Origin of the sequence: Kitasatospora sp. NPDC097691 (assembly GCF_040302665.1) — a bacterium.
Classification (GTDB): Bacteria; Actinomycetota; Actinomycetes; order Streptomycetales; family Streptomycetaceae; genus Kitasatospora.
This window is the reverse complement of the sequence record NZ_JBEORY010000009.1, coordinates 1-115,343: the sequence shown is the minus strand read 5'-3', so window position 1 is coordinate 115,343 and position 115,343 is coordinate 1. Positions and strand designations below refer to the sequence as shown.

At 74.6% G+C, this 115,343-nt stretch carries 83 protein-coding genes and 1 pseudogene (1 of these 84 running past the window's edge); 48 read left to right on the top strand and 36 right to left on the bottom strand.

Annotated features, from left to right (window positions below; all coding sequences use genetic code 11):
* Window positions 1–5,942: the 5' portion of a non-ribosomal peptide synthetase gene (locus ABTY56_RS09370; protein ID WP_350627843.1), read on the bottom strand. It extends 4,570 nt beyond the left edge of the window; only the first 5,942 of its 10,512 coding nucleotides appear in the window; it begins with the start codon at window positions 5,940–5,942; its stop codon lies off the left edge, out of view.
* 647 nt (window positions 5,943–6,589) lie between these two features.
* Here ABTY56_RS09370 and ABTY56_RS09365 point away from each other — a divergent pair.
* From ABTY56_RS09365 to ABTY56_RS09330, 9 genes and pseudogenes are all read left to right on the top strand, one after another.
* Complete coding sequence (locus ABTY56_RS09365) at window positions 6,590–7,831, top strand: cytochrome P450 (protein WP_350627842.1); 1,242 nt, start codon at window positions 6,590–6,592, stop codon at window positions 7,829–7,831.
* A gap of 134 nt (window positions 7,832–7,965) precedes the next feature.
* Window positions 7,966–15,060: pseudogene (locus ABTY56_RS38820) on the top strand (amino acid adenylation domain-containing protein); the annotation flags it as partial.
* A gap of 51 nt (window positions 15,061–15,111) precedes the next feature.
* Complete coding sequence (locus ABTY56_RS38815) at window positions 15,112–20,838, top strand: amino acid adenylation domain-containing protein (RefSeq protein ID WP_502893065.1); 5,727 nt, start codon at window positions 15,112–15,114, stop codon at window positions 20,836–20,838.
* The gene (locus ABTY56_RS09355) at window positions 20,835–21,071 is read left to right on the top strand and encodes an MbtH family protein (protein WP_350627839.1); all 237 of its coding nucleotides are present in this window, start codon (window positions 20,835–20,837) and stop codon (window positions 21,069–21,071) included. Before ABTY56_RS38815 ends, ABTY56_RS09355 begins: the two co-directional genes overlap by 4 nt.
* Before the next feature lie 177 nt (window positions 21,072–21,248).
* The gene (gene hppD / locus ABTY56_RS09350) at window positions 21,249–22,097 is read left to right on the top strand and encodes a 4-hydroxyphenylpyruvate dioxygenase (protein ID WP_350627838.1); all 849 of its coding nucleotides are present in this window, start codon (window positions 21,249–21,251) and stop codon (window positions 22,095–22,097) included.
* Window positions 22,097–23,209: an alpha-hydroxy acid oxidase gene (locus ABTY56_RS09345; RefSeq protein WP_350627837.1), complete on the top strand. Its 1,113-nt coding sequence runs from the start codon at window positions 22,097–22,099 to the stop codon at window positions 23,207–23,209. Before hppD ends, ABTY56_RS09345 begins: the two co-directional genes overlap by 1 nt.
* A complete protein-coding gene (locus ABTY56_RS09340) occupies window positions 23,202–24,584 on the top strand; it encodes an aminotransferase-like domain-containing protein (RefSeq protein ID WP_502893063.1) in 1,383 nt (460 codons plus the stop codon). Before ABTY56_RS09345 ends, ABTY56_RS09340 begins: the two co-directional genes overlap by 8 nt.
* 125 nt (window positions 24,585–24,709) lie before the next feature.
* On the top strand, window positions 24,710–25,546 hold the full coding sequence (locus ABTY56_RS09335) for an ATP-binding cassette domain-containing protein (protein ID WP_350627835.1): 837 nt from the start codon (window positions 24,710–24,712) through the stop codon (window positions 25,544–25,546).
* A complete protein-coding gene (locus tag ABTY56_RS09330; protein ID WP_350627833.1) occupies window positions 25,543–26,199 on the top strand; it encodes a hypothetical protein in 657 nt (218 codons plus the stop codon). Before ABTY56_RS09335 ends, ABTY56_RS09330 begins: the two co-directional genes overlap by 4 nt.
* A 71-nt stretch (window positions 26,200–26,270) precedes the next feature.
* On the opposite strand, the gene ABTY56_RS09325 is transcribed toward ABTY56_RS09330, so the two are convergent.
* Entirely contained in the window at window positions 26,271–27,584 is a 1,314-nt protein-coding gene (locus ABTY56_RS09325; RefSeq protein ID WP_350627831.1) for an MFS transporter, read from the bottom strand.
* A gap of 679 nt (window positions 27,585–28,263) precedes the next feature.
* Here ABTY56_RS09325 and ABTY56_RS09320 point away from each other — a divergent pair.
* Entirely contained in the window at window positions 28,264–29,112 is an 849-nt protein-coding gene (locus ABTY56_RS09320; RefSeq protein WP_350627830.1) for a sensor histidine kinase, read from the top strand.
* The gene (locus ABTY56_RS09315) at window positions 29,109–29,780 is read left to right on the top strand and encodes a response regulator (protein WP_350627828.1); all 672 of its coding nucleotides are present in this window, start codon (window positions 29,109–29,111) and stop codon (window positions 29,778–29,780) included. Before ABTY56_RS09320 ends, ABTY56_RS09315 begins: the two co-directional genes overlap by 4 nt.
* 129 nt (window positions 29,781–29,909) lie before the next feature.
* Here the strand turns inward: ABTY56_RS09315 and ABTY56_RS09310 are convergent, their stop codons facing one another.
* Both ABTY56_RS09310 and ABTY56_RS09305 read right to left on the bottom strand, forming a co-directional pair.
* Window positions 29,910–30,584, bottom strand: a complete 675-nt coding sequence (locus ABTY56_RS09310) for a response regulator (protein WP_350627826.1) — start codon at window positions 30,582–30,584, stop codon at window positions 29,910–29,912.
* Between the two features lie 97 nt (window positions 30,585–30,681).
* Entirely contained in the window at window positions 30,682–31,968 is a 1,287-nt protein-coding gene (locus tag ABTY56_RS09305) for a sensor histidine kinase (RefSeq protein WP_350627824.1), read from the bottom strand.
* Window positions 31,969–32,135: 167 nt separating this feature from the next.
* On the opposite strand from ABTY56_RS09305, the gene ABTY56_RS09300 reads away from it, so the two are divergent.
* The 10 genes from ABTY56_RS09300 (at window position 32,136) to ABTY56_RS09255 (ending at window position 40,169) form a co-directional block, all read left to right on the top strand.
* Window positions 32,136–33,068, top strand: coding sequence for an ATP-binding cassette domain-containing protein (locus tag ABTY56_RS09300; protein WP_350627822.1), 933 nt, complete (start codon window positions 32,136–32,138; stop codon window positions 33,066–33,068).
* Window positions 33,058–33,819, top strand: coding sequence for an ABC transporter permease (locus ABTY56_RS09295; RefSeq protein ID WP_350627820.1), 762 nt, complete (start codon window positions 33,058–33,060; stop codon window positions 33,817–33,819). The genes ABTY56_RS09300 and ABTY56_RS09295 overlap by 11 nt, the downstream gene beginning before the upstream one ends.
* Before the next feature lie 257 nt (window positions 33,820–34,076).
* Window positions 34,077–34,211 carry a lasso RiPP family leader peptide-containing protein gene (locus ABTY56_RS09290; RefSeq protein WP_350627818.1) on the top strand — a complete coding sequence of 45 codons (135 nt, stop codon included), beginning with the start codon at window positions 34,077–34,079 and terminating at the stop codon, window positions 34,209–34,211.
* Between the two features lie 128 nt (window positions 34,212–34,339).
* Window positions 34,340–36,202, top strand: a complete 1,863-nt coding sequence (locus ABTY56_RS09285; RefSeq protein WP_350627816.1) for an asparagine synthase-related protein — start codon at window positions 34,340–34,342, stop codon at window positions 36,200–36,202.
* Window positions 36,202–36,462, top strand: coding sequence for a lasso peptide biosynthesis PqqD family chaperone (locus tag ABTY56_RS09280; protein ID WP_350627815.1), 261 nt, complete (start codon window positions 36,202–36,204; stop codon window positions 36,460–36,462). The genes ABTY56_RS09285 and ABTY56_RS09280 overlap by 1 nt, the downstream gene beginning before the upstream one ends.
* Window positions 36,459–36,923 carry a lasso peptide biosynthesis B2 protein gene (locus ABTY56_RS09275; protein WP_502893062.1) on the top strand — a complete coding sequence of 155 codons (465 nt, stop codon included), beginning with the start codon at window positions 36,459–36,461 and terminating at the stop codon, window positions 36,921–36,923. The genes ABTY56_RS09280 and ABTY56_RS09275 overlap by 4 nt, the downstream gene beginning before the upstream one ends.
* Window positions 36,920–37,891, top strand: coding sequence for an ABC transporter ATP-binding protein (locus ABTY56_RS09270; protein ID WP_350627814.1), 972 nt, complete (start codon window positions 36,920–36,922; stop codon window positions 37,889–37,891). The genes ABTY56_RS09275 and ABTY56_RS09270 overlap by 4 nt, the downstream gene beginning before the upstream one ends.
* Window positions 37,888–38,790 carry an ABC transporter permease gene (locus ABTY56_RS09265; RefSeq protein WP_350627812.1) on the top strand — a complete coding sequence of 301 codons (903 nt, stop codon included), beginning with the start codon at window positions 37,888–37,890 and terminating at the stop codon, window positions 38,788–38,790. The genes ABTY56_RS09270 and ABTY56_RS09265 overlap by 4 nt, the downstream gene beginning before the upstream one ends.
* Before the next feature lie 72 nt (window positions 38,791–38,862).
* Window positions 38,863–39,378 (top strand): MauE/DoxX family redox-associated membrane protein, encoded by a 516-nt coding sequence (locus tag ABTY56_RS09260; RefSeq protein WP_350627811.1) that lies wholly within the window; start codon window positions 38,863–38,865, stop codon window positions 39,376–39,378.
* Window positions 39,375–40,169, top strand: coding sequence for a DsbA family protein (locus ABTY56_RS09255; RefSeq protein WP_350627810.1), 795 nt, complete (start codon window positions 39,375–39,377; stop codon window positions 40,167–40,169). The genes ABTY56_RS09260 and ABTY56_RS09255 overlap by 4 nt, the downstream gene beginning before the upstream one ends.
* Window positions 40,170–40,197: 28 nt before the next feature.
* Here ABTY56_RS09255 and ABTY56_RS09250 read toward each other — a convergent pair whose 3' ends face one another.
* The 4 genes from ABTY56_RS09250 to ABTY56_RS09235 form a co-directional block, all read right to left on the bottom strand.
* Window positions 40,198–41,055 (bottom strand): class I SAM-dependent methyltransferase, encoded by an 858-nt coding sequence (locus ABTY56_RS09250; RefSeq protein ID WP_350627808.1) that lies wholly within the window; start codon window positions 41,053–41,055, stop codon window positions 40,198–40,200.
* A 144-nt stretch (window positions 41,056–41,199) separates the two neighbouring features.
* Window positions 41,200–41,994 carry a spermidine synthase gene (locus ABTY56_RS09245; protein WP_350627928.1) on the bottom strand — a complete coding sequence of 265 codons (795 nt, stop codon included), beginning with the start codon at window positions 41,992–41,994 and terminating at the stop codon, window positions 41,200–41,202.
* A gap of 125 nt (window positions 41,995–42,119) precedes the next feature.
* Complete coding sequence (locus tag ABTY56_RS09240; RefSeq protein WP_350627806.1) at window positions 42,120–43,091, bottom strand: alpha/beta hydrolase; 972 nt, start codon at window positions 43,089–43,091, stop codon at window positions 42,120–42,122.
* A gap of 108 nt (window positions 43,092–43,199) precedes the next feature.
* Window positions 43,200–45,950, bottom strand: coding sequence for a tetratricopeptide repeat protein (locus tag ABTY56_RS09235; RefSeq protein WP_350627805.1), 2,751 nt, complete (start codon window positions 45,948–45,950; stop codon window positions 43,200–43,202).
* A gap of 108 nt (window positions 45,951–46,058) precedes the next feature.
* Between ABTY56_RS09235 and ABTY56_RS09230 the strand changes: the two genes are divergently transcribed.
* Window positions 46,059–47,462, top strand: coding sequence for a selenium-binding protein SBP56-related protein (locus tag ABTY56_RS09230; protein ID WP_350627803.1), 1,404 nt, complete (start codon window positions 46,059–46,061; stop codon window positions 47,460–47,462).
* A 4-nt stretch (window positions 47,463–47,466) separates the two neighbouring features.
* Here the strand turns inward: ABTY56_RS09230 and ABTY56_RS09225 are convergent, their stop codons facing one another.
* Together ABTY56_RS09225 and ABTY56_RS09220 are read right to left on the bottom strand one after the other, a co-directional pair.
* On the bottom strand, window positions 47,467–48,786 hold the full coding sequence (locus ABTY56_RS09225) for a globin domain-containing protein (RefSeq protein WP_350627801.1): 1,320 nt from the start codon (window positions 48,784–48,786) through the stop codon (window positions 47,467–47,469).
* A gap of 161 nt (window positions 48,787–48,947) precedes the next feature.
* A complete protein-coding gene (locus tag ABTY56_RS09220) occupies window positions 48,948–49,844 on the bottom strand; it encodes a helix-turn-helix domain-containing protein (RefSeq protein ID WP_350627799.1) in 897 nt (298 codons plus the stop codon).
* Between the two features lie 202 nt (window positions 49,845–50,046).
* Here ABTY56_RS09220 and ABTY56_RS09215 point away from each other — a divergent pair, with 202 nt between their 5' ends.
* Window positions 50,047–51,156, top strand: a complete 1,110-nt coding sequence (locus ABTY56_RS09215; RefSeq protein ID WP_350627797.1) for an NAD(P)-dependent alcohol dehydrogenase — start codon at window positions 50,047–50,049, stop codon at window positions 51,154–51,156.
* Window positions 51,157–51,281: 125 nt separating this feature from the next.
* Here the strand turns inward: ABTY56_RS09215 and ABTY56_RS09210 are convergent, their stop codons facing one another.
* The 3 genes from ABTY56_RS09210 to ABTY56_RS09200 form a co-directional block, all read right to left on the bottom strand.
* On the bottom strand, window positions 51,282–51,839 hold the full coding sequence (locus ABTY56_RS09210; RefSeq protein ID WP_350627795.1) for a DUF6114 domain-containing protein: 558 nt from the start codon (window positions 51,837–51,839) through the stop codon (window positions 51,282–51,284).
* Between the two features lie 2 nt (window positions 51,840–51,841).
* Window positions 51,842–52,495 carry a DUF6230 family protein gene (locus ABTY56_RS09205; protein WP_350627793.1) on the bottom strand — a complete coding sequence of 218 codons (654 nt, stop codon included), beginning with the start codon at window positions 52,493–52,495 and terminating at the stop codon, window positions 51,842–51,844.
* Between the two features lie 138 nt (window positions 52,496–52,633).
* On the bottom strand, window positions 52,634–53,479 hold the full coding sequence (locus ABTY56_RS09200) for a TetR/AcrR family transcriptional regulator (RefSeq protein ID WP_350627791.1): 846 nt from the start codon (window positions 53,477–53,479) through the stop codon (window positions 52,634–52,636).
* Between the two features lie 507 nt (window positions 53,480–53,986).
* Here ABTY56_RS09200 and ABTY56_RS09195 point away from each other — a divergent pair.
* The 3 genes from ABTY56_RS09195 (at window position 53,987) to ABTY56_RS09185 (ending at window position 57,142) form a co-directional block, all read left to right on the top strand.
* The gene (locus ABTY56_RS09195) at window positions 53,987–54,655 is read left to right on the top strand and encodes a Tat pathway signal sequence domain protein (RefSeq protein ID WP_350627789.1); all 669 of its coding nucleotides are present in this window, start codon (window positions 53,987–53,989) and stop codon (window positions 54,653–54,655) included.
* 163 nt (window positions 54,656–54,818) lie between these two features.
* Entirely contained in the window at window positions 54,819–55,709 is an 891-nt protein-coding gene (locus tag ABTY56_RS09190; RefSeq protein WP_350627787.1) for an AAA family ATPase, read from the top strand.
* Complete coding sequence (locus ABTY56_RS09185; RefSeq protein ID WP_350627785.1) at window positions 55,706–57,142, top strand: vWA domain-containing protein; 1,437 nt, start codon at window positions 55,706–55,708, stop codon at window positions 57,140–57,142. The genes ABTY56_RS09190 and ABTY56_RS09185 overlap by 4 nt, the downstream gene beginning before the upstream one ends.
* Before the next feature lie 120 nt (window positions 57,143–57,262).
* On the opposite strand, the gene ABTY56_RS09180 is transcribed toward ABTY56_RS09185, so the two are convergent.
* A complete protein-coding gene (locus ABTY56_RS09180) occupies window positions 57,263–58,246 on the bottom strand; it encodes an alpha/beta fold hydrolase (RefSeq protein ID WP_350627783.1) in 984 nt (327 codons plus the stop codon).
* Between the two features lie 137 nt (window positions 58,247–58,383).
* Window positions 58,384–61,743, bottom strand: a complete 3,360-nt coding sequence (locus ABTY56_RS09175) for a S8 family serine peptidase (RefSeq protein ID WP_350627781.1) — start codon at window positions 61,741–61,743, stop codon at window positions 58,384–58,386.
* 91 nt (window positions 61,744–61,834) lie between these two features.
* Here ABTY56_RS09175 and ABTY56_RS09170 point away from each other — a divergent pair, with 91 nt between their 5' ends.
* Window positions 61,835–62,002 carry a hypothetical protein gene (locus ABTY56_RS09170; RefSeq protein WP_350627779.1) on the top strand — a complete coding sequence of 56 codons (168 nt, stop codon included), beginning with the start codon at window positions 61,835–61,837 and terminating at the stop codon, window positions 62,000–62,002.
* Between the two features lie 341 nt (window positions 62,003–62,343).
* Here ABTY56_RS09170 and ABTY56_RS09165 read toward each other — a convergent pair whose 3' ends face one another.
* Window positions 62,344–63,195 carry a siderophore-interacting protein gene (locus tag ABTY56_RS09165; protein ID WP_350627777.1) on the bottom strand — a complete coding sequence of 284 codons (852 nt, stop codon included), beginning with the start codon at window positions 63,193–63,195 and terminating at the stop codon, window positions 62,344–62,346.
* Between the two features lie 81 nt (window positions 63,196–63,276).
* Here ABTY56_RS09165 and ABTY56_RS09160 point away from each other — a divergent pair, with 81 nt between their 5' ends.
* The 3 genes from ABTY56_RS09160 (at window position 63,277) to ABTY56_RS09150 (ending at window position 67,683) form a co-directional block, all read left to right on the top strand.
* Window positions 63,277–64,032 carry a TetR/AcrR family transcriptional regulator gene (locus tag ABTY56_RS09160; RefSeq protein WP_350627775.1) on the top strand — a complete coding sequence of 252 codons (756 nt, stop codon included), beginning with the start codon at window positions 63,277–63,279 and terminating at the stop codon, window positions 64,030–64,032.
* A gap of 292 nt (window positions 64,033–64,324) precedes the next feature.
* Window positions 64,325–66,106: a S8 family peptidase gene (locus tag ABTY56_RS09155; protein WP_502893064.1), complete on the top strand. Its 1,782-nt coding sequence runs from the start codon at window positions 64,325–64,327 to the stop codon at window positions 66,104–66,106.
* 188 nt (window positions 66,107–66,294) lie between these two features.
* A complete protein-coding gene (locus ABTY56_RS09150; protein ID WP_350627771.1) occupies window positions 66,295–67,683 on the top strand; it encodes a serine/threonine-protein kinase in 1,389 nt (462 codons plus the stop codon).
* 5 nt (window positions 67,684–67,688) lie between these two features.
* Here the strand turns inward: ABTY56_RS09150 and ABTY56_RS09145 are convergent, their stop codons facing one another.
* On the bottom strand, window positions 67,689–67,886 hold the full coding sequence (locus ABTY56_RS09145) for a hypothetical protein (RefSeq protein WP_350627769.1): 198 nt from the start codon (window positions 67,884–67,886) through the stop codon (window positions 67,689–67,691).
* Window positions 67,887–68,037: 151 nt separating this feature from the next.
* Between ABTY56_RS09145 and ABTY56_RS09140 the strand changes: the two genes are divergently transcribed.
* From ABTY56_RS09140 to ABTY56_RS09130, 3 genes are all read left to right on the top strand, one after another.
* Entirely contained in the window at window positions 68,038–69,438 is a 1,401-nt protein-coding gene (locus tag ABTY56_RS09140) for a D-alanyl-D-alanine carboxypeptidase family protein (RefSeq protein ID WP_502893061.1), read from the top strand.
* 71 nt (window positions 69,439–69,509) lie between these two features.
* Entirely contained in the window at window positions 69,510–69,920 is a 411-nt protein-coding gene (locus tag ABTY56_RS09135; protein ID WP_350627768.1) for a PPOX class F420-dependent oxidoreductase, read from the top strand.
* Window positions 69,921–70,142: 222 nt separating this feature from the next.
* Window positions 70,143–70,538, top strand: coding sequence for a PIN domain-containing protein (locus ABTY56_RS09130; protein ID WP_350627767.1), 396 nt, complete (start codon window positions 70,143–70,145; stop codon window positions 70,536–70,538).
* Window positions 70,539–70,573: 35 nt separating this feature from the next.
* Here the strand turns inward: ABTY56_RS09130 and ABTY56_RS09125 are convergent, their stop codons facing one another.
* From ABTY56_RS09125 to ABTY56_RS09115, 3 genes are all read right to left on the bottom strand, one after another.
* A complete protein-coding gene (locus ABTY56_RS09125) occupies window positions 70,574–72,301 on the bottom strand; it encodes a TROVE domain-containing protein (RefSeq protein WP_350627766.1) in 1,728 nt (575 codons plus the stop codon).
* A 385-nt stretch (window positions 72,302–72,686) separates the two neighbouring features.
* A complete protein-coding gene (locus tag ABTY56_RS09120; protein WP_350627765.1) occupies window positions 72,687–73,817 on the bottom strand; it encodes an Acg family FMN-binding oxidoreductase in 1,131 nt (376 codons plus the stop codon).
* 160 nt (window positions 73,818–73,977) lie between these two features.
* Window positions 73,978–74,853, bottom strand: a complete 876-nt coding sequence (locus ABTY56_RS09115) for a universal stress protein (RefSeq protein WP_350627763.1) — start codon at window positions 74,851–74,853, stop codon at window positions 73,978–73,980.
* 322 nt (window positions 74,854–75,175) lie between these two features.
* Here ABTY56_RS09115 and ABTY56_RS09110 point away from each other — a divergent pair, with 322 nt between their 5' ends.
* The gene (locus ABTY56_RS09110; protein ID WP_350627926.1) at window positions 75,176–76,873 is read left to right on the top strand and encodes a sensor histidine kinase; all 1,698 of its coding nucleotides are present in this window, start codon (window positions 75,176–75,178) and stop codon (window positions 76,871–76,873) included.
* 120 nt (window positions 76,874–76,993) lie between these two features.
* Here the strand turns inward: ABTY56_RS09110 and ABTY56_RS09105 are convergent, their stop codons facing one another.
* The 3 genes from ABTY56_RS09105 to ABTY56_RS09095 all read right to left on the bottom strand — a co-directional run bounded on the left by ABTY56_RS09105 (window position 76,994) and on the right by ABTY56_RS09095 (window position 82,274).
* Window positions 76,994–78,370 carry a carotenoid oxygenase family protein gene (locus ABTY56_RS09105; protein WP_350627761.1) on the bottom strand — a complete coding sequence of 459 codons (1,377 nt, stop codon included), beginning with the start codon at window positions 78,368–78,370 and terminating at the stop codon, window positions 76,994–76,996.
* Between the two features lie 142 nt (window positions 78,371–78,512).
* A complete protein-coding gene (locus tag ABTY56_RS09100) occupies window positions 78,513–80,048 on the bottom strand; it encodes an MFS transporter (protein ID WP_350627759.1) in 1,536 nt (511 codons plus the stop codon).
* Between the two features lie 225 nt (window positions 80,049–80,273).
* Window positions 80,274–82,274 (bottom strand): ATP-binding protein, encoded by a 2,001-nt coding sequence (locus ABTY56_RS09095; RefSeq protein ID WP_350627757.1) that lies wholly within the window; start codon window positions 82,272–82,274, stop codon window positions 80,274–80,276.
* Between the two features lie 489 nt (window positions 82,275–82,763).
* On the opposite strand from ABTY56_RS09095, the gene ABTY56_RS09090 reads away from it, so the two are divergent.
* The 10 genes from ABTY56_RS09090 (at window position 82,764) to ABTY56_RS09045 (ending at window position 95,225) form a co-directional block, all read left to right on the top strand.
* Complete coding sequence (locus tag ABTY56_RS09090) at window positions 82,764–84,332, top strand: AMP-binding protein (RefSeq protein ID WP_350627755.1); 1,569 nt, start codon at window positions 82,764–82,766, stop codon at window positions 84,330–84,332.
* Entirely contained in the window at window positions 84,322–84,564 is a 243-nt protein-coding gene (locus ABTY56_RS09085; RefSeq protein ID WP_350627753.1) for a phosphopantetheine-binding protein, read from the top strand. Before ABTY56_RS09090 ends, ABTY56_RS09085 begins: the two co-directional genes overlap by 11 nt.
* A complete protein-coding gene (locus ABTY56_RS09080) occupies window positions 84,561–85,973 on the top strand; it encodes a flavin monoamine oxidase family protein (RefSeq protein ID WP_350627751.1) in 1,413 nt (470 codons plus the stop codon). Before ABTY56_RS09085 ends, ABTY56_RS09080 begins: the two co-directional genes overlap by 4 nt.
* A gap of 172 nt (window positions 85,974–86,145) precedes the next feature.
* The gene (locus ABTY56_RS09075) at window positions 86,146–87,852 is read left to right on the top strand and encodes a class I adenylate-forming enzyme family protein (protein ID WP_350627750.1); all 1,707 of its coding nucleotides are present in this window, start codon (window positions 86,146–86,148) and stop codon (window positions 87,850–87,852) included.
* Window positions 87,853–87,870: 18 nt separating this feature from the next.
* Window positions 87,871–89,313, top strand: coding sequence for a KamA family radical SAM protein (locus ABTY56_RS09070; RefSeq protein WP_350627748.1), 1,443 nt, complete (start codon window positions 87,871–87,873; stop codon window positions 89,311–89,313).
* Window positions 89,310–90,365, top strand: a complete 1,056-nt coding sequence (locus ABTY56_RS09065; protein WP_350627746.1) for an ATP-grasp domain-containing protein — start codon at window positions 89,310–89,312, stop codon at window positions 90,363–90,365. Before ABTY56_RS09070 ends, ABTY56_RS09065 begins: the two co-directional genes overlap by 4 nt.
* Window positions 90,362–91,612, top strand: coding sequence for an AMP-binding protein (locus ABTY56_RS09060; RefSeq protein ID WP_350627745.1), 1,251 nt, complete (start codon window positions 90,362–90,364; stop codon window positions 91,610–91,612). Before ABTY56_RS09065 ends, ABTY56_RS09060 begins: the two co-directional genes overlap by 4 nt.
* Window positions 91,609–92,970, top strand: a complete 1,362-nt coding sequence (locus ABTY56_RS09055) for an MFS transporter (protein WP_350627743.1) — start codon at window positions 91,609–91,611, stop codon at window positions 92,968–92,970. The genes ABTY56_RS09060 and ABTY56_RS09055 overlap by 4 nt, the downstream gene beginning before the upstream one ends.
* Window positions 92,967–93,893 carry an SDR family NAD(P)-dependent oxidoreductase gene (locus ABTY56_RS09050; protein WP_350627742.1) on the top strand — a complete coding sequence of 309 codons (927 nt, stop codon included), beginning with the start codon at window positions 92,967–92,969 and terminating at the stop codon, window positions 93,891–93,893. The genes ABTY56_RS09055 and ABTY56_RS09050 overlap by 4 nt, the downstream gene beginning before the upstream one ends.
* Window positions 93,894–93,959: 66 nt before the next feature.
* Complete coding sequence (locus ABTY56_RS09045; RefSeq protein ID WP_350627741.1) at window positions 93,960–95,225, top strand: phenylacetate--CoA ligase family protein; 1,266 nt, start codon at window positions 93,960–93,962, stop codon at window positions 95,223–95,225.
* A 9-nt stretch (window positions 95,226–95,234) separates the two neighbouring features.
* Here the strand turns inward: ABTY56_RS09045 and paaI are convergent, their stop codons facing one another.
* From paaI to ctaD, 5 genes are all read right to left on the bottom strand, one after another.
* Window positions 95,235–95,648 carry a hydroxyphenylacetyl-CoA thioesterase PaaI gene (gene paaI, locus ABTY56_RS09040; protein WP_350627739.1) on the bottom strand — a complete coding sequence of 138 codons (414 nt, stop codon included), beginning with the start codon at window positions 95,646–95,648 and terminating at the stop codon, window positions 95,235–95,237.
* Between the two features lie 70 nt (window positions 95,649–95,718).
* A complete protein-coding gene (locus ABTY56_RS09035; RefSeq protein ID WP_350627738.1) occupies window positions 95,719–96,123 on the bottom strand; it encodes a pyridoxamine 5'-phosphate oxidase family protein in 405 nt (134 codons plus the stop codon).
* Window positions 96,124–96,281: 158 nt separating this feature from the next.
* Window positions 96,282–96,998: a response regulator gene (locus ABTY56_RS09030; RefSeq protein ID WP_350627737.1), complete on the bottom strand. Its 717-nt coding sequence runs from the start codon at window positions 96,996–96,998 to the stop codon at window positions 96,282–96,284.
* Window positions 96,999–97,116: 118 nt separating this feature from the next.
* The gene (locus ABTY56_RS09025; protein ID WP_350627735.1) at window positions 97,117–97,650 is read right to left on the bottom strand and encodes a hypothetical protein; all 534 of its coding nucleotides are present in this window, start codon (window positions 97,648–97,650) and stop codon (window positions 97,117–97,119) included.
* A gap of 107 nt (window positions 97,651–97,757) precedes the next feature.
* On the bottom strand, window positions 97,758–99,605 hold the full coding sequence (gene ctaD / locus ABTY56_RS09020; protein WP_502893060.1) for an aa3-type cytochrome oxidase subunit I: 1,848 nt from the start codon (window positions 99,603–99,605) through the stop codon (window positions 97,758–97,760).
* A gap of 597 nt (window positions 99,606–100,202) precedes the next feature.
* On the opposite strand from ctaD, the gene ABTY56_RS09015 reads away from it, so the two are divergent.
* Entirely contained in the window at window positions 100,203–102,044 is a 1,842-nt protein-coding gene (locus ABTY56_RS09015; RefSeq protein ID WP_350627734.1) for an AfsR/SARP family transcriptional regulator, read from the top strand.
* 36 nt (window positions 102,045–102,080) lie between these two features.
* Here the strand turns inward: ABTY56_RS09015 and lanKC are convergent, their stop codons facing one another.
* The 3 genes from lanKC to ABTY56_RS09000 form a co-directional block, all read right to left on the bottom strand.
* Window positions 102,081–104,612, bottom strand: a complete 2,532-nt coding sequence (gene lanKC, locus ABTY56_RS09010; RefSeq protein WP_350627732.1) for a class III lanthionine synthetase LanKC — start codon at window positions 104,610–104,612, stop codon at window positions 102,081–102,083.
* Between the two features lie 62 nt (window positions 104,613–104,674).
* Window positions 104,675–105,895 carry an MFS transporter gene (locus ABTY56_RS09005; RefSeq protein ID WP_350627730.1) on the bottom strand — a complete coding sequence of 407 codons (1,221 nt, stop codon included), beginning with the start codon at window positions 105,893–105,895 and terminating at the stop codon, window positions 104,675–104,677.
* Window positions 105,896–106,084: 189 nt separating this feature from the next.
* Window positions 106,085–106,270 (bottom strand): hypothetical protein, encoded by a 186-nt coding sequence (locus tag ABTY56_RS09000; RefSeq protein WP_350627728.1) that lies wholly within the window; start codon window positions 106,268–106,270, stop codon window positions 106,085–106,087.
* Window positions 106,271–106,658: 388 nt separating this feature from the next.
* Here ABTY56_RS09000 and ABTY56_RS08995 point away from each other — a divergent pair, with 388 nt between their 5' ends.
* From ABTY56_RS08995 to ABTY56_RS08985, 3 genes are read left to right on the top strand one after another with little or no spacing between them, the layout of a single operon-like run.
* Window positions 106,659–109,775, top strand: coding sequence for an adenylate/guanylate cyclase domain-containing protein (locus tag ABTY56_RS08995; RefSeq protein WP_350627726.1), 3,117 nt, complete (start codon window positions 106,659–106,661; stop codon window positions 109,773–109,775).
* On the top strand, window positions 109,772–110,623 hold the full coding sequence (locus tag ABTY56_RS08990) for a S8 family peptidase (protein ID WP_350627725.1): 852 nt from the start codon (window positions 109,772–109,774) through the stop codon (window positions 110,621–110,623). The genes ABTY56_RS08995 and ABTY56_RS08990 overlap by 4 nt, the downstream gene beginning before the upstream one ends.
* The gene (locus tag ABTY56_RS08985; protein ID WP_350627724.1) at window positions 110,607–111,164 is read left to right on the top strand and encodes a GAF domain-containing protein; all 558 of its coding nucleotides are present in this window, start codon (window positions 110,607–110,609) and stop codon (window positions 111,162–111,164) included. The genes ABTY56_RS08990 and ABTY56_RS08985 overlap by 17 nt, the downstream gene beginning before the upstream one ends.
* On the opposite strand, the gene ABTY56_RS08980 is transcribed toward ABTY56_RS08985, so the two are convergent.
* From ABTY56_RS08980 to ABTY56_RS08960, 5 genes are all read right to left on the bottom strand, one after another.
* On the bottom strand, window positions 111,155–112,036 hold the full coding sequence (locus ABTY56_RS08980) for a Vgb family protein (RefSeq protein ID WP_350627723.1): 882 nt from the start codon (window positions 112,034–112,036) through the stop codon (window positions 111,155–111,157). The genes ABTY56_RS08985 and ABTY56_RS08980 overlap by 10 nt on opposite strands.
* A 77-nt stretch (window positions 112,037–112,113) precedes the next feature.
* The gene (locus tag ABTY56_RS08975; RefSeq protein ID WP_350627721.1) at window positions 112,114–113,202 is read right to left on the bottom strand and encodes an AI-2E family transporter; all 1,089 of its coding nucleotides are present in this window, start codon (window positions 113,200–113,202) and stop codon (window positions 112,114–112,116) included.
* Window positions 113,203–113,294: 92 nt separating this feature from the next.
* On the bottom strand, window positions 113,295–114,425 hold the full coding sequence (locus ABTY56_RS08970) for a winged helix DNA-binding domain-containing protein (protein WP_350627720.1): 1,131 nt from the start codon (window positions 114,423–114,425) through the stop codon (window positions 113,295–113,297).
* Window positions 114,422–115,162, bottom strand: a complete 741-nt coding sequence (locus tag ABTY56_RS08965; RefSeq protein ID WP_350627718.1) for a glycerophosphodiester phosphodiesterase — start codon at window positions 115,160–115,162, stop codon at window positions 114,422–114,424. Before ABTY56_RS08965 ends, ABTY56_RS08970 begins: the two co-directional genes overlap by 4 nt.
* 41 nt (window positions 115,163–115,203) lie before the next feature.
* Window positions 115,204–115,343 (bottom strand): TOBE domain-containing protein (locus ABTY56_RS08960; RefSeq protein ID WP_350627924.1); only part of this gene is annotated, 140 nt, incomplete at its 5' end.

Here is a 115,343-nt window from a genome sequence, read left to right as displayed (position 1 = left end):
TGGTCGTCGTACGCGGCGTGGAAGGCCAAGCCCTCCTGGAGCGGCGTCAGCGGCAGGACGTCCTCGACGTCGGGGCAGGCGGCCTCGATCTCGTCGACGTCCTGCTGGTCGAGCCCGGCGAGCGGGAAGTCGGACGGCGTGTGCCCGCCGGCGCCCGGTCGGCGGGCGTGGGCGGCCAAGGCGCGCAGGGCGGTGGACCAGGTGTCGGCGAGGTCGCGGACCTCGGCCTCGGTGAGCAGGCCATCGGGCCAGGACCACTCGGCGGACAGCTGCGGGCCGCCGTCCCCGTCCTCGTGGACGAGCGCGTTGATCTCCAGTGCGTGCGCGAACGGCATCCCGGGGGCGGCGTGCCCGGCCAGTGCGCTGCCGTCCCGGACCGGGGTCCAGGATCCCCGGCCGCGGGTGGTGAGGGAGCGGCCGAGGTAGTTGAAACCGATGTCCGGGGTGCCGAGGGCGGCGAGGGCGGGGGCGGTCCGCGGGTTGAGGTGGCGCAGCATCCCGAAGCCCAGTCCCTTGCCGGGCACGGCCGCGAGCTGTTCCTTGACGTTGCGCAGCGCGGTCCCGACGGCCGTTGCGCCGGTCCAGGTCTCCGCCGGGCCGGTCACGCCGGGGTCGAGGCGTACGGGGAAGAGGCTGGTGAACCACCCGACGGTCCGGGACAGGTCGGTGCCCGGGACGGCCTCCTCCTCCCGGCCGTGTCCCTCCAGGTCGACCAGCACCGGCGCGGCGGCGCCCCCGCGCCGTCGGCGCCAGTCCTGCACGGCCAGGGCGAGGGCGGTGAGCAGGACGTCGTTCGCGCCGGCGTGGAAGGCGGTGGTCACCTCGGTGAGCAGCGCGGCGGTGGTGTCGCCGTCGACGGAGGACACCAGGGTGCGCCGGGCGGCGAAGACGTCGCGGGTGGGGTCGAGCGGGCGGGCGCCGATCGGGGTGCCGCCGTTCGTGAGCGTCTCCCGCCAGTGGTCGAGCTCCGCCTCCAGTTCGGAGGTCCCCGCACGCTCGGTCAGCTGCTGTGACCACTGTCGCAGCGGGGTGCCGACCGGGGCGGGGGCCGGGCGCCCGCCCTCGGCCAGGGCGGTGTGGGCGTCCGCCAGGTCGGGCACCAGGACGCGCCAGGACACCCCGTCCACGGCCAGGTGGTGGACGGCCAGGAAGAGCCTGCCCGGGCGGTCCGGGCCGGCGTCGAACCAGACGGCCTGCAGCAGCACGCCCCGGTCGGGGTCGAGGCGGTCGAGGGCGGCTTCCTCCCGGACCCGGACGTCCGTCGCGGGGAGCCCTCCGGGCTGGTCGGCGGCCACCCGGTGCAGGCAGTGGCGCGCGTCGACGGAGCCCGCCGGGCGCACCTCCAGCGACCACGCGCCGTCGTCGTCCCGGTCGAGGTGCAGGCGCAGCGCGTCGTGGTGGTCGAGCACGCTCTGCAGGGCCGCCGTGAGGGTCTCCGCGCGCAGTCCCGCGGGCACGTCGAGGGTCAGGGACTGGCCGAACCGCCCGACGGGCCCGCCGAGTCCACGCAGGTGGTGGGCGATCGGCAGCAGCGGGACGGGGCCGACTCCGGTGCCCACCGGGTCCGGGGCGTCCTGGGTGCGGGCCACCTCGGCGAGCCGGGCCACCGTCCGGTGCTCGAAGACCTCGCGCGGGGTGAACAGCACGCCGGCCCCGCGGGCCCGGCTGACCAGCTGGATCGCGCCGATGCTGTCCCCGCCGTGGTCGAAGAAGCTGTCGTCGGCCCCGATCCCGGGCAGGCCGAGGACTTCGGCGAAGAGCCGGCACAGCAGTTCCTCGCGCGGGCCGCGCGCCGGGCGTCCGGCGCCGGTGGCCCGGAACTCCGGTACCGGCAGGGCCCGGCGGTCCAGCTTTCCGTTGGCCGTGGTGGGCAGCGCGTCGAGGACCAGGACGGCGGCGGGGACCATGTAGTCGGGCAGGTTCTCGCGCAGGTGTTCGCGCAGGGCGGCGGCGAGCCGGCCGGCCTCCCGGCCGACCGAGGGGTTGTTGGTCAGGGTCTGCGGCGGCGCCGCCGCCGGGAGGCACACGTCGGTCAGGGCGTCGGTGGCGGCCGCGGCGCGGGGGCCGACGAAGACCACGTCGTGTTCGCCGGCGGCGCCCTCGCCGCACCAGGTGACCACCGTGCGGTAGCCCAGGTCCTCGCCGAGGTCGTGGAAGTCCTCGGGCAGCGGGCCGGCCGGGGCGCCCCCGGCCACCGCCCGCCGGACCTCGGCCATCGGCGCGCCGGCCGACAGCCGCCGGGCGGCGGCCACCTCGGGCGCCAGGCGGGCGTTGGGGACGGCGGTGACCCGCAGCCGCTCCGGCCGGTCGGCGGCGAGGCGGTCCCGGAGGGCGGTCAGGTCGGGCACCTCGGTGCCCCAGCTCGCCCGCGGTGCGTCGAGCAGGGAGACCGGCGCGCGCTGCCCGCTCTTGTGCAGCACCACGTCGTAGCGGTAGCGGCTCAGTTCGGTGTCGTAGTCGCCGCGCTTGGCCCGGATGTCGACGCCGCCGAGGTCGGCGGTCTCCCGCCCGAACGCGGTGAAGAACTGCGGGTCCACCAGGAGTTCGTTCTCCTGCCGCTCCCGCTGTGCCACGGCCCTGCGCACGGCCTCCGGGTCCGTGTCCGCGTCGCCGTGCGCAAGCTGCACGCCGGTATCCAGGAACTGACGCAGCCTCAGGTTACGGACGTCACCGAGGAAGACGGCTCCCCCGGGGCGCAGCAGCCCGAGTGCGCCGCGCAGGACGGTCCCGAGGTAGTCCGCGTCGGGGAAGTACTGCACCACCGAGTTGACGACCACGGTGTCGAAGAAGTCCTCGGGCAGCCCGGTCAGGTCGTCGGCGGGCTGGGTGCGCAGTTCGACCCGCCCGGCCAGGTCCGGCCGGGCGTCGAGGTGCCGGCGCAGCGCGGCGATCGCGGCGGGCGAGAAGTCGGTCGCCCAGTAGCGCTCGGTGTCCGGCACGAGCGGGGCGAGCAGCAGACCGCTGCCGACCCCGATCTCCAGCACCCGGCGGGGCCGCAGGGAGCGGATCGCCTCCACCGTCCGGTCGCGCCACTGCCGCATGTCCTCCAGGGGCAGCGGGCGGTCCGTGTAGCTGCTGTCCCAGCCGGCGAAGTCCTCGCCGAAGGCGGCCCCGGACGGCGCGCCGTACATCGACTGGTAGAGCTGCTGCCACTGGTCGACGTGCTCGCCGCCGGTCCGCTCCTGCCGGGACGCGAGCCGGTGCCGCTCGGGCACCACGTATCCGACGAGGTACTTCCCGGAGCCGCGGTCGTCCCGGGCCACCACCACGGCCTCGCCCACCTCGGGGTGTTCGCCGAGGACGGAGGCGATCTCGCCGGGTTCGATCCGCACGCCCCGGATCTTCACCTGGTCGTCCGTGCGTCCCAGGTAGACCAGCTGTCCGTCGGCGTCCCAGCGGGCCAGGTCGCCGGTGCGGTACATGCGCTCGCCCGGCCGGCCGAAGGGGCAGCCCACGAAGCGTTCCGCGGTGACGCCCGGCCGGCCGAGGTAGCCGCGTGCCAGGCCCTCGCCGGCCAGGTAGAGCTCTCCGGGTACGCCGTCGGGCACCGGCTCCAGGGCCTGGTTCAGCACGTACACCCGGGTGTTGGCGATCGGGCGCCCGATCGGCGGGGCGCCGGTGCGCGCCGGATCGCACTGCCAGGACGTCACGTCGATGGACGCCTCGGTCGGTCCGTACAGGTTGTGCAGCTCGCAGTCGAGGACGCCGAAGAACCGGGCGGCGAGTTCGGCGGGCAGTGCCTCCCCGCTGCTGATCACCCGGCGCAGGCTGGTGCACCGGCCGGCCTCGGGCTCGGCCAGGAAGGCCTGGAGCATGGCCGGTACGAAGTGGACGGTGGTCACGCGGTGCTCGCGGATCACCGAGGCGAGCCGGGCCGGGTCCCGGTGGGCTCCGGGGTCGGCCATGACCAGGGTCGCCCCGCTCACCAGGGGCCAGAAGAACTCCCAGACGGAGACGTCGAATCCGCAGGAGGTCTTCTGCAGCACCCGGTCCTGCGCGGTCAGCCGGTAGCGGTCCTGCATCCAGCGCAGCCGGTTCGCCAGGCCGGCGTGGGTGTTGACCGCGCCCTTCGGCCGGCCGGTCGAGCCCGAGGTGTAGATGACGTACGCGGGCGAGTCGGGTGCGAGCGGGCGCGGGCGGTCGGCCTGGCCGGCGTCCCTGGCGGGCGCCGCGGCCGGAGCCGTCGTCAGCTCGGCGTCGTCGAGCAGCAGCCGCGGGGTGGCGGCGGTGCCGGGCAGTGCGGGCACGGTGTCCCGCGTGGTGATCAGCAGTGCCGGCCGGGCATCGTCGAGCATGTACGCGATGCGGTCCGCCGGGTGGTCCGGGTCGATCGGCAGGAACGCGGCGCCGGACTTGACCACGGCCAGCAGGGCGGTGACCAGGTCCACGGACCGGGGCACCGCGAGCGCGACGACGTCCTCGGGGCCGAGGCCGCGGGCGCGCAGGAGGGCCGCGAGCCGGTCGGCCTGCTCGTCCAGTTCCCGGTACGAGACGCTGCGCGGCCCGTGTACCACCGCCGGGGCGTCGGGGGAGGCCGCCGCGCGGGCCCGGAAGAGGTCGACGACCGTGTCCGGGCCCGTCGGCCGCGCGGTGTCGTTGCGCCCGACGAGCAGCTGCTCCAGGTCGTCGGGGCGGAGGACGTCGAGGGCGTGTGACGGTGTGTCCGGATCCGCCTCGGCCATCCGCTCCAGCAGCCGCAGGAGCCCCCGGGCGTGGACGGCGAGGTCACCGGGGCGGTAGAGCTCGTTGTTGCCGTCGACGTCGATCCGCGCGGCTCCGCCCCGGGCGTCCCCGTAGAAGACGAACGCCAGGTCGTCGACCGGGCCGTTGGTCAGGTTGTGGACCGTCGTCTCGCATCCGGCGAGGTGCACGCCCTCGCCGAAGAACTGCAGGTTGACGTGCGGCCCGACCAGCGGGCTGCTTTCCTCTCCCGCGCCGAGGTCGTTGCGCAGATCCTCGTACCGGTAGCGCTGGTGGCGAAGGCCGAGAAGCATTTCCGCGGAGACGTTCTGCAGTAACGCGGACAGCGGCAGATCCGGTCCGGCCGCAACGCGCAGCGGCACCACGTTGGACGTCATTCCGGGAATGCTGCGCATTCTCTTGCCGAACCGGGCCGTCACCGGCAGCCCGAGCACGACGTCCGGTTCTCCGGTGAGCCGTGCCGTGTAACGGACGGCCGCCGCGGCGTAAACCGCCGGAGGTGTCACGCCGGAACGCTGCGCGAGTTTTCCGAGTGCCGCACCCAATGCGGTGTCGATTTCCACCGTCGCACGGGTCCGGCCGGCCGGACGATTCGGATCCGCCTGTCCGAACGTCGCGGGCGGCGGGCTTCCCGCGAGTTTTTCCGTCCAGTACGACCGGTCGGTGCCAAATGCCGCCGAGTTCCGGTAGGCGCGGTCCGCGCGCAGCATCTCCTCGAAGGGGCCGAGACCGTTTTCGACGGTCCGTCCGGTCACCAGGGCGGTGTACCGGGCAGCAGCTTCCTCCACGAACAGTGCGCCGGAGAAGCCGTCCATGGCCACGTGGTGGGACCGCAGGTACCACAGATGCCGCTCCGGGCCGATCCGCAGCAGCGCGAAGGAGTACATCCGGTCGCCGTCCGGGGCGAGCGGCCCGGCGAGGTCGTCCTGCATCCACGCCGTCGCGGCCTCGTACGGCCGTGCCCGGTCTCTCAAGTCCAGGCAGGGCATGACGAGTTCGGCCGCGTCGTCGATCACCTGGACCGGCTCCGGGCCGGTCGCCACGATGCGGGCCCGCAGGGTCGGACAGGCGGCGAAGGTGCCGCGGGCCGCCCGCACCAGCAGGTCGACGTCGAGCGGGCCGGTGATGTCGGCGTACACCGCGACGCTGTAGTCGAGGCCCTCCCGCGCGAAGCGCTGGGCCAGCCAGATCCCGGTCTGCGCGGAAGTAAGAGCGGATTCATGACGAACTGTTTCGGGCATGCGGAGTCCTTCGCGGAGCCATTGGCGATTGCAGTCCACTCACGAACGGGCGAGGACCCGAAAATCGGTCGGCACGGTGCCGCGCTGAAACGGAGGCGCGCTTCCGGCTGTTTCCTGTGGGGTCCCCGCGAGTTCCGGCGAGGTTTCAGCGCGAAGGTCCGGCGTGGTCCCGGTCCCGAAAAAACTGCACGACCATCTGTACATCCCCCGTCCCCGTGTGTCGTGCCGTGCGACCTGCTCTCGACGTCCTCGAACAACAGCCCGTCGGCACCTTTCGGCAGCGTACCCCGCCGAATAGAGATCGCAAGGGCATGGCCGGAACACCACCCTGCTGGCCGGAACCGCCCCTCGGCCGGTTATCCGGCGAGGGCGGCGCCGCCACCCGAATTCCCGCAGGTCAGACGACCGGGACCGGGGCGCAGCCGGGGGAACAGCCTTGACACTGTCGAGAACGCCTACCTAGGCTCTCGTCCCGTTGGCGTCAATCGCACCGCCCTTCCGGCGACCGATTTCGACGATCCGGGGCGGTACGGGGGTTCCGTCTGGGCGGCCAGGTGAGCAAGAGAACCGGCCGCTTTCAGCTCCTTTCGCTGCTTGCCCCCGTTGACCTTTCCTGCCCGGTTGACCTTTTCGCGGGGGCTAATCTCATGACCGATCTCGCAGCCATGACCACCCTTCCCTACGACCAGCGCACCAAGGCGTTCCTCGACTACATGGACCGCGGCCGGGCCGCGGGCCCGGTCGCCAAGAGCGAACAGCCCGGGGTGTGGGAGGTGTTCGGCTACGACGAGGCACTCCAGGTGCTCGGCGACTTCCGGACCTTCTCCAGCGACATGAACGACCTCATCCCCGAGGACGAGAAGGAGCTGGCCAGCGCCGCCCAGGGCAACTTCCTCGGCGTCGACCCGCCGCACCACACCCAGATGCGCGAACTGGTGCGGCGCGCGTTCACCCCCAACGTCGTCGCCCGCCTCGAACCGATCATCGCCGAGACGGCGAACCGACTGCTGGACGGGATCGAGCTGTCGGCGGACGGCACCGGCACGTTCGACGTCGTGGGCGAGTTCGCCGCCCCGCTGACCGCCCGGGTGATCGCGAAGCTCTTCGGCATCCCGGAGAAGGACCACGGGATGTTCACGATCTGGGCGGACGCGCTGCTCGGCGCCCGGCCGGCCGGCGAGCTCGGCAAGGCCGACGAGTCCGCGGTGCGCGAACTGGGCGAGCTCGTCCGCTTCGCCTCCGCCTACCTGCTCGGCATCATCCACGAGCGCCGCGCCGAGCCCCAGGACGACCTGATCACCGCCCTGACCACGGCGGAGGTCGACGGACGGTCCCTGGACGACCACGAAATCGTCGGTGTCATCGGCATGTTCGTGATCGCCGGGCACCTGCCGTCCTCCGTGCTCATCGGCAACACCGTCATGAGCCTGGACAGCCACCCCGACGTCCTCGCCGAGGTCCGGTCCGACCCGGGCCTGCTGCCCGACGTCGTCGAGGAGGTACTGCGCTGGCGTTCGCCCCTGGTGCGGGACCAGCGGGTGGCGGCCTGCGACACGGAGCTCGGCGGGGAGCACATCCCCGCCGGCGCCATGGTGTGCGTGTGGCTGGCGTCCGCCCACCGGGACGCCGAACAGTTCGAGCGGGCCGAGGAGTTCGACATCCACCGGCCGAACCGGAGCCGGCACGTCGCCTTCGGCAAGGGCATCCACTTCTGCCTGGGCGCGCCCCTGGCCCGCATGGAGGCCCGCATCGCGCTCACCGCCCTGCTGGAGCGGTTCGAGCGCGTCGAGGTGCTGCCCGACTCCGGCATCCGGTTCCACCCGTCGATCGGTGTCCTCGGTCCGGTACGGCTGCCGGTCGCCGTGCGCGGCAACACCCCCACCGGCTGACCCGGCCGGGCCGGTCTCGCCCCGAGCACGACCGGCCCGGCCCTGCCCTGCCCGGCTAGGCCCTGCCCTGCGCTGCCCTGCCGCAGACCCACCGCCCCCGTGCCCAACCGTGCCGTCCTCAGCGAGGAATCCCGATGGCGAATGACAGGCCCGCCCACCCGCACCCGCTCAGCCCCGCGTACGTCATCTACACCTCCGGCTCGACCGGAGTGCCCAAGGGCACGGTGATCCCGGGCGAGAACCTCGTCAACCTGCTGACGGACTTCCGGCAGCGGCTCGCCTTCGGCCCCGACGACCGCATGCTCGCGGTCACCACGTTCGGCTTCGACATCGCCAACCTGGAACTGCTGCTGCCGCTGCTGTCCGGCGGCGAGCTGGTCCTCGCGGCGCAGGACGACGCGCACGACCCGAAGGCGCTCAAGCAGCTCATCGCCGACACCGGGGTGACGACGGTCCAGGCCACGCCCACCCTGTGGCGCAGCATGCTGGACCACGGGCCGGACGGCCTGACGGGGCTGAAGGTGCTCGTCGGCGGCGAGGCGCTGCCCGAGGGCCTGGCCCGGGAGCTGGGCGAGGCGGCCGCCGAGGTCACCAACGTCTACGGCCCCACCGAGACCACGATCTGGTCGACGGCCGCCGACGTCGACCCGGGGATCCCCGGGCGTCCCGCCATCGGGCGCCCGCTCGCGAACACCCGCACCTACGTGCTCGACCGGGCGCTGCGCCCCGCGCCCACCGGCGCCACCGGCGAGTTGTTCATCGCGGGCGCCGGCGTTGCCCGCGGGTACCTCCACCGCCCCGGCACGACCGCCGAACGCTTCGTGGCGGACCCGTTCGGTCCGCCCGGCTCGCGGATGTACCGCACCGGGGACCTCGCCCGCTGGCGCGACGACGGCAGCCTGGAGTACCTCGGCCGGACCGACGGCCAGGTCAAGGTCCGGGGCTACCGGATCGAGCTCGGCGAGATCGAGCACGCGCTGACCGACCACCCCGAGGTCGCCCAGGCCGCCGTCGTCGTCCGGGACCCGGGCTCCGGCGGGCCGGTCCTGGCCGCCTACGCCGTGCCCGTCCCCGGCCGGGCACCGGACCCGGCCGCCCTGCGGGACCACCTCGCCCGCCGGCTGCCCGGCCACATGGTCCCCACCGCCCTGGCCGTGCTCGACGCGCTGCCCCTGACCCCCAACGGCAAGCTGGACCGCAAGGCGCTGCCCGCCCCCGACCTCGGCCCGTCCGGGCCGGGACGCAGGCCCCGCACGCCGCAGGAGGAGATCCTCTGCGAGCTGTTCGCCGAGGTCCTCGACGTGTCCCGGGTCGGCCTGGACGACGACTTCTTCCAGCATGGCGGCCACTCCCTGCTCGCCACCCGCCTGGTGAACGCCATGCGCTCGCGGCTGCGCGTGGAGATCCCGGTGCGCACCCTCTTCGAGGCGCCCACCGTCGCCGCCCTCGCGGCCCGGATCGCCGGCTCCGCCGACGCGCGCAGGCCCCTCGCCCCCGCCGAACGGCCCGCGCGGATCCCGCTGTCCTTCGGGCAGCGCAGGCTCTGGTTCATCAACCGGCTGGCGGACGACGGCTCCGCGTACCACATGCAGAGCGTCCTGCGGCTGCGCGGCGAACTGGACCGCGCGGCGCTCGCGGAGGCCGTCGCCGACGTCGCCGCCCGCCACGAGGCCCTGCGCACCGTCTTCCCCGAGGTCGACGGCGAGCCCCACCAGCTCGTCCTGGACCCGCAGGAGGCCCGCCCCGTCCTGAGCGTGGCGGAGAGCAGCGAGGCGGACCTCCCCCGGCGGCTGCGCGCCGCCGCGTCCGTCCCCTTCGACCTCACCCGTGAACCTCCCCTGCGCACCCACCTGTTCGCGCTGTCGCCGACGGAGCACGTCCTGCTGGTCGTCCAGCACCACATCGCCGCCGACGGCTGGTCCCTGACGGTGCTCGCCCGCGACCTCGGCGCGGCCTACCGGGCCAGGAGCCTCGGGCAGCAGCCCGGTTGGCGTCCGCTCCCGGTCCAGTACGCGGACTACACGCTGTGGCAGCGCGAGGTCCTCGGCTCGGACGACGACCCGGCGAGCGTCCTCGCGACGCAGACCGGCTACTGGCGGGAGACGCTGCGCGCCCTGCCCGAACAGACCGTGCTGCCGACGGACCGGCCACGCCCGGCCGAGGCCGGCTTCCGGGGCGAGACGGTCGGCCTCGCCCTGGACGGCGAACTCCACCGGCAGCTGCTCGACCTCGCCCACCGGCACAACGCCAGCCTCTTCATGGTGCTCCAGGCCGCGCTCGCCGCGCTGTGCACCCGGCTCGGGGCGGGCACCGACATCCCGATCGGCTCGCCCATCTCGGGGCGGACGGACGCCGCCGTCGAGGACCTGATCGGCTTCTTCGTCAACACCCTGGTGCTGCGCACCCGCACCGCGGGCGATCCGCGCTTCACCGAGCTGCTGACCGCGGTCCGGGACGACGCCCTCGCCGCCTACGCCCACCAGGACCTGCCGTTCGAGCGGCTGGTCGAGGTCCTCAAGCCGGAGCGGTCGCTGTCCCAGCACCCGCTGTTCCAGGTCTTCCTCGCGCTGCAGAACACCCCTGACGCCGACATCCGCTTCGACGGCCTGGAGGTGACCCTGGCTGAGGAGCCGCTGCCGTCGGCCAAGTTCGACCTGGCGTTCAACCTCTCCGAGCGCTTCCGCGAGGGCCGGGTGCCCGACGGCGTCCACGGCACCGTCGAGTACCGAACGGACCTCTTCGACCGCGCCACCGTGGAGAGCGTCGTCGAGCGACTGACCCGCTTCCTGCGGGCCGTCGCGGCCGACCCGCGCCGGCGGATCGGGGCCGTGGAGATCCTCGACGAGGACGAGCGCCGCCGCCTGCTCGGCGGCTCCCCCGCGCCCGCCCGGTCCGCCGAGGACGTGCTGCACGTGCGGTTCTCCCGTACGGCCGCGGCGCGCCCGGACCACGTCGCCCTGCGCGCCGGGGACCGCGAGCTCACCTACCGGGAGGTGGACCGGCGGTCCGACGCACTGGCCCACGTCCTGATCGCCCGGGGCGTGGGACCGGAGAGCCCGGTCGCCGTCTTCGTGGAACGCTCCCCGGAACTGGTCGTGGCGATGCTCGCCGTGTGGAAGGCCGGCGGGGTCTGCGTCCCGCTGCACGAGGCGTACCCGGCGGAACGGCTCGAATGGGTCATGGCGGACACCGCGGCGTCCGTGCTGCTGACCGACCGGGCCATGCTCGACCGGGAGTTCCACCACGAGGCACAGGTCGTCGTGGTGGCGGCGGACCGGGTGCCGGAGGAGTCCGCCGTGACCGGCCCCGACCTGCCGGTCCACCCCGACCGGCTCGCCACCATCATGTACACCTCCGGCTCCACCGGACGGCCCAAGGGCGTGGCCGTCGCCCACCGGGACGTGGTCGCCCTCGCCGACGACCCGTGCTGGGACACCGGCCACCACGAGCGCGTACTCATGCACGCCCCCTACGCCTTCGACATCAGCCACTACGAGCTGTGGGTGCCGCTGCTGGCCGGCAACGAGGTGGTGTTCGCCCCGCCCGGGCCGCTCGACACCGCCGCCCTCGCCGGGCTGATCGAGACCGAGAAGATCACCGCCGTGCACTTCACCGCCGGACTCCTGCGGGTCGTGGCCGAGGACGCACCGGAGTGCCTGGCAACCGTCCGCGAGGTGCTCACCGGCGGCGACGTCGTCCCGCCGGTCGCGGTCCAGCGCATCCTCGACCACGCGCCCGGGGCGGTCGTGCGCCAGCTCTACGGGCCCACCGAGATGACGCTGTGCGCCACCCACCACGAGGTGCGGCCGCCCTACACGGCCGACGTCCGGGTGCCGCTCGGGCGGCCGCTGGCCGGCACCCGGGTCTACGTGCTGGACGAGTGGCTGCGGCCCGTCCCTCCGGGGGTGACCGGAGAGGTCTGGCTGGCCGGGACCGGCCTCGCCCGCGGCTACCTCAACCGGCCCGGCCTCACCGCCGAGCGGTTCGTGGCCGATCCCTGGGGCGAGCCCGGGAGCCGGATGTACCGCACGGGCGATCTCGCACGCTGGAACGGCAGCCGGCAGCTGGAATTCATGGGCCGCGGCGACGACCAGGTCAAGATCCGCGGCTTCCGGGTGGAACCCGGGGAGGTCGCCGCGACGCTGGCGGACCACCCGGAGGTGTCCGAGGCCGAGGTGGTGGCGCGCACCGACCACCGCGGCGAACGGCAGCTGGTGGCCTACGTCGTCGCGGGCGGCCTGCGGAACGCCGAGCACGAGGCCGGAGCCGACCGGCACGTCGCCGAGTGGCGGCAGATCTACGACGGCATGTACGACGTCGCCCGGTCCGCCGAGTTCGGCTCGGACTTCTCCGGCTGGGAGAGCAGCTACGACGGCAAGCCCATCCCGCTGGACGAGATGAGCGAGTGGCGCCGGTCCACCGTCGAGCGGATCCGCGCGCTGCGCCCGCGGCACGTGCTGGAGGTCGGGGTGGGCAGCGGCCTGATCCTGTCCCAGCTGTACGCCGAGTGCGAGTCGTACTGGGCGACCGACTTCTCCGAGCAGGCGATCCGCACCCTGCGCGCCCACGTGGGATCCCACCCCGCCGTGCGGCTGAGCACCCAGGCCGCGGACGACCTCACCGGTCTGCCCGCCGGGCACTTCGACACGATCGTCCTCAACTCGGTGGTGCAGTACTTCCCGGACGCCGACTACCTGCGGCGGACACTGAGCGCACTCACCACCCTGCTGGCCCCCGGCGGTTCGCTGTTCGTGGGCGACGTCCGCAACCTGGACCTGCTCCACACCTTCCACGCCGCCGTCGAGCTGGCGCGTGCCGACGACGGGGAGGACGCCGCAGCGCTGCTGCGCCGGGCCCGGCGCCGGGCGGAGCGGGAGAAGGAACTCCTGGTGGCGCCCGGCTTCTTCCACCGGTTCGCCCGGAGCACCGACGGCCTCGCCGGGGCCGACGTCCGCGTCAAGCGCGGCCACGCCCACAACGAACTGACCCGCTACCGCTACGACGTCGTGCTGCACGGCACGGTGGACACGCCGACGCCGCCGGTCGAGGCGACCACCCTGCGCTGGGGCCGGGACGTCACCGACCTGCCGACGCTGCGGGCCCGGCTCACGCAGGAGCGCCCGGCGAGCCTGCGGGTGACCGGCGTGCCGGACGGCCGTACCGGGCAGGAGGCCGCGGCCGCCGCGGCCCTGTACGCCGGCGAGCCCCTCGCCCGGGTGCGGGCCATCCCGGCGGAGACGGCCGGAGTCGACCCGGCGCTGCTGTACGACCTGGGCGACGGGCTCGACTACCGGACGGCCGTCACCTGGGCGCCGTCCGGCCCCGGAGACCTGCTCGACGTGCTCTTCGTCGACGCCTCCCGGCCCGCCGGCCCGCTCGCGCCGGTCGGCTGGACCGAGCCCGCCGAGGAGGACGAGGACGAGGCGGCCCGCCACACCAACGCGCCGCTCCGGTTCCAGCAGGCGGGGCGGCTCGCCAAGGAGCTCCGCGCCCACCTCGGCGAGCGGCTGCCGGCGTACATGGTCCCGGCGGCGTTCCTGGTGCTGGACCGCCTTCCGGTCACGCCGAACGGGAAGCTCGACCGCGCAGCCCTCCCGGAGCCCGATCCGCAGGAGCAGGCCGGCTCGGGCGCCCCGCGCTCGGCGCGCGAGGAGACGCTCTGCGCGCTCTTCGCCGACGTGCTCGGCCTGCCCCGGGCGGGCATCGAGGACGACTTCTTCCAGTTGGGCGGGCACTCGCTGCTGGCCATCCGGCTGGTCAACGCGATCCGTTCCGCGTTCGGTGCCGACCTGGACGTGCGGGCGGTGTTCGAGGCCCCCACCGTCGCGGCACTCGCGGAACGGCTCGACCGGGCGGCCCCGGCGGTGACCCCGCTGGTCCCGGTGGACCGGCCCGACCCGCTGCCGGTGTCGTTCGCCCAGCGCAGGCTGTGGTTCCTGAACCGGCTGGAGGAGCACGGCGGCGCCTACAACATCCCCGTCGCCCTACGGCTGTCCGGCCCGGTGCACGAGGCCGAACTGCGCGAGGCCCTGCACGACCTGGTGGAGCGGCACGAGTCGCTGCGCACGGTCTTCGCCGAGGCCGACGGCGAGCCCGTGCAGCGGATCCTGGACGGGGACCGCGCCCGGCCCGCCCTCACCGTGGTCGACACCGACGCCGCCTCGCTCGAACAGGCACTCCTGGCCGAGGCCGGCCGAGGCCACGACCTCGGCACCGAACTCCCGCTGCGGGCGACGCTGTTCCGGCTGACGCCGACCGACCACGTGCTGCTCGTGGTGCTGCACCACATCGCCGGTGACGGCTGGTCGATGGACCCGCTGGCCCACGACCTCGGCACGGCCTACGCGGCGCGCCTGGCCGGCCGGGCCCCGGAGTTCCCGCCACTGCCCGTCCAGTACGCCGACTACGCGCTGTGGCAGCGCGCCGTGCTCGGGGACGAGCAGGACCCGGACAGCCGGATCAGCGGCCAGCTCGCCTACTGGCGGCGCAGGCTGGCCGACCTGCCGGAGGGCCTGGAGCTGCCGACCGACCGGCCCCGTCCGCCCGAGTTCAGCTACCGGGGGGCGGAGGTGCCCTTCCGCCTGCCGGCCGAGCTGCACGCGGACCTCCTCGCCCTGGCCCGGGAGCACGGCGCCACCCTCTTCATGGTCCTGCACGCCGCCCTCGCGGCGCTGCTGACCAGGCTGGGGGCCGGCACCGACCTCCCGATCGGCACCCCGGTCGCCGGCCGCGCCGACGCCTCGCTGGAGCGGCTCGTCGGATTCTTCGTCAACACCCTGGTCCTGCGCACCGACACCAGCGGCGACCCGGCCTTCGGCGACCTGCTCCGGCAGGTGGCCGAGGCCGACCTGGAGGCCTACGCCCACCAGGACGTCCCGTTCGAACGGCTGGTGGAGGTGCTGGCGCCCCCGCGGTCGCTGGCGCGGCACCCGCTGTTCCAGGTGATGCTCGCCCTGCAGCCCGAGGGCGCCGAGGCGGTGGCCCTGCCCGGGCTCCGGGTCACCGGGCACCGGATCCCGCAACGGACGGCCAAGTTCGACCTCGACGTCCAGCTGCGGGAGACCCGCTCGGCGGCGGGCGAACCGGCCGGTGTCGAGGGCACCCTGGGCTACTGCGCGGACCTGTTCGACGAGGCCGGCGCCGCCGCCCTCGCCGAGCGGCTGGTCCGGTTCCTGCGGGCGGTCGCCGGGGACCCGGCCCTGCCGATCGGGGACGTCGACATCCTGACCCCACAGGAGCGGCCGCGGCCCGCCGACGCCCCGGCGGCCCGCCGGACGCCGGTGGAGCCGGTGCCCCTGCGGTTCGAGGCGCAGGCCCGGCGCACGCCGCTGGCGCCCGCGGTCAGCTGTGCGGGCAGCACGCTGTCCTACGCCGAACTCGACGCCGAGGCCAACCGGTTGGCCCGACACCTGATCGCCGCCGGCGCCGGCCCCGAACAGGTGGTCGCCGTGGCGGTGCCGCGCTCGGAGCGGATGCTGGTCGCGGTGCTCGCGGTGCTGAAGTCCGGTGCGGCCTACCTTCCGGTGGACCGCGGCCAGCCGGCCGACCGGATCGCCTTCGCCTGTGCCGACGCCCGGCCGGTCCTGGTGATCACCGAGGGGGAGACACCGGCGGGCATCCCCGACCCGTCCGTGCTGCCCCGGGTCCGGCTGGACGACCCCGGCATCCGGGCCGCCCTGGCCGGCACCCCCGCCGACACCCTCTCCTCCGAGGAGCGCGGCGCGGCACTCACGGCGGACTCCCCCGCGTACGTCATCCACACCTCCGGCTCCACCGGACGGCCCAAGGGCGTCGTGGTCCCCCACGGCAGCATGGCCCGGCTGCTGGAGTGGGCGGTCGACCGGTTCGGGGCCGACGGACTGGCCGACGTCCTGGCCGCCACCTCGCTCTCCTTCGACGTCTCGGTGTTCGAGCTGTTCGCTCCGCTGCTGACCGGCGGTCACGTCGAGGTCGTGCGGGACCTGCTGGAACTGGCCGAGCGGCCCTGGTCGGGCACCCTGGTCAGCGGCGTGCCGTCGGTGTTCGCCGCCCTGCTCGCCGGCGGCGGAGCCACCTTCTCCGCCGGGACCGTGGTGATGGCCGGCGAGGCGCTGCCCGAACACCTGGCCCGGGAGGTGCGCCGCCTGCTGCCCGGCACGCGGCTGGCCAACATCTACGGCCCGACCGAGGCGACCGTCTACGCGACCGCCTGGTTCTCGGACGACGATGACGCCACCGCCGGGCAGACCACCGACGGGGAGACCGGCGACGGGGAGACCGGCGCTCCGCCCATCGGGCGGCCCCTGCCGCACGTGCGCGCCCACGTCCTCGACGAGCGGCTGCGACCGGTCGCCACCGGGGTCCGCGGCGAGCTCTACCTGGCAGGCGCGGGCCTGGCCCGCGGCTACCTCCGCCGCCCCGCGCTGACCGCCGAGCGGTTCGTCGCCGACCCCTTCGGCGGACCGGGCGCCCGGATGTACCGCACCGGCGACCTGGTGCGCCGCCGACCGGACGGCGGCCTGGACTACCTCGGCCGCACCGACGACCAGGTCAAGGTGCGCGGCTTCCGGATCGAACTCGGCGAGATCGAGAACGTCCTGACCCGCCACCCGGCGGTGGCGGCGGCGGCCGTCACCGCCGTGGCCGACCCGGCCGGCGGCCGCCGCCTGGTGGCCCACGTGGCCGTGCGCCCGGACAGCGGCGCGACCTCCGCGGCGATCGCCGCGCACGCCGCGGCGGCACTGCCGGAGTACATGGTGCCGGTCGCGTTCGTCGTCATGGACGCGCTGCCGGTGAACGCCAACGGCAAGCTCGACCGCGCCGCCCTCCCGGCCCCGGACCTCGGTGCCCGCGCCACGGGCGGCCGGGCGCGCGACCCCCGCGAGGAGCTGATGGGCGAACTGTTCGCCCAGGTGCTCGCGGTGCCCTCGGTCGGCCCGGACGACGGCTTCTTCCGGCTCGGCGGGCACAGCCTCCTGGCCACCCGGCTCGTCAACGCCGTCCGCTCCGCGTTCGGGGTCGAACTGCCGCTGCGCGCGGTCTTCGAGACACCGACCCCGGCCGGTCTGGCGTCCCGGCTGGACGCGGCGGACACCGCCCGCCCGGCCCTCGCCCCCGCCGAACGCCCCGCGGTGGTCCCGCTGTCGTACGCCCAGCAGCGGCTGTGGTTCCTCGACCGCCTCGACGGCGGCTCGGGGGCGTACAACATCCCGCTGGCCCTGCAGCTGTCCGGGGAGCTCGACCCGGCAGCCCTGGGCGCCGCGCTGCGGGACGTGGTGGAACGGCACGAGGCGCTGCGCACGGTCTTCCCGGACCACGACGGCGTCCCCCGGCAACAGGTCCTCGCGGCCGGCGACGGCCCGCCCGACCCCGTCCCGGTGGCCGTCGCCCCCGCGGAGCTGTCCGCCGCGCTGTCCGCCGCGAGCCGCGCCGGCTTCGACCTGGCCACGGAGCCGCCGCTGCGCACCGTGCTGTTCCGGCTCTCGCCGACCGAGCACGTCCTGCTCCTGGTCCTGCACCACATCGCCGGCGACGGTTCCTCGTACGCTCCGCTCGCCCGGGACCTCACCACCGCCTACCGGGCCCGCTCGGCGGGCCGGACCCCGGCGTGGGAACCGCTGCCCGTCCAGTACGCGGACTACACGCTCTGGCAGCGGCGACTGCTCGGCACCGAGGACGACCCGGACAGCTCCATCGCACGCCAGCTCGCCCACTGGCGGCAGGCCCTGGCCGGCCTGCCGGAGGAGCTGACGCTGCCCGTCGACCGCCCGCGTCCCGCCGTGCCCGGCCACCGGGGCGGCCTGGTGCCGCTCGACGTGGACGCGCGGCTGCACCGGAAGCTGACCGAGCTGTCCCGGCGCGAGGGCGTCACCACCTTCATGGTGTTCCAGGCCGCGCTCGCGGCGCTGCTCACCCGGCTGGGCGCCGGGACGGACATCCCGATCGGCAGCCCGCTGGCGGGCCGCGTCGACCAGGCGCTCGACCAGCTGGTCGGCTTCTTCGCCAACACGGTCGTGCTGCGCACCGACACCTCCGGCGATCCGGACTTCGTCACGCTGCTCCACCGGGTCCGCACCACCGCGCTGGCCGCCTACGCCCACCAGGACGTGCCGTTCGAGCGACTGGTCGAGGTGCTGAGCCCGACCCGCTCGGTGTCCCGGCACCCGCTGTTCCAGGTCCTGCTGGTGCTGCAGAACACCGAGGCCCCCCGGTTCGACCTGGACGGCCTGACCGTCACCCAGCCGGAGGTCGACCCCGGGACGGCCAGGTTCGACCTCGACGTCTCGCTCGGCGAGACCCACACGCCGGACGGCCTGCCGGCGGGCGTACGGGGCGGTATCCGGTACAACGCGGACCTGTTCGACGAGGCCACCGTGGCCGCGCTGGCCGACCGCCTGCTCGCCCTGCTGGCCGCCGTGGCGGAGGAGCCGTCGGCACCGATCGGCTCCCTGGACGTGCTGCTGCCGCACGAGCGCCGTGCCATCGAGCAGTGGTCCGCCGCCCCGGAACCGCCCGTGCCCGCACGGACGATGCCGGAGCTGTTCCAGCGGCAGGTGACGCGCACGCCGGACGCCACGGCGCTGCGCTCCGGCGACGACACCCTGTCGTACGCCGAGCTGAACCGCCGGGCCAACCGGCTGGCGCACCACCTCCGTTCGCTGGGCGTGGGCCCGGAGAGCACCGTGGCGCTGCTGCTGCCCCGCTCCACCGGGCAGGTCACCGCGGTGCTGGCCGTGCTCAAGGCGGGCGGTGCCTTCCTGCCGGTGGACCCGGACTACCCGGCCCAGCGGATCCGGCACATGCTGGCGGACGCCCGACCCTCCCGGGTGCTCACCCTGGGCTCCCTGGCCGGCCGGCTCCCGGATCCGGCGGCCGCGCTGCTCCTCGACGACCCGCTCACCGGGCGGACCGTCGACGCGGCACCGGACACCGACCCGGACGACCGGGACCGCACCGCCGCGCTGCTGACCGCCCATCCGGCGTACGTCATCCACACCTCGGGCTCCACCGGACGCCCGAACGGGGTGGTGGTGACCCACGAGGGCATCGCCAACCTGGCCGCGCGCCAGATCGAGCGGTTCCGGGTGCTGCCCGGGGACCGGGTGCTGCAGTTCGCGTCGCCGAGCTTCGACGCCGCCTTCTCCGAACTGTGCATGGCGCTGCTGTCCGGTGCCGAACTGGTGCTGGCCACCAGGGAGGAGCTCATCCCGGGCCGCCCGCTGGCCAGGTCGATCGCCCGGCACCGCATCACCCAGGTGACCCTGCCGCCCGTGGCGCTGTCCGTCCTGCCCCCGGACGCGCTGGCGACGGTCCGCACCCTGGCCGTCGCCGGGGACGCGATGCCCGCCGACGCGGTGCGCCGGTGGGGCTCGGGGCGGCACCTGATCAACGCGTACGGGCCGACCGAGACGACCGTCTGCGCCACCATGAGCGAGCCGCTGACCGGCGAAGACCGCCCGACGATCGGCCGCCCCATCGGCGGCGCGGCCGTCCGGGTCCTCGACGACCGGCTGCGGCCCGTGCCGCCCGGGGTCGCCGGGGAGCTGTACGTGACCGGTCCCGGCCTGGCCCGGGGCTACCTCGGCCGCCCCGGACTGACCGCGCAGCGCTTCCTGCCCGATCCGTTCGGCCCGCCGGGCGGACGCATGTACCGCACCGGTGACCTCGTCCGCTGGGACGGCGAGGGCCGGCTGCACTTCCTGGGCCGCGCCGACCACCAGCTCTCCGTCCGGGGGTTCCGGGTGGAACCGGGCGAGATCGAGGCCGCGCTGCTCGACCACCCGGCCGTCACCCAGGCCGTGGTCACCCTCCGCACGGACGACCGGGGCGAACCGCGGCTGATCGGCTACGCCGTCCCCCGCGACGGCGACGCACCGGATCCGGCCGCGCTGCGCGCGCACGCCGCCGACCTGCTCCCCGGCCACATGGTCCCGGCCGCGGTGATCGTCCTGGAGGCGCTGCCGGTCACCCCGAACGGGAAGCTGGACCGGGCCGCTCTGCCGGAGCCGGCCTTCTTCGGAGAGCCGGACCGCGCGGCGCGCAGCCCGCGCGAAGCCGTCCTGCGCGAGCTCTTCGCGGAGGTGCTCGGCACTCCCGACCTCGGGGTCCACGACAGCTTCTTCGACGTCGGCGGCCACTCCATGCTGGCCGCGCGGCTGATCGACCGGGTCCACGCCGTCCTGGGCCTCGACCTCGGGCTGCGGCTGCTGTTCGAGGCGCCGTCGGTCGCGAAGCTGGCGGCCGCCCTGGACGGGGACGCGGCGGCGGCCCGACGCGGCGGCGACTGGGACGTCCTGCTGCCGCTGCGGCCGGGCGGCGACGGGACACCGGTGTTCTGCGTCCACCCGGCCGCCGGCCTCGGCTGGTCGTTCGCCGGACTCGCCCGGTACCTGGAAGCCCGGCACCCGCTGTACGCGCTGCAGTCCCCGGGCCTGGCCGGCGGCCCCGACCTCCTCCCGCCGACGGTGGCCGACACGGCGGCGGCGTACGTCGCCGAGATCCGGCGGATCGCGCCGCAGGGCCCGTACCACCTGGTCGGCTGGTCGGCGGGCGGGCTGATCGCCCACGAGATGGCCGTGCAGCTCCAGGCAGCCGGTGAACAGGTGGGCCTGCTCGCGGTGCTGGACGGCTATCCGCTGGCGGACGTCGCCCCGGTCTCCGAGCCGTCGCCCGGGGAGGTCGCCGAGGCCGTCCGCCTGGAGACCGCCGGTCTGCAACTCGACGACCGGGTGCGGGACAACCTGGCGTCCGTGTACCTGGGCGTCGCCCATGCCGCCCGGGAGTTCACCCCCGGCGTCTTCCACGGGGAGCTGCTGCACTTCGCCGCCGCCCGGAGCCGGGACCGGCACCGGCTCGCCGCGGACCTCTGGCAGCCGCACGTCGACGGCCCGCTGCGACGGCAGGAAGTCGCCTGCGGACACGAGGAGATGACCGGGCCGCAGGCCCTCGGCGCGATCGGCCCGGCCCTCGCGGCCCGGCTCGGGGAAATCGCCGCATTCGCACGACACACGGAGGAAACCGACTCATGACCAATCCTTTCGAGGACGACAACGCCACCTACCTCGTTCTGCGCAACTCCGAGGGCCAGTACTCGCTGTGGCCCTCGTTCGCCGAGGTGCCGGCCGGCTGGGAGACCGTCCGCGGCCCGGCCGACCGCCAGGCCTGCCTCGACCACGTGGAGGAGCACTGGACCGACATGCGCCCCGCCAGTCTGATCGCGGCGACGGACCGCGCCGCCACGAGCGGGAGCGCCACGCAGTGACCATCGACCGAAACCACTTCGAGGACCTGACCGTCGACCACGTCAGGTTCTGCGTCGTCGACCTCGACGCCCGGACCGCCGAGTTCGTCCGCGGGTTCGGGCTGACGCTCACCGACTCGACGGACCGGCCGGGCGAGGAGCGCACCGCCGTCCTCACCAGGGGGGGACATCCGCCTGGTGCTGAGCAGTCCCCTGGCCGACGAGCACCCGGACGCCGACTACACCAGGCGCCACGGCGACGGCGTCTCGGACATCGCGCTGGGCACCGCGGACGCCGCGGGCGCCTTCGCCGAGGCCGTCCGGCGAGGAGCGCGTCCGCTCGCCGAGCCGGTCCGCCGGGGCGGCGTCGTCACCGCGTCCGTGGCCGGATTCGGCGACGTGGCCCACACCTTCGTCCAGCGGCCCGCGTCCCGCCCGCCCGTCGACGAGGCGGCGACCGACACCGGGCTGCGGCACGTGGACCACTTCGCCGTGTGCGTGGAAGCCGGCACGCTCGACGCCACCGTGGAGTTCTACCAGCGGGTCCTGGACTTCCGGATGATCTTCGAGGAGCAGGTCCTCGTCGGCTCGCAGGCCATGAACTCCAAGGTGGTGCAGAGCCGTTCGGGCCTGGTCACGCTGACCGTCATCGAGCCTGACACCACCCGCGACCCGGGGCAGATCGACGGGTTCCTCAAGAACCACGGCGGCGCCGGCGTCCAGCACGTCGCCTTCACCACCGACGACATCGTGCGCTCCGTCACGACGATGCGCTCCGCCGGCGTCGAGTTCCTCGACACCCCCGACGCGTACTACGGCCGGCTCCCCGAGCGGCTGGCGCTGTCCCGCCACTCGCCCGAACTGCTCGGCGAGCTGCGCATCCTGGCCGACGAGGACCACGCCGGACAGCTGTACCAGATCTTCACCCACTCCACCCACCCGGACCGGACGCTCTTCTTCGAGGTGATCGAACGCGCGGGGGCCACCACCTTCGGCAGCGGCAACATCCGCGCACTGTACGAGGCCGTGGCAGCGGAGGAGGAGTGATGACCGGCACCGAACACCCGGCCCTCTCGGCGCCACCCGGCCTGGCCGAGCTGCGGCGCGCGGCACACGCCGCCACGGCGCCCGAGGTGTGGGACTTCGTCGAGGGCGGCAGCGGCCGGGAGACGACCCTGACCGCGAACCGGGCCGCCTTCGACGAGGTGGCCCTGGTACCCAGGGTGCTGACCGACGTGGCCTCCGCCGACTGCGGCGGACGGCTGCTGGGCTCCGACGTCGCCATGCCGCTGCTCGTGGCACCCATGGCCTACCAGCGCCTGCTGCATCCCGACGGCGAACTCGCCGCGGCCCGGGCGGCCCGCGCCGCGGGGGTGCCCTTCGTCCTCAGCACCCTCAGCAGCCACCCCATGGAGGCGGTGGTCGACACCGGCGCGGACGTGTGGTTCCAGCTGTACTGGCTGCGCGAGCGCCAGGCACGGGAGGAACTCGTGGCCCGGGCCGAGCAACTCGGCTGCCGGGCCCTGGTGGTGACCGTGGACGTGCCGGTCATGGGCCGGCGCTGGCGGGACGTGGGCAACGGGTTCACGCTGCCCCCGCACGTCCGGGCCGCGCTGCTCGGCCCCGGGCTCGACGACCTGGCGCACCGCCCGGCGTCGGGGGTGTCCGCCGTGGCCGCCCACACCCGGTCGCTCTTCGGCGTCCCGAACCTGTCGGAGCTGGAACGGCTGCGCCGGCGCACGGAACTCCCCCTCGTGGTCAAGGGGATCCTGGACCCACAGGACGCCCGGCGGGCCGTGGAGTGCGGCGCCGACGCCGTGGTGGTGTCCAATCACGGCGGGCGCCAACTCGACGGCGCCGTCCCGAGCATCGCCCAGCTGCCCGCAGTGGTCGACGCGGTCGGCGGGCAGTGCGAGGTCCTGCTGGACAGCGGAGTGCGCACCGGCACGGACGTCCTGCGCGCCCTGGCCCTCGGGGCGGCCGGTGTGCTGCTGGGCCGTCCGCTGCTGTGGGGCCTGGCGGCCGACGGCGAGAAGGGAGTCGCCCGGGTGCTGTCCGTCCTCCACGAGGAGCTGCGCGAGAGCATGCTCCTCGCCGGCTGCGCCGACCTGGCCGCCGCCGCCGGGCTGAACACCCGCGGACGGAGGCAGGGTGACTGACCACCACCGTGCCACGGGAGCCGCCGGCCCGGACGTCACCGGCCCGGACGTCACCGAGCCGGACCCGGCCGACCTGGAACTCCCCGACCTGGAACTCGCCGACCTGCACGCCTCGTTGGAGGACCCGGCGCTCGCCTCCATGACCTTCCTCAACGAGGTCACCGCGCGCTACCCGAACGCCCTCTCCTTCGCCCCGGGCCGGCCGACCGAGGAGCACTTCGACGTCCGGTCGGTGCACCGCCACCTGGAGCGGTTCTGCGACCACCTGTCGAGGGACCTCGGCCACGGCCCCGCCGAGGTGAACCGCACCCTGTGCCAGTACGGCCGGACCAGCGGCATCGTGCACGACCTCATCGCCCGCCACCTGGAGGTGGACGAGGGGATGCAGGTCGATCCGGAGTCGATCGTCGTCACCGTCGGCTGCCAGGAGGCGATGTTCCTGACCCTGCGCAGCCTGCGCCGGGACGAGCGCGACGTCGTCCTGGCCGTGGCACCGACCTACGTCGGGCTGACCGGCGCGGCGCGGCTGGTCGACCTGCCGGTGGTGCCGGTGGCGAGCGGCGCCACCGGCATCGACCTGACGGACCTGGCCGCGAAGCTGCGTCTGGTCCGCGAGCGCGGCCTGCGTCCCCGCGGCTGCTACGTCGTACCCGACTTCGCGAACCCGTCCGGGCTGCGCATGGACCTCGCGACCCGCCGTGCCCTGCTCGACCTGGCCGCCCGCGAGGGGATCCTCCTGCTCGAGGACAACCCGTACGGGATGTTCCACGACGGTTCGGGGCGGCTCCCCACCTTGAAGGCACTCGACACCGACCGGACGGTGGTGTACCTCGGTTCGTTCGCGAAGACGGTGCTCCCCGGTGCCCGGGTGGGCTACCTGATCGCCGATCAGCGGGTGCGGGACGCGCAGGGGCGGGTCGGCGGATTCGCCGAGCAGCTGTCGCGGATCAAGAGCATGGTCACCGTGAACACCTCGCCCGTCTCGCAGGCCGTCATCGGCGGCGCCCTGCTGGAGAACGATTTCAGCCTGGCCCGCGGAACCGTCCGCGAACGGCAGAGCTATCAACGCAATCTGGCGCACCTTCTGCGCGGCCTGGAATCACGGTTCCAGCGGTGCCCGGACGTGTCCTGGAACACCCCGCACGGCGGTTTCTTCGTCGTCGTCAGTGTGCCGTTCGCCGCCGACGACGAATTGCTCGAACGATCCGGTCAGGAGTTCGGGGTGCTCTGGACCCCGATGTCGCATTTCTATGACGGAAAGGAGGGGCGGAACCAGCTCCGACTGTCCTGCAGTTCGCTCTCCGACGAACAGCTGGAAGAAGGCCTGAACAGGCTTGCGGCTCTTTTCGCCGACCGCGGCGTCGATCCGTGTTGACAGGAACCCCGGCCCGATGCCTGACTGTAGTAGCGTGAGCACGAATATGACAGTCGGGAGTCGAGTTGTTACGTTGTGAAGGCGTCGGCAAGCGGTACGGCGCGGGGCGGTGGATCCTCAGCGATGTGGACATGGCGGTCTCCGCCGGCGACGTCGTCGCGGTGGTGGGCACCAACGGTTCCGGGAAGTCGACCCTGCTGAGAATCCTCGCCGGGCTGTCCCGGCCCACGTCCGGCACGGTGTCGGGCCGACCGTCCGCCGTCGGCTACGTACCGGACCGCTTCACGGCGCACGAACGCATGTCGTCGGTCTCCTACCTCACCCACATGGGGCGGATCCGGGGCATGTCGACCTCCGCCGCCCGCGCCCGCGGCGGCGACCTGCTGGCCCGGCTCGCCCTGGTCGGCGGCCCGGACGCGCCGCTGCGCACGCTCTCCAAGGGCAACGCGCAGAAGGTCGCACTGGCCCAGGCCCTGCTCGTCCGGCCCGACCTGCTGGTCCTCGACGAGCCGTGGTCGGGCCTGGACGCCTCGGCGCACGGCGTCCTGGGCGAGTTCATCGACGACGTGGCCGCGCACGGCGGGGCCGTGGTCTTCACCGACCACCGCGAGGCGATCACCGAGACGCACGCCCGCAGCGCCTACGCCATCACCGACGGCCGGGTCACCCGGCGGGGCGGCCCGCGCGCCGGGGCCCCCGCCCCGATGGTCGAGCTGGTCCTGACCGTGCCGGCCGGCGACACCGTACCGGCCGAGGTGGACTGGTACGCCCTGCCGGGCGTGGCGGACGCCGCCCGGCGCGGCCGGTACCTCGTCGTACGGGTGACCCGGGAACACTCGGACACCGCCCTGCTGACCGCGCTGCAGCACGGCTGGTCGGTGGACGCGGTGACCTCCCGGGCCGACGCCCACACCTCCCGGGCCGACACCTCCCGGACCGACGCGGGGAGTGCCGCCCGATGATCGCCATGGTCCGCTACCTGTTCACGGTCCTGCTGCTCTCCCAGCGCTACCTCGCCCCGCTGCTCCTGTTCGTCGGCCTGGCCGCCGTACTGACCAGCAGCGACAGCGGGCCGCTCCCCGCCACCTACTCCGCGGTGGCCGGGGCCATGCTGCTGTGCTCCGCCTGGCTCACCATGGCGCTGATCGGCCTGGAGGACCCGCCGCACCGCGCGATCGTGGTCGTCGGCGCCGGCAGCCACCTGCGGGTCCTGCTCGGCTCGGTCGCGACCGCCGCCGCGTGGTGCCTGCTGCTGACCGGGGCCGGCCTCGGGCTGCCGCTGGTGTTCGGGACCCACACCGTCCACCCGGCCGACCTGGTGCTCGGGACGGAGGCCCAACTGGTCTGCGCCCTCACCGGCATGGCCGTCGGACTGCTCTGCTCACGCCTGGTGTTCCGGCGCCAGGGCTACGCACTCGTCGCCGCCCTGGTGCTGCTGCTCGCCGCCCTGCTCGGCAAGGGCGTGTCCCCGGTCAACCTCCTGCTGACCGACCTCCAGCACGCGTCGGCCTCGGCGGACGTCCTGGGCTCCACCAGCGTCCTGGTCGGCGCCGCCGCGGCGCTGCTCGCGGCCGGAACGGCGGCCACCCACGCGATCACCGTCCGGAAGAGCTGAGGGCCGGGCCCGCCGTTCCGGTGTGCCCGGCACCGGCACGGCGGGCTCCCCCGGTCCGCGGCCTCCGGCGCCTACGCGGCCCGCCGCACCTCCGCCACCGCGCTCTCCGCGCCCGGGACCTCCCGCACCGAACGCAGCTCGGAGCGGAACAGCACGACCGCCGCGGCCACCGACGCCAACCCGGTCAGCACGAGCGCCCACCCGGTGCCGGCCTCCGGCCCCAGGGCGCCGCCCAGGAGATCGGCGGCCACCCCGCCCAGCAGGGCTCCCAACGGCATCGCGCAGAAGTTGACGGTCCGGGACGTCGCGTGCACCCGGCCCAGCAGATCCGGCCTGGTCACCGACTGCCGCAGGGTGGTGATCGTGGCGTTCCACACCGGCACCCACACCGAGGCCGAGGCCCCGACCACCACCAGGGTCGGTACGGCCGGCAGCCACAGGGCCAGCGGGGCAGCCGCCCACACGGCGCCGGAGGCACAGGCGGCGACGAGGGTCGTCCCCAGGCCGAACCGGGCCAGCAGCCGGTCCGCCAGCCACGCCCCGCCCACCCCGCCGAGGCCCACCAGGGTGAAGAGCACCCCGACGGTCCCGGGCGGGAGCCCGAGGGTCCGGTAGGCGAAGAGCAGCGACACCGTGGAGGCTGCCGCGTTCCCCAGGTTCCGCACCACGGCGGCCACCGTCGCGGGGCGCAGCAGCGGATGCCGCCACAGCGCCACGACGCCCTCCCGCATCTCGGCGAACAGCGAAGCCCCGGGCCGCCGGGGCGGTGCTGGGGGCTCGGGGGTCCGAAGGCTCATGAGCGTCACGACCGGCACGACGAACGCGGCGGCGATCACCGCCAGCGCCGTCGTACCGGAGAGGAACTGGCCCAGCAGGCCGCCCAGGGCCGGCGCGCCGAGCATCGCGAGCGAGGTGGACACCTCCAGCCTGGCGTTCGCCCGCGGCAGCATGTCCCGCGGCAGCAGGGTCGGCAGGTGCGACTGGTTGGCGACGTCGTACAGGACACCGAACGAACCGGCGACGAGCGCCGCCGCGCACAGTTGCGCCATGCCCAGCGCCCCGGCGGCGGCAGCCAGGGGGATCGCGGCGAGCGCCAGCATCGTCCCCACGGTCGCCAGCATCATGGCCGGCCTGCGCCGCCGGCGGTCCATCACGACACCGGCGAAGAGCGCCAGGACCGGATACGGGGCGGTGCCCGCCGCATTCAGCAGACCGACGCCCAGATCGGATGCGTGGAACAGCACGATGGCCATGGTGGGGAAGAGGAAGATCGCCACCTGATGGCCCATGACGCTCACGGTCTGGCCCAGCCAGTACCAGTGGAAGTCGCGCCGGGCCGCCCGGTCCGCCCGCCCGGCCGCGCGGTCCGGTTCGACGGCCGCCACGCGATCTGCGCGGGCCCCGCTCTCCGCCCGCCGCGCCCCGGTCATTTCCTCCCCCGTCCCGGTCGGCTCCCACCGACACATCCGGGCAATTGAAACACGCGCATTCCGGGTCGTCGACCGGGTCACGGGAATATGGATAAACCAGTGGAGTCGCTCCGGAAGATGAGGGTCCGATTCCCTCGCCCTACGGGATCCGGACCTCGATCCGAGCCCGGTGCCCGTTTTGGGAATTTCGGACCGACCGGACGGGCAGAAGTTCCGGTCGACCCCCCTCGCCCGACGTCCGATTGGTGGCGGTATAAATCCTGGCGCTTCATACGAACCACCTGATAGGTTGTTTGCCACCCCCACCGGACAGGGTCCCGGACGGCTGATCGATCCGGCCGCCGCGAAGGCAGGGACAGGCCCGACAAGTCATCGCCGAAGCTTTCTCGTGCTCCCCCTGCGCGATATCGAGAAATTCGACCGACTTTCGCCGATGGCGTCGGATGTGCGCATTGCGCGCCGGGCCGGCCGCGATCCGACGAAGGAACGGCGCCGCCCGGCCGACAACCGATGATTGGCGCACTCACCCGGTATTTGGCATGTTTCGGTCAACGATTCGGTGGCCAGTAATCCCTGGAGACAAGCGGCCAGTCCCCGAGTTCGGGGGACCGATGGAACTGGCACGGAGGAAGCTGTGTCGAACCGAAACACGCAAGCACCGACTCTTGACGACTGTCGCACCATCGACCTGTACGGCATCCGGCGCGGCTGCGGTGACGCCGCCGACGACGACGGCAACCAGGAGTCCGACTGTCGTCCCACCCGCCACGCCACCGCCCCGTACGTCCCACCGGCCGTGGTGGCCGCGGGCCACCGGTTGCCGCCGCCCCACCGGTGGCCCCGGCCCGACTCCCAACACCGTTACCCCGGAAGTGCCTTGGAGGAGGAGCGACGACGGCTGCGGGACGACATCCACGACGGCCTCAGCGGCACGCTGGCCGGCATCCGACTCCGGCTCGACACGGCGATCTCCCGGCTCGGCCACGACCCGTGCCTGCGCCGCCTGGTCGTGGACGCCGCCGCCGAGACCGCGCGCGCCGTCGAGGAGATGCGGTCGGCCCTGCACGGACTCGTCCCCCCGGACCTCGCCACCGACGAGGGGCTGACCGTCGCCCTGCGCCGACTGGCCTCCCGGGCCGCCCGGGCGAGCGAGGACGTGCTGGTGGTCGCCGACCTTCCGTTCGACCCGCTCCCACTGGCCCCCGTGGTGGAGGCCGCCGCCTACCGAATCGCAGCCGAGGGGCTCGGCAACGCGCTGCGCCACTCGGGAGCCGACACGGTGACCGTACGGTTGCGGGCCGAGCGAACCTGTCTGGTACTCGACATCCAGGACGACGGTGTGGGCATCGGGCAGACCGTCGACCGGGGCACCGGCCTGCGGTCGATGCGCCGGAGAGCCGAGGAAGTGGGCGGCTTCTGTGTGGTGATGCGGGTGCCCAGCGGGACGCTGTTGCGAGCCATGCTGCCACGGGGAGAGCGATGACCGTCCGGGTGTTCCTGGTCGAGGACCACCCCATGTTCCGTGAGGGAGTCCGCTACGCGTTGGAAGGCGCCGAGGGCATCGTGCTGGCCGGCGAGGCGTCCTCGGCCGCGGACGCGCTGGACCAGCTGCGCGAGCTGGACCCGGGCCCGGACGTGGTGCTGATGGACCTCCGGCTGGGCAGCGAGTCGGGCATCGACGTGACCCGGGCGATCACCGCCGGCGCCGGGGCCGCCGGGCGACCGGCGCGGGCGCCCCAGGTCCTGGTGATGTCGGCCTCGGAGGAGGACGACGCCGTGGTGGCCGCGATCCGCGCGGGTGCCCGCGGCTACCTGGTGAAGGGCGCCTCGCGGGAAGAGCTGTGCCGAGCCATCTCGACCGTGGCGACCGGCGCCGCGGTGTTCTCTCCCTCTGTCGCGATGCGGTTCGGCAGCTACTTCGAGGCGATGCAACAGGACACGGGGCGCGCCGCGTTCCCGGACCTGACCGAGCGCGAGCGCGAGGTGCTGGACCTGCTGGCCCGGGGCTGGAGCAACCACCGGATCGCCCGTGAACTGACCCTGGCGGACAAGACGGTGCGCAACCACGTCTCGCGGGTGCTGCGCAAGCTGGAGGTGGAGCGGCGCGGGGAAGCGATGGTGCGGGCACGGTCCGCCGGGCTGGGCGAGTGAGCCGGGAGCCGGCAGCCGGGCGTCCGTCCGGGACGCCCTGGGCCGGCTCCCGACCCTGGGCCGTGGCGCCGGCCGGTCATGTCCGCGGTGCGCCGCCGACCGGGGCACGGCGGGTGCGGGCCCGGCCGGTCAGACCCGGTGGCGCGGGGTGAGCAGGCCGCTCTCGTAGCCGATGATGACCAGCTGGACGCGGTCCCGGGCACCGAGCTTGTCCAGCAGGTGCCCGAGGTGGGTCTTCACCGTCGCGGCGGAGACGTACAGCTCCTGCGCGATCTCGGCGTTGGAGCGCCCAAGGCCCACCAGGTGGAGCACCTGCCGCTCCCGGCCGGTCAGCCCGTCCAGCGCGGGCGGCGGACCGGCCGGCTCGGCGGCCGGGTGACGGCAGAACTCCGAGATCAGCCGCCGGGTGACACTCGGCGACAGCAGGCTCTCCCCCGCGGCCACCACCCGGATGGCGTGCAGGAGTTCGGCGGGCGGGATGTCCTTGAGCAGGAACCCGGCGGCGCCGGCCCGCAGCGCCGCGAAGACGTGCGCGTCCAGGTCGAACATGGTGAGCATCAGGACCCGCACGCCGGGATTCCGCTCACAGATCGTCCGGGTGGCCTCGATGCCGTCCGTGCCGGGCATCCGCACGTCCATCAGCACCACGTCGGGCCGCTGCTCGGCGACCAGCTCGACCGCCGCGGCACCGTCGGCCGCCTCGCCGACCACGGTCAGGCCGGGTTCGGCATCGATCAGCATCCGGAAGCTGCCGCGCAGCAGCGCCTGATCGTCCACCACCAGGACACGGACGGGCTCGGTCACACGATCCTCCACACGTTCGTCGTTCCGCTCGGGGGCGGTGCGCCCGCCCGGCCGGCCCGGCGTCCCGGCCCCGGACGGTTCGTCCCGCCGGTCCGGTTCAGGGCCCCTCCTGCACTGACGCCCCGGTCCGGTACGGCAGTTCGGCACGGACGGCGAAACCGCCCCCGGGCCGCGGCCCGGCCCGGAACCGCCCGCCGAACAGCTCCACCCGCTCCCGCATGCCGATCAGACCGTGGCCGCTCCCAAGGCCGTGACCGCTCGCGTGGCCGGCCGCCTCGGTGGGCCCGTGCCACGTCAGGTACCCGCCGCCCTGGCCCGCCCGGCGGGCGCCGCGGCCGGTCACCGCCCCCTCGTCGGTCACCTCGATCCGCAACTCCCGCCCGTCGGCCACCAGCTCGACCAGGCAGCGGGTCGGTCCGGCGTGCTTGAGCACGTTCGTCAGGGCCTCCTGCACCACCCGGTACGCCGAACCCTGCACCCCCTGCGGCAGATCGGCCGTGCCCTCGGTGCGCAGCTCGGCGGTGAGCCCGGCCGCGGTGGCACCGGCCACCAGATCGGGCAGCGCCGCGAGCCCGGGCGCCGGCCGGAGCCCGTCCACGCCGTCGGCGTCCGGATCGGACTCCCCGGCCCGCAGCACGCTGAGCATCTGCCGCATCTCGCTCAGCGCGGAGCGGCTGGCCGTCTCGATCACCCGCAGGGCCTCGCCCGCCCCCTCCGGACGGGTGGCCAGCAGGTGATTGGCCACGCCAGCCTTCACCGCGATCACCCCGACGTGGTGCGCCACGATGTCGTGCAACTCCCGGGCGATCCGCAGCCGTTCCTCCGCGACGGCCTCCACCGCGACCCGCCGGGCCGAGCGGGCGGCGTGCGCGCGACGCTCGCGGACCGCCCGACCGAGCACCCAGGCCATCCCGGCCAGCGCCACGCCGGACACCCGGACCACGAGGTCCTGACCGGCGCCGTCGGGCGAGCCCGAGATCAGGACCATCACCAGCACCCCGGCGCTCACCGCCCCGATCACCGGGGTGGGCACCCGCCGGGCCGGCGTGGTGACCGCCACCTGGTAGAGCGCGAAGGCCACCGCGAGGAACGGCTCCCGGACGGAACCGACCACCGACGCCGCCACCGAGGCCACCGTGACCACCGCGCAGACCGCCGCCGGGCGGGCCCGCCGCAGGGCCAGCGGCAGCCCCATCACCGCCGCGAGGGCGATCCGGGCCGGCCACCCGCCGGAGGAGCTCCACCCCGGGCCCGGCAGCGCCAGGAAGAGCCCGGCCAGCGCCACGGCCACCACGCCGTCGACGGCGACCGACTCGCCGCGGCTCAGCGGTCGGAGGGCACCGTCGCGGTACGACGTCAGCCAGGTCGGCGGGAGTTGGACCATGCGATCACCGTAGCCGTACCGACGGGGTCGGTGCCTCGGCCCCGGGAATGACCGACCGTGGTAGGAGACGGCGCCGGTGGAGCCCGTCGTCTCCACCGCCCGGTGGAGGCCACGGTTCGGATCACCGGCCGATGTGCGACGGCGCCGCTCCACGACACCCTGATGTCGTGATCGAACTAAGGCAACTGACGAAGCGCTATCGCGACACCGTCGCGATCGACGGCCTCACCTTCACGGTCCGGCCCGGCCGGGTGACGGGCTTCCTCGGCCCGAACGGGGCCGGCAAGTCCACCACCATGCGCATGATGCTCGGCCTGGACCGACCCGACGCGGGTGACGTCCGCTACGACGGCAAGGCCTACCACGAACTGCGCGAACCCCTGCGCCACGTCGGCGCGCTGCTGGAGGCCAAGGCGGTGCAGAACAGCCGCTCCGCGTACCACCACCTGCTGTGGCTCGCCCAGACCAACCGGATCGGCCGCGCCCGGGTCCGCGAGGTGCTCGCCATGGTGGGCCTGGAGTCCGTCGCCTCCCGGCGGGCCGGCGGCTTCTCCCTCGGCATGGGCCAGCGGCTCGGCATCGCCGCCGCACTGCTCGGCGACCCGCAGGTGCTGCTGCTGGACGAACCGGTCAACGGCCTCGACCCGGAGGGCGTGCGCTGGATCCGCACGCTGTTGCAGGACCTGGCGGCCGACGGCCGGACGGTCCTGGTCTCCAGCCACCTGATGAGCGAGATGGCGATCACCGCCGAGCACCTGGTGGTGATCGGGCGCGGCAAGCTGCTCGCCGACACCGGCATGGACGAATTCATCGCCGACAACTGCCGTCCCCAGGCACTCGTCCGCACCTCGGAGCCGGAGCGGCTGCTGGGCGTCCTGACGCGCGCAGGACTGACGGCGCGCCAGGAGGAGCGCGGCGCCGTCGTCGTCGACGACGCCGGGACGGAGGAGGTGGGCCGGATCGCGGCCGGGGCGGGGCTCGTCCTCGGAGAGCTGGCCACCCGCACGGCCTCCCTGGAGGACGCGTTCCTCCGCCTCACCGGTGACGCCGCCCAGTACCGCGCCGAGGCCTTCACGGGAGGGAGCCGGCATGTCCTCTAACGCACCCGCAGCCGTGGTCCGGGCCGAACTCACCAAGATCGGGACGGTCCGCTCGTCGCTCGTCCCGCTCCTCATCGCCCTGGTCGTCAGCGTCGGGATCGGCGTGCTGAACGGCGCTTCGGCGCGCTCGGCGATCGACCGGAACAGCAGCCTGCTGCGCCCCGACTTCAATCCGGTGGACGCCGGGTTCGTCGGCGTCCAGTTCGGCCAGCTGGCGCTGATCGCCTTCGCGGCACTCATGGTCTGCACCGAGTACGGCAGCGGCATGATCCGCACCTCACTCGCCGCGGTGCCCAGCCGCGGCCTCCTCTACCTGGCAAAGATCACCGCCGCCGCCACGGTGGCCCTGCTCGTGGCCGTACCGACCGCGTTCCTCGCCTTCCTCGCCTCCCAGCGGGCGCTGGGCCCGCACGGCGTCGGGCTCGGCCACCCCGGAGCGCTCCGCGCCGTCCTCGGGGCCTGCCTCTACCTGACCCTGATGTGCCTGTTCTCGCTGGGCGTCGCAACGATGCTGCGCAGTACGGCGCTCGCGCTCTCGCTGCTGTTCGCCTTCGTCTTCGTGCTCTCGCCGGTGGCCAACGCCGTCCCGGCCCTGCGTAGCGCCGCCCGCTACCTGCCCGACCACGCCGGTGCCGAGGTCATGAAGGCCGATCCGAGCCTCGGCCCAGGCACGGGCCTGCTGGTCCTCGCCGCCTGGGCGGCGGCGGCCCTGCTGGCCGGCTACCTCACGCTGCGCAGCCGGGACAGCTGACCCCCGGGCGGGCCGGCCCGATGGACGTCCGGTTACGGCAGAGGCACCCGACTTGACGGGACACCCGGTCCCGACGGGACACCCGGCCTGCCAGGGCATCCGGCCCGAGCGGAGCCGGGCGGTTCGGCGGGACCGGAACAGGACGGATGCCCCACGCAATCGGGACTCCCGCCCGCATACGTTCTTCATGTCCGAACGGACGGACGGGGCAGACGAGTTGGCTGCCGCGTCAACCGCTATCCCCTTGGAGGGACACCATGGAGAACACCACCGTGTACGAGACCCCGGCCCTGGTCGAGATCGGCGACTTCACCGAGCTCACGCTGTGCACCCCGTGGGGCAGCTGCCGTGACTTCCTCGGCTGCGGCAGCGCGCCGGTCTGCGTCGGCTGACGCTCCGTTCTAGCACCAGCCGGTAGTCAGTAGCACACGATCCGGCCGAAGCAGGAGGCCGACGGTGGCGGACCATCCCGCTGCCGTCGGCCTCCCTGCACGCTGGGACCACGAAGAGGGGCGGGAAAGTGGAAATCATCATCCTCCCGGACTGTCCGGGAGCCGGGGAGCTGCTCGCCGAACACCGCCGCGGGTTCGGGGCCATGAGGGTGGACCACCCCTCGGGCCGTCCCTGGCTGGTCGGCCACTGGAACGAGGCGGACCTCACCCTGACCACCGCCGGCCCGCGCCGACTCGCCGTGTTCGGAAGGACCGTGTTCGACACCGGACAGGCCGAACGCCTCCTCGACCGCGCCCGTTCCCCGCAAGAACTGGACCGGCTGGCGGGCCGCATTCCCGGCGGCGTCCACCTGATCGCCTCGTTCGACGGCCGGGTCCGCGCCCAGGGTTCCGTGTCCGGTTCCCGCCAGGTCTTCCATGCCGACGTCGGCGGGCTGACCTTCGCCTCCGACAGTCCCGCTCCACTCGCCGCGCTCGCGGGCGCCGAGGTCGACGAGGTCTCCCTGGCACTGCGGCTGCTGTCTCCGCTCGCCCCCTGGCCGCTCTCCCAGCGCTGCGTGTGGACCGGCGTCGACGCGCTCGCCTCCGGGCACTGGCTCGACCTCACCACCGACGGCCGGGCCCGCCAAGTGCGTTGGTGGCAGCCGCCGGCCGCCGACCGGACGGCCGGGGAAGCGGCGCTCGCGGTGCGAGAGGCCCTCACCGAAGCCGTCGAGGTCCGCGCGGTCGGCCACGGCACCGTCAGCGCCGACCTCTCCGGCGGCCTCGACTCCACCGCGCTCTGCTTCCTCGCCCACCAGGTCGGCGCCGAGCTGAACACGTACCACGTCACGCCGTGGGATCCGGCCAACGAGGACTCCCGCTGGGCCCGGCGCGCCGCCGAGGAGATGTCCGGCGCGGCCCACCGGATCCTTCCCGCGGAGCGCCCGGCCAACTGGTTCGACGCCGCCCCGGCCGACGACGGGCCCGGTGCCGGCGGCCCCGGTGCCGGTCGGCTCGACACGGGCGAAGGCCCGCCGCTGTGGGGCGCCGGCTCCGCCCACCTGGTCGACCTGACCGGCGTGGTCGCCGCCGAGGGATCACGTATGCACCTGATGGGCGTCGGCGGTGACGAACTGTTCGGCGCGATGCCCGCCTACCTCTGGTCGCTGATGCGCAGTCGTCCCCTGCAGGGCATCCCGGTGGTCCACCGCTACCGCCTGCTCAACCGCTGGCGCCTGGCGGACACCGTGCGCGGCCTCGCCGACCGGACGCCCTTCGCCCGCTACATCGCCCTCGCCGCCCGCGAGCTGACCGCGCCGACGCCGCGGCAGCCGGCCCTCAGCCTCGGCTGGACGGGCGGCGCCCGGATGCCCCCGTGGGCCACCGACCGCGCGGTCCAGCTGGTCCGCGGCGCCCTCTTCGACGCCGCCGCGAGCGCCGTCGCCCCCCTCGACCCGGACCGGGTCCGCCACCAGGTGCTCGAGTTCTGTCTGTACGAGGGCGCGCTGATCCGGCAGACCCGCCACGCCTGCGCTGCCTTCGGCGTCGAGTGGGACGCCCCCATGCTCGACGACCGGGTCCTGGAGGCGTCCCTCTCCGCCCGGGTCGCGGACCGCGTCCGCCCCGGCCGGTACAAGCCGCTCCTGGTCGACGCGATGCGCGGCAGCGTCCCCGACGACATCCTCGACCGGTCCGACAAGGGCGAGTTCAGCGCCGAGCTGTTCGAGGGCCTGCGCCGCAACCGGGCCGCCTTCCTGGCGATGTGCGAGCGGCTGCGCCTGGCGGAGCTCGGCCTCGTGAACCCGGCGGTCCTCCGCACGGCACTGATCAGCCCCTCGCCGGAGAGCCGGCACCTGACGCCCTTCCAGTCCACGGTGGCCTGCGAGAACTGGCTGCGGACCGCCACCGCGCCCGCCCTGGCCACCCCCCACCTCCACGAGGAACACTGATGACGATCGCCCTGCCCCGCCACGTGCTGGCCACCGAGACCGAGTCCGGCCTGGTCCTGCTCGACGAACGCGGCGGCCGCTACTGGCAGCTGAACGGCTCCGGCGCCACCGCCCTGAAGCTCCTGCTGGCCGGCACGTCCACGCAGGACACCGCCGAGGAACTGACCCGCGGCAGTGCGGTCGGCAGCGACCAGGCCGCCGCCGACATCGCCGCCCTGCTGAACGCACTCAGTCAGGCCGGACTGGTGGTGGTCTCGTGAGCATCCCCGTCGTCTCCGAGCACCGGGTCCCGCTCGGCCTGTGGACCGGCGCCCTGGCCAGGGTCTCGGTCGGCATCGCCCGGCTGCTCGTCATGCTGCCGCCCGGCCGGCTCCGCCGGGTGCTCGCCGTGCTGAGCCGCGGCAGCCGCCCGGCCACCGAACGGCAGGCCGCCTACGCCCGTCAGGCGGCGGTCACGGTCAGCGTCCGCTGCGCCGGCCTCGGCTGCCTCCAGCGATCGGTCGCCGCCGCTGTGATGTGCCGCCTCCAGGGCGCCTGGCCCGACTGGTGCAGCGGATTCCGCACGGAGCCGTTCGGCGCGCACGCCTGGGTCGAGGTCGACGGCCGCCCGGTCGGCGAACCCGCCGACATGTCGCGCTTCCGCACGGTGATCGCCGTCCGCCACCCCCGTTCCGTACCGCAGCCGGCTGCGGCCCCGCACCCCCCGAGGAGGAACGCGTGACCGCGCCCGCCGTCCACACCGACGACCTGGTGAAGCTCTATGGCGGGACCCCGGCCGTCTCCGGTCTCGATCTCACCGTCGAGGCCGGCACCATCTTCGGCTTCCTCGGCCCGAACGGCGCCGGGAAGTCCACCACCATCGGCATGCTCTGCACCATGCTCCGGCCCAGCGCCGGCCGCGCCACCGTAGCCGGCTACGACGTCGCCGAACAGCCCGAGGAGGTCCGCAACCGGATCGGACTCGTCTTCCAGGAGTCCACCCTGGACCTCGACCTCTCGGCCGAGGAGAACCTCCGCTTCTACGCCGAACTGTTCGGCGCCTCACCACGCCAGAGCAAGCCCGTCATCGCCGCCCTCCTCGATCTGGTCGACCTCACCGACCGCAAGGGCACCGCCGTCCGCGACTTCTCCGGCGGGATGCGCCGCCGGCTGGAAATCGCCCGGGGCCTGCTCAACACCCCCCAGGTGCTGTTCCTCGACGAACCCACCACCGGCCTCGACCCGCAGACCCGGGTCGCCGTCTGGGAGCACCTGCGCCGCATCCGCCGGGAGTGGAACACCAGCGTCTTCCTGACCACCCACCACCTGGAGGAGGCCGAGTACTGCGACCGGATCGCGATCATCGACCACGGCAGGATCGTCGCCCAGGGCACCCCGGCCGAACTCAAGGCCGTCGTCAGCGACGACACCGTCCTGTTGCGCACTGGTGACGACGCGGCGGCGGCGACCGCCGTCCGCGAGCGCTTCGGCCTCACCGCCGAGGCCGGCCCGGACGGCGTCCTGGTCAGGGTCGCCGACGGTGCCTCCTTCGTCCCCCGGTTCTGCACCGAGATCGAGGTCCCCGTGCATTCCGTCAGCGTCAAACCGCCCTCGCTCGACGACGTGTTCCTGCACTACACCGGCCGCAGCATCCGCGACACCGACAGCGGCCGGGCCACCATGGGCGACATCGGCCGGAGGGACGTATGAACGAGATCTCGACACCCGTCGCCGCGGGCCCGCGCACGGCCCCGGGCACCGGCCCCACGCCCACGCCCACGCCCACGCCCACCGTGGTGATGGCCGCCCCGCTCCGCCGCAACGCCCGCGCGGTCAGGATGCTCTGGCACCGCGAAGTGGTGCGCTTCGGCCGCAACCGGGTGCAAATCGGCATGGCCCTCGTCACCCCCCTGATGTTCCTGCTGGTCCTGGGCACCGGCCTGCAGGCCGCCCGGAGCGGATCGGACGCCGGGTTCGACGAGTACCGTGCCTTCCTGTTCCCCGGCACCCTGGTGATGGCCACCCAGGCACCGGCCATCGCGGTCGGCATCTCCGTCGTCTGGGACCGCCAGGCCGGCTTCCTGCGGCAGGCCCTGGTCGCCCCGGTCCGGCGCGAGAGCCTGCTGCTCGGCCTCGGCCTGGGCGGCGCCACCTCCGGCGCGCTCTACGGCGGCATGGTGCTGCTGATCGCCGGCCTGGTCGGCATCCCGTACCACCCGCTGCTCCTCGTGGCCCTGCTCGAAGTCGCCCTGGTGGCGCTGACGTTCACCTCCATCGGGATGCTGGCCGCGGTCTGCATCCGCCGGATCGAGGTGTTCCAGGTAGTGGTGAGCCTCTGCCTGATGCCGCTGATGTTCTTCTCCGGCGCGATGTTCCCGGTCGGCGGCCTTCCCGGCTGGCTCGGCATCGCCGTCCTGATCAACCCGCTGACCTACGCGATCGACGCCATTCGCCGCACACTGCCCGGGGACGTGCACATGGGCGGCTACGCGGACGGGCCCGCGATCTTCGGCTGGACCCCGCCGGTCATCGTCGAACTCGGCTTCGTCGCGCTCCTGGCGACCAGCGCGCTGACCATCGCGGCCCGCCGCTTCTCCCGGGGGGAGTGAGCCGTTGTGCGGACACCCAGCCGAGACACGCGCGCCGACGGGACGCGGACAGCCGGGCCGGAACCCCACGGCGTGCCCGCCGCCCCGGCCGGCCCCGGCCGGGGCGGCCGAGCCGCACGGTACGCCGACCTGGCCGGCACCCTGGCACGGCTCGGACTCGCCGCGGTGTGGTTCGTCGCCGGAACCTCGAAACTGGCCGACCCCGGAGCCGGTTACCTCGCCGTACGGGCCTACCAGGTGCTGCCGAACGCGTGTATCCGGCCGGTCGCGATCGGCCTGCCACTGCTGGAACTGCTCCTCGGCCTGTTCCTGCTCCTCGGGCTCGGCACCCGGGTGGCGGCCCTCTGCTCCGGCCTGCTGCTGCTCGCACTGATCGCCGCCATCGCCCAGTCCTGGGCACGCGGCCTCAGTATCGACTGCGGCTGCTTCGGCGGCGGCGGCGAGATCGACGCCGGCCGGACCCGCTACCCCCAGGAGATCGCGCGGGACGTCGGCTTCCTCGCCCTCGCGCTCTGGCTCACGCTCAGGCCACGCACCCTGCTGGCGATCCCCACCACCGGCACCGAACGGACGGAGGTCCCCGCATGACCAGGACCGCCAAGGCCCCCCGGGCCCGGCTGAGCTCCCAAGCCCTCGCCACCATCGAACGCCGGCAGCGCGACGGCCGTCGCAGGCGCGGCATCCGCGCACTGGTCGCCGTCATCGTGGCAGCCGCCCTGGCCGGCGGCATCGCCCTGGCCACCCGGGCCGGCGACCGCTCGGCGGCCGAACACGTCATCCCCGCCCAGGGAACCCCGCACATCCGCGCCGACTACTACGGCACCCGCGACGGTACGACCGTCCTCTCCGGCGGCAACGCACCCCACACCCTCGACCTCTACGCGGACTTCCTCTGCCCGCAGTGCGGCCGCCTGCACAAGGCCCTCGGCACCGCCATCGAGCAGGCCACCGAATCCGGCAGACTCCAGGTCCGGTACCACATGGTTCCGCTCCTCGTGGACTTCTCCAACCCGGCCGGGTACTCCCTGGACGCCGCCAACGCGGCCCTCTGCGCCGCCGACGCGGGCACGTTCCTCCCATTCCACGCCAGTCTCTTCGCCGACCAGCCCAAGGAAGGCCGCCGGGGCTACGACCGCTCCCAGTTGACCGACCTCGGCCACCGCCTCGGCATCACCAACCAGACGTTCGACTCCTGCGTCACCACCGGCGCCTACGACGCCCGACTCCGCCAGGAACTCACGCGTGTCTCCGCCGACCCCGCCCTGCAACAGCCCGGCGCCCGCAACTCCCGCTTCGGCACCCCCACCGCCGTCGCCGACGGCACGCACCTCGTCGACCTCACCACCTCCGACTGGCTCGACCGACTCCTCGCTTCCTGAGCAGCCGAAAGCCACACCGCTCGCCCGGCTACGACGGCCGGGGCCGCTCGGCGAAGTCCAGGACGGTGACGGAGGGACGGCGGGCGGCCAGGGCCGGGGTGGCCAGGGCGAGGGGCAGCAAGGCGCCGACGAGCCCGCGGCCACCGGTCGGGCGGACGTCCCGTACCGCCGACACGGCCGGACTGGCGGTGCGGAGCTTCTCCCGCTCACCCGCGTCCATCGCCCACGGCATCGGCGGCGGCCGGTAGCCGTGGGCATGCATCTTCCCGTTCAGGGTGAGCCGGCTGAACCAGCGCGGCACGGCGTCCAGCACGAGCGAGCCGCCCGGGAACCGTTCGGCGCAGTCGGCGATCAGGGATCTGACCCGGGCCGGCGGGAGGTACATCAACAGGCCTTGTGCGCTGATCAGCACCTCGCGGCTGCGGTCGACCTCGTCGGCCCACCCCAGTTCGGTGGCGTCGGCGGCCAGGTAGCGCTGGCGCTCGCCGGGCGGCAACAGTGCCTCCCGCAGTGCCACCAGGTCGGGCAGGTCCACGCTCAGCCAGCGGGCCCGCCCGTTGTCGACCCGCCAGTACTGGGTCTCCAGGCCCTCCCCGAGGCAGACCACGGTGCCGCGCGGCTCCCGCGCGAGGAAGTCGGCCACCTCGCGGTCGAAGCAGGCCGCGCGCAGGGCCTGGAGCTGGGCCTGGGTGCCGCTGGTGCCGAACCGCTCCGCGAAGGGGTAGTCGATCCGGTCGACCAGTTCGACGGCCTTCGGGTCCTGGAGCACGGTGTCCGGCCGGCGTGCCTCCAGCGCCCGGTGCCACAACGTCCACAGCGCCGTCTCCGGCACCGCCTCCAACTCGGGCCGCTTCACCGGCTCGGGCCGGTCCGCGCCGACAGTCATCGCTCGCTCCTTCGACGTGCTCCGCGCGTGCTTAGCGTGGGCTCCGCGTGTGCCGCGTGGGCTCCGCGGGCTCCGCGCTCGGGCAGGCATGAACCCGCCGATTCTGACACCGGCCGGGCGCGCGTGCCCGGCCCGACGCGCGGCTCAGCCCACGCTGAAGGCGCCGTCCGGCGGGGGCGGGGAGTCGGTGGCGTCGGCGTCCGTCACCGGCGCGGTTCGGCCCACCAGGGCTGCCAGGTCGTCCCCCTCCACCAGCCGGGCCGGGAAGATGTCGCCCGCGAACAGCCGGGCCAGCTCCGCCACCGGCAGCGGCGCCGTCGAACCGGCCAGCAGCACGTTGCCGTACCGCCGCCCGCGCAGCACCGACGCCTCCGCGACCAGGCACACGTACGGGAACACCGCCCGCACCGTCGCCGCCTGCGCCTTCGCGAAGGCCAGCGGCGGGCCGTCCGCCAGGTTCGCCGCGTAGCAGCCGCCGTGGCGCAGCGCGGCCGCGGCAAGGCGCAGGAACTCCACCGAAGTGAGGTGCGCGGGGGTGCGTGAGCCGTGGAAGACGTCGGCGATCACCAGGTCCTGCGAGCCCGCCGGGACGTCGGTGAGGGCCGCGCGGGCGTCGCCGACGCTCGCGGTGATGTCCGCACCGGGGCCCTGCCAGGGCAGGTGCTCGGCGACGAGCTCCAGCAGCGGCCCGTCCACCTCCACCACGCGCTGCCGCGACCCCGGCCGGGTGGCGGCCAGGTAGCGGGGCAGGGTGAGCGCGCCGCCGCCGAGGTGCAGCGCGGCCAGCGGCCGGCCGGCGGGGGCCAGCGCGTCGACGAGGTGGCCGAGGCGCCGGGTGTACTCGAACTCCAGGTGCGTCGGGTCGGCGAGGTCGACGTAGGACTGCGGGGTGCCGTCCAGCGTCAGCAGCCAGCCGCCGTCGCGGTCGATGTCCGGCATGAGCTTGGCGAACCCGAGGTCGGTCCGCCGACCGACCGGCACCGGCTCGTCGTGCTCGTCCGGCACGTCCTGATCCTCGTGCTCGGCGCGCCCGTCGTGCTCGCCGTGCTCGCCGTACTCGAAGGTCACGCGTGCTCCCCGACCGGCCGCACGTCCAGGTAGCCGGCCAGCCACTGGTCCAGCTCGGCGAAGGCCTGGGTGCGGGCCTTCTCCCCGGAGAGCATCAGGTCGTGCATGCCGCCCTCGATCCGCACGATCGTGACGTGCCGGCCCAGCATCGGGCCCTGCGCGGCGATGTCGTCGGCGCGCAGCACGGCGTCCGCATGGTGCAGCGCGTTGTGCCACTTGGTGGTGGCGATGGACTTGGTGGAGGCCATCAGCAGCACCGGCACGTCGATCCCCAGCCCGTGCCGCAGCCGCCGGTGCCCCTGGTGGATCGCCGACAGCCAGCCCGCGAACAGCGGGAAGCCCTCGGCGGGCTTCAGGGTGAGGTCGAAGTCCCACTCGCCCCTGTGGTCCTTGTGCAGGCTGTGCGTGTAGTGCGGGTTCATCGTCGACGGCAGGACGCGGGTCGGCGCCAGCCGCCCGATCGCCGTCACCGCCGGCCCGCCGAAGGTCCGCACGGCCTGCGAGGCCGGCATCGACAGGAACGGCGAGTTGAGGAACAGCCCGTCCACCAGGCCGCGCCCGGCCCGCCGCCCCGCCCACAGCGCGGCCACCAGCCCACCGGTGGAGTGCCCGTTCAGCAGCAGCTTCCGGTGCCCGTCCACCTCCCGGATGACGCGGACGGCCTCGTCGATCTCCTCGTCGTACTCGGCGAGGCTCCGGACGAAGTTCGGCGACTGGTGCGGCCGCAGCGAGCGGCCGTACTTGCGCAGGTCGAGCGCGTAGAAGGAGAACCCGAGCGCGGCGTAGTGGTCGGCCAGGTTGGTCTGGAAGAAGTAGTCGTTGTAGCCGTGGATGTACAGCACGGCCCGCTCCGCCCCGGGCACGACCCGACGCACCAGCGTCGCGCACACCTCCCCCTCGGCGTCGGGGCGCAGCTCCAGCTCCGCCGCCTCGTAGGGGGCACCCAGGATGTCTTCCCGAAACTCCATCGCCGCCGCACCGATCCTTCGCTCCGCCTGCCTCCGCAGGGCAGGTGACCACCCGTTCCGAGCCACGACGATACCGGCCGGTAGCCGCGGGCCGCTCGGCGGAGTCGTTCACTCCTCGGTGACGGTGCCTTCCGCCTCGAGCCCGGCGAGAATCGCTTGCCCCCGCGCGTAGGCCTCCTCCGCTTCCGCCACGGCACCCGCGCCCCGGAGGGCGTCGCCGAGATTGCACCAGGCGACGGCCTCGCCATGACGCTTGCCGAGCCGTTGGAAGGCCGAGAGGGCCTGGCGGCACTCGACCTCCGCCTCGGCGAACCGCGCGAACGAGGTGAGGACGGCCCCCAGGTTGGCCTGGGCGTCGGCTGCGCCCGCGGCGTCCCCGCATGCCTGGAACAGGTCCCGGGAGCGGTAGAGGGCTTCGACCCCCTCCTCGTACCGCCCCAGACTCCCGTAGGCCGCAGCGGCGTTGCAGAGGATCGCGGCCTCATGGTGCCGGTCGTCCAGCTCCCGGTCGATGCCGAGACCCGCTTCGTACGAAAGCGCCGCGTCCTCGAAGCGCCCCATGGCGAACAGGCAGTTGCCGAGGTTGGTCAGGACGATCGCCTCGCTCTCGCGGTCGCCGACGTCCCGGCAGGCCACCAGTGCCTCCCGGTGGGCGGCTTCGGCCTCGTCGTGGCGCTTCATGCTCTGAAGCAGGTTCCCGAGTCTGGTTGCGGACTCGGCCTCGGCGAAGCGGTCGCCGAGTTCCTGGTCGATCGCCAGGGCCCGACGCTCCGAGGCCAGCGCCTCGTCCGGCCTGCGGACGTGCCGCAGCGCCGCACCGAGGGTCCTACGGGCCAGGACCTCGCTGTGCCGGTCACCGAGTTCCTCGAAGACGGCGCAGGCACGCAGGCCGGCCTCGACCGCCTCCTCGTACCGCTGCACCCGCAGGAGCACCGCACCGAGTCCCCCCGAGGCCTTCGCCTCGCTGTGCCGGTCGCCGAGCGCCCGGAAGGCGTCGAGTGCCCGCTGGTGGGCGTCGATCGACTCCTCGAAACGGCGTAGTTCTCCCAGGACGACACCGACGCTCGCCCACGCCGTCGCCTCACCGTTGCGGTCGCCGACCTCCGCCAGGATCTCCCGGCCCGCCCGCAACAGCTCGACGGCTTCGTCGAACCGGCGGACCTCCGCCAGCAGGCCACCCAGGTTGATCAGCGAACGTGCCTCCGCCGGGCGGTCACGCTCCTCCCGGACGATCGCGAGGGCATGCCGGTGGATCTCGCTCGCGTCGCCGAACTGCCGCAGTCCCCACAGGGCGTTGCCGAGGTTGACGTACGCACCGGCCTCCCCCAGGGGGTCACCGAGGGCCCGGCAGATCGCCCCGACGTGGCGGTGGGCCTCAGCTGCTTCTGCGAACCGTCGAGCGTGTTCGAGTGCCAGACCGCGATTGCTCCGGACCGTGGCGTCCACGTCCGCCTGCCCGAGGTCGGCGGCGGCCTCGAGCGCGGTGGCGGTGACCGTCAGGGCATCGTCGGTCCGGAACCAGCGGATGAGGTGGGGTGTCAGGGACGACGACAGGTGCACCACCAGACGGGGAAGCCCGGAGACGGCCGCGCTCTGAACCGCTGCGGTCAGATTGACCCGCTCGCGCTCCAACCAGACGAGCGCCTCGTTCCGATCGCCGAAACGGTCCGCCATCGTGCAGATCGGCAGCTCCCGCACCTGGGCATCCGCGGGGCCGACGCGCGTCGCGTAGTACTCCAGCAGGCGGCGGAGAGCAGCCTTCCCGTCCTCCGGACGGCGTCGCGAACGCTCCGCCGCGTAGACCCGTGTGAGGTCGTGCAGGTACCAGCGGCCGCCTTCTGCGTTCTGTTCGATGAGGGCCGTTCCCGCGAGTCTGGCGAGGAGGGAGCGGGTTTCGCGGGGTTTGCGGTCGATGAGGGCGGCGGCGGCCTCGGTGGCGATGTCGGGGCCGGGGTTGAGGGCCAGGAGGCGGAAGAGGTCGGCGAGTTCGGGGGTGAGGCGGCGGTAGGAGCGGTCCAGGGTGAGGCGGATGCCGGTGTCGCCGTCGTGCAGGAGGTCGAGGCGGTCGGCGCCGTCGGCCAGGTCGTCGGCGAGTTCCACCGGGCGCAGGTGCGGGTCGAGGACGAGCTGGGCGGCGGCGAGGCGCAGGGCCAGGGGGAGGTGGCCGCACAACTCGGCTGTGCGGTGGGCGTTCCCCGGGTCGGCTGCGATGCGGTCGTCGTCGGGCCGGGCCGCGCGGACGGCTGTGTCGAGGAGGTGGATCGCCGCCCCGGGGGCGAGGACGCCGAGCCGGTGGAGGCGGGCGCCGAGGCTGGGGAGGGTTTCCCGGGAGGTGACGAGGAGGCGGTGGCGGGGCGAGGGCGGGGCGAGGAGGCGGACCTGGTCGGCGGCGGAGGCGTTGTCGGCGATGACGAGGACGCCGTGTTCGTGCCGTTCCAGCTGGGTGCGGTAGAGGGCGGCTCGGGTCTCCGGGTCCGGCGGGATGTGTTCGGCGGGGACTCCCAGGGCCCGCAGGAGGGTGTCGAGGGCGTGACCGCCCTCGGCCGGGGTCTCGTCGTAGCCGCGGAGGTCGACGAGGACGGCGAGGGTGACGTGGCCGGCGGCCAGGAGGGCGTGGCCGGCCGCGATCGCCAGGGTGGTCTTGCCGATGCCGCCGAGGCCGGTCACGGTGACTGTCGGCGACCCGTCCGTGGTGAGGAGGGTGCGGAGGGCTGCCAGGTCCTGGTCGCGGCCCGTGAAGGCGGCGGTGAGCGGCGGCAGGCCCGCGATCGTCGGCGGCCGGGCCCCGACCGTCACGTTCGCCGTGTCGGCCTGGACGACCGGGCCGTGGAAGGTTCCCCCGCGGATGCTGTTGTGCACTGGCTCAGGGTACTCTCCGCGCCTCCCTGCCCCTCCTCGTGCGCCTGCTGTGCGCCGGTGTGGGTGTGGAACGCTTCCCGTACAGGGAAGGCGAGTTGGGGAGGTTGCATGCAGCAGGGGCACAGCGATCCGTCGCTCTACCGGTCGGCTTCCGAGGCCATCGCGGCGCCGCCGGAGAAGCTCGCGTACGTCGCCGGGTTCGACCGGGCGGGGCGGCGGCCGGACGCACTGCTCACGGTGGACACGGATCCCGCGTCGGGGACCTACGGCAAGGTCCTGAACTTCGCCGAACTCCCCACTCTGGGTGACGAGTTGCACCACTTCGGGTGGAACGCCTGCTCCAGTGCGCTGGCGCACGCCTGCCACGAGAATCCGGAGCGGCGCTTCCTGCTCCTGCCCGGCCTCCGCTCGTCCCGGCTGCACGTGATGGACACCCGGCCGGACCCGGTGCGCCCGCGGCTGGTGAAGACGGTCGAGGCCGCGGAGCTCGCGGCCAAGGCGGGCTATTCGCGCCCGCACACCCTGCACTGCGGCCCGGACGGGGTGTTCCTGTCCTGCCTGGGTGCCGGTGAGGGCGCGGACGGTCCGGGTGGGGTGGCGATCCTCGACCACACCACCTTCGAGGTGCTGCGGGCCTGGGAGACCGAGCGCGGGCCGCAGCACTTCGCATACGACGTCTGGTGGCACCTGGGCACCAACGTGGGGGTGACCAGTGAGTGGGGCACCCCGTGGATGGTCGAGGACGGGGTGGTGCCGGAGCTGCTGCTGGGCCGCAAGTACGGGCACGCGCTGCACTTCTGGGAGCTGGACTCGGGCCGGCACCTGCAGCGGATCGACCTCGGCGACCAGTACCAGATGGTGCTGGAGCTGCGTCCGGCGCACGATCCGCAGGCGGAGTGGGGGTTCGCCGGGGTGGTGGCGAACGTCGAGGACCTGTCGTCCTCGATCTGGCTCTGGTACCGGGACGGGCCGGCGTTCACCGCGCGCAAGGTGATCGAGATCCCGGCCGAGCCCGCCAAGGCCGAGGACCTGCCGCCCGCACTGCAGCCGTTCGGCGCGGTGCCTCCGCTGGTCACCGACATCAACCTGTCGGTGGACGACCGCTGGCTGTACGTGTCGGCGTGGGGCACCGGCGAGTTGTTCCAGTTCGACGTCTCGGACCCGTTCCACCCCCGGCCGGCCTCCTCCGTGCGCCTCGGCGGGGTCGTCGCCCGCACCCCGCACCCGGCCGAGCCGGGGCGGCCGTTGAGCGGGGCGCCGCAGATGGTGGAGATCAGCCGGGACGGCCGGCGGCTGTACCTGACCAACTCCCTCTACGGCGCCTGGGACGACCAGATCTACCCGGACGGCATCGAGCCCTGGATCGTCAAGCTGGACGCCGACACCGGGGCGGGCGGGCTGAGCGTCGACGAGCGGTTCTTCCCGCACGGCGCCGACTTCCGGGGCCTGCGCGTCCACCAGACCCACCTCGCGGGCGGCGACGCGTCCTCGGACTCGTACTGCTTCCGGTGATCGCTCAACGCTGCAGCGCCTGGTCGTAGCGGACCCGGCCCAACGGCAGTCCGGCGGCCACGAGTCGGCGGCGGACGGAGTCGACCATGCCGACCGGGCCGCTGACGCAGGCCAGGTGGTCGCGCCAGTCGCCCGCCGCCGCGACGGCGTCGGCGAGGCGGCCGGCCGTCACCGGAGTGAGAGTCAACCACGGTTTGTGCAGGCCGAGTTCGGCGATTGCCTGCCAGTCGTAGAGGTCGGCGCGGTCCCGGGCGCCGACGAACAGGTGGACCTTCCGGCCGGGGGGCCGGTGGGCGGCCTGCTGCTCGACGATCGCCTTCATCGGGGCGAGGCCGGTGCCTCCCGCGACCAGCAGCAGGTCGCGGGCGTCGCCGTCGGGCAGCAGGCTGCCGCGCGGCGGGCCGAGGCGCAGCCGGTCGCCGACGGCGGTGTGCTCGACCAGGGCGGCGCTGACCCCGTCGGGGCCGGTGCGGCGGACGTGGAGCTCCAACTCGTTGTCGGTGCGCGGGGCGCAGCCCATCGAGTACTGCCGCCAGGTGTGCGGCAGCGCCGGGTGTTCGACGGTGCCGTACTGTCCGGCGCGGTACGGGTACGGTTCGCCGGTGCGCACCCGCAGCACGGCGAGGTCGGGGCGGCGGCGCTCGTGGCCGGTCACCACGGCGTGCCAGTACGGGGGTTCGGTGAGCGCGGAGTCGGCGCCGGCGACCATCGCGCCGACGGCGAAGCGGAGCATCCGGACCCAGGCGGCTTCCAGCTCCTCCGTCCGGTGCTCGCCGGCGCGGTGGCGGATCGCCGCGCACAGGGCTTCCTCGAAGGCCTCGTAGTGGACCGGCCGGACACCCAACTTCCGGTGATCACGGCCGAGTTGGCGCAGTGTCTGGCCGAGTTCGGCGGGCTGGTGGAGGTGGTCGATCAGGTGGTGGAAGATCCGTTCCAGGTGGGCCTGCTGGAACTCCATCGAGTCGGGGAAGAGCGGGCGCAGGTAGGGGCGGCGGCGGAACATGACCGCGTAGAGGTGGTCGATCAGCTCGGAGAGCGGGGCGATCAGGTCGAGGTCGCGCCGGATCAGGTGCTGGTCGGCGGCGCCGTCGTACCCGCCGCTCCCGCCGTCGCGGAGGTGCCCGCCGTCGCCGTACCCGTGGTCGGCGTACCCGTGGTCGCCGTACCCGTGGTCGCCGTAGCCGAAGTCGCCGCCGGAGGAGACGGACGGCGCGAGGAGTCGGCGGCGCAGGCGCATCGCGTGGTGACGGGCGATCAGCCGGTCGTACTCGGCGGTGGCGGTGGCGGTGCCGCTGGCAAGGTGCGTGCTGCTGCTGTTGTCCATGTCCTGTCCAGTCAACTGCGCGGCTCCGAATGCGAGAAGGGCCGATCGCCCCGGACGGACCCGGGACCATCGACCCCTTGCCAAGCGCCTGTCGCGACCGGCGTCCCGCGGCGGCGCGCCTCACCAAACGCCTCGCCGCGCACCCCGCCGAGCGGGTGCCGCTACCGGGACGGCTCGGTGGCGGAGTCGGCCACGTCCGAGGCCGCCCCGGCCTGGAACTCGGTGGCCGCCCAACTCGCCAGCAGCCGAAGCGACTCGGCCGAGGTCGAGCCCGGCTCGGCGTGGTAGGCGACCAGCACCTGGTCGGCGTCACCGGTCGGGCGCAGGGTCTCGTACTGCAGGCTGAGGCCGCCGACCACCGCGTGGTGCAGCCGCTTGGTGCCGTGGCCCTTGTCCTGGATGTTGTAGGTGGCCCACAGGCGCCGGAAGTCCTCGCTCTTGACGGAGAGTTCGCCGATCAGCGAGGCGAGGTGGGGGTCGTCCGGGTCGCGCCCGGCGTCCAGCCGCAGCATGCCCACGATGTCACTGGCCTTGCCCTCCCAGTCCACGTACAACCGGCGGGCGTCCGGGTCGAGGAAGACCTGCCAGGCCATGTTGCGCTGCTCCGGCGGCATCACCGCGAAGTCGCCCAGCAGGGCGCTGCCGAGCCGGTTCCAGGCGACGACGTCCAGGCGTCGGCCGAGCACGTACGCGGGCACGCCCTCCATCGCGTCCAGCAGTTGCTGCAGCGCGGGCCGCACCCGCTGCACCCGGGCGGCGGCCCGGCCGGAGCGGCGCCGGGCGGGCTTGGTGAGCCGGCCGAGGTGGTCGCGTTCGGCGGGGCTGAGCCGCAGCACCCGGGCGATGGCGTCCAGCACGGCGACCGAGACGTTCTCGCCGTGGCCCTGTTCGAGCCGGGTGTAGTAGGCGGTGCTGACTCCGGCGAGCTGGGCCAGCTCCTCGCGGCGCAGTCCGGGCACCCGGCGGCGCGTGGTGGTGTGCGGCAGCCCCACGTCCTCGGGCCGCAGCCGGGCGCGGCGGGATCGGAGGAACTCGCTGAGTTCGGTGCGCTGGTCCATGTCTGCAGTATGCGGGCGATCCGGCGCCCGGGGGCGGGCGAGGGTGACACTGCCGTGCGTACCTTCCGCAGACGTAGGCCCGGCCCGCGTACGTCCGGCCCGCGTACGTCCGGCCCGCCTAGGTCCGCCCCGCCTACGTCCCGGCTGCGTACGAAGATCTCTGGTCTGGTTGGCCGAACCGCGCCGCCGCAGTCTGGTGGGCATGACGAACGAGACGACGAAGAGCACCGAGAGCACCACGAGCACCACCGGCACCACGAGCGCCACCCGCACCGTCGCCGCCTACGCGGCGCAGCAGCCCGACGCCCCGCTGACGAAGACCACCGTCACCCGGCGGGCCGTGGGCGAGCACGACATCGTGATCGACATCCGCTTCTCCGGCATCTGCCACTCCGACATCCACCAGGTCGGCGAGGACTGGGGCACCGGCATCTTCCCGATGGTTCCGGGCCACGAGATCGCCGGCGTGGTCGCCGAGGTCGGCCCCGGCGTGACCCGCTGGAAGGTCGGCGACCGGGTCGGCGTCGGCTGCTTCGTCGACTCCTGCCGCGAGTGCGACAACTGCCGGGCCGGTCTCCAGCAGTACTGCACCGGGGAGGGCGGCGCCGTCTTCACCTACAACGGCACGGGCAAGGACGGCCTGCCGACCTACGGCGGTTACTCCGCGGAGCTGGTGGTGGACGAGGCGTACGCGCTGAGCATCCCCGACAACCTGCCGCTGGACGCCGCGGCGCCGCTGCTGTGCGCCGGCATCACGCTGTACTCGCCGCTCGCCCACTGGGGCGCGGGCCCGGGCAAGAAGGTCGCGATCGTCGGCCTCGGCGGCCTCGGCCACATGGGCGTGCAGCTCGCCCACGCGATGGGCGCGGAGGTCACCGTGCTCAGCCAGTCGCTGCGCAAGCGCGAGGACGGTCTCAAGCTCGGCGCCGACCACTACCGGGCCACCTCCGACCCGGCGACCTTCAGCGAACTGGCGGGCAGCTTCGACCTGATCGTCAACACCGTCTCCGCCGACCTCGACCTCAGCGCCTACCTGGGCCTGCTGCGCACCGGCGGCACGATGGTGCAGGTCGGTGCGCCGGAGAAGCCGGTGTCGGTCAACGCCCACGCACTGCTCGTCGGGCGCCGCTCACTGTCCGGGTCGATGATCGGCGGCCTGCCGGAGACCCAGGAGATGCTGGACTTCTGCGGTGAGCACGGCATCACCGCCGAGATCGAGCTGATCCGGGCCGAGCAGATCAACGAGGCCTACCGGCGGGTGCTGGCCGGCGACGTCCGGTTCCGCTTCGTGATCGACGCCTCGACCATCTGATCCGGGGCCCGGGGGCCGGGGGCCGGGGGCCGGGGGCCGTCCGGTCCGCCCCCACCCGGAGGCCCCGCACGAAGGTGCCCCGCGCTCCCGGTGCTCTCCCGTCACCAGGGCGCGGGGCCCCCGCGTCAGACCGAGGCGGTCTTGGCCGCATGCCGTTCGCCGTGCCGCTCCTCGCGGCGGTCCAGCCGCCGCTGCCGGCCCCGGCGCAGCGGTTGGTCGGGCAGCCAGCCGAAGGTGAGGCAGGCGCCGACCACCCCGAGCAGCATCCCGATCAGGAAGCCGCCCAGGTTGGAGGTGATCCAGCTGCCCAGCGAGGCCAGCACGGCGAGGATGGAGTAGAACAGCCGCTGGGCCGGGTTGAACAGGATCAGCAGGCCGCACAGCACCATCACCGCCGGGACCAGGTACCCGGCCAGTCCCTGCATGCCGATGTGCAGGACGACGGGCAGCGGGGCCCGCAGGGTGAACAGGATCTCGGCGCCGCCGAGCAGCACGAGCAGCCCGCCCCAGAACGGTCGCCTGCCCCGCCAGTCGCGTTTGGCCGGGCGGGCGGCGGGCTCGGCGGCGGGCGCCGTGGCGGCGGTGCCGGGCGCGGCGGCCGTCCCCTCGGCCGCCGCCTCCTCGGCCCGTGCGGTGGCGCCCTCTCCGGTCCCGGCCGTCGGCTCCGGTGCGGACTCCGTCATGCTCAGCAGCCCTGGGAGCTGAAGCTCAGCCGCAGGTTGGGCAGTTTGAACCCGACGGCGGTGCTCGCGTAGTTGTGCTGCTTGAGGCTGGTCAGCAGGACGGTGTCGGCCTGCTGGCCGAAGACGCCCGGGTTGCCCTTGCCGACCGGGCCGGCCTTGGTGAAGGTGCTGGCGTCGCCGCCGATCTCGATGTTGGTGAACTCCGCGTCGCCGGACAGCAGATCGGAGTCGGTGGTGAGGTTGGTGGCGGAGACGGGGGTGCCGCCGTCGCCCGCGTGGATCACCAGGTTGATGCCGCCGAGGTCGACGCTCTGGCACAGGTTGGTGATCTGCGCGCTCTTGATCGCCGACACCGCGACCAGTACCTGACCACCGGTGGAGCCGGCGTTGGGGCTGTCGGGGATCATCGAGTCCAGCGAGCCGTACTGGGCGAAGCCCTGTCCGTCGAGCTTGTCGGCGGTGATGGTGAACGGCATGCCGGAGATGGAGAACTGGGCGGCGAGCACGCCCTGGGCGGTGAGCGCCATCAGGACACCCCCGGCCGCGATGGCCGGGACGGCCATCAGGGCGGTGCGCTTGAGCCGTACCCGGCCTCTTCTCGGGCCGACCGGCTGGGGGGTCTCGGCCGCGGCGGCGGCGTCCTCGGACATGGCCATGTGTGCTCCCTTTGGGTGGAATGGGTGTGCAGGCACTGGCACGTTGCCCTGGCGCGGACAGCGTTGCGCGGCCCGCCCGACCGCCCGCCCCTCGGCAGCGGGGCGGGTGCGGACGGAGCGCGGTAGGTAACTGGGAAGCTACTGCCCGGTATTGGCCGGGTCAATACGGGTGCACGAAGGATCTTCACCAATCCCGGCCCCGGGCCCTTCACACGCCTCCGCCGGACCCGGCCGGACCTCCGCCGGGCCGGGCCGGACCGCCGTCTCCGGCCGTACGGACGCCTCCGCCGCACCCAGTCGCGCGGCCGCCTCCACCGGACCGAGGAACGGCGCCAGGCAGAACATGCTCAACACCGGCAACAGCTGCAGGAGTTGATCGGTCCGACCGGAGGCGATCCGGCGGTAGAGCGCGCTGTAGACGCCACCCACCACGGCGTCCACCATCTCGTCCACCCCTACCCCGCCCGGCAGTTGGGGGACCTCGGCGAAGAACGCCCGGAACCTGGTGAGGAGTTGGTCGCGCTCGCGCCGACCGGCCGGGCCTACCGCCTCGATCTCGATCACCGCCATGGTCGCGAACGCCGGTGTCCCGGCCAGCAGTTGGAGCATCGCGCCGAGTGCCTGCCGGATCCCGTGGCACCAGTCGGATTCGGCCGCGAAGGCCGTCGCCATCCGCCGCAGCACCACCCCGGTGCCGTACCGGTGCGCCGCCAGGAACGCGTCCTCCTTGCCGCTGAACAGCTCGTAGAAGACCGGCCTGGTCACACCCGCCGCGCGGCAGATGTCGCTCACCGTCGCGTGCTGGTAGCCGCGCTCGGCAACGGTCTGGACCAGCCCGTCCAGCAGCCGCTCGCGCTGGGTCGCGGCGACCACGCCGGCGGGCTGTCGGCGCGGGCCGGGCTTGATCGACCGGGCGGGATCGCGGCCGGTCCGCGCACCGGGCAGCAGGACCACGTCGGCACTCCGGAGGTAGTTCCGATCCATCACCAACTCCTGTGTCCTGTATTGACATTGACGCAACAGCGGGTTTACAACACTGACAGGTTTCCAACCGGTGGGCGAGCAGGCCCCCACCGGCCGACCTCCAGGGGCTCCCAGGATCCGGGCGAACCTCCCGGACCACGGGACCACGGCGGGCGCAGGCCCGCGGCGGTGGCAGCCGCCGACGTGCACCCCCACAGCACCGCACGTCCGCACCGACTCGGCGCAGTACCACGGCGCAGCGCCTCCTGCAGAGCCCCGCTCCGCAGGGCCACTTCGCAGGGCCACTTCGCAGAGCCGCGTCGCAGGGCCGTTCCTCAGTGCCGCTGTGTCGTGCACCGCCGTAACACACCTCCGTACCGCACGAGCGGGCCCGTGGCGCCGGGCCCGCCCGCACCGCGGCCCCGCCGGAGCCCCCGGTACGCCATGCACCTCCCCCGTCGTGCACACCACCACACCCGCACGCCGGGATTCCCCCCACCCGTCCCCCGGACGGAGAGAGGTACCCTCATGCGCATCCGCCGCACCCTCGCCACCGCCGCCCTCGCCGCACTCGCCCTCACCGGCGCGGCCGTGGCACCCGCCGAGGCCGCCACCGCCGTGCTCACCACCGGAAGCCCGACCGGGCCGGCCGTCGCCGTCGGCGACGTCCTGAGCGCCAACCTGGCCCCGGGCAGCTTCGCCACCTTCTACAACAGCGCCACCGGGACGAGCGGCATCAAGTGCGCCGCCTCCTCCTTCTCGGCGACGGTCACCTCCAACCCGGCCGCCCCGGGCAGCGCCGTCGAGCAGCTCAACACCCAGACCTTCGGCTCCTGCACGTCCAACGTCCTCGGCGTCACGGGCGTCAAGAGCATCACCGTCACCAACCTGCCGTTCACCAACACGGTCAGCGACGGCCCCGGCAACCCGGTCAAGCTCACCCCCGGCGCGGCCGGCCCGATGGGCACCACCGTGGTGCTCAGCACCATCCTGGGCAGCGTCAGCTGCAACTACCAGAACACCACCGGGATCAACGGCACCACCTCGAACACCGGCAACACCATCGGCTTCTCCGCGCAGCCGTTCACCCTCGCCTCCGGCCCCGGCCTGTGCTTCTCGACGGGCTGGTTCAGCGCCACCTACGGCCCGGTCACCGACACCTCCGTCGCCGGCAGCCCGGTCCTGTTCGTCAACTGACGCAGCGGGCCCACCGGAACGCACCCGCGGCGTACGGCCCCGGCAGGCCGTACGCCGCTCCGTCATGCCCACCGCGCCGGCCCGTCGACCCCCCGCGACAAGGAAGTGACCGGCCGGTAGGGTGGCGCCGCACGGAGACGGCGAACCGGAACGGGGCAGGCGGATGACCAGCGGCAGCAGCGGGAACGGCGACGGTACGGGCTTCTTCACCTCGGTCACGGACGCGGCCGAACAGCTCGCCGCCACCGGCTACCTCGCCTCCACCGCCGTCGCCACCACCGTCTTCCTCGCCGACCGGCTCGGCAAGCCGCTGCTCGTCGAAGGCCCCGCCGGGGTCGGCAAGACCGAACTCGCCAAGGCTGTCGCCGCGATCGGCCGGGCCAGGCTGGTCCGGCTCCAGTGCTACGAGGGCATCGACGAGGCCCGCGCGCTCTACGAGTGGAACCACGCCAAGCAGCTGCTGCGGATCACCGCCGGCCGCGACGAGGGCTGGGACGAGGCCCGCGGCGACATCTTCGGCGAGGAGTTCCTGCTCACCCGCCCGCTGCTCACCGCCATCCGCGGCGAGGAGCCGACGGTGCTGCTGATCGACGAGATGGACAAGGCCGACGTCGAGGTCGAGGCGCTGCTGCTGGAGGTGCTCAGCGACTTCCAGGTGACCGTCCCCGAACTCGGCACCATCACCGCGAGCCGCCGCCCCTTCGTCGTGCTCACCTCCAACGCCACCCGCGAGCTCTCCGAAGCCCTGCGCCGCCGCTGCCTCTTCCTCCACCTCGACTACCCGGAGGCCGAGTTGGAGCGCAGGATCGTCCGCCTCAAGGTGCCCGGACTGGACGACACGCTGGCCGAGTCGCTGGTCCGGATCGTCGGCGCGCTGCGCGCGATGGAGCTGCGCAAGGCGCCGTCCGTCGCCGAGACCATCGACTGGGCCCGCACCCTGCTCGCCCTCGGCGCGGACACCCTCGACGAGACGGCCGTCCGCGACACCCTCGGGGTGATCCTCAAGCACCAGGACGACATCCGGAAGGCCGCCCAGAAGCTCACCCCGGCATGACCGCCGAACCCCGCCCGAGCGAGCCCGCCGACACCGCCGCCCGCCTCACCGGCCTGGTCCGCGCCCTGCGCGGCCACGGACTGCGGATCGGCCCCGCCGAGACCGTCGACGCCGCCGCCGTCCTCGACGTCCTCGGCTTCGCCGACCGCGAGCAGATGCGCGCCGGCCTGGCCGCCGCCCTGCTGCGCTCCGACGGCCAGCGGACCGTCTTCGACGCCACCTTCGACCTCTTCTTCCCCCTCGGCGTCGGCATCCCCGAAGCCGTCCGCACCGACCCGCCGCCGGTGCCCGACGGCGCCGAACCGCCGCGCTACGGCCGCCCCGACCCGCTCCGCGACGACCTGCGCGAACGCCTCGCCGCCGCCCTCGCCGCCGACGACCGCGCCGCCCAGGCCCGGCTCGCCGGCGAGGTCGTGGAGGCCTTCGGCCGGTACGGCGCCGGCGGCGCGCCCGGCTCCGACGGCTGGTCCGCCCAGCAGGCGCTCGGCCGGCTCGGCCCCGACACGCTGCTCGCCCGGATCCTCGCCGCCCTGCGCAGTGGGCCGGGCACGGCGGACCTCTCCGACCTCGTCCTCGCCGACGAGGTCCGCCGTCGCATCCGCGACTTCCGCGCCCTGGTCACCACCGAGGCCCGCCGGCGGGTCGCCGAGCTGCGCGGCCCCGAGCGGATCGCCGAACGCGCCGTCGCCCCCACCGCCGACCGGATCGACTTCCTCTACGCCGGCCGCGACCAGCTCGCCGAACTGCGGCGCACCGTCCACCCGTTGGCCCGCAAGCTCGCCACCCGCCTGGCCGCCCGACGCCGCCGCGCCGCCCGCGGCCGGATCGACCTGCGCCGCACCCTGCGCCGCTCCCTCGGCACCGGCGGCGTGCCACTGCGCCCCGCCCACCGGCTGCGCCGCCCGGCCCGGCCGGAGCTGGTGCTGCTGTGCGACGTCTCCGGCTCGGTGGCGGGCTTCGCCGACTTCACCATGCTGCTGGTGCAGGCGATGAGCGAACAGTTCAGCAAGGTCCGGGTGTTCGCCTTCGTCAACCGCACCGCCGAAGTCACCGACCTGCTCAGGAACGGCGACGACCCGGCCCGGCTGGCCGCCCGGATCCTCTCCGAGGCCCAGGTCATGGGCTACCACGGCAACAGCGACTACGGCTCGGCCCTCGGCGGGTTCGCCGACCACCACCTCGACGCCGTCGGCCCGCGCACCTGCGTCCTGATCCTCGGCGACGCCCGCACCAACCACCGCGACCCCAACCTCGACGCCCTGCGCCGGATCGCCGGCCGGGCGCGGCGGGTCATCTGGCTCAACCCCGAGCAACCCTCCCTGTGGCCCACCGGCGACTCCGCCGCCCACGCCTACGCGGGCATCGTGGACATGCACTCCTGCCGCAACGCCCGCCGCCTCGGCGAACTCATCGCCCGCCTCCTGCCGGTCTGAGCCGCACCCCGGCCCACCCCTCGGACAGCGCCCGTCCGGCCAGACCGGGCCGGCGCCCCACCCGGGCGACCGGCCTCCGGTCGCCCGGGCACGAGCACGGGCCGTCAGTCCAGCGGGCCGTCAGTCCAGCGAGCCGAGGAAGTCCAGCAGCGCCTCGGTGACCTCGGCCGGGCGCTCCTGCTGCGTCCAGTGCCCGGTGTCCGGGAGCCGGAGGTGCCGGTGCAGCCGCGGCGTCACCTGCTGCAGCAGGTAGGCCATCACGTCGCGCGGGACCATCGCGTTGACCAGGTCCTGCTCACCGGTCACGTACAGTGCGGGCGCCTCGATCCGGCGGCCGGCGAACGCCGCCATCAGCTCGTTGTTCCGGTCGATGTTGCGGTACCAGTTGAGGCCCCCGGTGAAGGCGCGCTCGCCGTGCCGGGCGTAGTCGGCCGCGAAGGCGTCGATGTCCGCCTCGGTGAGCCAGCCCGGGAGCCGCGCCGGCTCCGGGACGGTGTCCAGCAGCTTCATGCCCTCGGGGACGACCCACACCCTCGGTTCCCCGTCGGGGCGGAGGCCGCCGCCGAGGATGCGGCGGAACGAGGACTTGGGGTCGGCCGCCAGCTCGGCGTCGGCCCGGCCCGGCTCCTGGAAGTAGATCTGGTAGAAGCCCTCGCCGAACCTCTCCCGGGACAGCGCCAGCGGTGTCGGCCCGGACGGCAGCGGCGGCACGCTCAGCCCGGCGACTCCGCGCACCAGGTCGGGCCGCAGGGCCGCGGTGGCCCAGGCGACGGGGGCGCCCCAGTCGTGCCCGACCACCACCGCCCGTTCCTCCCCGAGCGCGCCGATCAGCGCCGTCACGTCCCCGACCAGGTGCAGCAGGGTGTACGCGTCCACGCTCGCGGGCTGCTCGCTGCGGGCGTAGCCGCGCTGGTCGGGCGCCACCACCCGGTAGCCGGCCTCGGCGAGCGGAGCGAACTGGTGGCGCCAGGAGTACCAGCTCTCCGGGAAGCCGTGCAGCAGCAGGACCAGCGGCCCCTCCCCCTGCTCGGCCAGGTGCAGCCGTACCCCGTTCACCTCGACGTCGCTGTGCTTGACGGCCTCGTACGACACGTGGATCCCCATTCCTCAGAACGTCCGTCCGTTCCCGAACCTGCCCAGCCGGCCGGCCCCGGAACCCCACGCCCGCACCCGGGCCGGAAGCAGCCGAGGCCGCCCCGGGAATCCGGGACGGCCTCGGCCTTCGGCTTCGTGACCGAGCGTCAGTTCACCGTGTAGCTGTACGGAATCGCCGCGAGCACCGCACCGGTGGTGTTCAGGACGTTGTTGGTGGTGGCCACCCCGGTCGGGCTGGACACCAGGTACAGCACACCCTTGACCGTGCTGCCCTTCGGGCCGGTCGGGGTGAGCGTCACCTGCAGCGAGCCGGTGGCGCCGGGGGCGACGGTCACCGGGGTGGCGGCCTGGGCCGAGGCGTTCACCGAGGCGGCGTACGGGTCACCGGTGCTGGAGGCCAGCGCCGGGTCGAAGGCCTGGGTGTGCGCGGTGGCCGTGATGGTGGACGTGCCGGTCGGCGCGCCGCCGGTGCCGAACGGGCCGATCTGCTGGACGAAGGTGCTCCAGTTGCCCGGGACGACCGGCTGCTCGGCGGCGCCGTTGTCGGTCACGACCGAGATGGTGGAGCCGTTCTGGGCCTTCTTCAGGTCGCCGAACAGGTCCGGCGAGCCGGTGGTGGCGCTCAGCTCGATCTGCGCCGGCGTCGAGGACGCCGCCACGGCCTTGAGCTGGTCGGTGCCCGGCGGCACCAGGAAGGACGGCACCGTGGAGCTGAGGCTCAGCGGCAGGTTGACGTTCGCCGAGGCGCCCTGCGGCACCAGCGGCACGTCCACCCGGCGGTCCAGGCGGCCGTCGGCCGCGATCTTCTGGGTGGCGACGGTGTTGTTGGTGTAGTTCACCTGGACGGTGACCGGCTTGCCGGCCGCCAGCTTGGTGTGCGCGTCGTTCGGCAGACCGGCCGCGGTGGCCTGGTCCTGGTCGAACGCGACGGTGCCGGCGAAGTCCTGGGCGAGCTGCTGGCCGCTGACCGGGCCGAGCACGTTCAGGACGAACCGCCAGCGGCCGGCGGCCGGGTTGACGGTGGTGGCCGAGACGCCGGCCGCGGTACCGGTCAGGGTGCCCTGGGCGTCGAACAGGCCGTTGCCCTCGATGTCGATCGGGGTGCCGTTCGGGCTGATCAGCGCGCCCTGCATGAGCAGGTTGGAGTCCTTGCCGACGGTGACGCCGACCCGCAGGTCCTTCTGGCCCTTCGGGACGTCGAAGCCGTAGGTGAAGCTCTGCGTCGGCGAGGCGCTGCGGCCGTTGCCACCGGTGATGGTGCCGGTGAACGTGCCCTTGCCCTGGCTGACCGGGACGAGGCTGCGCAGCGTGACCGGGACGCTGGTGGTGTTGCCGTTGGAGCTGGAGACGGTGATCGCCTCGCTGGAGTCACCGCTGGTCGCCGGGGTGGTCAACTGGACCTTGAGGGTCTTGGTCTGACCGGGCTTCAGCTCGGCGGTGCTCGGGCTCACGGCGCCGGCCGGGACCGCGCGCTGGGTGGCCGTGCCGAACTGGACCGGGCCGGTGAAGCCGTTCTTGCCCGCCGGGGTGTAGAGGATCGCGGTCCACTCACCGGCCACCGGGTGCGGGACGTCCACCAGGCCGAAGTTCGCCGGGGTGGCGCCGCCCTGCGGACGGGTGTTGGTCTCGAAGCGGCCCGACGGGTCGAGCAGCGTCATGCGGACCACCGGGCCGTTGGTGACCGGGTTGGGCGCGCCGTGCCAGGCGATCGAGGCCGCGAGGCGGTCGGCGCCGGCCGGGACGGTGAACTTGACCTGCTTCTGCACCCAGTCCGCACCGTTGGTGGCGTACTTGAAGGTGTCCGTCGAGGACGAGTCCAGCTGGACGGTCTGCTGGTTGCTCGACTGCGGGGCGAAGCTGCGGGTCGCGGCGCTCACCGTCTGGGGCTCGTCACTGGTGTTGGTGACGGACACGTCGGTGGTGTGGGTCGAGCCGGGGGTGCCGGCGATGTCGACCTGACCGGTGTTGACCACGACGGTGTTGGCGCCGTCGGTGCCGTCCCCGTCGTCGTAGCCGCGGGCGGCCTCGACGGCGGCGCGGACGTTCAGCAGACCGGCGCCCTGCTCCTCGGCCGGGACGCCGAGGTCGCTGGCGGTGCCGGTGAGGAACTTCTTCACCAGCGCCGGGGACGGCGAGTCGCCGCCGTGGGTGTCGCGGTAGGCCTGGATGACCAGGGCCGCGGCACCGGTGACGAACGGGGCGGCCTGGCTAGTGCCGCCGAAGGGCTGGATCGGCGACGGCTTGCCGTTGAAGCCCGTGCAGTCCTCGTACTTGGCGGTGTCGGGGGTGCACAGCGCCCAGTCCGACTCGCCCGGGGCGACCAGGTCGACGGTGCGGCCGGCCTGGGTGAAACCGCCCGAGGAGAGCGCGGAGATGCGGCTGTTGCTCCAGGTCTTGTTGGAGAACTGGGAGGCCGCGTAGCCGGTCTGCTGGTAGTTCTGGTTGTCGGTGGAGGCGCCGACCGAGATCACGTACGGGTCGGTCGACGGCGTGCCGACGGTGCCGCTGATGCCGGCGTCACCGGAGGAGACGGCGACCGTGACACCGGCCTTGACGGCCTGCTCGTTGAAGAGCGAGATGGTGTCGTGCGCGCCGCTGTCCGGGGTGACGTTGCCGCCGAAGGACTCGTTCAGCACGTCCACGTGGGCGACCCGCACCGCGTAGTCGATCGACTGCAGGATCGACGAGTTGGACATCAGCTCGCCGCCGGCCTTCAGGGCGACCAGGTCGGCGTCCGGGGCGAGGCCGCGGATGCGGATGTTGCAGCCGGCCGGCAGCGGGTGCGAGGGGTTCACGAACTGCGAGACGTCGTAGGTCTGGCGGCCCTGGGCGATGACCGCCGAGGCGTCGCCGAAGGCCTCGGCGGCACCGGTCGGCGCGTCCCAGCCGTCGCCCGCGAAGTCCTTGTAGTCGACCACGGCGTGCGAGCCGTCGGCCCGGATGAAGTCCGGGTTGTTCGGGTCGAGGCCGTCCGCGATGTAGGCGACCTTGACGCCCTTGCCGGTGGCCAGGTTCTCCACGCCGGGCTTGCCGTTGCCGGTGTAGGCCCGGACCGAGTACAGGCCCTCGGGCTCCAGCAGGGGCTTGCTCGGGTCGGAGGGGCACGCCGTGTTGGTCGCGTTCTCCTCGGCACCCTGGCCGTTGCTGCCCGAGACGGCCTGCGGAGCGGCGGCGGCCTTGGGCGCCTTCGCGCCGGCGGCGTTCGCGGAGTCGGCGGCGTCCTTGGCCTGCTTCGCCTTGCCGGCGGACGCCGGGGCGACCTGGACCTGGGTGTCGGCCACCACGGCGGCGACGGCCGGGTCGGCCTGGAGCTGGGCGTGCAGAGCGGGGCTGACGGTGGCCGAGAAGGCGTTGCCGACCACGAAGCTCTTGATGTTGGTGCCGCCGCCCGCCTTGACCTTGTTCAGCAGCGGCGCCTGCGCGGAGGCGGCCTTCTGCTGACGGGCGCCGAGGTGGCCGTGGTCGGCCGGGGCGTCCGCGATCTGGTCCTTCAGGATCACGATCACCGGTACCGGGGCCCCGTCCGCGGACGCCGCCTGGGCGTTCTGCGGATCCGGGCTCGGCGCTGCGCTGGCAATGGTCCCGAGGCTCAGGACCATGGACGCGGCGGTGACCGTGACGGCAGCTGTTAGCTGGGCTTTCCGCCAGCCGATCATGGACATCCTTTCGTCTGATGAATGGCTGACGCAATCCAACGCAGCTCAGCGCGATCACGACAAGGGGGTAAATACCCATCAGAAAGTAAAGTTGACCATCACTCAGTAAAATTCGCGGCGGAAATCGGTCCGAATCCGCATCTTTCAGCCGATCGGCCCTGCGCGGAACCGGATGCCGCCGAGCGGGGGATTCCCGTGGCGAACTCCGGACACTGGCGAAACCCCGCCACCGGGTTGACCACTTGTCGACACCACGACGTTCCCTTCCCAGCCCGCTCCCGCCGAAAACCGGAGCCGCCGCGAGGTCTTCCGGAAGAGGCCGGGGAGGCCTGGGCAGCAGGGGAAGCCGGGGCGGCCGCCACGCCTGTCGCACTCCCCGACCCGCACTCCCCGACCCGCACTCCCCGGCCCGCACTCCTGCCCGCGCCGCGCCGGCGCGCCCGCTCGGGTTCAGTACCCGGCCAGCCGCTCCTGAGCGTCCGCCAGGTCCTCGGCGGTGGGCGCGTCGTCCTGGGTCAGCCGGTGGCGCCAGTACCCCGTGAAGTCGACGGAGGCCTTCGACACGCCGCGCTCCTCGACCAGGTGCCGGCGCAGCGCCCGGACCGCCCCCGCCTCTCCGGCCAACCAGGCGAACGGCGTGCCGCCCGGCAGTTCGGCGGCCCGGACCGCCCCGGCCAGCGCCGCGCCCGGGGCGGCCGTGCCCCGGTGCAGCCAGTGCACGGCGAGGTCGGCGCGGCTCTCCAGCGGCTGCTGCTCGGCCTCGTCCGCGATTTCGACGTACGCGAGCGCCCGCACCCCGGCCGGCAGCGCCTCGACCAGCGTCGCGAGCGCCGGCAGCGCCGTCTCGTCCCCGGCCAGCAGCACCCAGTCGGCCGCCGCGGCGGCCTCGGCGTACGGGACCGGCGGGGCGTACGCCGCGGCGGGGCCGACCATCCCGAGCCGCTCCCCCGGCACGGCTCGCAGTGCCCAGCCGGCGGCCGGGCCGGTGTCGCCGTGCAGCACGAAGTCGATCTCGACCAGCCGGGTGCCGGGCCGGCGGCGGCGCAGGGTGAAGCTGCGCATCAGGGGGCGCTCGGCCTCGGGGATCGCCAGGTAGGCCCGGTACCAGTCCATCGGGTCGTCCTGCCGCGCGGGCAGCACGGGATCGGTCTGCCCCGGGCGCGGGAAGCAGAGCTTGAGCTGCTGGTCGGGGGCGGTGCCGACGGTGTCGGCGAGTTCCTCGGCGGCGAAGGTGATCCGGGCGGTGCGCGGCGTGATCCGGCGAACCTCGACCACCTCGACGAAAGTGACGGGCAGGGTCATCGGGAAGCCCCTTCGATTGGTAACCTTACGGCATAAAGAGTTGCCACGGGAGCGATACTTTACGCCATAAGGAGATGTCGGATGACCGTCTACGCCGGGCAGGGCGACGCCCACCGGTCGCTCGCCCTGCTGTGGGGTGCGGCCGCGGAACCGCGCACCGGGCGCAGCGGCCCCAAACCGGGCCTGAGTGTGGACGCGATCGTGTCCGCCGGAATCGCGGTGGCCGACGCCGAGGGCATGGCCGCGCTGTCGATGCGCGCCGTGGGCGAACGACTCGGCCGCACCGCGATGGCGCTCTACACGTACGTCCCGGGAAAGGCCGAACTGCTCGACCTGATGCACGACCGGGCGCTCGCCGAACTGCCCGCCGGTCCGCCGCCCACGGACGACTGGCGGGAGGCCGTCACCGCCTGGGCCGGGGAACTGTACGACTGTTATCTGCGCCACCCCTGGGTGCTCCAGGTCTCGCAGGCCCGACCGGTGCTCGGCCCGGCCGAACTGGCCGCGATGGAGACCCTGTTGCGCGCACTGCGACCGGCCGGCCTGCCCCCGCGACGGCTGCGCGGAGCCGTCGCCGCCCTCTGGCAGTTCGTCCGCGGCCTCGCCGCGGCCACCGCCGACGCCCGCGCCGCCGCGGCCGTCACCGGCGTCGCCGACCAGGACTGGTGGGCCGAACGGTCCACCCGACTCGCCGAACTGGCACCGGACTTCGCCGAGCGCTTCCCGCTGCTCACCGCCCTGCAGAGCACCGCCGGCGGCCCCCCGGAGGAGGGCCACCGGGAGGCCTTCCGCAGCGGGCTCGCCATCCTGCTCGACGGCGTGGCGGCCGGCCGCTGAGCCCGTCGGCGGGCGGCCGCCGACCGCACGGCACCGACCGCCCGCCGACCCCGGGACGCCGCGACCCGACGGCCCGACAACCGGCCGCCCGCGGCTCCCGAAACCCGGGACGACCCCTGCCGTGAAAAGTCGTCACGTGTAAAGTCTTCCCCAAGTCCTCCCCCATCTGGCATGTTTCCTTCAAATCCCGTGCGATCCCCTCACACCCACGGGTCGATTCGGAGGACACGTGTCACCCCTGATATCCCGGCGGCTCGGCCGCCCGGCCGCAGCCCTCGCCGTGCTCTCGGCCATGGCGCTCGCCACCCCCACGGCACTCGCGGCCGCCGCCCCCACGAACACCACGCCCGCCGTCCCCGGCGGCGTCACGGCACCCGTCGCCCCGGCGGCCGCGCAGGCCCCCGCCTCGACCACCGTCGCCACCGCCGCCGGCTGGGCCGCCGGCACCCGCGCCTACCTGGTGATCAGCGCGCCCGCCGACATCGCCGCCGCCAAGACCGCCGTCGCCGCGAAGGGCGGTACGGTCTTCGCGAGTTACGACGCGATCGGCGTCATCGTCGCCCACTCCACCGGCGCCGGCTTCGCCGCCGCACTGCGGACCGTCGCCGGCATCCAGCAGGTCGGCGCGACCCGCACCTCCGACGTGCCGGCCGACGCCTACAACCCGGCCCTGCCCGCCAACCCCGCCCAGTCGGCCACCACGCTCACCGAGTCCAACCGCTGGGACATGACCCAGATCAAGGCCGACCAGGCCTGGAACGTCACCACCGGCTCCCCGTCCGTCAAGGTCGGCGTGCTCGACACCGGCGTGGACGACCAACACCAGGACCTCGCACCGAACTTCGACGCCGCCGACTCGGCCTCCTGCGCCTACGGCAAGGCCGACACCCGCACCGGCGCCTGGCGCGACGTCGACACCCACGGCACCCACGTCGCCGGCACCATCGCCGCCGCGAAGAACGGCAAGGGCGTCGTCGGCGTCGCACCGGGCGTGAAGATCGCCTCCGTCCGGATCGCCGAGCCGACCAGCACCCTGTTCTACGCCGAGAACACCGTCTGCGGCTTCGTCTGGGCCGGCGACCACGGCTTCAAGGTGACCAACAACAGCTACTACACCGACCCGTGGCAGTTCAACTGCCCGAACGACCTCGACCAGGCGGCCATCATCGAGGGCGTCAAGCGCGCCCAGGAGTACGCCGAGGGCAAGGGGTCGCTGCAGGTCGCGGCCGCCGGCAACGCCGACTACGACCTGGCGAACAAGACCACCGACACCGAGAGCCCGAACGACTCCACCAAGGTCACCCGGACCATCAGCAACGCCTGCCTCGACATCCCCACCGAACTCCCCGGTGTGGTGACCGTCGCTGCCACGGGCAGCGGCAGCGGCAAGGCCTCCTACTCCAACTACGGCCGGGGCGTCATCGACGTCGCGGCGCCCGGCGGCGACGGCGCGACCGGCGTCTACTCGACCCTGCCCGGCGGCAAGTACGGCACCAAGAGCGGCACCTCGATGGCCTCCCCGCACGTCACCGGGGTGGCCGCGCTGATCGCGAGCACCGACCCGTCGCTCACCCCGGCCGACATCCGGGCGCGGCTGGCGAGCCAGGCCAACGACCTGGCCTGCCCCGCCTCGGACAGCCGCTGCACCGGCACCACCGCGAACAACGCCTTCTTCGGCGAGGGCCAGGTCGACGCGCTGAAGGCGGTCGGCGGCACCACCCCGCCCACCGGCAAGTACTTCGAGAACACCACCGACGTGGCGATCCCCGACAACACCACGGTGGAGAGCCCGCTCGCCGTCACCGGCGTCACCGGCAACGCCCCCGCGACGCTCAAGGTGGGCGTGGACATCAAGCACACCTACCGCGGTGACCTGGTCCTCTCCCTCGTCGCCCCCGACGGCACGGTCTACCTCCTGGAGGACTTCCCGAACAGCGACAGCACCGACAACGTCGCCAAGACCTACACCGTCAACGCCGCCGCGAGCACGGCGAACGGCACCTGGAAGCTCCGGGTGAAGGACGGCGCCGCCGGCGACACCGGCACGATCGACGCCTGGAACCTCACCTTCTGAGGTTTCCGAACCGCCGCTTCTGAACCGCCGCACGGGGGCGGTCCCGCTCCGGGACCGCCCCCTCGATCGTGTGCGGCCGACGCCGACGGCGCGGCGGCGCACGACGGGACGTCAACCCCCGTGGCGGGAACGTCGGCGCCTGGCCCTACCCTGTGGTGCTTTCCGGGAATCATGGGAAGGCGGACGCGGTGCGGAGCGGCACGGTCGTGGCGGGGCGGTACCTGATGGACCGCCCGATGGGCGCGGGTGGCATGGGCGAGGTCTGGGCGGCCCAGGACCGGCTGCTCGACCGACGGGTCGCGGTGAAGCTGCTGCACAGGACCAACGAGGACGCCCGGGCCCGCTTCCTGCGGGAGGCGCGGGCGGCCGCCGGACTGCAGCACCCGGGGATCGTCGTGGTCCACGACTTCGGCGAGTTCGAGAACGCGCCCTTCCTCGTCATGGAACTGCTGGACGGCCGCTCGCTGGAGGCCCGCGGGGACGACGGCGCGGTGACGGCGGGCTGGGTGGCCGAGGTCGGCGCCCGGGTGGCCGAGGCGCTGGCGGCGGCCCACGCGTCCGGGCTCGTCCACCGGGACGTCAAGCCCAGCAACCTCTTCCTCACCGCGGACGGCGGCGTCAAGCTGCTGGACTTCGGCCTCGTTCACGAGCGCCCGCAGGCCGCCCAGGCCGGCCCGCAGCAGGCCGACCGCACCATCGCCGCCGGCACCCTCGCCTACATGGCCCCCGAACAGTTCCTCGGCCTGGACGTCGACGCCCGGACGGACCTGTACGCACTCGGCGGCACCCTGTACGCCCTGCTGGTCGGGCATCCGCCGGTCCGCGACCGGGCGGCCCGCCTGCAGCCCACCCCTCCCCCGCGGGTGCGGGACGAGCGACCGGACGTGCCCGAGGAGCTCGACCTGCTGATCCGCTCCCTGCTGGAGCGGGATCCGGCACGCCGCCCCACAGCGGCCGCACCCGTCGCCGAGCAGCTGTGGAAGCTGGCCGAGCGCTACGGCCGTCGCAAGGCCCCGCAGACCACGGGGCCGGTCCCGAAGCAGAAGAAGCAGGCCAGGAACGCCGTGCTGTTCAGCGCAGGGGTGCTGGTGGTCGCCGTGATCGCCATGCGGCTGATCTCCGATCCGCCCTTCGGCTCGTCCGACGACTCCACGACCCCGGCCTTGACCCGAGACCACCCGACGACCTCGGCACGTCCGGCGCAGCTCCACCCCGGTGACTGCATCGACTACACCACGCCGGTCGGCGCGGAGGAGGTCAACCTGAACACCCGGGTCGGCTGGAAGACGGTCGACTGCGGCCTGCCGCACCAGGCGCAGGTCGGCAAGGTCCTCACGATGACGCTGCCGACGTCCGAGTCGCAGTGGAACACCGCCCTGGCCGTGCTCGGCGCCGGCTGCACGACCGTCGCCCTGGACGCCGAGTCCGCCCACCCCGGCCTGCGCCTCGCACGGGCGGTGCTCGGCCCGTCCAAGGCCGACTGGCTCTCGGGCGCCGAACGCTTCGCCTACTGCACGCTGCACCCGCAGGACGGCGGCCCGCTCTCCGTGGACGTCCGGCCGAAGGCCGGGAGCTAGGTCCCTCAGCCCCGGCGGGCGGCCGGGATCGACAGCAGGACGCCCAGCGCCAGCAGGACGGCGTACCCGGCGGTCTCGTGGCCGTGCGGCACCAGGAACCGGACGAAGCCGAACAGCCGGAAGCCCCCGAGCCAGCCGGACAGCAGGCCGGACGCGCCGCCGAGGATCAGCACGAAACCGAAGTAGCCGAGCAGGGTCTTCATATCCCCGAGCCTAGGAATCCGCCACCGCCCGGACATCCGACTTTCGGCGCGGCCGGCCACCACCAAAGTCGCGTGCGGCGGGCGCCGGGTGGGGGCACCGGACGGAGCAGCAGGCACGGCGGCCCGACGACGCCCCGGGTACGTTCGCGGTGTGCAGCCCAAGCGAGTGCAGCAGATATCCCCGTACGTCACCCGGGCCGCGGCCGGCGCCGCCGCCACGGCACTGGTGCTCGCCGTCGGCACCCCGATGGCCCTCGCGGCCCTCATACGCGGCGCCGGCGGTGCCGGCGGCGTCGTCGGCGGGGAGCGGCTCGGCAGCCCGGACGTCCAGGTCGCACCGCTCGCCGGAGCACCCGCCCTGCCGTCCGAGCTGAGCGGGCGTTCCTGGCTGGTCGCCGACGCCGGGACGGGCGAGGTGCTCGCCGCCCGCAACGCCCATCTGCAGCTGCCCCCGGCCAGCACGCTCAAGATGCTGTTCGCGGACACCGTGATGCCCAAGCTCGACCGCTCGCTGGAGCACCAGGTCACCCCGGCCGAGCTGGCCGACGTCGGCGCCGGCAGCAGCCTGGTCGGCGTCAAGGAGAACCTGCCGTACCGGGTCGAGGACCTCTGGCGGGGCGTCTTCCTCAGCTCCGGCAACGACGCCGTCCACGTCCTCGCCCACATCAACGGCGGCGTCCAGCAGACCGTCGCCGAGATGCAGGTCCGCGCCGGCACGCTGCAGGCCCGGGACACCAAGGTGGTCTCCCCCGACGGCTACGACATGGACGGCCAGGTCTCCTCCGCCTACGACCTCACCCTCTTCGCCCGCGCCGGGCTGCGCAACGCCGACTTCCGCTCCTACTGCGCCACCCGCACCGCGCGCTTCCCCGGCGGGCTGGACAAGCTCACCGGCCAGCGGACCAGCTTCGACATCGCCAACACCGACCGGCTGCTCGGCAAGTACCCGGGCCTGATCGGCGTCAAGAACGGCTACACCACCAACGCGGGCGCCACCTTCACCGGCGCCGCCGAACGGGGCGGTCGCACCCTGCTGGTGACGGTGATGCACCCCGAGGCGCAGGGCAAGGTCTACGACGAGGCCGCCGCCCTGCTCGACTGGGGGTTCGCGGCGGTCGGGAAGGTCCAGCCGGTCGGGCAGCTCGTCGACGACACCGGCGCGCCGGCCGAGTCGGCGGGCCCGTCAGCCGGTCCGTCAGCCGGCGCGTCGGCAGGCGCACCGACGGCGTCCGGGGCCCCGGAGGCCGCGGCCGCCTCCCAACTGCCGCCATGGGCACAGCCACCCGTCCTCGGCGGCGACGGTCCCGGTGTCGCGCCCGCCGTCTGGACGGCCGCCGTCCTCGGCACCGCCCTCGCCGTCTGGGCCGCCGCCCGAGCCGCCGCGCACCGCCGCGCCGCGCCCGCCCACGCCCCGGCCGGCTCCGCCCGGGCGTACCGCGGCGGCGCGACCGCCGTGGGCGGCGCCACCGGTGTCGGTGGCCGCGGCCACCGCCGGCTGGCCCGCCAAGCCCGGGCGCTGCTGCGCACCTGCCGCACCCGCCGGACGCGCTGAGGCCGACCGGACGCGCTGAGCCCGCTGACCTGCGGCCCGATCCACGGCCGGCCCCCTCTAGACTTCCGGCTATGACCACGCCCGACCCCTCCGCCGCGGACCGGCTCGCCCGGATCGTCCGGCTCTCCTCCGGGAGCTACCTGCTCGTCACCACGTACAAGAAGGACGGCACGACCGTGCCGACCCCGGTGTGGGTGGTCCGTGACGGGGAGGCCCTCGGCATCTGGACCGTCGCGGACTCCTGGAAGGTCAAGCGGATCCGCAACCGCGCCGACGTGCTGGTCGGCCCGTGCGACGTCAAGGGCCACCCGACCGGTGAGCAGTACCCGGCGACCGCCGAGATCCTCGCCCCCGAGCGCACCGCCGCCTACCGCACCCTGCTGCGCCAGAAGTACGGCCTGCTCGGCGTGCTCACCCTGCTCGGGAGCCGGCTGCGGCGCGGCGAGCGCGGCACCGTGGGCATCCGGATCACCCTGACCTGACGGCACCGGCCCGACGAACCCGGCCTGACGGCACTCGCCTGACGACCCCGGCCGCACCACCGCGCCGGAGCGAAACGACGCCACACCGGTTGACTGTCCGAGGCACCTGTCGGGAGCTCATGTGCCCCGTGCGAGTGGCCGTGCACCCGGCTCACCGCCTCGGGCGGACCGGGTGCGGCGTCGGTTCGGCCGGGGGCGGTACGGGGTGGCAGGCTGGCGGTCATGGGACGAGAGGGCACGCCGACGCTGCTGCTGGTGGACGGTGCGAACGTGGTCGGGTCGGTGCCCGACGGGTGGTGGCGGGACCGGCGGGGCGCGGCCGAGCGGCTGCGGGACGCGCTGGTCGCCGTCGCCGAAGGGGGGCTGGCGGACCGGCCGGGCCCGCTGGAGGTGGTGCTGGTCGTGGAGGGCGCGGCCCGGGGCGTCGCCGGGCTGCCCGCGGTGCGGGTGGTCGAGGCGAGCGGCAGCGGGGACGACCGGATCGTCGAGCTGGTCCGGACGGCCCGCGCCGAGCACCCGGAACGGGACTGCCTGGTGGTCACCGCCGACCGCGAGCTGCGCGCCCGCGTCGGCGCGCTGGGCGCGGCGGTGACCGGGCCGCGCAGTGTGCGGCCCTGATCGGGCCCGCGGCCGGGCGGTCAGTCCCGGGGCGGTCAGTCCCGGGGCGGTCGGTCCCAGGGCCAGGCGGCGCTCCGGCCGCGCTCCAGCAGCGGGATCAGCGCGAAGGCCGCGTCGCTGAGGCCACCGAAGGTGTAGCGGTGCGGGCCCGGGGCGGTGTGGCCGGTGGCGTAGCCGGCCAGGTTCCAGGTGTAGACCGGGACGCCCTCGGGGACGGGCGCGAAGACGTCCCGCGAGGCCCAGTGGGCCTGCTCGTCGGTCACCACGACCACCCGGTCGTGGCCCCGGTAGTGGGCCCGGACCGCGGCGGCCGTGGAGGTGCCGCCCAGGTTGCGGAAGCGCCGCAGGGTCTCCAGCACCGCCGCCTCCGGCTGGATGACCCCGCTGCCGGTGCCGAACTGGATCAGGTCGGCCTGCTCGGCCCGCACGGCCAGCGCGGTGCCGAAGACGGCGGCCGTGTCGGCCCGGTTGAGTCGGCTCCGGGCGGACGGCCGGTCGAACATCGAGCCCGAGCGGTCCACCAGCACCAGGGTGCGGCCCGGCAGCGCGGGCACCCCGGCGAGCGAGTGGCCGAGGGCGGTCTCCAGCGCCTCGGACCAACGGGAGGGCGCGGAACGCGAGCCGCGCGTGGCGCGGTGGGCGGCCAGGAAGCGGAACGGGAACTGCCGGGAGCGCCGCACCTCCTCCGGGTCGGCGATGCGGCGGGCCACCTCCGCGGCCACGTCCTCGCCCACGCCGGCCTCGTCGAAGTTGCGCAGGTTGCGGACCAGCGCCATCGGCCCCATCGAGGGGATGACGGCCTCCCAGGCGGCGGCGTCCAGCGGGCCCTGCAGCCAGCCGGCCAGCGCCTCCCAGGTCATCCCGGCCTGCGCCAGGCGCTCCACCCCGCCGGGCTCGGTGACCAGCGCCCGGCGGTCGGCCGGCGGGACGGCGAGCAGGGCGTGGTGGGCGGTCAGCAAGCGCTCGTCGGCGGGCGGCAGGGCGTGCTCCGGGCGGTGCCGGCGGTCCAGGGCGTACCCGAACAGCGCGCCCTGCCAGGGCTTGGCCGGGTCGGGCGCGGGGTGGGTGAGCTCCAGGATGTCGCCGAAGCGGAAGCCGTGCGAGGGGGTGTCGTACTTCAGCAGCGCTCGGCCGGTGTAGAGCCGGCGGACGGCGTCGCCGATGCCGCGGCGCAGCGGCTGGGGCAGCCGGCGGCCGTACCGGGTGGTCCAGTAGGCGAGCAGTTCGCCCGGCTCGTCGGGCCGTTGGAGCACGGCGTCGACGGCCTGCCGGGAGTGCCCGGCGGCGCCGGCCGCGGCCCGGGCGTGGACGAACTCGGCGGCCCCCACCACCGCGGCGGTCCGGATCCGGGCCTCGGCGCGCAGCCAGCGCAGCAGGCCGAGGGTCCACTGCGGGTCGCTCACGGCGTGCTCGCGGATCAGCCCGACGTAGCGTTCGTCGCGCTCGGCGGCCGCCTCGTAGAAGCTCTCCTGACCGAACAGGTGGGAGACGGCGAGGAGGAACAGCTCCGACTTCGGCTCCCGGACGTACCCGGTTCCGCCCTGGTGGTTGGTGACGGCCGCGCCAGGGGCCCTGCTCGGCGCGGCCCGCTTGCGGGAGAGGACCGGAGGGGGTGCCGACCGCAGGTGCGTGACCTCGGGGATCGGCCACAGGCCGTCGGTGGCGAGCGGGGAGGACACCCCGCGCCTGGTCAGTCCCGGTAGTTCTCGCCGGATCTCGGCCCTGGTGTCGGCCTTGGTCCGCTCGCGGCTGAACCGGGTCATGCAGATGTCCCCCTGGTGGGTGGTCAGGCTGGGGAAGGGAGGGTGCGGGCGCACGCCGAGGCGGGCGCCTCCCGGGATCGAAGTGGCACCGGGTGCACTTGTTTTTTGTCAGATGAAGTAACCGGGGCCGAGCGCATCGGGAGGCGCCGTCCCGGACGCTACCCGGTCGGCCGCGGCCCGTCACCCGATTATTTCCGACGCGTGCGCGCGGGACTTCGAACCGTACGGGAAAACCGATCGCGGTGCGCGTCCTGGCGGTGGGGCGGGATGACCGGTACGGCCTGCGTGGGCACCCCGGCCTTCCGCCGCAGCCCCGAACTGCGGCTCAGGGCAGAGGTGTTGGCACCGGCCGACCTGCCGTGCGCCGAGCGGCCGGCCGAACCGCTCAGGACCCCGCCGGCCCGTCCAACGTCTCCGTGACCGGACGGCGAGGCGTGGCCGCACCCGGCGGACCGTAGCCGACCCGCACCACCAGCTGGACGTGACCCGGCCCCTCGGCCGGATCGCGCAGCGCCCAGCGGGTGTCCGGCCACTCCACCGCCTGGTGCCAGACCGTCAGCCGGACGCCGTGCACGGTGGCCAGCAGCCACACGCGCTCCAGCGCCTGGCCGGTGCGCAGCCAGTCCGGCGGGCCGTCGCCGGGGGTGCTGAGGGTGCACAGCTGCGGCAGCGCCTCGAAGCGGTGGGAGGGCTGCGCGGGTCCGCGCGGCGGACGGCCCGCGAACGCGCGCATCGGCACCCGGGCGTCGTGGTCCTGCGAGCCGAGCGCGGACCACGGGATGCCGTCCCCGGCCGCGGCGCCGTCCGTCCGCAGCCAGGCGCGGGACTCGGCGGTGCGGGCCGGATCGGCGGCGTTGCGGCGTTCGGCCTCGGCGGTCAGCGCCAGCACCCGCCGCACGCCGTCCTCCTCCAGGACCGCCGGCGCCACGCCCTCGTCGCGGGCGGCGGTGATCAGCTCGCCGAGCACGGCCTCGGGGACGTCGCGCTGGGTGAACGGCTCGCGGCTGGAGTGACGGGCGGCGATGGCGGGGTGGAGGTCGCGGCCGAAGGGCGTACGTGCCCGGGCCGGACCGGAGAGGTCGAGCACGGCCAGCAGGCCGGGGTCGGCGGCGTCCGGGAGGAGCCGGACCACCGGCTCGCGGCCGAGCCGACCGGCGGCCACCCGCAGGTTGAACACGGCCGCGCCGACCGCGATGTGCACCGCGGCGCCGACCGGATCGGCCAGCGGCACCGAGCGGCCGGGGTCGGCGCGCACGGCGAGCCCGTGCCCGTCCGGGGTCGGCGCGAAGCGCCAGGGCTGGCTGTTGTGCAGCGACGGCGCCGCTCCGCCGGCGGCGGCGAGCAGCCGCAGGTCCGCCGGGCCGAGCGGCGCGGTCGGGGCGGGGGCCTGTGCCGGTCCCGATGCCGGGCTCGGTGCCGGTCCCGGTGCCGGGCTCGGTGCCGGGTTCGGTGCCGGGTTCGGTGCCGGGTTCGGTGCTTGGTTCGGTGCCGGGTTCGGTGCTTGGGTGCGCGTCATGACGATCCACTCCTTCGACCGGAGAGCGGTCCACCGGCGCGACCGCGTGGTCCGCACTACTACCGAGCCTGCGCTCCCGGCCCGGCGGGCGACAGAGCCGTACGGCCGTCGTCCTCCGGGCCCTTGGGCCCGTCCTCACGGCCCCGTCACCCGTCGCCCGTCACGCGTGCGGGACGACCGCCACCGGGGCCTGGGCGTGGTGCAGCACCGCGTGCGCGACCCGGCCGAGCCGGGGGCCGAAGTCGACCGGGCGGTTGCGCCGGCCGACGACGACCAGCGAGGCCCCGGCCGAGGTCTCGACCAGCGCACGGGCCTCGCCCAGCCGGACGTCCTCGACCACCTCGACGTCCGGGTACCGCTCGCGCGGGCCGGCCAGGGCGAGCGCGAGCAGCTTCGCCTCCAGCGCCTCCAGCTGCTCGATCTCGCCCGCCGGGACGGCCCCGCCCGCGTAGCCGAACAGCGGCGGCAGCTCCCAGCCGTGCACCGCCCGCAGCCGGGCACCGCGCAGCGCGGCCGCCCGGAATGCGAAGTCGAGCACCTCCTCCTCCGCGCCGTGCGCGTCGACGCCGACCACCACCTCGCCCGTGTCCCGCGCCCCCTCGTGGGCGTCGCGCACCACGACCACCGGCACCCCGCTGCGGCCGGCCACCGCCATGCCGACCGAGCCGAGCAGCAGCCCGCTGAAGCCGCCGCGGCCGCGCGAACCGAGCACCAGCAGTTCGGCCTCCGCGGCGGCGGCCACCAGGCCGTCGACCGGCGCGTCCAGCACCGCGTCGGTCTGCAGGGCCAGCTCCGGGTGGCGCCCGCGGACGTCCTCGGCCGCCTCGGCCAGGGTCCGCCGGACGACGTCGGGCAGGTCGTCGGGCTCGGCGAACGAGGACACCCCGTCGGTCAGCCACGGCCACGCGTGCACCAGTCGCAGCGCCGCGCCGCGGCGCACCGCCTCCTCGGCGGCCCAGTGCACGGCGGCGGTGCTCTGCGGCGAGCCGTCGACCCCGGCCAGTACGGTTGACGTCAGCTCGTTCCGCTCGTTCATGAGCGTCCTCCAGGGTGTCGCAGTCGGCGGTTCGGCGCAGGATTCGGTGCGTGCTGACGCCCCGTCCGTTCCGTCCCCACCCTGTCAGCCGCGCCGGGCCCGGGGACAGAGGCCGCAGGGCCCCCGGGCGCGGGACCAAAGGCCCGCGGATCCGACCCCGCCGTACCGTCCACCGCCCACCGGGCACTACCGTGAACGGCGAGATCCCGCTGGTCGGACGGCACCCGAGCCGGCCCGGGGCGGGGTCGGCCGGTCGGGTCGGGACACGAGGAGGACAGCGGTGGGCGGAGCGGACGGCAGCGCGGCGGGTGGCGGCGCGCGGATGCCCCGGCTGCGCCTGGACGAGCTGCTGGAGGAGCTCCAGTGGCGGATCGACGCGGCGCGCGGGACGCAGAACCGGGTGCACAGCCTGCTGGAGGCGGTGCTCGCGGTCGGCCGTGAGCTGGATCTGGCGCAGGCACTGCACCGGATCGTCGAGGCCGCGGTGGACCTGGTGGACGCCCGCTACGGCGCGCTGGGGGTGATCGGTCCGGACGGGCACTCGCTGTCGCAGTTCCTGACGGTGGGTCTGACCGACGAGGAGATGGCCGCGATCGGCCCGCCGCCGTCCGGCCGGGGCATCCTCGGCGAGCTGATCCGCGAGCCGCAGCCGCTGCGCTGCCCGGTGCTGTCCGACCACCCGGCCTCGATCGGCTTCCCCGCCAACCACCCGCCGATGCACACCTTCCTGGGGGTGCCGGTCCGGGTGCACGGCGAGGTGTTCGGCAACCTCTACCTCACCGACAAGCGCGGCGGGCTGGACTTCGACGAGGACGACGAGGCGGTGATCTCCACCCTGGCGGTCGCGGCCGGGGTGGCGATCGACAACGCCCGGCTGTACGAGGAGGCGCAGCTGCGCCAGCGCTGGCTGCGGGCGAGCACCGAGATCACCCGCAGCCTGCTGTCGGGCGCGCCGCGCCTGGAGGTGGTCGAGCTGATCGCCCGGCGGGCCCGGGAGATATCCGGCGCCGAGCTGGCGGACGTGTCGGTGGCGCTGGCCGGTCCGGAGGAGCGGGCCGAGGAGCTGGCCGTGGAGGTGGCGCTGGGCGGCTCGCCGTCGGGGCGGCTGGGGGTGACGGTGCCGGTGGACGGCACGCTGTCCGGCGCCGCGTACGCCTCCGGTTCGCCGGTGACCAGTGACGACCTGGCCTGCGACGCCCGCTTCCCGGCCGGCCCGGCGGGCCGGTTCGACGGGCTGGGCGCGGCGGTGGCGGTACCGCTGGGCACCGGCTCCGGGTACGGGCGGGGGGTGCTGCTGCTGGCCCGGGCGCAGGGGCAGCCGGCCTTCGGGCCGGAGGAGACCGGCCCGCTGCTGGGCTTCGCCGACCAGGCCGCGCTCGCCCTGGAGCTGGCCGAACGGCGGCGCGACGCCGAGCAGTTGAACCTGCTGGAGGACCGTGACCGGATCGCCCGGGACCTGCACGACCTGGCGATCCAGCGGCTGTTCGCGACCGGCATGACGCTGCAGAGCGCGGGCCGGCTGATCGAGAGCCCGGCCGCCTCGGACCGGGTGGCCCGGGCGGTGGCGGACCTGGACGAGACCATCAAGATCATCCGATCCACCATCTTCGGCCTGCGCGCCCACAGCGAGCCCGACCGGGGCCTGCGCGCCCGGGCCACCCGGGTGGTCACCGAGGCGCAGGGCCCGCTCGGCCTGGCACCCCGGCTGAGCATGGAGGGCCTGCTGGACACCGACGTGCCGCAGGAGCTGGCCGAGCACGTGGTGGCCGTCCTCGCCGAGGCACTCAGCAACGCCGCCCGGCACGCCCACGCCTCCCGGGTCGAGGTGACACTGCGCGCCCTCGCCGGGCGGGTGGTGCTGACCGTCACGGACGACGGTGTCGGCGTGCCCGAGGGCGGGCGGCGCAGCGGCCTGCGCAACCTCTCCGAGCGTGCCGAGCGGGTCGGCGGGTCCTTCGCCGTCGGGCCGGCGGAGGGCGGCGGCACCCGGCTGGCGTGGGAGGCCCCGATCGGGTCCTGAGGCCCGCGGCCGCCGGGGCCGGCCCCCGCCCGCCCGGTCACCGTCTCCGGTGGCCGGGCGGGCGGTCGGGTGTCGGTCCCGGTCGGCCTCAGCCCAGGTCGGCGTCAGCCCAGGTCGGCGTCAGCCCAGGTCGGCGTCGGTCCCGGCGGCGTCGGGGCCGTGGTCGGGGATCCAGGAGCCGTGGATGCCGGCCGTGACGCGGCGCGGCAGGTGCACGGCGGCCACCCGGTCGAGGCCGGAGGCGTCCAGCACGAGCAGCTGGGAGGCGTCCTGCTTGAGGTCGGAGACGACGGTGAGCAGGTAGCCCTCGTCCTCGCCGGTCGCCCCCGCGGCGGGGACGAAGACGGCCTCGCTGGGCAGCCGGGCGTCGCCGATCCGGCGGATGCGGCGGGCGCCGGTGACCCGGTCGTACTTGACGATGCCGTACTCCCCGTAGCCCCCGTCGTCGGGGAAGGAGACGGCGTACTGGTAGCGGTGCTCGGCGCCGAGGTACTCCTCGTTGAGGGTGGGGAACTCCACCGGCAGGTCGTCGATGATCTGCTCGTCGACCGTGCCGGCGGCCGGGTCGACCACCCAGCGGCGGTTGAAGGAGCGCGAGAGCGGCTCGCTGCCGCGCCCGGGCGCGCCGACCCACCAGTTCCAGGACCGGCGGAAGCCCTCCGCGTCCACCGTGGGGCCCTCCAGGACGATGCGGCCCAGGCCGTCCTCGTAGGCGTTGCCGACGTGCAGCAGGTTGCCCGGCTCGATGGAGAACCAGCGGATCCGCCCGGCGCCGTCCCCGCCGCGCGGCATGACGCCGATCCGGGCGGGCTGCTCGTCCCGCCAGCCGTACGGGATGCCGGAGTGCTCGGCGGGGTCGAAGGTCACGTTGCCCTCGATGAAGACCACGTGGTGGCGGGTCAGGCCGAAGTCGTGCTTCAGGGCGGCGCTCGCCCCGGGGACCTCGACGCTGCGGATGATCTCGCCCTCGGCGTCGGCGACGTGGTACGTCAGGAACGGCGGGACGGGCGAGGACCCGAAGAAGTGCAGCTCGCCGGTGACCGGGTCGACCTTGGGGTGCGCGGTCATCGCGGTGCGCAGCCGGCCGCCGAAGTCGTGGGCGCCGACGGTCTCCAGTTCGGGGGTCAGCTCGAAGGGCAGGTTGGCCTCGCACAGCGCCAGCAGCCGCCCGGCGTGCTCGATGACGTGGGTGCCGGCGACGCTGGCGGTCAGGTCCGGGCCGTGCTCGGTCAGGTACGGCGCGCCGTCCAGGGCGGGGGTGTGCACCCAGCGGTTGCGGTACCACTCGGCGCGCCCGTCACGCAGCCGGATGCCGTGGACCATGCCGCTGCCCTTGAACCAGTGGGTGGGGGTGACGCCGGGCTTGGGGTTGTGGCCGTTGCGGATCAGCCGGCCGCTGAGCTCCGGGGGAAGGGTGCCCTCGACGGTCAGCCCGGTGGCGGTGATCTCGTCGGCGACGGGGGTGTAGTGGCCGGTCAGGTACGGCTTGGCGGTCATGGTGAGCGCCCTTTCGGTGGGTGTGACGACGGGTGTGACGGTCGGTCGGTAGTCGGTCAGTCGGTCAGTGAGTCAGTGGGTCAGTGAGTCAGTGGGTCAGTCGGTCAGTGGGTCAGTGGGTCGGCTGGTCGGTGGCCCGGGGTCAGGCGGGCAGTTCGGCAACGCCCTTGCGGTTTTCGGGCGTCGACTGGGGCTCGGGCGCCGGGGTCTCGGCCGTCGCGGCGGTCGCGCCGGTACGGCGGACGAGGAGCACGGCCAGCAGCGCGGTGGCGGTCAGGACGCCGGCGGAGAGCGCGAAGGCGGCGCGGAAGCCGGCGGTGAGGGCGTCCCGGTGGGGCTGGTGGGCGGCCGCACGGGCGGTGACGGACCCGGCGAGGGTGGTCAGGACGGCGAGGCCGATCGCGCCGCCGACCTGGCGGGTGGTGTTGACCAGTCCCCCGGCCAGCCCGGAGTCCCGGGGCGCCACGCCGTCCACCGCGAGCGCGGTGAGCCGGACGAACGCGGTGCCGAGGCCCAGCCCGATCAGCAGGCTGGGGCCGAGGACGTCGGTGGCGTAGCTGCCGTCGGCGCCGATCCGGGCCAGCCACAGCAGGCCGGCGGCCTCGGTGAGCAGCGCGGCGACCAGGGTCGTGGTCGACCCGACCCGCCGGGAGAGGCGCGGCGCCACGGCGGCGCCGAGCATGTTGGCGGCGGCGAGCGGGAGTTGAGCGGCTCCGGTGGCGAGCGGCCCCGATCCGAGGACCTGCTGCTGGTAGAGCGGCAGGAAGAAGAACAGGGCGATCCACACCGAACCCAGCAGCGCCATCAGGAGGTTGCCCGCGGCCACCCGTCCGGTGGTGAGCAGCCGCGGCGGGATCAGCGGGTTCGGCCGCCGCCGCTCGACCACCGCGAAGGCCGCGAGCAGCACGACGGCGAGGCCCAGGGATCCGATCACCCGCTCGTCGCCCCAGCCGGCTCCGCGGGCCGTGGTCAGGCCCCAGACCAGGCAGGTCAGGGCGAGGGTGAGGGCGGCGGTGCCGGACAGGTCGAACCGCCCGGTCCCGCGCTCGGCCGCCCGGGCCGTCTCCGCCGGTACGAGTGCCACCACGGCGGCCAGCACCGGCACCGACCCGAGCGCGACCGCGTGGAACACCCACGGCCAGCCCCAGGCCTCGGTGAGCGCACCGCCCAGCAGGACGCCGCCCGCCCCGCCCGCACCGGAGACCGCGCCCCACACCGCGAGGGCCCGGCCGCGCCCGGGGCCGGAGGGGAACTGCGCCACCGCGAGGGCGAGCGCGGCCGGGGCGATCGCCGCCGCGGCCAGGCCCTGGACGGCCCGGGCGGCGATCAGCGGGCCCGGGGAGCCGGCCAGTCCCGCCGCGAGCGAGCCGGCCGCGAACAGCGCGAGCCCGGCGGTCAGCACCCGGCGGCGGCCGAGCAGGTCGGCCGCCCGCCCGCCCGCCGGCAGCAGCGCGCCGAACGCCAGGCCGTACGCGTTGACCACCCAGGTGACGCCGCCGTCCGAGAGGCCGGTCCCGGCGCGGATCTGCGGCAGCGCGACGTTCACGATCGAGGTGGCGAGCATGACCGTGAACTGGGCCGCGGCGAGCGCCGCGAGCGCCGCCCCCGGTCGGGCGGACCGGCGCGCTTCGTTCGGTCCGTGCGGCTGCCCGTCCTGCTGTCCGTACGCAACGTTCATGCCGCACAGACTCGGACCGGGCGCTGTCCACCCGCCAGGCCCGGTCCGGGCGGGGACTGTCCACCGCTGTCCGCACCTGTCCACCCGCGCCCGAGGGGGCGCGCGGGCACGACGGGGGCGGGCTCCCGTACGGCAGGCCCACGCGGCGGGCCGCGGCCTCCCGAGCGGACGCGCGGGAGGAGTAGCCCGCCGTCGGGGCGTCCCGGGCCCGCGCACCGCGCCGGCTCAGCGGGGACCGAACAACTCCTGCTGCCACAGCGCCTCGCAGAGCAGGTCCAGGCCCTGGCGCAGATGGCGCCGGTAGGTGCCATACGGCAGGCCCATGCGGCGGGCCGCGGCCTCCTGGGTGGGCGCGCCGGAGAAGTAGCCCGCCGTCAGGGCCTCCCGGGCCCGCGTACCGCGCGGGTCGCGGGCGAGCTCGTCCACCTCCCGGCGCAGCAGGGCGCGCAGCTGCTCGACCGGATCGTCGAGGTCGGCCGCCAGCCGGGCCCGCAGCAGCGCGCAGGCGGCGAAGGCGCCCGCGTCGCGCCAGTGCGCCAGGGCCTCCCGCACGGCCTGGTCGAACGCGGTGCGCGAGACCCCGGACGGCCCCGCCTGGGCGGGCACGGCCGTGGCCGTGATGAAGTGGCGCAGCCAGGTCTCGACGGGCACGTGGCGCCAGTCGACCCCGAACACGCCGTAGGTGTGCTCGCCGACCCGCGGCCGGGCACCGGTGTCGGTGAGGCTGCCCTTGACGCGCGCGGACCACGCCTCGGCGTCCCGCCAGACGGCGAAGCCGTAGGCGCGGGCCCGGGCCCGGGCGGACTCGGCCTGGGCGCGGGAGCTGCTCAGGTCGATGACGCGCGAGGGCACCTGGTACCGCTCGGGGTAGACCGTGAAGCGGCTGATGCCGATGTGCTCGCCGGGGCGCACCGGCGCGGTGGCCTCGGTGTACGCCCACGCCGCGGCCACGACGGGGTCGGTGGCGACGTCCTGCGGGTCGGCGGGGGCGGGCAGCGCGAGGCGGGCGGTGAACGCCACGACGCGGCCGGTGCTCACCAGGCGGTAGACGCTGAAGGCCTGCGGCTGGCGCTGCGCCCAGTAGCGGACCAGCTCCGCCGAGGCCCGGCCCTCGGTCTGCTCGGCCATGCGCAGCACGACGTCGAGGTCGTCCGGGTGCAGCGGCCGGTCGTGCACCTCGTCCTCCCGGGACCAGGTGCGCGTCCGGGCCACGATCTCCCCGTCCCGGAAGAGGTAGAAGAGCTCGTCGGTGACGGTCCAGACCCGTTCCTCGGGTGCCTCGCGCAGCAGGCGCAGGTACTCCTCGGCGAGGCGTTGGCGCATCGTCGCGTAGGCGTTGGGGGCGCGCCAGCGCAGGTCGGCGGCCAGGGTCTCGCGGGCGGCGTCGTGCGGGTGGAGACCGCGGTGGGTGGACTCCATGAAGGGCAGGCCCCGGAGCCAGGCGAACAGCACGTGGGCGTCCTCGCCGGGCAGCACGGAGGCGAGGAGTTCCTCGGAGGTGGAGTGGGCCTGCGCGGCGACCTCCAGGGCGCGGCGGTGGGCCGCGGTCGGCACCTCGCCGATCAGGCCCGAGAGCAGTGTGCGCAGGACGTCGGCCGAGGGCGCCCAGACGTCCTCGCGGCTCCAGTCCGACACTCTGGCGGCGGCGGCCAGGGACAGCGCCAGCGGGTTGCCCCCGGCGAAGCGCAGGACGCGTTCGCGCAGCTCGGGCAGCACCTGCGCCGTGGTCAGCAGGCTCCGGGCCTGCTGCTCGGAGAACGGCTGCAGCTCACGGACGTGCAGGAGCCCGGCCCAGGCGGGATCGGCGGTCCACTGCGGTTGGGGCGCCTGCCGGCCCGCCAGGACCACCAGGGTGTCGTCGGCGGCGCGCGGCAGGAACCGCTGCCACAGCCAGCTCTCCAGCCACTGGCAGTGCTCGAAGGAGTCGACGAACAGGACCGTTCCGGGGACGTCCAGGAACGGGGCGGCGACCCGTTCGAAGTCCGCCGGGTCCCGGCTGACGAAGCGGCCGTCCAGCTCGAGGAGCAACCGTCCGGTCGCCCGGGCGCGGTCCGCCAGGCGGCGCAGCAGCGTGGACTTGCCGATGCCGCCCGGACCGACCACGGAGAACACGAACGGGGACTGCGGATCGCCGGCCAGCGCCCGTGCGAAGCTTTCGAGTTCCTCCTCCCGGCCGATGAAGGCCTGGCCCCGCGCGCTGCTCAGTCGCTCCTTGACGGATGCCATGACGGCTCCCCTCCCGCTCGTGTCGGAGACGGATCTTGGTCTCCGTCGCTTACACGGGACGAGTCCCGCCTGAGGTTCCCGCGCGGCCGGACAGGAACGGGTGGGCTGTGACGGACACCCGTCGTCCCGGCTCGGCCTGGAGAGCGGACTCCTCCCCGCCCTGATCTGCGAGGCCGCCGAGGACCTGTTCTTCGCGGGCCAGGCCCGCGCGCTCCACGACCACCTCACCTCCCCGAAGACCCTGATCGAGTCAAGCGGACCGGCGGGCGCCGGGGCAAGGGCCGCGCGCCGTGGTGCTGATGTGACGTCAGAACGGCGCTCCGGCACCGTCCTTACCCGAACGACCGTACCGCCCGAGGGTGGTTCACAGTTCTGCCACGACCCCTTGGAAGAACACCCTCAACATCCATTGTCGCCACGCATGTTCGAAGGTAGAGTCGCCGTTCGCCGAGCACGGATGAGCACTTCTCAGCGCCATTTGGGGCGGGCATGTCAAATAATCGTGGTTCCCTCCGGGTCGTCCCCGACCTGCTCGACGTGTTCAGCGATATCGCACGTCGAAATCCCCGTCGTCCGGCGATTGTCCACAACGGACACGCCCTGAGTTACGGCCGGCTCCTGGAGTCGGCGAACGCCCTGGCCACCCGCCTGGGCCCGGATCCCGGCACGGTCGCCGTGCCGGCGATCCACGCGCCGGAAACGGTGGTCGCACTTCTCGGCGTGCTGACCGCCGGGGGCACCTATTGCCCCGTCGATCCGGCATTCCCGACGGCCCGCCGACACGCCATGGCGGCGGCCGCCGGGTGTCGTACCGCGGTGTCCGGCAGCACCGGCGACATCCTCCGACTCGACCTCCCCTTGGTGGAGTTACCGGAACCGAAGGAGTTATCCGGGGACCCCCCGGGAACCCTCCCGGCGAACCACGCCGGGAGCGCCCCGGAACACGACCCGGACCAACCGGCCTACATTCTCTTCACGTCGGGTTCGACCGGGCAGCCGAAACCCGTCGTGACACCGCGCCGGGCGGCCGCGGCAACCGCCCACGCGCTGGGAGGGCTGTTCGACCTCACCCCCGAGGACCGGGTCCTCCAGTTCGCCTCGCTCAACTGGGACACCTGCTTCGAGGAGATCCTCCCGACGCTCACCACGGGCGCGACCCTGGTCATGGACCGGGACGCGCACAGCGGGTCGTTCCCCCGGTTCCTGCGGACCGTCGGGCGCGAGCGGATCACCGTACTGGACCTGCCGACCGCCTTCTGGCACGAACTGGTGCACCACCTGGTCGATTCGGGCGACCGACTGCCCTCCTGCCTGCGCCTGCTGGTGATCGGCGGGGAGGCGGCCGGTCCGGCCCGGCTGGCCGACTGGTCCCGGCTGCCCACGGCGGCGATCCGGCTGCTGAACACCTACGGCTGCACCGAGACCACCCAGATCACCCACGCCGTGGACCTCTCCGGCCCACGGGCACCCGGGCGGACCTGGGACGGCGCCACCCGCGCGCCGATCGGGCGCGCCCTGCCGCACGTCGTCGAACGGCTCGACGAGCAGGGCGAGTTGCTGATCGGCGGCCCCGCCGTCGCGCTCGGCTACCTCGGCCTGCCGGAGGCGACCGCGGCGCGGTTCACCACCCTCGACGGCGCGCGGTTCTTCCGCACCGGCGACCGGATGAGCCGCGATCCGGACGGACTGCTCACCCACCAGGGCCGCCTGGACGGCGAGTTGAAGGTCCGCGGCATCCGGGTGGACCCTTCCGAGGTCGAGGCGCACCTCACCGGGCATCCCGACGTCACCGCCGCCGCCGTCACCGGAACCACCGTGGCCGGCCGCACCACCCTGGTCGCCTACGTGGTGGCCCGCCCGCAGCCCCCGGTCCGAGGGCTGGACCGCACTCTGCTGTCCTACCTGCGGGACCGGGTGCCCGGCCACCTCGTGCCGGGCCGGATCACCGTCGTGCCCCGCCTGGTGCACACCCCGAGCGGAAAGATCGACCGGGCCGGCTGCCACCTGCGCTACGCGACTCCCCCCGACAGGTCGAAGGAGACCTCCCTTGAGCACTGACCTCACCACACCCGCCACCGCGGACGCCCTGGTGGCCGTCTTCCGGCGCGTCCTGGAACGCGAGGACGTCACCGCCGACTCCGACTTCTTCGACCTCGGCGGTGATTCCCTGGTCGCCACCCGGGTGTTGAGCGCCGTCGCCCGCACCCACGGCGTCGAGCTGGGCTTCGACGACTTCCTGCTCGCGCCCACCCCGACCCGCCTCGCGCAGCGCATCACGGCCGCCGCATGAGCGAGGACCGGAGACGCGACGGCCACGGACCCGAGGGCCGGCGAAGATCGGCGGTCGTGGTCGGTGCCGGCCTGGCGGGGCTCACCGCGGCCACCGGGCTGGCCGCCCACGGGATCGAGGTCACCGTCCTGGAGGCCCGGGACCGGGTCGGCGGACGCACCCACGGCATCGAGGCCGCCCCCGGCAGCCGGGTGGACGCCGGCGCCGCCTACCTCGGCGACAAGCACACCGAACTGCACGCTCTGATAGCGGAGTTGGGGCTGAAGACCGCCCCCACCACGATGCTCGGCGCCAGCCGCTTCGCTCTCGGCTCCGCCGCCGAGAACGACGCCCGGGACGCCTCCGCCGACGACGATTGCACCGCGGCGGCCACCCGGGAGGGCCGCTTCCCCCCGCTCGACGCCGTCGCCCTCGGCGACCTGTTCGAGCGGCTGGCCGAACTCACCGCCGCCGTACGGCCGGAGGCCCCCTGGCTCACCCCGGACGCCGAACGGCTGGACACCCTGACCGCCGCCGAGTGGGCCGAGCAGCACCTCGCCCACCCGGACGCCAGGCTGTTCTTCCCGCTCTTCCTGGGCGAGATGTGCGCCGCCGATCCGGCCGACATATCCGTCCTGCACCTCGCCTTCTACCTGCGCTCCGGCGGCGGCCTGCGCTACCTCAACGCCTTCGCCGGCGGCGCCCAGCAGGACCGGATCGACGGCGGCGCCCACCAGTTGTGCGAACGGCTGGCCGAGCGCCTGGGCGACCGGGTCCGGCTGGGCGAGGCGGTCCGGGCCGTCCACCAGGACGACGACGCGGTGACGGTGCACACCGGGCGCGGCGCCCACCGGGCGGACGTCGCGGTGCTGGCGCTGCCCCCGCTGCTCGCCGACGCGATCGCCCACGAGCCGGCCCTGCCGGTGCCCCGGGCCGGAGAGCGCACCGCGCGCGGCTGTGCGGTCAAGGTCCACCTGGTCTACCCGGCCCCGCTCTGGCGCGACCACGGCCTCTCGGGCTGGTCGGTCAACGCCCGGGGGCCGCTGCTCTCCACCGTGGACGACTCCCCCGGCAGCGGGATCGGCGTCCTGACCGGGTTCGTCACCGGCGCCGAGGCCCACCGCTTCGGCGCGCTCACCCCGGAGCGGCAGCGCGCCGAAGCCCTCGCCCAGGCGGCGCGACTGTTCCCGATGCTCCCCGAGCCGATCGGCTTCCACGTCACCGACTGGCTCAACGACCCGTACAGCCAGGGGTGTTACGCCGCCCTGCTGGGGCCCGGCGACTGGACGCGGCTCGGCCCGACGCTGACCGCGCCGCACCGGCGGGTGCACTGGGCCGGCACCGAGACCAGCACCGCCTTCTTCGGGCTGATGGAGGGCGCGATCCGCTCCGGCCGGCGGGTGGTCGCCGAGATCCTCGACCGCTCCTGACCCTGCCACCGCGGCCCCCGCAGCCTGCCACCCGCCCCACCCCCGCCCCACCCCCGCGTCCCCCTCCCCCACCGCCCGCACGCCCCGACGGGCCCGCGGGCCACCCCCTCATCCCCTCCCAGGCGCCGTTCCACGAGAACCCGCGCCCGGCACCCCACGCCCGGAGACCGCCATGAGCGACCAGAGCCCCATCGCGCCCCTCGCCGCCAGAGAGCGGCTGATGACCGAACCCGAGCTCGGGGCGGGCAACTTCCTCGACCACGCGGTCGCGGCGAACCCCCACCGGTCCGTCCCGTTCGTCTTCACCCACCGCACCGACCACCGCGGCGAGGTCGTGCTGCGCGGCCACAGCCTGCTCGACCTGGTCGCCCTGCGCGACCGCTACGCCGCCTGGTACCACGCCAACGGGGTGCGTCCCGGCGAGCCGGTCGCCGTCGTCATCGGCGAGGGCCTGGAGCCGCTGCTGCACTTCCTCGCGCTCACCTCGCTGGGCGCCGTCCCCGCGCTGGTCAACGACGCGATGCGGCACGACGTGATGGTCCGCTACCTGGACCACGTCGGGGTGGTCGGGGTCGTCGCCGACGACACCACCCGGCTGGCCGCCGCCTACCGCGCGGACCCGCAGCGCCGCCCACGCTTCCTCGCCCTCGCCGCCGAGGTGCGGGCCTTCGACGCCGGAGCCGTCGCGCTGCCCGCCGCCCACCCGTACCGGCACGCCGCCGAGGACGTGGTCGCGCTGATCCACTCCTCCGGCACCACCGGCACCCCCAAGTCCACCATGCTGACGCACCGCGCCTTCTGGGACGGCAAGCAGCCGCGCATGGTGCGCTTCCCCGCCGAGCCGTACGACCGACTGATGTCGCTGATGCCGCACACCCACGCCGGCGGCCTCAGCTACTTCCTCACCGCCGTCCTGCTCGGCCTGCCGACCGTGGTGATGTCCGACTGGCGGCGCGCCGTGGTCGAACCGGTGATGGAGGCCTTCCGACCGACCATGGTGGCCTCCTTCCCGCGCACCTTCGTCGAACTGGCCACCGGCGAGCTGCCGGTGCGCGGCGCGGCCCGGGTGCACTCCTGGTTCAACACCGGCGACAGCGCGCACCACGGGCACATCCGCCGCCTGGTGACCCTCGGAGAGCGGCCTGCCGGGCTGATCCGCCCCTGGCTGCTGCCGCACGAGAAGGCCGAGCAACCCGCCCTTCCCGGTTCGCAGTTCATCGACGGGCTGGGCTCCTCCGAGATGGGCATGGCACTGTTCGGCCAGGTCACCACCCCGGAGAGCGCCCGCGACGACCGCTGCGTGGGCAAGCCGCTGGAGGTCGTCCGCAAGGCCGCCGTCCTGGACCACGACGGCGCCGAAGTCCCGGACGGCACCGTCGGGTTGCTCGCGGTGGACGCGCCCTCCCTGACCCCGGGGTACTGGAACGACGAGCGGCTGACCGCGAGCTTCGAGCTGTCCGGCTACTGGCTCACCGGCGACATCGCCCGCCGCGACGCCGACGGCCGCTACTACCACCTCGACCGCACGGTCGACGTCATCGACACCGCCGCCGGCCCGGTCTACAGCCTGCCGATCGAGGAGGTGCTGCTGGCCGACTGCGCGGGCCTGGTCCGGGACTGCTCGGTGGTCGGCGTCCCTGCGGGACCGGGCGCCGGCCAACAGCCCATCGCCGTCGTGCAGTTGCAGGCCGAAGCGGCCGAGGCCACGGCCGAGGAGGTACGGGCCGCGGCCAACGCGGCGCTGGTCGACGCCGGGCTGGCCGCCCTCGCCGCCGTCCGGATCGCCCGGACGGCCGAGGACTTCCCGCTCGGGCCGACCGGCAAGGTGCTCAAACGCGAACTGCGCACCCGCCACGCCGCCCTCCTCACCGACCGGTAACGCGCCGTGGACCACCCCGTGGACCACCCCGTGATCCGCCAGCCGTACCAGTACGTGCGGACGCCGCTGGTCGAACCGGACTGGCGCCGGCTGCCCGGCTGGCGGCAGGTCACCGCGGCGCAGTGGCGCGACGCCCAGTGGCAGCGCGCCCACTCCGTCCGCAACACCCGCCAGCTGCGGGCCGTCGCCGGCGGCCTGCTCACCGACCGCCTCTACGACGAACTCACCGCCGACCAGGCCGACTTCGCCACCATGCCGATCCTGCTGCCGCCGCAGGTGCTGAACACCATGGCACCCGGCGCGCCCACCACCCCGGAGGCCTTCACCGAGGCGTTCCTGGCGGACCCGGTGCGCCGCTACATGCTGCCGGTGCGCAGCGACCGCCACCCGCACTGGCCCAGCCACCCGCTGGCCGAGCGGGACTCCCTGCACGAGACGGACATGTGGGCGGTCGAGGGCCTGACCCACCGCTACCCGACCAAGGTGCTGGCCGAACTGACCGCCACCTGCCCGCAGTACTGCGGCCAGTGCACCCGGATGGACCTGGTCGGCACCTCCACCCCGCAGGTGGCCAAGACCCGGCTGCGGCTGCGCCCCGGCGACCGGCAGGAGCAGATGCTCGACTACCTCAAACGCACCCCCGCGGTGCGCGACGTGGTGGTCTCCGGCGGCGACCTCGCCAACGTGCCCTGGCCGCGCCTGGAGTCCTTCCTGCTGCGGCTGCTGGACCTCGGCTCGGTGCGCGACATCCGGCTGGCCAGCAAGGCCGTGGTCGGCCTGCCGCAGCACTGGCTGCAGCCGCACGTGCTGGAGGGCGTGGCGAGGGTCGCCGCCGTCGCCGCCGGCCGGGCCGTCAACCTCGCGGTGCACACCCACGCCAACCACGTCCGCTCGGTCACCCCGCTGGTCGCCGAGGCGGCCCGGGCGCTGCTGGACGCGGGCGTGCGGGACGTCCGCAACCAGGGCGTGCTGATGCGCGGCGTCAACGACACCCCGGAGGACCTGCTGGACCTCTGCTTCGCGCTGCAGGGCGAGGCGAACGTCCTGCCGTACTACTTCTACCTCTGCGACCTCGTCCCGGGCGCGGAGCACTGGCGGACCCCGCTGCACCGGGCGCAGCACCTCCAGGAGGCGATCATGGGCTACCTGCCCGGGTACGCCACCCCGCGCCTGGTCTGCGACGTCCCGCACGTCGGCAAGCGCTGGGTGCACCAGGCGGTGGAGTACGACCGGGAGCGCGGCGTCTCGTACTGGACCAAGAACTACCGCACCAGCCTGGAGGGCGGCAGCGGCCCGCAGGCCGCGCTCGACCGGCGCCACCCCTACTACGACCCGGTGGACACCCTCCCCGAGGCCGGCCGCCGCTGGTGGGCCGACTCCTCCCCCGCACCCCGCGCCGCACCGGCGCCCCCCGCCGCACGAGCAGCACGAGCAGCACGAGCAGAACGAGGAGCACGATGAGCGCCCATCCCCCGGCCGACGGTCTGCGCCGGATGTGCTGGATCTTCCCCGACCGGGAGTCCTCCCGGATGGCCGAGATGTGGCACGGCTTCTTCTGGGACCTCTACGCCGAGAGCGCCGCCGACCTCGGACTGCGCTGGAGCCGGCACGCCCCGGACGCCGTCACCGTGGACGCCACCGCTCCCGGCCGGCCCCGGGTGTACGTGGACGACGAGCCCGTCACCCCCGAGGACACCCTGTTCATCACCGCGCTCTACTCGCTGCCGTACCAGTCGATGGACGTCTTCAACCAGTACGCGCTGTACGCGGTGCTCGAACAGGCCGGCTTCTACCTGCCGTTCCCGCCGCAGGTGTCGCTGATCGGCAACGACAAGCTGGCCACCCTGCTGTTCCTGGCCGGCTCCCCGGTACCGACCATCCCGACCGTGCGGATCGGGACGGGCCGGGACACCGCCAAGCACGGCTACGAGGTCGCGCTCGGGAACATGACCTACCCGGCCATCGTCAAACCCGCCGGCTGGTGCGGCGGCGGGGGGATCAACCTGGCCCGCGGCCCCGAGGACGTCCGGGGCCTGGCCAGCCTCGCCCAGGGCGGCGACACCACCCTGGTGATCCAGCCGTACCTGGGCGACGGCACCGTCGACTACCGGGTCTATGTGGTCGACGGCCGGCCGTACGCGGTGATGAAGCGCACCCCCGAGCCCGGCTCCCCGGTCGCCAACGCCAGCCGCGGCGGTGCCATGGAGTTCCCGCCGGTGCCGCCCGAACTCGCCGCCGCCACCGCCTGGTTCGCCGAGCGGCTGCCGATCCCGTTCTTCTGCGTCGACTTCCTGCACGACGGCGAGCGGTACTGGTTCTCCGAGCTGGAGCCGGACGGCGTGATCGCCCCGGACCACACCGACCCGGACCGCACCCTCCAGCGCGACGTCACCCGGGCCCGGTTCGCCGCCTACCGGGACGGCCACGCCACATGGCTGGCCGCCGGCGCCCGCCCGCTCACCCTCGACCTCGCCCCCTCCCCTTCCCCTGCCCACCGGACGGACCCCCGATGACCGCCTTCTCCCTCTCCCCCGAGGCCGCCGGGCCCCGGCTGCACGTGGCCCGGCGCACCCTGGAGCGGCTGCGGGGCGTCCCCGGCCTGGCCGCGCGCTACCCGGACCACCTCGGCGCGGACACCCTGGACCGGCTCGCCGACCTCCCGCCGCTGGCCAAGGACGACCTCAACACCGCCCTCGCGCACCTGGAGCCGACCGCCGAGCAGTCCGCCACCTGGCTGTTCCAGAGCGGCGGCAGCACCGGCGCCCCGAAGGTCGGCTACGCCCCCACCGGCTTCTACATGGCCGGCGTACACGAACACTGGCAGCCCCTCGAGCCGACGGACGTCTTCGTCAACGCCTGGGGCGCCGGGCGGATGTGGGGCGCGCACTTCCTCGCCGCCGCGCTCGCCGACCTCTCCGGCTGCCGGATCATCGCGCTCGGCTCGGTCGCCAAGGAGGAGTACGACGACTGGCTGGCCTTCCTCGCCGCCCGCCGGGTGACGGCCATCGGCGGCACCCCCAGCGTGCTGCGGCTCTGGTTCGCCCACGCCCGGGCCGCCGGCATCGAACTGCCCTCGCTGCGCAAGGTGTTGTGGCTCGGCGAGGCCTGGCAGCACCAGCTGGCGGACGACCTGGCCGCGGTGGCCCCGCAGGCGCGGCGCTGGGGCATGTTCGGCAGCACCGAGACCTGGGTGGTGGGCACCAACACCCCGCACTGCCCGGCGGACGTCTTCCACCCGCTGCCGACCCAGCTGGTGCACGCCGACGCCGACGGCCTGCTGGACTTCACCACCCTCGACCCGGAGATGCTCAACCCGGTGCTGCGCTACCGCACCGGCGACGCGGGCGAGTTGACCTCCTGCCCGTGCGGCCGCCCAGAGCCCGCGATGCGCGTCCTGGGCCGGCGCGACAGCGTCGTCCAGGTCCGCGGCCTCGGGCTGGACGTGGACGAGCTGATCACCCGGACGGAGCGCGAACCGGGCGTGGCCCGGGCCCAGGTGGTGCTCACCGAGCAGGGCGGCCGGGCGACGGCCGTGGAGGTCCTGGTGCTGACGACGGGCCCCGGGGACGACTCGAACGGCGGACCGAACAGCTGCCCGGACGTCGAGCGGCTGCGCAAGGAGCTGTTCGCCGCCACGTTCACCCTCAGCACCGCCTTCCAGCACGACCCGGGGTCCTTCCGGGTGCGCCCGGTGGCGGAGCTGGTCAGCAACGGCCGCACCGGCAAGACGGCCGCGCTGGTCGTCCGGGAGGAGTCGTGACGGCGGACTCCGCACAGCCCGTGACGGCCGACTCCGCCCACGCCGCCACGGCGGATCCGGCCCGCCCGGCGCCGCTCGGCCGGAGCTTCTCCCTGTTCTGGGCCGGGCAGACCGTCAGCCTGGTCGGAGACAAGGTCACCGTCTTCGTCGTCCCCACCCTGATGATCTTCGTGCTGCACGCCTCCGCCCTGCAGGTCGGCGTGGTGGCGATGGCCCAGTACCTCGGCATCCCGCTGCTCGGGCCGGTCGCCGGGGTGCTGGTCGACCGCTGGGACAAGCGCCGCACGATGCTCGTCTGCGACCTGGTCCGGCTGGTCGCGGTGGCGGCGATCCCGCTCGCGTACGCGCTGGACCTGCTCTCCACCCCGCTGCTGTTCGGCTGCGTGGCGGTGATCAGCGGCGCGACGATCTTCTTCAACGTCGGCTACCTCGTCGCCGTCCCCGCCGTGGTGCCGAAGGACGGCATGGTCCGCGCCTACTCCCGGCTGGAGGGCAGCGGCTCGGTCTCCGAGGTCGCCGGGCCGTCCATCGCCGCCGCCCTCTACAGCGCGCTCGGCGTGACCGCCCTGCTGGTCGACGCGGCCAGCTACCTCGTCTCGGCGGCCTGCTTCCGCGCCATGCGCCCGTGGGGCGAGCGGACGGTGGAGCAGGGCTCGATCCGGGAGCGGCTGGCCCGGGGCTTCCGGCTCAACTGGGCCGACCCGGTGCTGCGCCGGGTGGTCCTGGCGGCCGTCGTCCTCAACTGCGGCGGGCCGGTCTTCGTCACCGTGCTGCCCGTCCTCGCCTACCGCGGCCTGGGCGTGAAGGTCGGCGTCTTCGGTGCGGCCATGTCCGTCGCCGCGCTCGGCGCGCTGGCCGGCGCCGTGGTCGCGCCCCGGCTCTCCCGGCGGTTCGGCCTGGGGCGGACGATGGCCTGGTCGCTGCTGCTGCACTGCCTGGTCGGCCTCGGTGTGCTCGCCGCGCCCGCCCTGCCCGCCGGACCGGTGATCGCGGTGACCATGGGCTGCTACGGCTTCTTCATGTCCTGCATCAACGTGTGCAGCGCCCCGTGCCGGCAGTCGAGGATGTCCGCCCACAACCAGGGCGTCATGCACGCCGCCTTCCGGACCGTCACCTGGGGGGTGATCCCGCTCGCCGCGCTGGTCGGCGGCCTGGCCGTCTCCCTGCTCACCGGCCCGCTCGGGATCCTGGACGCCGCCCGGGCGGTGATGGCCGGCGGCACCCTGCTCGCCGCCTGCTCCTTCCTCCCCGCCCTCGGCCTCCAGCCGCTGCTGGACGCCGCCGAACCGCGTACGGAGGGCGGCACCGCACCACTCGGCGAGGGCCACGCCGAACCGCGTACGGAGGGCGCCGCGTGAACGGGCCCGAGGAGAACGTGAACGGGCCCGAGGAGCAGGAGGAGCAGCTCGCCGACCCCGCCGGAAAGGTCCTGCTGATCACCGGCACCTCCTCCGGCATCGGCCTGGCCACCGCCGTCGCCGCGGCCCGGGCCGGGTACACCACGGTCGCGACGATGCGCGAGCCCGACCGCGCCAGGGCGCTGCGCGGCGCCGCCGAGGCCGCCGGGGCCGCCGTGGACGTCCGCCGACTGGACGTCACCGACCCCGGCTCGGTCACCGACTGCCTGGACGCCGTGCACCGGTCGTACGGGCGGCTCGACGCCGTCGTCAACAACGCGGGCGTGTCCAACTCCGACCCGACCCTGGAGATGTCCACCGAGGCGGCGCTGCGCGCCAACCTGGAGGTCAACTTCTTCGGCGTCGTCTCGGTCAGCCGGGCCGCGATGCCGCTGCTGCGCGCCGCCGGCGGCCGGCTGGTCACCGTCGGCAGCGTGCACGGGGTGGTCGGCCAGCCGTTCAACGAGGCCTACTGCGCGGCCAAGTTCGCCGTGGAGGGGTTCATGGAGGCGCTCGCCCCGGTCGCGGCGGCGCACGGCGTCCGGGTCTCGGTGGTGGTGCCCGGCTTCGTGCCGGACACCGGGTTCGGCGTCTTCCCCGACATCGACCGGACCACCATCCACGCCGCCTCCGGCCCGTACGCGCCCACCTTCGCCGGCTACCTGGACTGGGTCGGCGGCCAGGGCTGGGAGTCGGCCGGCCAGCCGGCCCGGGAGGTCGCCGAGGTCGTGGTCCGCACCCTGCGCGAGCGGCGACCGCCGTTCCGGGTGCCCACCGACCCGTGGGCCGCCGCCTACCTGGCCGCCAAGCTCGCCGACCCGGACGGCTCCGCCGTGCAGGCCCTCGCCCGGACCTGGCTCGGACGGCCCGCACCCGCCTCCTGACCCGCTTTCCCCCCGCCTCCTGCCTTTCTGCCTTCTGCCTTCTGCCTTCTGCCCCATGGAGCCCCCGTGCCCGCGAAGCCCCTGGCCGAGCTGATCCGGTTCGCCCGCGCCAACTCCCCGTTCTACGCCGAGCTCTACCGCGACCTGCCCCCGGACACCGACCGGATCGAGCTGCTCCCGGTGATCGACCAGGCCGCGTTCTGGGCCGCCAACACCTGGCCCGACAACCGGGTGCTGACCGGCCCGCTCACCGACGCCGGCGTCTACAAGACCGGCGGCACCACCGGAGTCCCCAAGTTCTCCCCGTGGACCCGCGGCGAACACGCCGACTCGGTGACCGCCTTCGGCGCCGGGCTCGTCCGGGCCGGCCTGCGGCCCGGACACCGGGTGGCCAACCTGTTCACCGCCGGCGAGCTCTACGGCGGCTTCCTCTACATCGAGAACGCCCTGCACCACGCACCGGTGGACAACGTCCGCCTCGGCGTGGGCGGCGCCGCCCCGAACCCGTACATCGCCGATCTGATCGCCGGCTTCGGCGTGCAGGTGCTGGCCGGCGAGCCGATGAAGCTCAGCGCCGTCGCCGAGTGCCTGATCGAGCGCGGGCAGCGCGCCGACGGGGTGGAACTGCTGCTGTTCGGCGGCGACCTGCTCTTCGCCGACCTGCGCCCGCTGCTCTCCCGGGCCTTCCCGAAGGCGGCCGTCGCCTCGGTCGGCTACGCCTCCAACGATGCCGGGCTGGTGGGCGCCCCCGTCCCCGGGGACGACGTCCGGGTCCACGAGGCCTTCGCCGACCGCACGGTGGTGGAACTGCTCGACGAGGCCACCGGCGAGGCGATCACCGCCCCCGGCAGGCCCGGCCGGGTCGTGGTCACCAACCTGTTCCGCACCCTGATGCCGATCCTGCGCTACCCCACCGGCGACCGCGCCGAGTGGGCGGACGGCGAGTGCCGCCGCTTCCGCCTGCTGGGCCGCTCCACCGAGGGCGCCCGGGTCGGCACCGTGACCCTGCCCACCGAGGAGGTCCGGGCCGTCCTGATCGCCGCCGACCCGGACCGGCACATCGCCGGGATGCAGCTGGTGCAGCGGCGTTGGGACGGCCGGGACGGCCTGATCCTGCGGCTCGGCCACCTCGGCCCGCCGCCCGCCGACCTCGCTGACCTCGCCGACCGGCTGGTCGAGGCCGTCTACGCGGCCCTGCCGCTCTACCCGTCGGAGGTCGCCCTCGGCAGCCTGCACGACCTCGCGGTGGAGTGGGTGCCGCGCTCGGAGCTGGTCACCAACCCCCGGACCGGCAAGCTCCAGCAGGTCCTGGACGAGCGCCCGAAGGACTGAGGCGTTGCCTCAGGCCGCCGGCTGCGGCCGGCCCCCGATCGTCGCGCTCTGCCCCCGGAACTCGGCGATCACCCTTCCGTCCACCCGGCGCACCGTCACGTCGTAGATCCCGGTGCGCCCGGCCCGCGAACGCTCCACCGCCTCGGCGACCAGCTCGTCCCCGACGGCCGCCGGGGCCAGGAAGGCCACCTGCGCCGCCTGGGCGACGGTCACCGGGCCGTGGCTGTTGCAGGCGTACGAGAACGCCGCGTCGGCCAGCAGGAACAGGAAGCCGCCGTGCGCCGTGCCGTGCCCGTTGACCATCGTCGCGGCCACCGTCATCCGCATCACCGCCCGCCCGGCGGACACCTCCTCCAGGGCGATGCCCAGCGACCGGCTGGTCTCGTCCCGCTCGTACAGTGCGGCGATCACGGGGTCGAACACGGCGTCACGGTCCCTCCGTCGGCGATGTCCGGCCCAGCGTAGGGGACGGACGGACCGCCGCCCGGGGCGGTCACGCCAGGCAGCGGCCGATGACCAGCTCCGGGCGGATGCGGATCCGCACGGCGTCGGGGGCGGTCGCGCCGGCCCGGCGGACGTGGGCGTGGCCGAGGACGGTGACGAACCAGCCGGAGCCGTCCCGGCCGTCCACCTCGTCGGCCTCGAAGGCGATCACGGCGCCGTCGACCGCCCGGGTCAGTTCGGAGTCGGCGGGCGCGGAGACCAGCACACCGCCGGGCACCAGCCGGAAGGGCACCGGCAGGACGGCCGGGAGGGCGCCGATGGTGTAGACCACCCGGCCGACGGCGGCCCGGGCCAGCAGCTCCAACGCCCGGTTCCGGTCGAGTTCACGGAGCCCGGGCAGGTCGGGCCGGTCGTACGAGGAGAGCCGGGGGGCCGGGACGTGGTCGCGGTTCATACCAGTGATGCTCGCCCTGTCCCGGGCCCGGTCACGAGGGCCGATGGTCCCGGCGGAGCCCGCCGAGGGCCCCGTCCGCCGTTCCCCACCGGCCCGGGCCGTTCGCCGGGCCGGATTTCCGTCCCCCCTGCCCACCGCCCCCGGTCCGCCCCCGACCGTCAGCCCCGGCCGCCGCGCAGCAGGGACGACGGGGCGGCGGCCGCCTGGCGCAGCTCGGTGGCGATCAGCGCGGCCTGCACCCGCCGCTCCACGCCGAGCTTGGCGAGCAGCCGCGAGACGTGGTTCTTCACCGTCTTCTCGGCGAGGTAGAGCCGCTCGCCGATCTGCCGGTTGGTCAGGCCCTCGCCGATCAGCGCCAGCACCTCCTGCTCGCGCACGGTCAGCCCGGGGCCGGTGGTGACCGGCTGGGCGGGTTCGGCGTCGCTGCGCAGCCGGTTGAGCAGGCGGGTCGCCGCGCCGGGGTCGAGCATCGAGCGGCCGGAGGCGACGGTGCGGACGGCGGCGACCAGGTCGGTCCCGCTGATCTGCTTCAGCACGTACCCGGCGGCGCCCGCCATCACGGCGTCCAGCAGGGCCTCCTCGTCGTCGAAGGAGGTGAGCATCAGGCAGGCGAGGTCGGGCATCCGGGAGCGCAGCTCACGGCAGACCGAGACGCCGTCGCCGTCGCCCAGGCGGACGTCCAGGACGGCGACGTCGGGCCGCAGCGCGGGCACCCGGACGAGCGCCTGCTCGGCGGTCGCCGCCTCGCCGACCACCTCCAGGTCGGGCTCGCCGTCCAGCAGGTCGTGCACCCCGCGGCGCACCACCTCGTGGTCGTCCAGCAGGAACACCCGGACCGGTGCCGAGGCCTCGGCCCCCGCCGTCTTGGTCGCCATCACTCGGCTCCACCTTCGTCACCCCCGCACACTCCCAGCGGGGCCCAGGGCATCATCGCCCACCGCGCGGCCGTCCCCCAGGGCCGAACGGCCCCATTCGCGCCGCCCGACGTCGCGCTCAGCGGCCCTGCCGCCGGACGTTCCCCAGCCCGACCAGCAGGAACACCAGGGCGACGCCCGCGCCGCCGACCCCTGCCAGGACCACGCGCGGGCCGGCCCCGCCGCCGCCCGACAGCAGGATCGCCACCGCGCCCAGGGAGCCGACGGCGGCGCCGACCACCAGCCAGGCGGCGAGGCCGACGGCGAGCGGCCGGCCGGTGCGCGGGGCGGGGCCGGCGTCCAGTGCGGCCCACCGCGCCGCCGTCTCCCGTACCTCCCGCCGCCGGTCCCACCGCGCGCGCACCCGCAGCGCCGCGCCGCCGACCAGGCCGGCCAGCGCGATCTGCGCGGCGGGCCGCCAGTCCGGTACGACGAGCAGCAGTCCGCCCGCCAGCGCGAGCGCCGCCCACCACAGCACGCACGCCGCCGCGGCGGTGCGGGTGGAGCGGGGGCGGTCGGCGCCGGCCTGGAGGTCGGCGATGGCGGGCAGGTACCAGACACAGCCGCTCGCGGTGAGGGCAGCGGTGCCGATGGCGAGAACGGTGTGGTTCACGACCCGGCCTTCCTGGTCACGAAGGGGTGAGGGGGCGGAGCTGACGGGCCGTCCCCGCCCGCCCGGGGGCAGCGACGCGGGCGGGGACGGCGTTCGGGGGAGCGGCCTCAGCCGCCCGGGGTGGGCGCATCGGTGGGCGAATCGGTGCGCGATCCAGCGGCCGGGGCGGCGGCCGGGAGGGCCGACGCCACCCGGGCGCGGTCCGCCCGGCTCAGCGGCCGGTCGTACTTCGCCGGTTCCACGTCGCCCAGGTGCGTGGCGGGCTTGCCGCTGTTCTCCAGGACGTCCAGGGCAGCGATGTCCGGGTGGTGCAGGTCGAAGGCCGGGGATTCGGAGCGGATCCGCGGCAGCTTGACGAAGTTGTGCCGCGGCGGCGGGCAGGAGGTCGCCCACTCCAGCGAGCGGCCCCAGCCCCACGGGTCGTCCTCGGTGACCTTCTCGCCGTACTTGGCGGTCTTCCAGACGTTGTAGAGGAACGGCAGGATCGACAGGCCGAGCAGGAACGAGCCGATGGTGGAGAAGGTGTTGAGGGTGGTGAAGCCGTCGGACGCCAGGTAGTCGGCGTAGCGGCGGGGCATGCCCTCGGCGCCGAGCCAGTGCTGCACCAGGAACGTCGCGTGGAAGCCGACGGTCAGTGTCCAGAAGGTGATCCGGCCGAGCCGCTCGTCGAGCTTCTTGCCGGTCATCTTGGGCCACCAGAAGTGGAAGCCGGCGAACATCGCGTACACCACGGTGCCGAACAGCGTGTAGTGGAAGTGGGCGACGACGAAGTACGAGTCCGAGACGTGGAAGTCGATCGGCGGCGCCGCGAGCAGCACGCCGGTCAGGCCGCCGAACAGGAAGGTGACCAGGAAGCCGACCGTCCACAGCATCGGGGTCTCGAAGCTCAGCGAGCCCTTCCACATGGTGCCGACCCAGTTGAAGAACTTCACGCCCGTCGGCACCGCGATCAGGAAGGTCATGAAGGAGAAGAACGGCAGCAGCACCTGCCCGGTGACGTACATGTGGTGCGCCCACACCGTCACCGACAGGCCCGCGATGGCCACCGTGGCGGCGATCAGGCCGGCGTAGCCGAACATCGGCTTGCGGCTGAACACCGGGATGATCTCGGAGACGATGCCGAAGAACGGCAGCGCCAGGATGTACACCTCGGGATGGCCGAAGAACCAGAACAGGTGTTGCCAGAGCATCGCCCCGCCGTTGGCCGGGTCGAAGACGTGGGCGCCGAACTTGCGGTCGGCCTCCAGGGCCAGCAGCGCGGCGGCCAGCACGGGGAAGACCAGCAGCACCAGCACCGAGGTGAGCAGCACGTTCCAGCAGAAGATGGACATCCGGAACATGGTCAGTCCGGGGGCGCGCATGCAGATGATGGTGGTGATGAAGTTGACGGCGCCGAAGATGCTGCCGAAGCCGGAAAGCGTCACCCCCATGATCCACATGTCGGAGCCGACGCCGGGCGAGTGGACCGCGTCGGACAGCGGCGCGTAGAGGAACCAGCCGAAGTCGGCGGCGCCCTGCGGGGTGGCGAAGCCGGCGGCGGCGATCAGCGAGCCGAACATGAACAGCCAGTAGGACAGCATGTTCAGGCGCGGGAAGGCGACGTCCGGCGCGCCGATCTGCAGCGGCATGATCCAGTTCGCGAAGCCGGTGAACAGCGGCATCGCGAACAGCAGCAGCATCACCGAGCCGTGCATGGTGAAGGCCTGGTTGAACTGCTCGTTGGAGAGGATCTGCGTCCCCGGCCGGGCGAGTTCGGCGCGCATGACCAGGGCGAGGATGCCACCGATCAGGAAGAACGCGAACGACGACACCAGGTACATGGTGCCGATCGTCTTGTGGTCGGTGGTGGTCAGCAGCCTGACCAGGGCCGAACCGGGCCGCCTGGCCCGAACCGCCGTGGCCGGTACGGCCGTCGGCGGTCGTGTGGGGTCGCCCTGTGCCTGGGTGGCGCTCAAGGACCCGCTCCTTAGGAACGTCGTGCGAATGATTGGCGCTCCATGATCCGAACAGGCCGGGCCCCCGCCCCAGGGCCCTTGGGCCCGCCCGTCCGGGGCCGCTGGGCCCGAGTTCCCGGGCCCCGGCCGGGACCTCCCGACCGGCGGACCGGGACCTCCTGACCACCCCCTCCTGCTCGGGCCGCGCTCGCCCGGCCACGGAGGCCCGGTCGAGAACCACCGGAACGCCGCGTTCCCCGCCCTCCCGGGCGGGGGTCCGGCAGACGACCGCGCGCCGCCCCCGCGCCGGGTGCCGGCCGCGCCGCCCAGCCCGTCCGACCTGCCGGAACGTCATCCGCACACCGGTGCGAATCCAGCCGCCGATCCCACCCCCGGACGCCCGGGTTGTGAGGGCCGCGTGCGTGAACCCGCCCGATTCCGTGCCCTTCAGTGCCGATCGACCGTCAAGTAGCCTGCGCCCACCGACGACCGCGGTCGAACGTCCCGCACTCCCGCCGCACCGCGTCCCACGCACGTCAGCACCGCCCCGTACACGTCAGCACCGCAAGCACCGCCCCGGAACCGCCGCAGAACCGCCCTCGCCCCGGAGGTACGCCGATGCCCCTGGCCCAGCCCGCCGCCCCCACGCTGCTGCGCTTCTCCGTCCTCGGCCCGCTCACCGGCGCGGCCGACGGCCGCCCGCTGGCCCTCGGCCCGCTGAAGCAGCGGCTGGTGCTGGCCGTCCTGCTGAGCCGCGCCAACACCGCCGTCCCGGTCGACCTGCTCACCGACGCGGTCTGGCCCGAGGAGCCGCCGCGCACCGCCCGCAAGAACCTCCAGGTCTACATCTGCACCCTGCGCACCCTGTTCGGCCGCGAGTACGGGCCGGACCGGCTGGTCCACTCGGCCGGCGGCTACCTGCTGCGGGCGGCCGAACCCGAGCTGGACCTCCTGCAGTTCCGGGCCCTCGCCCGGGCCGGCCGGGCCGCCGCCGACGGCGGTGCGCTCGCCCCGGCCGCCCGGCTGCTGCGGCAGGCCCTCGACCTGTGGCAGGGCCCGCCGCTCGCCGACCTGCGCTCCTCCCCCGCCGTCGCGGCCGAGGCCCAGCGGCTGGAGACCCGCTGCCTGGGTGTCCACGAGGACTGGGCGGAGACGGAGTTGGAGCTCGGCAACGCCACCGCCGTCGCCGAGGAACTGGCCGAGCCCGCCGAGCGCCACCCGCTGCGCGAACGACTCCAGGCGGCCCGGATGAACGCCCTGCACCTGTGCGGCCGGCAGGCCGAGGCGCTCGCCGTCTACGACACCCACCGCCAGCTGCTCGCCCGCGAGTTGGGCCTGGAGCCGAGCCCCGCCCTGACCGCCCGCTACCGCGAGCTGCTCGCCCGCGGCCGCTCCGGGCCCGCCGCGTCCCGCCCGGAGCGCGGCGCGGCCCCGCACGGCGTCCTGCTCCCCGCCGACACCGCCGACTTCACCGGCAGGAGCGCCGAACTGCGCGAGCTGGTGGACGAGTCGGGTGCGGGCGGCGGCCGGGTCACCGTGCTCTCCGGCCCGGCCGGCATGGGCAAGACCGCGCTCGCCGTACACGCCGGCCACCTGCTCGCCGACCGCTTCCCGGACGGCCGGCTGCTCGTCCGGCTGCGCACCGTCGACGGCGCCCCGCGCCCACTGCCCGAGGTGCTGGCCGAACTCGCCGCCCTCACCGGCCGACCGGGCGCCACCCAGGCCGGCCCCGCCCCGGCCGACCCCGGCCAGGCCGCCGCCCTGTGGCGGGCCTCCCTCGCCGGGCGCCGGATGCTGCTGGTGCTGGACGACGCCCCGGACGAGTCGGTGGTGCGGGAGCTGCTGCCGGGCCACGGCCCGAGCGCCGTGCTGGTCACCTCGCGCAGTCAGCTGGCCGGCCTGGCCTCGGTGCACCGGATCACCGTCCCGCCGCTTGCCCCCGCCGAGGCCCTGGAACTGCTCGGCCGCATCGTGGGCACCGGCCGGATCGGCACCGACCGCGCGGCCGCCGCCCGGATCGTCGACGCCTGCGGGCTGCTGCCGCTCGCCGTCCGGGTGGCCGGCACCCGGCTCGCCGTGCTGCGCCACCTCCCGCTCGCCGAGTACGCGGCCCGGCTGGAGGACCCGGCGGGCGCCCTGGACGAGCTGGTCGCCGGGGACGTCACCGTCCGGGCCCGCCTCGACTCCGGCTGGCGGGACCTCACCGACCAGGGCCGCCTCGCCCTCGCCCGGCTCGCCGCCCTGCCGCTGTCCCTGCTCTTCACCCTCCCCGAGGCCGCCGCCGCCCTCGGCCGCCCCGAACGCCTGGCCCTGCGCACCCTGGAGGCGCTGACCGACACCGGGGCCGTCACCTCCCCCACCGGCGAGGTCACCGCCCACGCCGCCCTCTACGCGCTCCCCCGGCTGACCCACCTGCACGCCCGCGAGCGCGCGGCGGACCCCCTCACCGCCGCCTCCTGACGCCGCGTCGGGGCCCCGCGGCCGCCGCGGGGGCCCTCACCCCAGGGTCAGCAGGTCCAGCACGTCCCCGCGCTCCTCCTCCAGCCCCCACAGCCCCAGCAGCACGCCCGCCGCCCCCGTGTGCAGGTCCGCCGAGAACCGTCGCAGCCGCATCCCGGGGACGAGCAGCCCCTCGGGCCGCGCCACCAGGTGCCACTGCAGCCGCGCCACCTGCCCGGCCGCGGCCTCCGGCGCCCCGCCCAGCCGGTCCAGTGCCAGCGTCAGCCCGACCCGCCCTCGGAACAGCCCCGGCTCCCGGATGAACCCGGGCGCGCAGACCTTCCGCACGTCCGCCAGGAACGCCTCCCCGCCGGGCAGTTCGGCCGTCTCCTGGTACTCCCGCAGCACCAGGGCGATCCCGCTGCTCCCGCGGTCCAGGTACGCCAGCCGCCGTCCGGCCTCCAGCACCTGCCGCGAGCCGTCCGGCACCCGGACGCACTGCGCCGTCGCCCGCTCCAGCGCCAGCCGCGCCGAGTCCAGCAGCCACGGCTCGCCGGTCCGGCGGTACAGCCGCAGCTGCAGCAGCGCGATGCCCGCCAGGCCGTACAGCAGCCCGGCCGCCGCGGGCGCGTCGAGGCCGTCCACCGGCTCGCCGCGGACCACCGCCGCCAGCTCGCAGGCGTCGGCCAGCGCGTCCGCCTCCGCCCGCCGGCCGCCCAGCGCGTCCGCCAGCCGCAGCCGGGCGAGCGCGGCGCCGGCCCGCCCGCCGAACAGACCGACCTGACGCGCCGGACGGGCCGTGCGGGCCCCGGCCAGCAGTTCCTCCGCCGCCTCCGGCCGCCCCAGCCGGGCCAGCACCACGGCGACGCCGAGCGGGCCGTCGTACAGCCCGCCCGTGCCCGGCCGGGCTCCACGCCGGCGCACCGCCGCGACCAGCCAGTCCGTGTACTCCTGCGGCCGGTCGGCGCCGGTCCGGTGCAGTGCGTACAGCACCCCGGCCGCGCCGTGCGCGACGCCCGTGCCGCCGTCGGCGAACCCGGCCACGTCGCCGGGGAAGAGCCGGTCCGGCCGGTCCGGGGTGGCGCCCGCGTGGATGCCCGCGACCAGCTCGTTCCGCGCCCGGGCCCAGGAGGGGCCGGCGAGCAGTTCCCGGCCCCGCCGCTCGCTCACCGAGTCCGTCCGCGCCGTCAACACGCCTGGGCGCACCGGCCCCTCCTCCGGCCCGAGTCCGAACCACTGCCGTGCCCGCCGCTCCAGCGCCGCGAGCTTGCCCGGGTCGCGGTCGGCCAGCTCCGGCACCGGCATCAGCAGCATCAGCCAGGTCGCCCACAGCATGAACCGGTCCGCCTCGGCGCCGTCCAGGCCCGGCGGGACCCGCAACCCGGCCGCGCCGGCCGTCGGCACCCGCCGGTCGTCCAGGTCCGCCGCGTACTCGAAGTCCACCAGCACCACCGAGCCGTCCGGCCGGAGCACCACGTTGGCCGGGTGCAGGTCCCCGAACCGCACGCCCCGCTCGTGCAGCGCGCCGAGCGCCTTCTCCAGCCCGGTCACCACCCCGGCGACCCACCGCGCGTACTCGGCACGCTGCTCCGCCGTGCAGTCCTGGTGCACCAGCGGGTAGCGCCGGATCGCCTCGGCGAACAGCTGGACGCCCTCGATGTGCTCCTGCACCAGGAAGGTGTGCTCCCACACCGTGCGCACCTCGTGCAGCCGGGGCACGCAGTCAAGCCCGGCCAGCCGCTCCAGCGCCCACTGCTCGCGCCGCAGCCGGGTGGCGGCGTCCGCCCCGGCGGCGTCCAGCCCGGCGTACGGGCGGGCCTCGCGCAGCACCACCCGCTCCCCGGTGTCCGGGCGCTCGGCCAGGTAGATCCCGCCGGCGCCGGAGAACTGCAGCACCTCGGTGATCCGGTACGGCAGGTGGCCCGCGGCGGCCTCCCGCGCGGCCAGGTGCGGGCGCAGCGCCGCGGGCGGCTCGACCCACGCCGGCAGCCGGAACACCGGCTCGCGCGAGTCCGGGACGAGCGTTCCGGACGGGTCGCGCAGCGCGGGCACCGGCCGGCCGGACTCGTCCTCGCACCACAGCTCGACGAACGCGCCGTAGCGCGCGTACACCGGGGCGGTGCCGATCCGCAGGTCGGTCAGCACGTACGGCCCGGGGCGCCCGTCCAGTGCGGCCGCCAACTCCTCGGCCAGCCCGACGAACTGCTCCTCGGAGGCCGGGTACACGGTGACGAACTTGCCGCTGCTCCCGCGGCCGGTGAACTTGCCGTTCACCACCCGCAGCGCCGCCGCGCTGCGCTGGAACTTGAACGCCACCCGGCGCGCCGTGCAGATCCGCGCGACGACGGCCAGCGTCTGCTCGGCGCCGTCCTCCACCGCCGACACGTGCAGCTTCCAGCCCTGCTCCGGCAGCCGGACGCCGTCGGGCCGCAGGACCGTCCACAGGCCCCGCTGCTCGCGCCGCCAGCCGTCGGGCGGCTCGCCGAGGCCCGGCGCGTAGCGGCTCGCCCGGTCGCGCAGCCGCCCGGGGGTGTCGTAGTACAGCGGGTCGGCGAGGCAGTACAGCTGGGTCTCGTGGGCGCCGGCCATGGCGCGCCTCCTCTTCCGGTCACTCTCCTCCGGTCGGTCCGGGGCGAGCGGGGCGGGGTGGGTCAGACGGCGGGGACCGGCACCGGTCCGCGCCGCACCGGCGGTGCCCAGGTGACCACGGCCGCGCAGAGCGCGATGGCGAGCGCCAGCAGCCCGAAGGTCCGGGTGCCGCCGACGGAGCCGAGCAGGGTGCCGCCCACCAGCGGGCCGAACGGCTGGATCAGGGTGGACAGGAAGCCGGCGGCGCTCTGCACCCGGCCGATCCGGTCCGGCGGCGCGGCCAGCAGCATGCCGGAGACGAAGCCGATGCTGGCGATGGTGGACAGGCACATGCAGGCGGCGCAGAGCAGCCCGATCACCACCGGCGCCCTGGTCACCGTCAGCACCCCGGCCGTCAGCGCGGACGCCCAGCAGGCGAGCGCCACCAGGCTGCCGTCGCGCGCCCGGGCGCCCAGTCGCGGCGCGAGCAGCGCACCGGCCAGGGCGCCGGCCGCGGTGCAGGAGACGACCGTGCCGCCGCCGACCCCGGAGTGCCCGCCGTCGGAGGCGACGGCCAGGGTGGCGAACATCAGCGCGCTGAAGGCGAAGTTCATCCCGAGTCCGAAGATCAGCAGCAGGGTCCGCAGGTAGGGCTGGTGCCAGATGAAGGCCAGCCCGGCGGTCAACTCCTGTTTGCTGAAGACCGATCCGCTCTTCTCGGCGGGCGTCGAGCGGGTCCGCATCAGGGCCACGCAGACCGTCGACAGCAGCAGTCCGACGCCCTCGGCGAGGAACGGCAGCACCGGGTGCCAGGCGAACAGCGCGCCGCCGCCGAGCGGGCCGACCAGCCGGGCGGCGGCGCCGCGCGCCTGCATCCGGGAGGAGGCCTCCCGGGCCTGCTCGCGCGGCACCACCGCGCGCAGCAGGGCGCCGGCGGCGGGCCCGTAGACGCTGGAGATCAGCGCCCCGGCGGCGGCGACCAGCAGGACCAGCGGCAGCGGGGCGTGCCCGCGCAGCACGGCGACGACCAGGGCGCTGACCGCCAGCAGGCTGCCGACGTCGCAGATCCGCATCAGCCGGCGGCGCTCGATCCGGTCGGCGAGCACGCCGCCGGGCAGCATGGTGAGCAGCAGCGCGCCGACCGACACGGTGCCGATGGCGCCCGCCCGGGCGGCCGATCCGGTCTCCCGCAGGACCAGCAACGGCAGGGCGATCGAGGCGAGTTGGGAGCCGAGCGAGGCCAGCAGGCCGCCGACCCAGAGCAGCCGGAAGTCCCGGTTGCGGGCGAGCGGGGTGGGCTCCATGGCCGTCCTCCGTGGTGGGGTGGTGGCATCGGGCCGGGGCGGCCCCGTCTCGACGGGACCGCCCCGGAAGCCTTGCGCTGCGGCCGGCGGCCGGGGACGGTGGTGCGCCCTTCCCCGTGTTCGGCCTGATGACCGGTCCGGCGGCCGGCCTGACGACCGGCCTGCCCACCGGCCTGGTGGCAGCCGGTGTCAGGCGGAGGTCTCGGCGCCGGCGACGTAGCTGATCAGGCTGAAGCAGTTGCCGTCCGAGGCCTCGGAGAGCACCTTCATCGACTGCAGGTCCAGGATGTTGGCGGCGTGCGCCTCGACCTCCGGGGTCTCCTCGCCGTTCTCGCCGACGTTCTGGTCCATGTTCTGGTCCATGTTCTCAGCCATGGTCGAACTCCCTTCCACAGGTGGGCTGTTGCGGTGGTGACGGCGGTTTCCCGACTGACTGCCACCCGCCGTGCCGACCATGGTGGGCGGGGCCGGCTGCGCCCGGTTTTGATGGCGGTTGGTTGCCGGTATGGCCGCAGGTCGGGGCGCCGCCGACACCGCCGGCCGTGGCCCGCCGGGCGCCGTACGGCACGCCGGTACCCGGCCCCACCTGCGGCCATACCGGTCGCCAGGCGCTCCCGAACCGGGCCCGAAGCCGCCCCCGCGACCCTGACCCCGAACGCCCGAACGCCCACGCACGCGGCACCGGCATCGGCATCGCCCGAGCACCCGCATCGCCCGCGCCCCGTACGCCCCGCACAGCGGAGGACGACCGAAGGACGGCCCCATGCCCTGCCCACTCTGCGCCCAACTCGTCGCCACGAACGACCAGTTCTGCCCCTCCTGCGGCACGCCGCGGGCCGCCGCCCTCGACCTGGTCGCCGAGGAGCGCAAGCTGGTCACGGTGGTGTTCTGCGACCTGGTCGACTCCACCGCCCTGTCCGGCGCGCTCGACCCGGAGACGCTGCGCGAGGTGATCCTGCGCTACTTCGAGCGGATGCACCGACAGATCGAGGCGCACGGCGGCACCCTGGAGAAGTTCATCGGGGACGCCGTGATGGCCGTCTTCGGCGTCCCGGTGATCCGCGAGGACGACGCCCACCGGGCGCTGGCCGCCGCACTCGCCATGCTGGAGGACCTGGAGGACCTCAACACCGAGCTGGACGCCACCCTCGGGGTCCGCCTGGACGTCCGGATCGGCGTCAACACCGGCCAGGTGGTGGCGGGTTCGGACGCCTCGGCGCGCCAGGCACTGATCTCCGGCGAGACCGTGAACATCGCCGCCCGGCTGCAGACCCGGGCCGCCCCCGGCCAGGTGCTGATCGGCCCGCAGACGCTGCGGGCGGCCGGCCCGGCCGCCCAGGTGGACGAGGTCGGCCCGCTGCAGCTCAAGGGCAAGGCCGAGCCGGTCACCGCCTACCGGCTGGTCGGCCTGGACGAGGACGACCCGGAGCTGCTGCGCCGCTTCGACGTCCCGCTGGTCGGCCGGGAGCGCGAACTGGACGCGCTGGACGCCGCGTTGGCCCGGGTGGCGGGCGGCTCGGGCGCCGAGCTGCTGCTGGTGGCCGGCGAGGCCGGGATCGGCAAGACCCGGCTGGTGCGCGAGTGGCGCGAACGGGTGGGCCGGCGCACCGCGCGCTGCGGCACCGCCCGCTGCCGCAGCTTCGGCGAGCAGGGTGTGCTGGCGCCGCTCGCGGAGGCCGTCCGCACCCTGCTGGACGAGCCCGAGGGCGCCGCCCCGGCCGAGGCGCTGGCCCGGCTGGACGAGGCGACCGCGCCGGGCGTCGGCGCCGGGCGGTCGCTGGAGCTGCTGGCCGCGATCCTGCGCGGGCGCACCGTGGAGCGCCCCGCCGTCCTGGTCCTGGACGACTGCCAGTGGGCCGGCCCGGCCCTGCTGGACGCCGCCGAGCGGCTGACCGAGGAGCTCGGCACGGCCCCCGTGCTGCTGCTCTGCCTGGCCCGCCCCGAGCTCCCGGCCGCCCGCCCGGAGCTGCCGAGGCTGCCGGTCGGCGGCCTGTCCTGGGACGAATCCGCCCTGCTGGCGGCCCAGTTGACGGAGCTGAGCGCCCACCAGGACACGGTGCCGTCCCGGCTGCTGGAGCGCGCCGAGGGCAACCCGCTGCACCTGGAGGAGCTGCTGGCCGCCCTCACCGAGGCCGACGGCCCCGCGCTGGCCGACGAACTCCCGCCCACCGGAAGGGCGTTGCTCAGCGCCCAGATCGACGGGCTGGAGCGCGACGAGCGCGCCACGCTGGACCTCGCCGCCGTGCTCGGCCGCGCCTTCACCGCCGCCGAGCTGGCCGAACTCGCCCACGGCGGCACCGATCAGGACGCCTTCGCGGACCCGGAGGACGACGTCTTCACCGGCCCGATCGACGGCCTGCCGGCCGGCCCGCCCGCCGACGGCGACGACACCCCGCCGCGGCTGCACGCCGCGCTGGCCCGGCTGGCCGAGCGCCGCCTGGTCGAACCGGCCGGCCCCGGCTACCGGTTCAGCAGCGGCCTGGTCCAGGAGTCGGTCTACCAGTCGATGTCCAAGCGGGCCCGCGCCGAGCGCCACGAGCGCGCCTCCGACCTGCCCGCCGTCCGCTCCGCCGGGGACGGCGCCGTCGGCGGCCACCTGGAGCGCGCCCACCGCTACCGGCTGGAACTCGGCCTGCTGGACGCCCGCACCGACACCCTGCGCACCCGCGCGGCCGCCGCCCTCGGCGCCGCCGGGGCCGCCGCCCTGGCCCGCGCCGACCTCCCCGCCGCCGTCGACCTGCTGGAGCGCGCCGTCCGGCTGCACTACCCCAACGAGCGCGCCGCCGGCCCCGTCCTGCGCCGCCTCGGCGAGGCCCGGCTCGCCGTCGGGCGTGCCGACGAGGCCCTGCCCGTCCTCGCCCAGGTGCGCGACGCGGCCGCCGACCCGCTGGACGCCGCGCACGCCCGGCTCGCCCTGGCCGCCCGCGGTCTGCCGCCCGGCCAGGACCAGCCCGCCGCCACCGCCCGCGCCGTCCTGCCGCTGTTCACCGACTCCGGGGACGACCTCGGCCAGGCCCGCGCCCGGCTGCGGCTGGCCGAGGAGCGCCTGCTGGCGGGCCGGCACACCGAGGCCGATCAGCTGCTGGAGCAGGCGCTCGACCAGGTCTCCCGCACCGACGCCGAGTTGGACCGGGCCGCCGTGCTGGCCGCGCTGGCCGCCTCGCTGCTGGCCGGGCCCGAGCCCGTACCGAACGCCACCTTCCGGCTGCGGGCCCTGCTCGCCGAGCACGGCACCGGCCGCCGGACCGTCCGGGTCGCGCTGAACGGCCCGCTGGCCGTCCTGCTGGCCCTGCGGGACCGCCCCGAGGAGGCCGAGCTGCTGCTCGCCGAGGCCAACGGACTGGCCGGGGAACTGTCCCTGGCGGAGGCGATGGTCGCACTGCCGGCCCTGACCGCCCAGGCCGCCGCCGCCACCGGCCAGTCCGGCCAGGCGCTGGACCTGCTGGCCGACGCCGCCGAGATCGCGCGCCACCAGGGCGCCGCCGCCCCGCTGCCGCGGCTCGCCCTGACCACCGCCCGGGTCCTGCTGGACACCGACCGCCCCGCCCAGGCCGCCCGGCACCTGGACGGCGCGGACGCCGTCGCCGCGCTGCCGCCGGTGCTCGCCGTCGAGCTGGACGCGCTGCGCGGCCGGCTCGCCGCCGCCCGGGGCGAGGTCCTGCCGGCACTGGACCTCACCTCTGCCGCCCTGGACGCGGCCGAGGCCACCGAGTCGCTGCTGCTCCAGGCGCTCACCGCGCTCGACCGCGCGCACGCCCTGCTGCTGCTCGACCGCCCCGCCGAGGCCGCCGTGGCCGCCGCCCTCGCCCGGGACCACTTCGCCGCCAAGGGCCACCTGCCCGGCGTCCGGCGGGCCGAGCGGCTCGGGGGCACCCGGTGAGCGGCCCGGCCGGCCTCACCTGGAGCCTGCGCGACCGCGGCCCCGCCGACCTCCCGGTCCTGGCCGACCGCCCCGCCGACGGCGACGACGGCAGCGCCGGCACCGGCAAGGGCGTGCGGGTCTGCGTGGTCGACTCCGGGGTCGAGCCGGACCACCCGCTGGTCGGCCCGCTGCAGGGCTCCTGGGCCGTGGTCAAGGACCCGGTCACCCGGGAGCTGACCGTCCGCCCCGACACCGCCGGCGACACCTGCGGCCACGGCACCGCCTGCGCCGGGATCATCCGCCGCACCGCCCCGGACTGCGAGCTCTACAGCGTCCGGGTGCTCGGCGAGCGCTTCACCGGCACCGGCGACATGCTGATCGAAGGCCTGCGCTGGGCCGTCGGGCAGGGCTTCGACGTCGTCAACCTCAGCCTCTCCACCACCCGGACCCGCTTCCTGGAGGACCTGCACGCGATCGCCGACGACGCCTTCTTCGCCCGCACCGCGATCGTCGCCTCCGCCCACAACACCCCGGTGGAGAGCTTCCCGTGGCGGTTCTCCTCGGTCATCTCGGTGGGCAGCCACCAGGAGGACGACCCGGACCTGCACCTGTACAACCCGGCGCCGCCGGTCGAGTTCTTCGCCCCCGGCCAGAACGTCCGGGTGCCCTGGCTCGGCGGCGCCACCATCCGCACCACCGGAAACAGCTTCGCCACCCCGTACGTGGCCGGGCTCTGCGCCCGCATCCTGTCCCGGCGGCCGAGGCTGACCACCTTCCAGCTGAAGAGCGCGCTCTACCTCACCGCGGCCAACGTCCAGGTCCCGACCACCCCCACCCCGGAGGCGCCCGATGACCCTCAGCACTGACCCCGCCGTCGATCCGCTGGCCCGCGAGCTGCTGCAGTCCGTGGTGGACGTCGCCCGGGCGATCTTCGGCGCCCAGGCCGGCTCGGTCTGCCTGCTCGACGAGACGGCCGGGGAGCTGGTGTTCCAGGCGGTCTCCGGGCGCGGCGAGGAGTCCCTGGTCGGCCGCCGCTTCCCGGCCGGCCAGGGCATCGCCGGCTGGGTCGCCGCCTCGGGCGAGCCGATGGTGGTCGACGACCTGGGCGCGAACCGCACCTTCGACCGGGACTTCGCCGAGTCCACCGCGTACGTCCCGAACGCCCTGATGGCCGCGCCGCTCACCCACGGCAGCCGGGTCCTCGGCGTCCTGGAGGTCCTGGACCCGGCCCCGAAGGCCCGCGCGAGCCTGCCCGAGCTTGACCTGCTGGCCATGTTCGCCCGCCAGGCCGCGGCCGCCCTGCGGGTGATCGCCGACCGCGCCCCGGCCCCGGAGCCGGCCCCGGACCGCGCCGCCGCCCTCGGCCTCCTCGCCGACCTGGAGGAACTGCTGCGCCGTCAGCCCTGAGCCGACGCCAGACGGGCGATCTGCCCGCGTTCCAGCGCCGCGTACACCGTGCCGTCCGGGGCGACGGCGATGCCGTGCGGTTCGGCGCCCTCGCCCGGGACGGGGTGCCCGTCGAGCCGCCCGTCCGGGGTGAGCACCCCGATCCGGCCGGCGCCCCACTCGGTGAACCAGAGCCGGCCGTCCGGCCCCGCCGCGACGGCGTGCGGCTTGGCGGCCGGGTCGGCCAGCGGGTATTCCGTCACCTCGCCGGCCGGGGTGATCCGCCCGACCAGCCCGCCGCCGATGCCGACGTACCAGAGCGCGCCGTCCGGCCCGGCGGTGATCCCGACCGGCGCGGTGCCGCCGGTGGGCAGCCGGTGGACGGTCACCTCGCCGCCCACGGTGATCCGGGCGACGGCGTCCGCCTGGTTGAGCGTGCACCACAGGGCGCCGTCCGGCCCGGCCGTGATCAGCGACGGGAACGCCCCCGCGACCGGCAGCGGATGCTCCGTCACCTCGCCGTCCACGGTGATCCGCCCGATCCGGTTCGCGGTCATCTCGGTGAACCACAGGGCGCCGTCCGGGCCGGCGGCGATCCCGTACGGCCCGGGGTCCCCGCCCGGCAGCGCGAAGGAGCGCGCCGTCCCGTCCGCGTCGATCCGCCCGATCCGGTGGTCCCGCATCCGGCTGAACCACATCGCCCCGTCGGGGCCGGCCGCGATCACGGCGGGCCCGCACTCCGGCGCGCCGAGCCCGTACCGCTGGACCGTGCCGTCCGCCGCCAGCCGTCCGATCTCCCCGGCGTGCACCAGCGTGAACCACACCCCGCCGTCGGCTCCCACGGCGACTCCGTACGGCCCGGCACCCCGGTCGGCCACCTCGATCAGTTCCATCCGCACCCCTCCGGCACTATCGCGACTCCCGTCGCATTAGTGATGTTGCCATGCCCCGCCCGCCCACGACAAGCCGATTACGCACCCTGCTCCGGGAGCCCGCGCAGCACCGAGACCACGCCCGCCACCGCCGCGCAGACCGGGACGGCGAGCAGGGCGCCGATGATGCCCGCGATCCCCGAGCCCGCCACCACGGCGACCATGATGGTGGCCGGGTGCAGCTCGACCGTCCGGCTCTGGATGACCGGCTGCAGCACGTTGCCCTCGATCATCTGGACGGCGAGGACCACGCCGAGCGCCCAGAGCGCCGTGCCGAGGCCGCCGTCGGCGAGGGCCACCAGGACCGCCACCGTGCCGGACAGGAAGGCACCGACGAAGGGGATGTACGCGCCCATGAACACCAGCGCGCCGAGGCCGGCCGCACCGGGCACGCCGAGCGCGAGCAGACCGATGGTGATGAAGGTCGCGTCGATCAGTGCGATCAGGGTGGTGCCGCGCATGAAGCCCGCCATCGCGTCGAAGGCCCGTTCGGCGCAGGCGATGACGGTCTCGGCGCCGCGCCCGGGCAGGTAGGAGCGGATGGCGTCGCCGGTGCGGTGGCCGTCGCGGAGGAAGAAGAAGACCAGGGCGAGCGACAGCACCGCACCGGTGATCAGCTGGGTGAGCAGGCCGAGTCCGGACAGGACGCTGTTCGTCAGGGTCGACACCAGCGAGTTGGTCTCGCCCTTGGCATTGCTCAGGGCGTGCTGGATCTTGTGCCCGAGCGGGCCGAGCCACTGCTCCAGCCGCCGCCCGGCCGCGGGCAGCGCCTCGGCGATCTGCGGGGCGCTGTGCACCAGGGAGTTGACCAGCAGCGCGATCACCCCGCCGCCCGCCACGACCAGGACGATGCAGGTCAGCCCGGCGGCCAGGCCCCGCCCGACGCCCCGCCGCACCAGCCAGGGCACCACCGGGTAGAGCAGCGAGGCGCCGAGCAGCGCCACCACGAAGGGCACGGTCGCGGCCCGCAGCTCGACCAGCGCGAAGACCACCAGCGAGGCGACGGCGATCAGCAGGATCACCGCGGCCGACCAGGCCGCCGCCTGCCGCAGTGCGGGCGGCAGCATCAGGTACGGCCTGCGCCGGTCGGGCCGCCGCTGGTCGCCGGGCGCGCGCTCCACGGTCACGGGCCACCTCCGCCGGGGTCGTCGACGAGTCCGAACCGACCCAGCTCAGCAGAGAATCCGACGCTCCGCCCGTCGTGCGCCCCCCGCCCCGGCTACTCCACCGCCTCGATCCGGACCGTCCCGCGCCCTTCGCCGCCGCCCGCGAAGTCCAGCACCCGCTGCGCCTCCGCCTCCGCCGCCTGCCGGTCGGCCCGCCGCAGGGCCACGAACGGCCGCACGACGACCTCCTGCTCGCCCGTCAGCCGCCAGGACCCGGCCACCAGCCCGTCCACCAGCAGCGTCCCGAGCACGATCCCGTTCTGCGTCATCACCCGCCCCCGGTACTCCTCGGGCAGCACCCGGGTGCGGTCCGCGTGCGACAGCAGCAGGTTGTCGAACGGCGCAACCAGCCGCACCGGCGCCGGGGTGTCCTCGTCCGGCCGGGGGGCGTTCGGCAGGTCGTACAGCAGCCGGCCCTGCTCGTCCCGGAAGGTCAGCAGCCGCGGCGCCAGCCGGGTCAACACCGGGGCGAGCCCGGAGCGGCCGGACCACTTCTTCACGTCGGCCGCGGTGGCCGGGCCGAAGGCGGCGAGGTAGCGCAGGACCAGGTCGTCGAGGGAGGGCGCCGGGTCGAGCGGGCGGCCCAGCCAGGCCTCGGCGGTGGTGTGCGCGGCCGGGCCGCCGTGCCCCCACAGGCCGCGCGGCGGTACCTGCACCAGCGGCAGCAGGCAGCGGGCGGCCTGGGCGAGCGCCGCCGGGTCGCGGTCCGGGCGGGCCTCGGCGAGCAGCGCGCCCAGCTGCTGGAAGGTGCGCGGCTGCTCCTCGACCAGCTCCCGGGCCTCGGCGGCGAGCGCGTCCGGGTCGAGCCCGTCGAGCCGTTTGCCGTAGGTGGTGCGCAGCTGCTGGTCCAGGAGGGGTTGGAGCAGCGGGCGCAGCGTCAGGCAGTCCTCGGCGGTGACCAGGTGGATGGTGCCGCGCTGGAGGGCGATCCGGACCGCCGCCCGCTGCTCGATCAGCGTGCTGAGCCGCTCGGGCGTGAAGCCGTCGAGTCGGGCGAGCAGTCCGAGGTAGGGCGGTTGGGGCGCGGCCTGGGCCTGGAGGCCGCCGAGGTGGTGGACCATCGCGGCGGCTTCCAGGTCGGTGCGGGCGAGCAGGTGCTGACGGGCCAGCAGGGCGCGGCCCAGCGCCCGCCGCCCCAGCACCGGCTGCGACTGCGACTGCGACTGCGACTGCGACTGCGTCACCGGCGGCCGTCCAGCACGGCGCGCAGCACGTCGATCCGGTTGGTGGTGATGGAGGCGACCCCGGTGTCCCGCAGGCGGCGCATGGTGCGGCGCCGGTCGGCGGTCCAGGTGGAGACGGCGAGCCCGGCGTCCGCGGCGGCGGCGGTGAACGCGGGGGTGACCAGGCCGAAGGGCGGGTTGAGGTAGCGCGGGCGCAGGTCGTCCAGCAGGGTGCGGACGGGCATCCGCGGCTGCTTCCAGGTGAGCGCGATCTCGGCGTCCGGGGTCTGTTCGCGCACGGCGAGCATGGCGGTGACGGGGCCGCAGAAGGCGACCAGCCGTTCGGCGCCGAGTCCGGTGACCACGGACCAGGTGGCGGCGGCCGGGCCGGGCTCGTCCAGGTCGATGAGGAGCCGGCGGCCGTCGAAGCCGGTCACCGTCTTGATCGCCTCGGCGAGCGTGGGGACGGCGAGCGGGCCTTGGCGCAGCTCGTCCAGCTGCTCGGTGGTGACCCGGTCGATCGACCGCGGGTCGCCCCAGAGCCGTTCCAGGGTGCGGTCGTGCAGCAGGACGGGCACCCGGTCGCGGGTGAGCTGGACGTCCACCTCGACGGCGTCGGCGCCGGCGGCCAGCGCGGACTCGACGGAGGGCAGGGTGTTCTCGCGGTGCCGGTACGGATCGCCGCGGTGGGCGACGGCCAGCACGCGCGGGTGGCGGTCGGTGCCCGCGCTCCGGGTGGTCGGCAGGTGTGGTGGCATCCGGGCCTCTCGTTGCGGTTGCGGGACTCGTCGGTGCGGCGTCAGCGCCGCTCGATCATCACGTTGGTGGACTTGATGACCGCCGTGGCGGGGGCGCCGGGGACCAGGTTCAGCTCCTCGGCCGACTCCCGGCTGATCAGCGACACCACCCGGAACGGTCCGGCCTGGATCTCCACCTGGG

Coding starts and splice junctions, on each gene's coding strand:
- ABTY56_RS09365 (WP_350627842.1), top strand. CDS start 6,590: ATGACCGATCTCGCAGCCATGACCACCCTTCCCTACGACCAGCGCACC.
- ABTY56_RS09355 (WP_350627839.1), top strand. CDS start 20,835: ATGACCAATCCTTTCGAGGACGACAACGCCACCTACCTCGTTCTGCGC.
- ABTY56_RS09345 (WP_350627837.1), top strand. CDS start 22,097: ATGACCGGCACCGAACACCCGGCCCTCTCGGCGCCACCCGGCCTGGCC.
- ABTY56_RS09330 (WP_350627833.1), top strand. CDS start 25,543: ATGATCGCCATGGTCCGCTACCTGTTCACGGTCCTGCTGCTCTCCCAG.
- ABTY56_RS09315 (WP_350627828.1), top strand. CDS start 29,109: ATGACCGTCCGGGTGTTCCTGGTCGAGGACCACCCCATGTTCCGTGAG.
- ABTY56_RS09305 (WP_350627824.1), bottom strand. CDS start 31,968: ATGGTCCAACTCCCGCCGACCTGGCTGACGTCGTACCGCGACGGTGCC.
- ABTY56_RS09295 (WP_350627820.1), top strand. CDS start 33,058: ATGTCCTCTAACGCACCCGCAGCCGTGGTCCGGGCCGAACTCACCAAG.
- ABTY56_RS09290 (WP_350627818.1), top strand. CDS start 34,077: ATGGAGAACACCACCGTGTACGAGACCCCGGCCCTGGTCGAGATCGGC.
- ABTY56_RS09280 (WP_350627815.1), top strand. CDS start 36,202: ATGACGATCGCCCTGCCCCGCCACGTGCTGGCCACCGAGACCGAGTCC.
- ABTY56_RS09265 (WP_350627812.1), top strand. CDS start 37,888: ATGAACGAGATCTCGACACCCGTCGCCGCGGGCCCGCGCACGGCCCCG.
- ABTY56_RS09255 (WP_350627810.1), top strand. CDS start 39,375: ATGACCAGGACCGCCAAGGCCCCCCGGGCCCGGCTGAGCTCCCAAGCC.
- ABTY56_RS09250 (WP_350627808.1), bottom strand. CDS start 41,055: ATGACTGTCGGCGCGGACCGGCCCGAGCCGGTGAAGCGGCCCGAGTTG.
- ABTY56_RS09245 (WP_350627928.1), bottom strand. CDS start 41,994: ATGCCGGACATCGACCGCGACGGCGGCTGGCTGCTGACGCTGGACGGC.
- ABTY56_RS09240 (WP_350627806.1), bottom strand. CDS start 43,091: ATGGAGTTTCGGGAAGACATCCTGGGTGCCCCCTACGAGGCGGCGGAG.
- ABTY56_RS09230 (WP_350627803.1), top strand. CDS start 46,059: ATGCAGCAGGGGCACAGCGATCCGTCGCTCTACCGGTCGGCTTCCGAG.
- ABTY56_RS09225 (WP_350627801.1), bottom strand. CDS start 48,786: ATGGACAACAGCAGCAGCACGCACCTTGCCAGCGGCACCGCCACCGCC.
- ABTY56_RS09220 (WP_350627799.1), bottom strand. CDS start 49,844: ATGGACCAGCGCACCGAACTCAGCGAGTTCCTCCGATCCCGCCGCGCC.
- ABTY56_RS09215 (WP_350627797.1), top strand. CDS start 50,047: ATGACGAACGAGACGACGAAGAGCACCGAGAGCACCACGAGCACCACC.
- ABTY56_RS09210 (WP_350627795.1), bottom strand. CDS start 51,839: ATGACGGAGTCCGCACCGGAGCCGACGGCCGGGACCGGAGAGGGCGCC.
- ABTY56_RS09205 (WP_350627793.1), bottom strand. CDS start 52,495: ATGGCCATGTCCGAGGACGCCGCCGCCGCGGCCGAGACCCCCCAGCCG.
- ABTY56_RS09200 (WP_350627791.1), bottom strand. CDS start 53,479: ATGGATCGGAACTACCTCCGGAGTGCCGACGTGGTCCTGCTGCCCGGT.
- ABTY56_RS09195 (WP_350627789.1), top strand. CDS start 53,987: ATGCGCATCCGCCGCACCCTCGCCACCGCCGCCCTCGCCGCACTCGCC.
- ABTY56_RS09190 (WP_350627787.1), top strand. CDS start 54,819: ATGACCAGCGGCAGCAGCGGGAACGGCGACGGTACGGGCTTCTTCACC.
- ABTY56_RS09185 (WP_350627785.1), top strand. CDS start 55,706: ATGACCGCCGAACCCCGCCCGAGCGAGCCCGCCGACACCGCCGCCCGC.
- ABTY56_RS09180 (WP_350627783.1), bottom strand. CDS start 58,246: ATGGGGATCCACGTGTCGTACGAGGCCGTCAAGCACAGCGACGTCGAG.
- ABTY56_RS09170 (WP_350627779.1), top strand. CDS start 61,835: ATGGACGCGGCGGTGACCGTGACGGCAGCTGTTAGCTGGGCTTTCCGC.
- ABTY56_RS09165 (WP_350627777.1), bottom strand. CDS start 63,195: ATGACCCTGCCCGTCACTTTCGTCGAGGTGGTCGAGGTTCGCCGGATC.
- ABTY56_RS09160 (WP_350627775.1), top strand. CDS start 63,277: ATGACCGTCTACGCCGGGCAGGGCGACGCCCACCGGTCGCTCGCCCTG.
- ABTY56_RS09155 (WP_502893064.1), top strand. CDS start 64,325: ATGGCGCTCGCCACCCCCACGGCACTCGCGGCCGCCGCCCCCACGAAC.
- ABTY56_RS09145 (WP_350627769.1), bottom strand. CDS start 67,886: ATGAAGACCCTGCTCGGCTACTTCGGTTTCGTGCTGATCCTCGGCGGC.
- ABTY56_RS09135 (WP_350627768.1), top strand. CDS start 69,510: ATGACCACGCCCGACCCCTCCGCCGCGGACCGGCTCGCCCGGATCGTC.
- ABTY56_RS09130 (WP_350627767.1), top strand. CDS start 70,143: ATGGGACGAGAGGGCACGCCGACGCTGCTGCTGGTGGACGGTGCGAAC.
- ABTY56_RS09125 (WP_350627766.1), bottom strand. CDS start 72,301: ATGACCCGGTTCAGCCGCGAGCGGACCAAGGCCGACACCAGGGCCGAG.
- ABTY56_RS09120 (WP_350627765.1), bottom strand. CDS start 73,817: ATGACGCGCACCCAAGCACCGAACCCGGCACCGAACCAAGCACCGAAC.
- ABTY56_RS09115 (WP_350627763.1), bottom strand. CDS start 74,853: ATGAACGAGCGGAACGAGCTGACGTCAACCGTACTGGCCGGGGTCGAC.
- ABTY56_RS09110 (WP_350627926.1), top strand. CDS start 75,176: ATGCCCCGGCTGCGCCTGGACGAGCTGCTGGAGGAGCTCCAGTGGCGG.
- ABTY56_RS09105 (WP_350627761.1), bottom strand. CDS start 78,370: ATGACCGCCAAGCCGTACCTGACCGGCCACTACACCCCCGTCGCCGAC.
- ABTY56_RS09100 (WP_350627759.1), bottom strand. CDS start 80,048: ATGAACGTTGCGTACGGACAGCAGGACGGGCAGCCGCACGGACCGAAC.
- ABTY56_RS09095 (WP_350627757.1), bottom strand. CDS start 82,274: ATGGCATCCGTCAAGGAGCGACTGAGCAGCGCGCGGGGCCAGGCCTTC.
- ABTY56_RS09090 (WP_350627755.1), top strand. CDS start 82,764: ATGTCAAATAATCGTGGTTCCCTCCGGGTCGTCCCCGACCTGCTCGAC.
- ABTY56_RS09080 (WP_350627751.1), top strand. CDS start 84,561: ATGAGCGAGGACCGGAGACGCGACGGCCACGGACCCGAGGGCCGGCGA.
- ABTY56_RS09075 (WP_350627750.1), top strand. CDS start 86,146: ATGAGCGACCAGAGCCCCATCGCGCCCCTCGCCGCCAGAGAGCGGCTG.
- ABTY56_RS09065 (WP_350627746.1), top strand. CDS start 89,310: ATGAGCGCCCATCCCCCGGCCGACGGTCTGCGCCGGATGTGCTGGATC.
- ABTY56_RS09060 (WP_350627745.1), top strand. CDS start 90,362: ATGACCGCCTTCTCCCTCTCCCCCGAGGCCGCCGGGCCCCGGCTGCAC.
- ABTY56_RS09035 (WP_350627738.1), bottom strand. CDS start 96,123: ATGAACCGCGACCACGTCCCGGCCCCCCGGCTCTCCTCGTACGACCGG.
- ABTY56_RS09030 (WP_350627737.1), bottom strand. CDS start 96,998: ATGGCGACCAAGACGGCGGGGGCCGAGGCCTCGGCACCGGTCCGGGTG.
- ABTY56_RS09015 (WP_350627734.1), top strand. CDS start 100,203: ATGCCCCTGGCCCAGCCCGCCGCCCCCACGCTGCTGCGCTTCTCCGTC.
- lanKC (WP_350627732.1), bottom strand. CDS start 104,612: ATGGCCGGCGCCCACGAGACCCAGCTGTACTGCCTCGCCGACCCGCTG.
- ABTY56_RS09005 (WP_350627730.1), bottom strand. CDS start 105,895: ATGGAGCCCACCCCGCTCGCCCGCAACCGGGACTTCCGGCTGCTCTGG.
- ABTY56_RS09000 (WP_350627728.1), bottom strand. CDS start 106,270: ATGGCTGAGAACATGGACCAGAACATGGACCAGAACGTCGGCGAGAAC.
- ABTY56_RS08995 (WP_350627726.1), top strand. CDS start 106,659: ATGCCCTGCCCACTCTGCGCCCAACTCGTCGCCACGAACGACCAGTTC.
- ABTY56_RS08985 (WP_350627724.1), top strand. CDS start 110,607: ATGACCCTCAGCACTGACCCCGCCGTCGATCCGCTGGCCCGCGAGCTG.
- ABTY56_RS08980 (WP_350627723.1), bottom strand. CDS start 112,036: ATGGAACTGATCGAGGTGGCCGACCGGGGTGCCGGGCCGTACGGAGTC.
- ABTY56_RS08965 (WP_350627718.1), bottom strand. CDS start 115,162: ATGCCACCACACCTGCCGACCACCCGGAGCGCGGGCACCGACCGCCAC.